Source organism: Streptococcus oralis (genome assembly GCF_001578945.1).
GTDB classification, from domain to species: domain Bacteria; phylum Bacillota; class Bacilli; order Lactobacillales; family Streptococcaceae; genus Streptococcus; species Streptococcus oralis_Q.
The window spans coordinates 403,101-484,419 of the sequence record NZ_KQ969550.1 but is presented as its reverse complement, the minus strand read 5'-3'; the positions used below and the strand labels follow the sequence as shown (position 1 = coordinate 484,419).

Below are 81,319 nucleotides of genomic sequence, written 5' to 3'. Positions count from 1 at the left end.
TTTTTTGTTCAGGTTTTTTTGGTTAAATAGCGAATGTTTTAGATGAAAACAAGTCAAAAGTTTCAAGATTTTTAGAAATAGCGTATAATATAAAGGAAGAAAGAAAAGAAAAGGATTTTAAAATGAACAAACGTTCTTTGTTGCCTGTCTTATCGACAGCCCTGTTAGCTCCAGCCTTCTTAGCTGGACAAGTCTACGCTGAAGAAGCATCAACTCCTGCAGAAAGTTCAGCTGTCGTAGCGACTCCTGCTACGTCGGTGACTCCAGTTCCTGTAGAGAGCCCTACAGTACCGGAAACTTCGGCAACTTCAGAAACAGTTGCACCTGCAGAAGCTCCGTTAGCTCCTGCTGAATCTACTAAAGGCGAAGAAAAGGACACCGTTATCTTACACACCAATGATGTCCATGGTCGTATTGTAGAGGAAAAGGGAGTAATTGGAGATGCCAAGTTAGCGACTGTTATTGAGCAGGAACGTGCGAAATCAAATCAAAATACTCTAGTTGTTGATGCGGGAGACGCTTTCCAAGGTTTGCCGATTTCCAACTCTACGAAAGGTGAAGCGCGTGCTGAAATTCTCAATCAGATGCAGTATGATGCCATGGCAGTAGGAAACCATGAGTTTGACTTTGGTCTTGATGAAGTTAAAAAATACAAGGAAATCTTGAAATTCCCATTACTTAGCTCAAATACTTATGTCAATGGAGCTCGTCTTTTTGAAGCGTCTACAATTGTTGATAAAGATAAGACTGTAGAAGGTGATGAGTTTGTTGTAATCGGTGTGACGACACCTGAAACTGCTACAAAAACCCACCCTAAAAACATTAAAGGGGTAACTTTTAGTGATCCAATCTCTGAAGTCAATAAGGTCATCGAAGAAGTTCAAGCCAAGGCGCGTGCAGAAGGTAAGGACTACAAACACTATGTTGTGCTTGCTCACTTGGGTGTAGATACCACAACTCCAGTTGAGTGGCGTGGTTCAACCTTGGCAGAAGCTCTATCTAAAAATCCTCGTCTCAAAGGCAAACGTGTGACAGTTATTGATGGGCATTCTCATACAGTAGCTTCCACAACTTATGGCGACAATGTTACCTATAACCAAACAGGAAGTTACCTTCATAATGTTGGGAAGGTTATCTACAAATCACGTCAGCTTTTGGGCAATCCTACGTTGATTGCGGCTGCTGATGCTAAAAAATTACCAGCTAATCCTACAGTTGAAAAACTAGTCAAAGACATTAAACAAAAATACGACGCTGAAAATGCTGTTGAAGTCGTTTCGAACAGCCCTGTAGAACTCAACGGTGATCGTGAAAATGTTCGAGTCCGTGAAACCAATCTCGGAAACGTCGTAGCAGACTCTCTCTATCAGTATGGTCAAACAGGATTTAGCCATCCGACAGACATCGCTGTGACAAATGGTGGTGGCTTGCGTGAAACCATTGCAAAAGGCAAACCAATCACTAAAGGAAATGTCATTGCCGTTCTTCCATTTGGAAATACCATCTCACAAATCCAAGTGACGGGGCAACAAGTCTTGGATATGTTTGAAAAGTCACTCGGATCTATCTTGCAGGTCGATAAGGATGGCAAGAAGGTCTTGGATGAGAATGGGCAACCATTGTTAGAGCCAAGTGGTGGTTTCTTGCAAGTTTCAGGTGTGAAGGTCTACTATGATACCAACCTACCATCAGGCAAACGTGTCTTGGCCGTCCAGGTTAAAAACCGTGCAACTGGTCGTTATGAACTACTGGACCTCGCAAAAACCTACTATCTTGCAACCAATGATTTCTTAGCTGCGGGTGGTGATGGCTACACTATGTTGGGTGGCGCACGTGAAGAAGGTCCTTCTATGGATGCAGCCTTTGAAGAGTATCTGAAAACCGCTGATTTGACCCAGTATGAAAAGATTAATCCGAACTCACGGACGATTTCTGTGGATTCTACAACTTTTAGTCTGCCGGTAGAAACGCCTCAAACGAATGCGGCTGCTAATGATGCGACTACAAATGTGCCATTGACTTATGAGGTGGCAGGTCAATTTAGCAAGAAGGCAGTTGTCTCAGAAAAAGCCCTCCCAAATACAGGAAGCGAACAGTCCATCTTCTTGCTCTTGATGGGAATGGTAGCTGGTTTGGCAGGTATCTTATCGAGTCGAAAACCAAAGCAAAAATAGGTTAAATTTTCCATCTAGAAGAGTCGAGGGAAACGTTTTTACGCCTTTTTCCCTTGACTCTTTTTTGGTTTATGATATAATTAACCAGTAAAGAATCGGTGGCTATCTATGTTTTTTACGAAAAGATAGCTTGGGAAGGAGTAACATATGAGACAGCTTGCACAGGAAATCGACAACTTTTTAAACGAGGTGATCTTGAGATCTGAGAACCAGCATGAAATTCTGATTGGGCATTGCACGAGTGACGTTGCCTTGACCAACACTCAGGAACACATCCTCATGCTCTTGTCAGAAGAATCCCTAACCAACTCGGAGTTGGCTCGTCGCCTTAATGTCAGTCAGGCAGCAGTGACCAAGGCTATCAAGTCTTTGGTCAAAGAGGGCATGTTAGAGACCTCCAGAGATCCAAAGGATGCGCGTGTGATCTTTTATCAACTGACAGAGCTAGCTCGACCGGTGGCAGAGGAACACCACCATCATCATGAACACACACTCTTAGCCTATGAACAAGTGGCAAGTCAGTTTACTCCAAATGAACAAGAAGTTATCCAGCGGTTTTTAACTGCTTTAGTAGGAGAAATCAAATAATGCGGTATATTACAGTAGAGGACTTGTCTTTCTATTATGACAAGGAACCTGTCCTCGAGCATATCAACTATAGTGTTGATAGTGGGGAGTTTGTCACCCTGACTGGTGAAAATGGAGCTGCCAAGACAACGCTTATCAAGGCGAGCCTAGGCATCTTGCAACCAAGATTTGGCAAGGTAACCATCTCAAAGACAAATACTCATGGGAAAAAGCTTAGGATAGCTTATCTTCCCCAGCAGATAGCCAGTTTTAATGCTGGTTTTCCAAGTACGGTTTATGAATTTGTCAAATCGGGTCGCTATCCGCGAAAGGGTTGGTTCCGCCGCTTGAACGCCCATGATGAGGAGCATATCAAGGCCAGTCTAGACTCAGTTGGTATGTGGGAACACCGTGACAAACGAATTGGTTCCCTCTCGGGAGGGCAAAAGCAACGAGCAGTGATTGCCCGGATGTTTGCTTCTGACCCAGATATCTTTGTCCTGGATGAGCCGACAACAGGGATGGATGCTGGAAGCAAAAATGAATTTTACGAACTCATGCACCATAGTGCCCACCATCATGGCAAGGCTGTTTTGATGATTACCCATGACCCTGAGGAGGTCAAGGACTACGCAGATCGCAATATCCATCTAGTGCGCAATCAAGACTCACCGTGGCGTTGTTTCAACGTTCACGAAAGCGACCAGGAGGTGGAACATGCTTAGTTTGTTATCTTATGATTTCATGCAGCGTGCCTTCTTGGCGGTCATTGCTATGAGTCTCTTTTCTCCAGTTCTTGGGACTTTCCTTATCTTACGTCGTCAGAGTCTCATGAGCGATACCCTCAGCCACGTCTCACTTTCAGGTGTAGCCTTTGGTCTAGTTTTGGGGATTTCTCCAACTATTTCAACCATTGCTATCGTCTTGATTGCTGCGGTCTTTTTGGAATATCTCCGTACAGTCTATAAGAACTTTATGGAAATCGGAACTGCTATCCTCATGTCAACAGGTCTGGCTGTTTCTCTGATTGTCATGAGTAAGGGTAAAAGTTCGAGTTCCATGAGTTTGGACCAATACCTCTTTGGTTCGATTGTAACCATTAGCCAGGAGCAGGTGATATTCCTCTTTGCCATTGCTGCGGTCGTTTTGCTCTTGACTTTCTTATTCTTGCGACCAATGTATATCCTGACTTTTGATGAGGACACGGCCTTTGTGGATGGACTTCCAGTTCGTACTATGTCTATCCTCTTTAACATGGTGACAGGGGTGGCCATTGCCCTTATGATACCAGCAGCAGGAGCCCTTTTGGTGTCGACCATTATGGTCTTGCCAGCTAGTATTGCCCTTCGTCTGGGGAAAAACTTTAAATCGGTTATGTTATTAGCCAGCGCTATTGGCTTTTTGGGAATGGTGGCAGGACTTTATATTTCCTACTATGCGGAAACCCCTGCTAGCGCTAGTATCACCATTATCTTTGTAGCTGTCTTTTTGTTAGTCAGTCTACTGAAACGTTTTATCAAATAGGAGAATGAAATGAAAAAACTGAGCTTACTACTAGCTAGTCTATGTGCCTTATTTTTAGTGGCTTGTTCCAATCAAAAACAGGCAGATGGGAAGCTAAATATCGTGACAACCTTTTACCCTGTCTATGAATTTACCAAGCAAGTCGCAGGAGATACTGCTAATGTAGAACTTCTAATCGGTGCTGGTACAGAACCCCATGAGTATGAACCGTCTGCCAAGGCAGTTGCCAAAATCCAAGACGCAGATACCTTTGTCTATGAAAATGAAAATATGGAAACTTGGGTTCCTAAAATGCTAGATACTTTGGATAAGAAAAAGGTGAAAACTATCAAGGCAACAGGCGATATGCTGCTCTTGCCAGGTGGCGAGGAAGAAGAGGGAGACCATGACCATGGAGAAGAAGGTCACCATCACGACTACGATCCCCACGTTTGGCTTTCACCAGTTCGTGCCATTAAACTAGTAGAACATATCCGGGACAGCTTGTCAGCAGATTATCCTGATAAAAAAGAGACTTTTGAAAAGAATGCAGCTACCTATATCGAAAAATTACAAGCCTTGGATGAGGCCTACACAGATGGCTTGTCTCAAGCCAAACAAAAGAGCTTTGTGACCCAGCACGCTGCCTTTAACTACCTTGCCTTGGACTACGGTCTCAAGCAAGTATCCATCTCAGGTCTCTCACCAGATGCAGAGCCATCAGCAGCACGTTTGGCAGAATTGACAGAGTATATCAAGAAAAACAAGATTTCTTATATCTACTTTGAAGAAAATGCCTCACAAGCCCTTGCTAATACACTTTCAAAAGAGGCAGGTGTCAAAACAGATGTCCTCAATCCTTTAGAAAGTCTGACAGAAGAAGATACTAAGGCTGGAGAAAATTACATCTCTATCATGGAGAAAAACCTCAAGGCTTTGAAACAAACAACGGACCAAGAAGGCCCAGAAATCGAGCCAGAGAAGGAAGAAAATACCAAGACAGTTCACAATGGTTACTTTGAGGATGCAGACGTCAAGGATCGCACCTTGAGTGACTATGTAGGTAACTGGCAATCTGTCTATCCTTTCCTTGAGGATGGAACCTTCGATCAAGTCTTTGACTACAAGGCTAAGTTGACTGGCAAGATGACCAAGGCTGAGTACAAGGCCTACTATACAAAAGGCTATCAGACAGATGTGACTAAGATCAACATTACTGATAACACTATGGAATTTGTTCAAGGTGGACAAAGCAAGAAATTCACCTACAAGTATGTCGGCAAGAAAATCTTGACTTATAAGAAAGGCAATCGTGGCGTGCGCTTCCTCTTTGAAGCGACGGATGCGGACGCTGGACAGTTCAAGTATGTTCAGTTTAGTGACCACAATATCGCCCCAGTCAAGGCAGAACATTTCCATATCTTCTTTGGAGGCACAAGCCAAGAAGCCCTCTTTGAAGAGATGGATAACTGGCCAACCTACTACCCAGATAAGCTATCTGGTCAAGAAATCGCCCAAGAAATGTTGGCGCATTGATGCAAGAGAAAATCCCGCAAAGCTGCGGGATTTTTTGGTAGAAACATTTATCTGGTTAGGTTGCGAGACGGGAAACCGCCTCTGCGTAGATGTCCATAGCGCGATAAAGATCGTCTAGGACAGCTGCTTCATTTGCCTGATGTTCAGTTTGTTGTGCTCCTGGAAAAAGAGCGCCAAAGGCCACACAGTTTGGCATGGTGCGGGCAAAGGTAGCACCACCTGATGAGAGGGGAGGAGTCTCATCTCCAGTCTTTTCTTGGTAGACTTGCATAAGGGTAGTAACAAGTTGGCTATCTCTTGCGACATAGAGGGGTGCTAGATAGTCAAATTCTTGGTAGTCAAGTTGGTAGTCTTTGGCGCACTGGGTGAGCTGTGCCACCAGTTTTTCCTTATCTGCTAGCACAGGTATGCGTATATCGATCCGAATCTCGGAGCGATCGGGATTGATGGTCAACCCTGCAACATTAAAGGAAAGGGAACCAGACGGTTCATCAGTAACCTCTCCGAAGATTCCAAGCCCTCTACCATCTTGCCCTGCTTTATCGGCTAGGAAATGAAGGGCAGGGTGGGGTTGGAGAGGTGCGAGTACACTAGCAAGTCGAATGACGGCATTTACACCTTGACTAGCATCTTTAGCGTGCTTAGGTACCCCGAGTACGGTCACGGTTTGTTCTGTGGTTTGGTAATCAAAATTTGCTTTCGTCAAACCTCTACAAATCGCTTCATAAAGAGGACCTTGGTAACTTGCCTTGTCTGGTACGACATTAAAGGCACCTCCGACATCGAGCTTGAGAAGATCAGAGCCGGGGCCATGAAGCTTGACTTGAAGGAGCCCCTTTTCAGCGTATGTCAAAGGAAATGACGAATCCGGTGCAAATCCCATGCTAGCTTGTTCTTCGAGGGCGTTGTAGCGTGCCATACATCTCCAAAGAGTTTCTTCATCCGTACCAAAGATAAAACGCACGCGCTTCTTAAATTGGATGCCTTGGTCAAGTAAGCTTTTCACTGCGTAGAGAGCTGCGAGTGAAGGACCTTTGTCGTCTTGTGCCCCTCGTCCATAGAGTTTGCCTTCTCTAATAGTTGCTTCAAATGGAGGAGATTGCCAATCTGACAAATCTCCTGCAGGCACAACATCCAAGTGGCAGAGGATGGCAAAGAGTTCTCCCTCACCAACCTCTGCATAACCATAATAGCCCTTGGGATCAATATAAGTTTTAAAGCCAAGTTCACGGCAGATTTCCAGCGTCTTTTCTAGGACGTCTTGAATAGCTTGTCCAAAAGGTGTCCCATTTTCCCCTTCTTGGAGGACAGATGGGTAGGAGATGAGAGTCTTCAGACTCTGTACAAAGCTCTGTTTAATGGAGTCGGTGATGTAAGAGTTCATCCGTTTTACCTCACACTTTGTTCTAAAGGAATGGTAGGAAGGTACCTAGGATAAGAAGAAGTATGCTCACAATGATGATAACGATAATGAGTTTAGTAACAAATTTCCACCAGGTTCCTAGACTAATACGACCGAGCGCGAGAGCACCCATAACGATACCAGAAGTAGGGGCGACGAGGTTTAGTACACCAGATGCAGACTGATAGGCGGTGATGATGAGACTAGGTTTTACATTGACAAACTCACCAAGTGGCGCCATAATCCCCATTGTCGCGCTAGCAAGTCCAGATGAAGATGGGATAAGGAATGACATAGGAAGGTAGAAGAGGTAGGTCAAAACGATAAAGACTTGAGAAGAGAGGCCTTGAAGTCCGACTTCACCCCAGTGTAGAATAGTTGCAGTAATCATACCGTCGTTCATGATAACCTGTATACCACGAGCTACTGCACAAATCAAGGCTACAGTAAGAAGATCAGCTGCACCAGCCATAAAGGTAGAGATAATCTTGCCCTCCTTAAGACCGTAAACAACACCAATAAGAATCCCCATCACAGCAAAGAGCATCGCACCTTCTGGGAAGTACCAGCTACCGAATGGTAGAGCAGATGAACCAATAACTCCACCGATAACAGGGAGACCAATCAACCAATTTTTGAAGTCTTCAAATATAGTAATGTGTAAGTCTACCCAAGGGATAAAACTAGCGATCATGATGATGAAAGTCAAGATAAACAAGGAAAGAACATGTTTTTGTTTCTTGCTCAAGACAGATGGAGCATTTTCGTTATCAGTGACATTGAAGTGTTTGAGGTCTTCTTCACGTTGAGAATAGACAAGTGATTTTGTAGGATCCTTTTGAATCTTTTCTGCGTAGCGGTAGACAAAGTAAGTACTAATACCTGTCATAACAAACCAGAAGATGATACGAAGGATGACCCCGTCCATAGATGATACGCCTGCTGTATCAGAAGCGATAACAGTAGCAAAAGGATTGAGAGTAGAGGCAAGACAGCCGACTTGAGAACCCAGTAGGATGATAGCAACGGCAGTAATGCTATCAAAACCAACGGCCATCATAACAGGGACAAGAAGTGGATAAAATGCCATGGTTTCTTCCCCCATACCATAAGTTGTTCCTCCAAGTGCAAAGAGAGGCATGAGGATAAGGATCAGCATTTTTTCGCGTCCCTTGTATTTCTTAACAATAGAGGCAATACCAACATCTAATGTGCCTGTTGCATTGACAACTCCGAGAAATCCTCCAACCATGAGGATGAAGAAGGCTACGTCAATAGCGGCTTTAGTTGGTTCGTGACCGAGCATCGCCCGGATTGGGGCCATTAGGATATCGTAAATCCCTTGGGGATTAGATTCAACAGTTTGATAGGTACCTGCAATGAGGTCACCTGCTTCGTTCGTATCATACTTACCTGCCGGAATGATCCAAGTCAAGATCGCCATAATAGCGATAATAATGATCAAAACAGTGTAAGATGAAGGCATTTGGAACCTTTTTTTTGTTTTTTCACTCATTTGTTTTTCCTCCTAAACTATGCCACAAAGTATAAAAACGAATGATGTTGGTTTACCTGAGTACTCCTAGTTAGAGCTTGTACTTGGTTTAAAATGGCTAGTCTTTAACAATAATTGTTCCGCTTTCGGACTCGATCAAGGCGCCTAGATTGCTGAGGGAAGTGATAACAGCCTTGCCTTCTGGGCGGTTGGTTACAAAATCAATAGCAGCTTCGACTTTTGGTAGCATGCTACCTGGTGCGAATTGTCCTTGTTTGATGTATTCTTTTAGTTGACTGACAGTAACGTGTTCAAGTTTTTCTTGGTCTGGTTTATTGTAGTTGACATAAACATAGTCTACGCCAGTAAGGACGATAAAGAGGTCAGCTTCGACGAGTTCTGCTAGTCGTTGGGACGCAAAGTCTTTGTCGATAACGGCTTCGACCCCACGTAAGTAACCGTTTTCATTTTTAACAACAGGGATACCTCCTCCACCTGCTGCGATGACAACTTGGCCATTATCGAGCAAGGTACGGATGCTGTTGATTTCTTTGATGTCGATTGGTTTTGGTGAAGCCACTACTTTACGCCAGCCACGACCAGCATCTTCTTTGAAGGTTGCTCCTGTTTTTTCGCTCTCAGCTTTGGCATCTTCTTCTGAGTAGAATGGACCAATTGGTTTTGTAGGATTGATAAAGGCAGGATCTTCCTTATTTACTATAACTTGAGTAACAACAGAAGCGACGTTTTTATCAAGCCCTACATCGAGTAATGCATTATCAAGGGCACATTGTAGCCAAAAACCGATACTACCCTCGGTCATGGCAACCAAAGAATCAAGTGGGAAGGCAGGGTTTTTTTCCGAATCTGCCATCAGGTGTTGAAGTAAAAGATTACCAACCTGAGGACCATTTCCGTGTGTGATAATCAATTCATCCCCGTTTTGAATTAATTTGACCAGATGACGAGCTGTTTCTACCAGAGCAGCTTGTTGAGCTTGGGCAGATGGGTCAGTGGAGAGGATGGCATTTCCGCCTAAAGCAACGACGATTTTTCTATGAGACATGAGCTCTCCTTTCTTTAATATGGTAAACCTGACAGAACTCCAAGAGCTACAGGCAGGTATGATGATAAAATATGAAGTGGAGGTAGCGTCTTTTTAAAAGACAAATTAGTCATTCCTATGAATCAAAAGGGGCTGGACGCATAGCTGACGTTTATCAGAATGAGACCAGAAGGCAAGAAGATGACAAGAGTAAGGTGGCAAATTTGTCAAAGAGAATCCTTGCTTTCTTTCGCTAGAACTGATAAGCTATCATAGCTTTTGTCTCAACCCCTGTGTTGTGTATACGAGTAAGTTTTATACTTTAGGAATATAGAGATTTCCAAGAGTAGCAGCCATAACAGCTTTGATTGTATGCATACGATTTTCCGCTTGGTCAAATTGACGAGCATATTTGCTACGGAAGACTTCGTCTGTTACTTCCATTTCTTCTACGCCAAATTTTTCAGCAACATCTTTACCATAGACAGTGTGAGTGTCGTGGAATGCTGGTAAACAGTGCAGGAAGATCAAGTTTTCGTTGCCAGCTTTCTTCACCAATTCCATGTTAACTTGGTAAGGTTTCAAAAGTGCAACGCGTTCTGCGAATTTGTCTTCTTCACCCATAGATACCCAAACGTCTGTGTAAAGTACGTCTGCGCCTTTAACAGCTTCATCAGCATCTTCAGTGATGAGGACATGTGCGCCACTTTCCTTGGCAAAACCTTCTGCTAATTCAACAATTTCTTTTTCTGGGAAGAGTTCTTTTGGTGAGAAGATGTGAACGTTGACACCAAGGATAGCTCCTGTTACCAGCAAGCTGTTGGCAACGTTGTTACGTCCATCACCACAGTAAACCAATGTCAAGCCTTCCAAGTGACCGAAGTTTTCTTGAACAGTCAAGTAGTCAGCGAGCATTTGAGTTGGGTGCCATTCGTCAGTCAGACCATTCCATACTGGAACACCTGAGAATTCTGCCAGTTCTTCAACCATACGTTGGCTGAAACCACGGAATTCAATCCCGTCAAACATACGACCCAAAACTTTAGCAGTATCTTCAGTAGATTCTTTCTTACCTAACTGAATGTCATTTGCTCCGAGGTATTCTGGATGAGCACCAAGGTCAATAGCTGCAGTTGTAAAGGCTGCACGTGTACGAGTAGAAGTTTTTTCAAATAAGAGAGCGATATTTTTTCCAGCAAGGTAGTGGTGTTGGATATTGCGTTTTTTCAAATCTTTCAAGTGAGCTGAAAGACCGATAAGGTATTCTAACTCTGCGCGGGTAAAGTCTTTTTCTGCTAAAAAGCTACGTCCTTGGAATACTGAATGTGTCATTCTATTATCTCCTCTTTCTATTTTCATTGATAAATACTGAACAGCAATTATACTTCTTCGCGTTCAAATGGCATAGACATACAACGAGGTCCACCACGCCCCCGAACCAATTCACTTCCGCGAATCTTAATCAAGCGAAGCCCGTATTCTTCTAGGATCTTGTTGGTAATGGTATTGCGGGCATAAACGACTACTACACCAGGTGCGATGGTTAAAGTGTTGGAACCGTCATTCCATTGTTCACGCGCAGCAGCTACGATATTGCCGCCACCGCAACGAATCAAATGAACTTTTTCTACGCCAAGGTTTTGAGCCAGAAGCTCAGCCAAGTCACCTTTTTCTTCAACAATTTTGAGTTTTTCATTTTCATAAGTGACAGAGTACACGTGAAGGTTGCCTTCAATTTCTGGATGAATAGTAAACTTGTCGTAGTCAACCATAGTGAATACGGTATCCAAGTGCATGAATTTACGGTTATTGGCAAATTCAAAGGCGAGAACTTTCTTGAAACCAACATTTTTCTTGAAGATGTTCACCAAGAGTTTTTCAATAGAAGCTGCATCTGTACGTTGAGAAATTCCTACTGCGAGAACGTCTTTGGAAAGAACGAGCTCATCTCCACCTTCGATGCGTGTATCTTCCTCACGATTGTAGACTAAATCTACTTTTCCCCCATAGATTGGGTGGTATTTGAAGATATATTTACCGTAAAGTGTTTCACGGTTACGAGTATCCGCAAACATATGGTTAAGTGATACGGCATTACCAATAGTTGCAAATGGGTCGCGAGTGAAATACAAGTTTGGCATTGGGTCAATCGCAAATGGATAATCTGATTCAACTAAGTCAGTCAACCCCTTAGCGTCGTCAGGGATTTCTGGCAATTCAGCTTTTTGAACTCCAGCCATTGTTTTTTCGATCAATTCTTGGTTGTCCTTAATGCCACGAAGCAATTCGCGAATAGCAACCTTGGTTTGACGCCCACGGATGTTGGCTTCGTCTAAATATTCCTCGATAAATTGATCGCGGATTTCTGGAGAAGTCAATGATTCAGCAGCCAGTTGCTCTAGGTAAAGGACTTCAATTCCTTCATCACGAAGAGCTTGAGCAAATGCATCATGTTCTTTTTGAGCATCTTCCAAGAACGGAATGTCATCAAAAAGAAGCCTTTCGAGATAGTCCGGCAATAAGTTTTCCAACTCTTTGCCCGGACGGTGCAACATAACTTTTTTCAGTTTCCCAATTTCTGAGAAGACCTGAATGGGATGTGAAGACATGTGTTTTCCTCCTTAAAAAATTTTACTTCAGTACTTTTGGTACCGCTTACACGTACGTTATACCATATTCTCGGAGGCGTGTCAATAGCAAAAAATTATTAAAAATTTAAATAAAACAAGATTTTAGTAGCATTTTATGTTATTATACGATAGCGAAAGGAATTGAAGTGGGTAAATGTATAAATTTCGATTAAAAAGAATATAATATTTTTTTAAAAAAATCTGCTAAATTTCATATTTTAAGACGGAATGCCCAGGGCTTAACTCGACTCTGGTGAGAAATTAAGAGGGATCACGATTAAAAGTCGCTTAGAAAATCATATGAAATCTTTCTGAAACACATTTCTGAGAGTCACATCGGGATATATTGTACAAATTATAGAATCTTTTCTGGGTATTTAGGAAGGCGTCTTAGTTATATTGACGCTTCGTTTACTTTTTGTTATAGTCAACGATAGAGCTAGTTAAGAAAGTCTATTCACAGCCTGTGGATAAGTCTGGAGAGAAAGTAACATTCCCCTAATGGCGTAGATGAATTTGGATAATAGTCCCAAGGACTGATAACTTGCTAGGGTATTGATAAAAACCGATTGCAGAGGTATTTGGCGAGGGAATGCTGAAACAAAAAATCCCGACTAGAAGAGCTGTAATATGAGAAAATGGGTTCCTAAGCAGATTTTTTATCCACAGTTTGTGGATAACTTTGTGAAAAAGAGAGAGGTTTGAAATGATGAAAAAAATGAAACTACATGGACCTTTACCAAGTCAGGCTCAGCTAGCTTATCTGGAAGATGAACTAGCAGCTTTTATCCATTTTGGTCCCAATACTTTTTACGACCAAGAATGGGGAACAGGTCAGGAGGATCCTGAGCGTTTTGATCCGACCAAGTTAGATGCGCGTGAGTGGGTGCGAGTGCTCAAGGAAACGGGTTTTAAAAAGGTGATTTTGGTGGTTAAGCACCACGACGGCTTTGTCCTCTATCCGACGACTCATACAGATTACTCGGTCAAGGTCAGTCCTTGGAGGAATGGAGAAGGGGACTTGCTCCTTGAAGTTTCTCAAGCTGCCACTGAGTTTGACATGGATATGGGAGTGTATTTGTCTCCATGGGATGCCCACAGTCCCCTCTATCATGTGGACCGAGAAGCGGACTACAATGCCTACTATCTGGCTCAGTTGAAGGAGATTTTGTCGAATCCTGCCTATGGTAATGCTGGGAAGTTTGCTGAGATTTGGATGGACGGTGCTAGAGGAGAAGGTGCTCAAAAGGTCAATTATGAATTTGAGACCTGGTTTGAAACCATTCGTGACTTGCAGGGAGATTGCTTGATTTTCTCAACGGAAGGCACTAGTATTCGCTGGATTGGAAATGAACGAGGCTATGCAGGGGATCCGCTATGGCAAAAAGTCAAGCCAGACCAGTTGGGGACTGAGGCGGAATTGGATTATCTACAGCACGGAGATCCGTCAGGTACGCTTTTTTCAATCGGTGAAGCAGATGTCTCCCTTCGACCGGGCTGGTTTTACCATGAGGATCAGGATCCCAAGTCTCTCGAGGAGTTGGTCGAAATCTACTTTCACTCAGTAGGGCGGGGTACACCTCTCTTACTCAATATTCCGCCTAATAAAGATGGACTCTTTGACGAAAAGGATATCCAGCGTCTCTATGAATTTGCTGCCTACCGTGACGAACTCTATAAAGAAGATTTGGCTCTGGGAGCCAAGGTATCTGGTCCTGCTCTATCATCAGACTTTGCCTGCCACCATCTGACAGATGGATGGGATACCAGTTCATGGGCAAGTGATGCAGAGTTACCAATCCAATTAGAGCTCGATTTAGGATCACCTAAAACTTTTGATGTAATTGAGTTAAGGGAAGATTTGAAGCTAGGGCAACGCATCGCTGCTTTCCATGTTCAGGTGGAGTTGGATGGCGTTTGGCAGGAGTTTGGAACTGGTTATACTGTTGGCTACAAACGTCTCTTGCGAGGGCCAATCGTTGAGGCGCAGAAAATTCGTGTGACCATTACAGAGGCACAGGCTTTGCCTTTGTTGACCAAAATTTCACTCTATAAAACACCTACCTTATCGAAAAAAGAAACTGTTCAGCAACTAGAGTTTTCAGAAAAAAGTCTAGCTGTGACCAAGGGAGAAATTGTCCACTATACAGTTAGGCGCAGAGAATCTAGTATTCCTTTAGAAGCTAAGATTTCGATTCAACCAGGGACAGGGGTGCATGGTGTCGCTTATCGGGACGAGATTCGAGTTCTTACGTTTCAAGCTGGAGAAATTGAAAAAACTCTGACACTGCCGACCCTGTATTTTGCAGGGGATAAAACCTTAGATTTTTATCTGAATTTGACGGTAGAGGGAGAGCTGGTTGACCAGCTTCAGGTCCAAGTTTCATAAAAGAAGAACCTTTGCATGATGCAAAGGTTCTTTTGGTTATGAGTGACTTGGCAACCAGCTGAGGGTGAAGATTAGTTTAGTAGCTTTTAAGAGATCTTGGTGCTGGATATGAGACACTTGAGTGTTATCCAGCTGGCAGTCTTTGACAAAGTTGAAATGGCTGTAGTTTTGCTCAGCAATAATGTCCAGCCATTTATTCTCTTTAGCGAGGTAGATACGGAGATGGTTAAAGAGAGGAATTCCGAGATCGTAGCTTGCTTTGCCTGGACAGGTTGGATAGAATCCAAGGACCGACCAGATGTACCAGGCCGAGAGACTACCGTTGTCCTCATCGCCAGGATAGGCTTCCCAACTTGGGTGAAAGGCTTTCTGGCGTAGCGTCTTGATGAGAAGAGAGGTATAGTCAGGGGAGTCACTATAGCGGAAGAGATAAGGAATGTGGAAGCTCGGTTGGTTGGAAATAGCGAGTTGTCCAAAAGGAGCTGTAGCCATTTCGCTCATTTCGTGAATCTCGTAACCATAGCCCGTCGTCTCAAAGAGGGGAGCATCCTGACAAGCTTTCAAAAGGTAGCGACTAAAGTCTTTTTTTCCACCCATAAGCTGACGCAAACCTGAAATATCATGCAGGACGCCTAAAGTCGCTTGAATGGCAGAGCATTCGGCGTAGTCGCATCCCCAACTATAAGGGGAGAAGTCAGGGCGGAAGTTGCCTTGACTGTCTCGCGCTCGCATGTAACCTGTATCTGCGTCAAATAGATTGCGGTAATTTTGGGCTTGTTTTTCGTAGGTTTTAGCTAGTTCCAGCTGACCGAGTTTTTTAGCACAATTAGCGATACAAAAGTCACTATAGGCGTAGTCTAGAGTGTGGCTGACGCTTTCGTGGAGGTCGGTAGAGAGGTATCCTAGCTCTTGGTATTGGGCTAGTCCGTGACGACCATTGATGCCTAGAGGGTCGGACTTGCTGGCTGTTTCAAGCATGGCTTGGAGAAGTTCTTCTTCTAAGTCAGGTGCCATCTCCTTGCAGGCGCTATCTGCGATAATACCATCTAGCAGGGTACCTGGCATCATGCCGCGTTCATCTGGAGCCAGCCATTTTGGAAGAAAGCCCGTATCGCGGTAGCTATTGAGAAACCCTTCTAAAAAGAGACGATAGTGGTCAGGGATGACCAGAGCAAAGAGAGGGAAAGTGGTGCGGAAGGTATCCCAGAAGCCGTTGTTGCTAAAGAGGACACCGGGCTTGACAGTACCAGAAGCTAGATCCATGTGGATGGCTTGCCCTGACTCATCAACTTCATAAAAAGTTTGTGGGAAGAGGAAGAGTCTGTAGAGACAGTGATCAAAGAAGGTTCGGTCAGCTTCTCCTGTCTCCATAACGTCAAAGCGATGGAGGAGATTTTCCCAGTCCGCTTTCGCACTTGCTTTACAGCTATCAAAGTCCTTTTGAGGTAGATTAAGCAGAGCTTGAGAAGGCGATATGAAAGAAGTCGCTAGTTGGATTTCTACCTGACTATTCGCTAGGTCCATTCGCCAGTCTACTCCTTCCTGCGTAATGGACAGAATGTCAGCGTTCATTCGCAAAGTAGTGAACATGATGAGAGCCTTCTTATTGGTCTCAGTTTTTCCTTCTTGTCTTAGGGCTAGAGTCTGCTTATCTACCTGTTCAACTGTCAGTTCATCTGCTGCGTGAAGATAGAGGGAGAGGGCTTTGCCTTGCTTTTGCTCCAAACGGACAGAAGCGCCATAGCAAGTCGGTGTCAGTTGGGTTTCAATCTGATAGCGCAGGGAGAAAATCTTCAGGTAATGAGGTTGGAAAGAGGCTTTTTCGATATCATAAGAAGACTGGCGATGGAAGAGACTGTCTCCCCCCAGCTGACCTGTGACAGGTGTCAGAAGAAGCCAAGAGTAGTCGCCAATCCAAGGACTGGGTTGATGGGTTAATCGAATCCCCTGAAAGATGGGCAAATGCGGATCGAAAAACCAAGCTCCCTCCTGGTCACTGGTCTGAGGCACAAAATAATTCATCCCAAACGGAACTCCTGTATAGGGCAGGGTGTTGCCTCTGGAAAAAGCATGTTTACTGGCTGTGCCAAAACGGGTATCGATGGTCTCAAGTATTGGTTTCATAGGCACCTCTTTGTAAGCGTTTAATATAGTATAACATGAAATGAACAAAAAAGCTTCAAATCAATACAAACTCCTCAAAGCATGAGCATCTGTGATATGAATAGTACGACGAGTTTTTTGGATATAGTGATGTTTTTCAAAAATCTTAAATTTTCGCGAAATAGTTTCAGGTCTCGTCCCAAGGTAACTAGCAAGTTCTTTTTCTGAAATGGGCAAAGTAAAAGTGAGTTTAGGATTGTCACTTTCTTCAGCAAGGTGAATAAGATAGCAAGCAAGGCGTTGTTCTATTTTTTCAAAGGTTAATAAGGTGACTTGTTCTTCTGTCTGGATTGCTTTTCGGGCATTAAGACGTAGAAGTTGCCAACTAAAATGGGGGAAGCTCTGGAGAAGGTGTTGAAAATCCTTTTTATGAATGATACAAATTTCGGTAGAAACCAGAGCTTCCCCGTAGAGATCCTGATTGTTCTCTTCAAAGAGATAGTTTTCTCCTTCGTAATTTCCTTTGTCGATGATACGAATGCATTGCTCGGTTCCATCATTCGTCAGACGATAGACCTTAAATTGTCCTCTATTTACAATGATTAAACTTTCCTCGTCAAAGGGTGAGAAAATCAACTCGCCCTTTTTAAATTTCTTATGGTGAAACAGACTATGGATACTCTGAAGTTCATCATATGAGAGCGTGCTAAAAAGGGGAATAGTATAAAAACATGATTGGGACATAGAAACTCCTAACATTGAAAAAATTACGGGAACTTGACGAATGTCAATTTTTTAATCAACTAGATACAGTAAAATAAAAACACAACATATAGCGTATGCAATTTTGTTGATATACAATATATTGTACCAAAAAAGGAGAAGTCGTGCAAAAAATTAGATTTTATTATATTAGTTTGAGTGGAAACACAAGTTCCTTTGTTCAACGAGTTAGTCAACATATACAGACAACATACCATAGGGAAGTTGAGTCTCTGAATGTAAAGGATTTGAAGGGGGAACTAATCACGGTGGATGATCCTTTTGTCAGTTTTTTGCCATCTTATCTAGAGGGGGGGAATGGAATTGATACTGGTTTTCGAGAAATTCTGACAGGGAATCTCCGAAAATTTCTGGAGTACCAAGAAAATTTCTGTTATTGCTTAGGAATTGTGGGGAGTGGCAATCGAAATTTTAATAAGCAATTTTGTTTGACAGCTTTTCAATATGCAGAGCAGTTTGGTTTTCCTGTTATTGATGTTTTTGAATTACGGGGAACAGATGAAGATGTGGAGAGAATTTCTAAAAATATACTAGCTAGTTTTGAGAAGGTGGAGGAAAAAATACATGTCAGCTACTAAGGATTATTTTGTTTTGAACAATATGGTGAACATTCCAGTTGATGGAGAAATTCCTCTTCATTATGATAGAGAAGCACTAACAAATTATTTAAAGAATGAAATTGAACCTCATACCTTGCATTTTTCAAGTTTGAAAGAACGCCTCCAGTATTTGATTAGCGAGGACTATGTGGATGAAGAGGTCGTAGGTTTGTATCGCGATGAGGTTGGTAGGATTGACAGTGATTTTTTAGAGGCCTTATATCAAAAAATCAAAGAATATGGTTTTGCCTTTAAGAGTTTTATGGGAGCCTATAAATTTTATAATCAATATGCACTAAAGACCAATGACTCAAAAACCTACTTGGAATCGTTTGAGGATCGTGTGTTTCTTAATGCTCTCTATTTAGGAAATGGCGATCAGAGTTTGGCGATGAAAATTGCAGAGGAAATGATTAGCCAACGATACCAACCCGCAACACCAACGTTTTTAAATGCAGGAAAGAAACGGCGTGGTGAGATGGTCTCTTGTTTCCTAATAGACCTCGATGATTCTATGTTATCTATCGGTCGAGGAGTTAATTCTGCTTTGCAACTTTCTAGACTAGGCGGTGGGGTTGGAGTTAATTTATCCAACTTACGTGCGAGTGGTTCTCCTATAAAAGGAATTGAGCATGCTTCTTCGGGAGTACTTCCTGTAATGAAGCTATTAGAAGACTCTTTTAGCTATAGCAATCAACTAGGACAGAGAAATGGAGCAGGGGTCGTTTACTTGAATGTCTTTCATCAGGATATTCTCGCCTTTTTATCAACTAAGAAGGAGAATGCGGATGAAAAAATTCGTGTCAAAACCCTCTCTCTGGGGTTGGTTGTTCCTGATAAATATTACGAGCTGATTAAAACAAATCAACCCATGTATCTGTTTAATCCTTATCATGTTGAAAAAGTTTATGGGAAGCCTTTTTCGTACGTAGATATCACGGCTGAATACGATCAATTGGTTGCAAATCCAGCTATTGAAAAGACTGTTATTCAAGCAAGAGAATTGGAACAGGAAATTTCTCGCTTGCAACAGGAATCTGGATATCCTTATATTCTAAACATTGATGTGGCCAATCGTGAGAATCCCGTCAAAGGAAAAATCATCATGAGTAACCTTTGTTCAGAAATTTTACAACCACAGACTCCATCTGTATTAAATAATGATCTGTCCTATCATGAGGTGGGAACGGATATTAGTTGCAATCTCGGGTCAACCAATATTGTTAATTTGTTGAAATCTGAGAATTTTGCTGCCTCTGTTGATACAATGGTTCGTGCCTTAACAACTGTTACGGATCTAGAGTCTGTTGAAGAGGTGCCTACAGTAAATAAGGGAAATCGTCTCTATCATACGATAGGACTCGGAGCGATGGGATTACATACAGCCCTCGCTTTGCATCAAATCAAGTATGGTTCAAAAGAGTCTTTAGAATTTACAGAAGCTTACTTCTTAGCATTGAATTATCATTCTTTAGTATCTAGCAATAAAATCGCACAAGAACGACATGAAACGTTTTACGAATTTGCAGATTCACGCTATGCTGATGGAAGTTACTTTTCACCATATGTGGAGCAGGAGTTTGTATTTAGATTTCCTAAAATAGCAGCAATTTTTAAGAATATTCCTATTCCAACAAAAGAAGATTGGAAAGTACTAAGGGAAAAAGTCATGAAAGATGGTCTCTACCATCGGAATCGTTTGGCGGTGGCACCTAATGGTTCTATCTCTTATATCAATGAAACGAGCGCTTCTCTTCATCCGATTACTCAGTTGGTAGAAAATCGGCAGGAAAAAAAGGTGGGATCGCTCTTTTATCCTGCTCCGTATCTATCAAATGATACCTTGCCATTTTATACGACCGCTTATGACATGGATCAGCGTAAAATTATTGATGTGTATGCAGTTGCGCAAAAACACATTGATCAGGGGATGAGTTTGACTCTCTTTATGCGTTCACAATTACCTGAAGGACTGTATGAATGGAAAACTAAAGGGAACACAATGCTAACTACACGTGACTTAAACCGTCTTCGGAATTACGCATGGCGAAAAGGGATAAAATCACTTTATTATGTCAGAACCTATACAGAGGATGACGAATTTAACAGTGTAAATAGCTGTGAATCTTGTATGATTTAAGGAGAGAAGATGTCAAAAAAATTTCTATATTACAAAGCAATCAACTGGAATGAGATTGAGGATGAATTGGATAACGCTACGTGGGAGAGAGCGACATCGTTATTTTGGCTAGACAATCGAATTCCAATTGAAAATGACAAACCTGCTTTTAATCGTTTGTCGGTAGAGGAAAAGCAAGAATTAAATCGTTCGCTTATCTTTCTTGCAAATTTATCAACTTACCAGTCGTTGGAGGCAGAGGAGTTTATACGGCATAGTGAACGCTCACAACAGGAGGTTGCTATTGTAAACAATCTACAGTTCACTGAAATGGTAAATACCAAGGCCTATAATACTATTTTATACTCCTTTAATGAGGATGAACAGGAGGTGGCATCCTTATTTGAGTGGGTAGACCAACATAAATTGGTAGTAGAGCGACTAGAGAGAGTAGATACGGTATATCATAGCAAAAATGCGATTCAGAAGCGCTTTATGGCCACCTGTGTTGAAGGGATTATGACCTATAGCCAACTCACCTTTTTAATGAAGTTGTGGATTCAAAAGGGATTTACCAATCTTGGTGAAATGGTGAAAATGATCCTCTTGAATGAGTCCTTGCATTGCGAGTATTTACTACACAAAGTGAATGTACTTTTAGCAAAAATGAACAAAGTTGATCAAATTTCATTTCAATCATGGGCCCTTGAAATGATTGACCAGATTTTAAAAACAGAGAAGAAGATTATTTGCGAGCTCTATACGGCTCCTGTTACTCAAGAACTGATTCAAAATCTTGTACAGAGAGAGGCCAATCATTTGTTAGAGAGTATCGGAGTTGAAGCGAAGTACCCAGTTGATACGGAGCTTCTCTCCACACTTGATCGCGTATTGAGTAGACTGAGAAAGCACGAACTCCTCGGACAAATGTCGGCTCATAGGATAGAGAAATCACATGACGATGACTATGACTTTTAAGGAGGATTTATATGTTACATCAGACATTGAATTGGAAAGAAGTTGAGGATGAGCTAGACGACTATGTTTGGGATAAAGCCACAGCACAATTTTGGATTGATACTCGTGTCCCTGTATCAAATGACTTACTTGACTGGAAGCGACTATCAGATCCGGAAAAAGAAGTAGTCAAAAAAGCGGTTGGGGGGCTAGCTTTACTCGATACGCTTCAATCGGAAGAAGGGTTGTATTCTATTAAACAGCACGTTCGCACTCGTAAGGAGAGAGCGGTTCTGAGTGATTTTACATTTATGGAATCCATCCATGCTAAGACATACGGGACCATATTGATTTCATTAAGTACCTTTAAGGAAATTGAGGAAATATATAACTGGATGAATCAGGATCCCAAAATGCAATATAAGGCTCAAAGGGTAAATGAAATGTACCAGCACGGAACCCCTTTACAGGTGATGGTAGCGAGTGTGTTTTTAGAGGGAATTCTATATTATAGCAACTTTTTCATACCGCTTTGGTATCGTGGACAAAATAAACTGGCTAATCTAGCAGAGTTAATCAAATTGGTAATTCGAGACGAATCTGTACATGGAACTTACCTAGGTTATAAATTTCGCTTGACCTTTGACGAGCTCACAGAAGCAGAACAACAGGAGTTTACGACATGGATGTATCGCTTTTTGGATGATCTTTTAGAAAATGAGTTTGCATATACAGATGAAGTCTATGCGCCACTGGGTTTGGCGGAGGAGGTAAAAGTATTTGTGAAATACAATGCGAATAAAGCACTACAAAATATGGGCTTTCAAAGTTATTTTTCAGATATTACAGCATCTGATGTTAATCCAATTGTTATGAATGGCATTTCGATTGAAACAGCCAATCATGATTTCTTTTCTCAAGTGGGTGCGGGCTATTTAATGGGAAATGCAGAAGCAATGCTAGATGATGACTATGATTTTTAGAATGAACGAAGTGATTTTAGCGGGAAATTCTATTTAATTTTTTCATAAGTTTGTTTCAAAACGCCTTTAGTTTGTGTATATCTTTTAGGGGCGTTTTTTTTTATACTGAAAATGAAAAAATGTTTGTTTGAAAGAGAGTTTGTTGGCCATGGTTTATACAAAAGAAATCGTAAGAGACTGGCTGGATCAAGTGGCGGAAAAGGCCAAGGAGCATCCAGAGTGGGTAGCAGTTTTTGAACGCTGCTACACCGATACCTTGGACAATACAGTGGAGATTTTAGAAGACGGCTCGACCTTTGTCTTGACTGGGGATATTCCAGCCATGTGGTTGCGAGACTCGACAGCCCAGTTACGGCCCTATCTCCATGTAGCAAAAAAGGATGAAAAGCTCAGAAAGACCATTGCTGGGTTGGTCAAACGCCAGATGACCTTGATTCTCAAAGATCCCTATGCCAATTCTTTTAATATTACAGACAACTGGAAGGGACACCATGAGACCGACCATACGGATCTTAATGGCTGGATCTGGGAGCGCAAATACGAAGTGGATTCGCTGTGCTATCCCTTGCAGTTGGCTTATCTTCTTTGGAAGGAGACAGGAGAGACCAGTCAGTTTGATGAAACCTTTGTCACAGCAACCCAGGAGGTCCTCCATCTCTGGACAGTAGAGCAGGATCATAAGAACTCACCTTACCGTTTTGTCCGTGATACTGACCGCAAGGAAGATACGCTGGAAAATGATGGTTTTGGTCCAGATTTTGCGGTGACAGGGATGACCTGGTCGGCCTTTCGTCCTAGTGACGACCGCTGTGAATACAGCTACTTGATCCCGTCCAATATGTTTGCGGTTGTGGTCTTGGGCTATGTGCAGGAAATCTTTTCAGAGCTGGACATAGTAGCTGATCCCAAGAGCATCCTTGCAGAAGCCAAACGCCTCCAAGCTGAAATTCAGGAAGGAATTGAAACCTATGCTTACACCACCAACCAAAAGGGTGAGAAGATCTATGCCTTTGAAGTAGACGGCTTGGGTCATGCCCGGATCATGGATGATCCCAATGTTCCGAGCCTTCTAGCCGCCCCTTATCTGGGATATTGTAGCATCGAAGACGAGGTCTATCAAGCGACTCGTCGCACCATTTTTAGCCCAGAAAATCCCTACTACTATGAGGGAACCCAGGCCAAGGGGCTGGGCAGTCCTCACACTTTTTACCGCTATATTTGGCCGATTGGTCTCGTGATCCAAGGTTTGACCACGACGGACAAGACTGAAAAAAAAGCGATTTTGGATCAACTAGTCGCTTGCGATGGGGGAACCGGTGTCATGCATGAAAGTTTTCACGTAGACGATCCAACCCTCTTCTCACGGGAATGGTTCTCCTGGGCCAATATGATGTTCTGTGAACTGGTTTTGGATTACTTGGATATTCGCTAGTCGGCTAGGTTCAAATTAGTACAGAATAACAAATATATAACTAGAAAAATTTGATTTAGATAGAGGTTTACCTTTATGGAAAACGTTGTTGTACACATTATTTCTCACAGTCACTGGGACCGTGAGTGGTACCTACCCTTTGAAAGCCACCGCATGCAGTTGGTGGAGCTTTTTGACAATCTCTTTGATCTCTTTGAAAATGACCCAGAGTTCAAGAGTTTTCACCTAGATGGACAAACCATTGTTTTAGATGATTATTTGGAAATTCGCCCTGAAAACCGTGACAAGGTACAGCGTTACATTGATGAGGGCAAGCTTAAAATTGGGCCTTTTTACATCTTGCAGGATGATTACCTGATCTCTAGTGAAGCAAATGTCCGCAATACCTTAATCGGGCAGCAAGAAACAGCCAAGTGGGGCAAATCTACCCAGATTGGCTACTTCCCAGATACCTTTGGAAATATGGGCCAAGCTCCGCAAATCCTACAAAAATCAGGCATCCACGTGGCAGCCTTTGGTCGTGGGGTCAAACCAATTGGTTTTGACAACCAAGTGTTAGAAGACGAGCAATTTACTTCACAATTTTCAGAAATGTACTGGCAGGGTGCAGACGGAAGTCGTGTCCTCGGTATCCTCTTTGCCAACTGGTACAGTAATGGAAATGAAATCCCAGTTGATAAGGATGAAGCCCTAACCTTTTGGAAACAGAAATTGTCAGACGTACGGGACTATGCTTCGACCAACCAATGGCTCATGATGAATGGTTGCGACCACCAGCCTGTACAGCGAAATCTGAGCGAAGCCATTCGTGTGGCCAATGAACTCTTCCCAGATGTGACCTTTATCCATAGTTCTTTTGATGACTATGTCCACGCAGTAGAGAGTGCCCTACCTGAGCAACTATCTACGGTTACAGGTGAGTTGACCAGTCAAGAAACAGATGGTTGGTACACACTTGCCAACACTTCTTCATCACGCATTTACCTCAAACAAGCCTTCCAAGAAAATAGCAACCTCCTAGAACAAGTAGTGGAGCCATTGACTGTCATCACTGGTGGGCACAACCATAAGGACCAGTTGACCTATGCTTGGAAGATCCTTCTCCAAAATGCGCCACATGACAGTATCTGTGGCTGTAGCGTGGACGAGGTTCACCGTGAGATGGAAACACGTTTTGCCAAGGTCAACCAAGTTGGAAACTTTGTTAAGATCAACCTTCTCAACGAATGGAAGGGCAAAATCGCAACTCACGAAGCGCAAAGCGATCATCTTTTTACAGTCATCAATACAGGCTTGCATGACAAGGTCGATACTGTCAGCACAGTGATTGATGTTGCGACTTGTGATTTCAAGGAATTGCACCCAACAGAAGGTTACAAGAAGATGGCCGCTCTTACCTTGCCAAGCTACCGTGTCGAAGATTTGGAGGGGCATGCTGTAGAAGCGAAAATTGAAGATTTAGGAGCTAATTTTGAGTATGATTTGCCAAAAGACAAGTTCCGCCAAGCTCGTATCGCTCGTCAAGTGCGCGTGACAGTCCCCGTTCACTTAGCTCCACTTTCGTGGACAACCTTCCAATTGCTTGAAGGTGACCAAGTGCATCATGATGGGATTTACCAAAACGGAGTGATTGATACGCCATTTGTAACGGTAAGTGTGGATGAGGGCGTAACGGTTTATGATAAAACAACTCACGAAGCCTATGAAGACTTTATCCGCTTTGAAGACCGCGGGGACATCGGGAATGAGTACATTTACTTCCAACCAAAAGGTACAGAGCCAATCTATGCAGAGCTTAAAGGTTATGAAGTCTTGGAAAATACAGCTCGCTTTGCTAAAGTTTTGCTCAAGCATGAATTGACCATACCTGTCAGTGCAGATGAAAAACTAGATGCGGAACAAAGAGGCATCATCGAGTTTATGACGCGTGAAGCCGGACGTTCAGAGGAGTTGACAACCATCCCTCTTGAAACTGAAATGACTATTTTTGTTGATAATCCACAGATTCGCTTCAAGACTCGCTTTACCAATACTGCTAAAGACCACCGAATCCGTCTCTTGGTTAACACCCATAACCAAAGCAAGACCAATGATTCTGAAAGCATCTATGAAGTCGTGACCCGCCCTAACCAACCAGCTCCTGTATGGGAAAATCCTGAAAATCCTCAACACCAACAAGCCTTTGTCAGTCTGTATGATGATGAAAAAGGGGTTACAGTGGCTAATAAAGGATTGCACGAATACGAAATCCTTAGAGACGACACCATTGCAGTGACCATTCTTCGTGCCTCAGGTGAGTTAGGTGACTGGGGTTATTTCCCAACACCAGAGGCTCAGTGCTTGCGTGAGTTTGAAGTCGAGTTTGCGCTTGAATGCCACCAAGCAGGAGAACGCTTCTCAGCTTTCCGTCGTGCTAAGGCTTTCCAAACGCCATTTACTAGCCTTCAAGTTGCCAAACAAGAAGGTAGTGTTGCTACGACAGGTAGTCTATTGAATCATGCGGCTCTCAGCTTGCCACAAGTCTGCCCGACAGCCTTTAAAGTTGCTGAAAACGAAGAAGGATATGTACTTCGTTACTACAATATGAGTCAAGAAAATGTGCGTGTTTCAGAAAAACAACAAACAATCCTTGACTTGCTTGAGCGCCCATATCCAGTTCATTCAGGGCTTCTCTCGCCACAAGAAATTCGTACAGAATTGATTAAAAAAGAAGAAATCTAAACTTTTCTAAAGGATTCCAGCCATCGCAGTAGTTATTTACTAATCTTGTAGGCAAACAGTTTTTGTTGTAGCATGCAAGCATATATTTCTGATATGTGAACTACAAAGATAAGCTGGATGAAAATACGGAATAGACACTATGACATAGAAAGGGGAGCGAAAATACAAAAATGAATGTTTTCGCTCCTTATTGTGGTAAAAATAATGACTATCGCAACGATTGATATTGGAGGAACTGGCATTAAGTTTGCCAGTCTAACTCCTGATGGAAAAATACTGGATAAGGCAAGTACCCCAACACCAGAAAGTTTGGAGGATTTACTTACTTGGCTAGACCAACACTTATCAGCGCAAACTTACCGTGGGATTGCCATGAGTGTCCCAGGAGCGGTAAATCAAGAGACAGGTGTGATTGACGGATTTAGTGCTGTTCCTTATATACACGGATTTTCTTGGTATGAAACACTCAGGCGCTACCAGATTCCTGTTCATCTGGAAAACGATGCCAACTGTGTCGGACTCAGTGAATTACTAGCTCATCCAGAGATTGAAAATGCAGCTTGTGTTGTCGTCGGGACAGGGATTGGCGGTGCTATGATTATCAATGGTAAGTTGCATCGGGGTCGCCACGGCTTGGGAGGAGAATTTGGCTATATGACTACTCTTGCACCTGCTGAAAATCTCAATAACTGGTCGCAATTAGCCTCAACAGGTAGCCTTGTTCGGCATGTGATTGAAAAATCTGGTCGAACCGATTGGGACGGTCGCAAGATTTACCAAGAGGCGGCGGCAGGCAATGCCCTTTGTCAAGAAGCTATTGGCCGCATGAATCGCAATTTGGCTCAAGGACTGCTTAATATCCAATATCTTATCGATCCTGATGTGATTAGTTTGGGTGGTTCTATCAGTCAAAATTCTGATTTTATCGCAGGTGTCAAAAAAGCTGTTGACAAACTTGTAGAAGACTATGAAGAATATACTGTTGCACCCCTTATTCGGGCCTGTACTTATCATGCAGATGCCAATCTTTACGGTGCTTTAGTCAATTGGTTACAGGAGGAAAAAGAATGGTAATTTTTACAGGACTTAGTCCCAAACAAACTCAGGCAATCGACTTGCTGACAAAACATATCTCTTTACCAGATGTGGAAGTTGCAGTCGCTCAGTCTGATCAAGCCTCTATCTCTATTAAGGGTGAGGGGGGACAGTATCAACTAACCTATCGCAAACCTCATCAACTCTACCGCGCCTTGTCCTTGTTAGCGACAACTCTAGTAGAAGATGACAAAGTAGCGATTGAGGAGCAGGCGGCTTATGAAGATTTGGCCTACATGGCAGACTGTTCTCGAAATGCGGTACTGAATGTGGCTTCTGCCAAGCAGATGATTGAGGTCTTGGCTCTCATGGGCTACTCAACCTTTGAGCTCTATATGGAGGACACCTACCAGATTGAGGGGCAACCTTACTTTGGTTACTTCCGCGGGGCTTATTCAGCTGAGGAATTACAGGAAATCGAAGCCTACGCCCAGCAGTTTGATATGACCTTTGTGCCCTGTATCCAGACCTTGGCCCACTTGTCGGCCTTTGTCAAATGGGGTGTCAAGGAAGTACAGGTCTTGCGCGATGTAGAGGACATTCTCCTGATCGGAGAAGACAAGGTTTATGACTTGATTGATGGCATGTTTGCCACTCTATCTAAACTGCAGACTCGCAAGGTCAATATCGGTATGGATGAGGCTCACTTAGTTGGTTTGGGACGCTATCTCATCTTAAACGGCGTTGTGGACCGCAGTCTTCTCATGTGCCAACACTTGGAGCGTGTGCTGGATATTGCTGACAAGTATGGTTTCCACTGCCAGATGTGGAGCGATATGTTCTTCAAACTCATGTCAGCAGATGGCCAGTACGACCGTGACGTGGAAATTCCAGAGGAAACTCGTGTCTACCTAGACCGTCTCAAAGACCGTGTAACCTTGGTTTACTGGGATTATTATCAGGATAGCGAGGAAAAATACAACCGCAATTTCCGCAACCATCACAAGATTAGCCAAGATATTGCCTTTGCAGGGGGCGCTTGGAAATGGATCGGCTTTACACCCAATAATCACTTTAGCAGCCTGATTGCTATCGAGGCCAATAAAGCCTGTCGTGCCAATGACATCAAAGAAGTCATTGTAACGGGTTGGGGGGACAATGGTGGTGAAACAGCCCAGTTCTCTATCCTACCAAGCTTGCAAATCTGGGCAGAACTCAGCTACCGCAATGATTTAGACCGTTTGTCTGCTCATTTTAAGACTAATACAGGTCTATCTGTTGAGGATTTCATGCAGATTGACTTGGCCAATCTCTTGCCAGATCTGCCAGCCAATCTCAGTGGGATCAACCCCAATCGCTATGTCTTTTATCAGGATATTCTCTGCCCGCTTTTGGATCAGCATATCAATCCTGAACAAGACCGAGCACACTTTGAAAAGGCCGCAGCAGGCTTGACAGTTATTTCCCAACAAGCAGGGCCTTATGCTTACCTTTTTGAAACTCAGGCCCAGTTGAACCAGATTTTAAGTAGCAAAGTCGATGTAGGACGACGCATTCGTGAAGCTTATAAAGCCGGTGACAAAGTCAGCTTGCAGCAAATCGTCAGACAAGAATTACCAAAACTCAGAAGCGAGATCGAAGATTTCCACCAAACCTTTAGCCACCAATGGCTAAAAGAAAATAAGGTCTTTGGCTTGGATACAGTCGATATCCGAATGGGCGGACTTTTGCAACGTATCAAACGAGCAGAAAGCCGCATCGAGGCTTATCTGGCAGGACAGATTGACCGCATCGACGAACTAGAGGTTGAAATCCTACCATTTACTGATTTCTACGCAGACAAGGATTTCTCAGCAACTACAGCTAATCAGTGGCATACCATTGCGACAGCTTCGACTATCTACACAACCTAGGAAAACAATCTAGAAAAACATCCTGCAGGAAATCAACTGCAGGATGTTTCTTGTGAAACAGATAATTTTTCCTTTTCTCAAACCAGTTCCTGAAATGCACGAAATAGCGCCTGAACAGCAATTTACACTATGATGGCCTTGAGTTATAATTGAAAATGCAACTGAAGTTTTCAGAAACTTCCCAAAGATTTCCACCTGAGTCAGAGTTTTTTTTGAATCTGGAATCATCAGTGGGAATTACTGAAGGCTGGCGATTTGGTCTATCGCATGATTCGATATGCCTTTGGCGGTTAAGAAAATAGAGAAGCTGGTTCAAAGTCTTCAGCTTCCAAATGAGTTTCGTAATAAACGAATGACGCAGTAGCTATTTGGGCTCTTTCGTCGCTTCTCAAGCTGGTAAGAACTCCTAATCATCCTTGCGGGGATTGGAACTACTCTCCTTCTATTTTTTGTCAATCATTTCTTATATTAGTCAAGATCATTTGTCAGATAGGGTTTTGTTTTCTATCAGCATTTTGGGAATTCTCTATCTTGCCTATTACGGGATTTTACGGACTCAAGAGGGGGATGTTACTCTGTTTTATCATCCCAGAAAATTAAACAATCTTCGCTACGATCTGCTTCGCTTCATTGCTTGTTTTTCGCTCATCTTTTTACCCTATGGGCTGATTTTAGCCTTTTTAACAGGCGCATATTTTAGTTATTTGCTAGACTACTTGTTACCTGTTTTGATTTTTTTGGGAATCCATTATCTGTTACCCCTACCTATAGAGAAGTACAAAAGTAATCGCTTGGTAACTCTTTCTCAGATTTTTATGAGTGGCTTGCTGGCAACGACTCTCCTACTAGTTTTTTCAGTTTTCTTATAGGGAAAACTCCCCCAAACCAGTCCCAATATCAGACAAGATCTCATCAAGGTTTTCCTTGATGTTTTTTGATGGGTCTTAATCTTTTCAAAGCAGGTCAGCAGCGTTTAGTCCTATATAGTCCCACAAGAGTCTTTTGAGCAATCTGTGCCTAGTTTTCTAATTTGCAGATGATTTTTACTGTCTATTAGGGCAGAAATACAGGATATAAATGATACGTTCCAATCATTTGGAGTCTAAAAGATAAAATAAATGCAGGAAATTCTTAAATTTTTACAAAAAATAATTGACACGTTCCAAAAATGGTGTATAATGAAATGGAAGGGTTTACAAAAACCAAAGAACAGCAGAAAGGAATGCTTTAAATGGAAACATTAGCAGACTTACGAAAAAAAGGGGTTCTAGTGGCTGCTCACCGTGGAACGAGTGGGGGCAACGTGATCCAAAATACCAGCCTAGCCTATCTGAATGCTCTTAGACATGGGGCGGATATGGTGGAGGTCGATGTTGTCCGCAGCACGGATGGAAAATTCTTTGGCTTTCATGATGGTCAAGAAAAGATTGTATTTGGAGAAGCGGTGGATATTTTAAAAATGTCAGCTGAAGAAATCCAAAACCAGCAAGTTCAAAATACTTCAGGAGAGCCTATTGATCAAAAGGTTGAAAGTTTGGAATTGATTTTTCACAAGCTCCTCGGAAAAACCTGGATTAACGTAGATCGTAGCTGGTTTTACTGGGATACTTTCTTGGATGAGTTGAAAAGCTCCAAGGCTCTCCCTCAGCTCCTCTTAAAGGCCCCTGCCAAGAAAGAATACTTGGACCAGTTGGCAGCGTCTGGCTTAGACATTCAGTTTATGCCCATTGTCGCAACCAAGGAAGAGTTAGACCTAGCCCTTTCTTATGAAAATCTGCAAATTGCAGCAGTAGAGTTGATCTTTGAACATTTTGATTCGGAATTGCTAGAAGCATCTTTACTCGAAGAACTAAAAGCAAAAGGCATCCTTCTCTGGGTTAACGCTTTGACCTTAAATGATTCCATCCTTTTATCTGCAGGTTTGGATGACAATTTAGCCATTACAGAAGGACCAGAAGTAAGTTGGGGACGATTGATTGATTTAGGGTTTGACATTATTCAAACCGATTGGCCACTTTACTTGAAAAACTATATTCAACACAAAGAAACTATTGGAGGATAAACAGATGAAAAAAGTATGGAGCATGTTCGTAGCAGTATCAGCCTTGACCTTAGCCGCTTGTGGAGCAGGCCAATCAAACGCTTCTAATAGTGAAGCAGGTGGTTCTCTAGATAAGAGCCAACAATTGGTTATCTATTCTAACTCTGCCTCTGAAGGCCGCAAGGAATGGATCGAAGAAAAAGCAAAAGCAGCAGGCTACAATATCCAAGTGGTAGACATTCCCGGAGGAGAATTAGTAGACCGCTTGATTGCGGAGAAAAATAATGGGATCGCTGACCTTGTTTATGGTCTCAACAATTTGGAATACAATAAACTAAAAGTGGCAGAACTTCTAGTGAAGTACAATCCTAGTTGGTCTTCTGATGTTGATTTGAGCCTTGGAGATAAGGATGGCTACTTCTATCCAACTGTTGTTCAACCACTGGTTCTAGCAGGAAAACCAGAAGTGACCATGCCAAGTGATTGGACAGACTTGACCGGCAGTCAGTATAAAGGGAAATATGGAATCTTCAGCCTCGGTGGTGGTACTTCTAAAATCATCCTCTCAAGTATCCTTTCACGTTACCAAGACACTAGCGGGGAGCTTGGAGTTTCCAAAGAAGGATGGGATGTAGCTAAAAAGTACATCCAAAATGCCTATATCTATGGCAAGGATGAAAACTATGCAACGACTCTCCTAGAAGGAGACAAGGGAATCGACTACACCATGCTTTGGGGTTCTGGTTTCTTGCAAACAGAAACAGAACGATCCGTCGATCTTCAAGTAATGAGTCCAAAAGTTGGTGTTCCTTTTGTCACAGAGCAAGCTGGAGTGATTGCGTCTTCTAAGAAACAAGAATTGGCCAAAGACTTTATCAACTGGTTTGGTGGTGAAGAAGTACAAGCTGAGTGGAGTCAAAAATTTGGAACCATTCCAGCCAACACAAAAGCACTTGAAAAAGCGTCTGATGCTGTGAAAACCTTTAGAGCAGCAGTCAATCCACAAGAGTTGGACTGGACCTTTATCGCTGAAAATATTGATAAATGGGTCGAAAAAGCAGAACTTGAATTTGTTCAATAGAAATAGCGAGACAGAAACATGATTAAATTTGATACAGTTGAAATTTCCTATGGCGATTTTGTCGCGATTGAAAATCTCAATCTGGAGATCAAAGAAGGTGAATTTTTCACCTTCCTTGGTCCTAGTGGATGTGGAAAATCGACGACCTTGCGGGCCTTAGTTGGATTTTTGACTCCGAGTAAGGGAGCCATTTTGGTAGATAATCAGGACATCACGCATCTAGAACCTGAGAAACGTGGTATTGGGATCGTGTTTCAGTCCTATGCCCTCTTTCCAACCATGACGGTATATGACAATATTGCCTTTGGACTAAAAGTGAAAAAAATCAGCCCAGATATTATCAAGGCCAAGGTTCATGAGGTTGCAGCAAAGATCAAGATTTCCGATCAACAGTTAACGCGCAACGTTTCTGAACTCTCAGGTGGCCAGCAACAACGGGTTGCCTTGGCACGGGCTCTGGTCTTAGAACCAAAAATCTTGTGTTTGGATGAACCCTTGTCAAACTTGGATGCCAAACTCCGGATTGATCTGAGAAAAGAGTTGAAGCGTCTTCAAAAAGAACTCAAAATCACTACGCTTTACGTTACCCATGACCAAGAAGAAGCCCTTACCTTGTCTGATCGCATCGCTGTTTTTAACAATGGTTACATCGAGCAGATTGGCACACCAAAGGAAATCTACAATGCTTCCCAAACACAATTTGTCTGTGAATTTATAGGGGATACCAATGTTCTTTCCAGTCAACTCCTAAAAGAACTCCATCCATCCTTTAAGGACAAGGAAGGTTATATTCGTTTAGAACGGGTTCGCTTTAGTAAAGAAAATGAAAAGGATTTGATGGTTCAGGCCAAGGTTATGGATTTTGAATTTGAAGGTGTCCTCATCAAATATACACTCAAAGTGCAAACAGGAGATGTGATCCATGTTTTGGACAAAAACGATGGCTTCTCCAATAGAAAGATCGGGGACGAAATGACTCTTTACTTGAGCCCTGATGATGTCTTGCAATACTAGGAGGAGGCTATGAAAAAACGAACCATTAACTGGCAACAGCTTCTCGTTAAGCTTGTTCTTTTGTGGATTATTGCTGCCTTTATCGTCTTTCCTAATCTCAACCTTTTAAAAGACGTCTTTTTTAAAGGGGGCAGTCTCACTTTTTCAGCTGTGACCAAGGTTTTTAATTCAGAACGAGCGGTCAACAGCATCATCAATAGTTTTATCTTGGCCGTATCCATGGTTGTTACGGTCAATGTAGTCGGAACCTTAGTCGTTCTCCTGACCGAATATTGGGACATCAAGGGGGCCAAAATTCTTCGCTTAGGTTACATGACTTCCTTGATCTATGGAGGCGTGGTGCTGGTTGCAGGTTACAAGTTTGTCTACGGACCAAAGGGGTTGATGACAGTCTTGTTCCAAACAGTTTTACCCAATCTCGACAATAACTGGTTCCACGGTTACGGGGCAGTGCTCTTTATCATGACCTTTGCCTGTACTTCCAACCATATCATGTTTTTGACCAATGCGGTTCGCTCCCTGGATTACCATACCATCGAAGCAGCCCGCAATATGGGAGCCAAGCCCTCCACGGTTATTTGGAAAATCGTTCTTCCAACCCTAAAACCAACCCTCTTTGCTTTGACCATCCTGACTTTCTTGACAGGTTTGTCTGCTGTTTCTGCACCCTTGATTGTTGGTGGAACGGAGTTTCAAACCATCAACCCGATGATTATTACCTTTGCAAAAACAACGGCTTCTAGGGATATTGCAGCCTTCTTGGCGATTGTTCTTGGGGTTGCAACTATTATATTGCTGGCAATTTTAAATCGTGTGGAACGTGGAGGCAACTATATCTCGGTCAGCAAGACCAAAGCTCGCTTGCACAAGCAAAAGATTACGTCTCCAGTTTGGAATGTCCTAACACACATCTTGGCTTATGTCTTGTTCTTGATCTACATGATGCCGATTGTGCTAGTTATTCTTTACTCCTTTAGCTCTTCGCTTGCCATTAAGACCGGACGTCTAGACCTGTCAGCTCTGACCTTTGACAATTATGCACAGTTGTTTGAAAATTCATCAGCCTTTATGCCTTATTTGGTCAGCTTGGTCTACTCCCTTCTAGCAGCTGTCATTGTAACCTTCCTAGCTATTGTCATAGCTCGGATCGTTCACAAATCTAAGAGCAAGTGGAATATGGTCTTTGAATACGGTGCTTTGCTTCCTTGGGTTCTGCCCGGAACCTTGATTGCAATCGGACTCTTATTCACCTACAATGAGCCAAGATTCTTAGTCTTGAATCAAGTCTTGGTAGGAACCTTAATCATCATGTTGATTGCCTACATCGTCATTAAACTTCCCTTTTCTTATCGGATGATTAAGGCTGTCTTTTTCAGCATTGATGACAATATGGAAGAAGCTGCAAAGAGTATGGGGGCTTCCACCTTCTATACTATGGTGAAGGTCATTATTCCTTTTATCATGCCAACCGTCTTATCGGTTATTGTTCTGAACTTTAATTCCCTCCTAGCGGATTATGATTTATCAGTCTTTCTCTACCATCCGCTCTTCCAACCTTTGGGAATTGTGATCAAGGCGGCGAGTGACGAAACTGCGACTTCCAATGCTCAAGCCATGAGCTTTGTCTACACAGTCGTTTTGATGATTATGTCCTCACTTGCTTTATTTGTTACCCAATATCGAAAGAAAAACTAGAAAGAGGTTCTGTGTGATTGCATTTGATCATACCACCCTCTATTCCATTTTATTTCGTATTTTGCTTTCGGTGATTATTGGTGGCATTATTGGTCTTGAGCGGGGGAGAAAGGCTCAGTCTGCAGGATTTCGGACCTATATCCTCGTCTGTCTCGGCTCAGCTATGGTCATGATGACCAATGAATATGTCATCAGTCAATACGGAACTGGAGACCCGACTCGAATGGGGGCTCAGGTTATCAGTGGCATTGGATTTTTAGGAGCTGGAACCATTCTAGTGACGAAAAATAACCGTGTCAAAGGCTTAACCACTGCTGCGGGGATTTGGACTTCAGCAACGATTGGTCTGGCTATTGGGATTCGCTTTTATAGCGGTGCCATTGCCTGCGCCCTTGCTCTGATTACCATTATGACCATTTTTCAGCCTCTAAAGAGTTATATCCAAAGGCGCTCACGCAAAGTGGAGGTCTACGTGGTATTAACCTCTTTGGAGGCTTTTAACCGTATCTTAATCTACCTCTCAAGCCACCAGATCAAGGTCAATGCTATTCAAAATGGACTGATTGATATTGATACCCTTTATCAAGCCAACCATGATCAGGGTGAGCTGGGTTGCTATTTTTCTCTGACGCTAACAGAAACCTTTAACCATTTGAAATTTATCGAGGAAATCCACCAACAACCCGGTGTAAAATACATTGAAGAAATAAAGGAATAGATGATGAAAATAAATACTATCGTGTTCGACATGGGTAATGTGCTGATTGAGTGGGATTCTGACAAGGTTGTGGCCTTCTTTGAATCTGACTTCGACCGGCAAGCCCAGCTATGAACCGCTATCTTTGAAAGTGGCCTCTGGACCAAGGTGGATCATGGGCTCCTTTCCATAGAAGAAGCAATCAAGTTAGCCTTAGAACAACTCGATGCTTCCTTTTCTCCAACTGTCGCAGCCATCTATCGTAACTGGTACCAGGCTCTGGCCATCAAGCATAAGATGCAGGATTTTGCGCGCTCCTGCAAAGAGCGTGGCTATCAGGTTTATATACTCTCCAATACCTCAGAAGTTTATTACACCTTGGAGCAGGAAGGCTATCTACCGATTCGAGAAGTTCTCGATGGTCGGGTTTTGTCCTTTGAAGAAAAGGTCATGAAACCCGATCAAAAACTCTACCAAATCTTGCTAGATCGCTACCAGTTATCCCCCAAAAGAGCCATTTTTTTAGATGATATTTCTGAAAATCTAAAGGCTGCAGAAGACCTTGGCTTTCATACCCTTCAAGTATCGGATGAAGAGACTGCGATTAAAGAATTAGGGAAATATCTCGAGCGTTTTGGGAAATTTTAAAAATATGATAAAATAAGAAAAAACAACTAAAAGGCGTGATTTATGGTTACGATAAAAGATATCGCAAAGATGGCAGGTGTCTCGCATGGAACTGCCTCCAATGTGCTCAATAAAAAAGGTAATGTTAGTACCAAAAAGATTCAGCTTGTTGAAGCTGCAGCAGCCCAGTTAGGCTACCAATTAAATGCCCAAGCCCAGCTCCTTCGTAAGCGCAATTCGGATCAGATTATCTTGCTCTTGCCAGTGGGTTTAGGAGATAAATACCAAGTATTCTTGGAGATTTTTACCCGTCATTTTTATGCTCAAACCACCCAGGTAGAGCCGATCTATGTGTTTGAGAAAAAAGATGTTGATGCTGTTTTGGAACGCTTGATTGCAAATACGCCCAAGGCCATTGTCTGTTGTGGAGTCCGGCTCAGTCATCAATTTTTGAGTCAACGCAAGCCGGAAAATCTCTATTCAGTGGATTTTTGGGGATCTAAAAAATTAGCTCCCGTCACAAATCTGATCTTCGATCACAGTCAAACTCTTCAGGACTTGTCTGATTTGATGGATCGCTATCAGATAACAGACCTGCATTTTTTGACCCACAAACTGGAGAGGGATCGCCAGTTTATTCATGATTTAGAAAATTACTTGGATCTGGACGAGTCCATTGCAGTGACGCGCTTGCACGATACGGAGATGCTGCTCCCTATCTTTAACTTGCTCAAAAAGGCCAAGGAAAACACCTTGATCCTATCGACAAACGAGACTCTAACTCAGCTCTTGTTAGATGTCCTCAAGTGGAATGGGCTGGATATGAAATTTCATTTGGTGACCATCGGGAGTAAGCAACTCTTTCATGATCCTCAGCTGGATGCAATCGAACTGGATATTGAAAGGGTAGCAGAAAAGTTGGCTCTGATGATTGAGTCTGGCGAAAGACAGAATCAGGAGTTTTTAGTAGAGGGTATTTACCAACAGGATGCTCAAACCCAGTTTCATCCAGGACGGCCAGTCATTCGTCTGTTGACTATTGAGAGTCCTATGACGGAGGCCCTGCGAACTTTGACCGACAAGTACCGCCAAAGTGCTGGAGTTGAGCTTCGAATCGATACCCTTCCTTATCATACTCTCTATGATTTGGTGACCAATCGCTCGCCAAAGTTAGAAAAGTACGACCTTATTCGTCTCGATGTAGCTTGGCTACGAAGCATAGACTTGAGTCTGCTAAAAGGCTTAGATTCAGTTGCTTCGCTGGTAGAGCAGTTTGATTGTGATGTCTTTTCAGAGTATATCTACATTGATGATCAGCTCTACACTTTGCCTTTGGATAGTAGTATGCAGTTGCTCTTTTACCGACGGGATCTCTTTGAAGACACCTTCTTTCAACGGCGTTATTATGAGGAGACTAAAAAGCAGTTTCAACTGCCACAGACTTTTGCAGAGTTTGATGCGCTGACAGCCTTTTTTAGACAGGAAAGTATCCAAAAAGATTATGACCTTTATGGCCATACCATTTCTGATCATAACCCAATTTTGTCTTATAGCGATTTTATCCCACGTTTAAAAGAAAAAATCAAAGACAAACCCTACTCGGAAGCCTTATTTAAGGAAACCCTGGATCAATATGGCAAGAGTCGGGAAACATCCTTGAAGAACTCCGAGGATCATTGGCGACAGGTTGCGGATAATTTTGCCAAGGGGAAGACTGCCATGGAGATTATCTACTCTAACTATGCCTTTCGTTTTTTGGGGGATCAGAGTGTTCTGACCAGTCACATGATTGGAGTAGCTGATTTACCAGGCTCTTCACCCTTGCTAGGAGGTGGTTGCTTAGCTGTTTTAGCCAAGGAAGATACGCACTTGGCAGAAGAATTTCTAAGCTGGCTATACTCGGATCAGGTTCTGCAAATGCTTGCGCATTTAGGTGGTTTTATTGTTACCAAGCAATTATCCCAGAAGATTTCATTGTTAAATAGTTATCCTTGGTTAAAAGACATGACTGAGAAAATGAGTAAGGGCAGTCGCTTTTTGCTGGGAGACTTGCAAATGACCTTTGAAGCAGAGAGAGAAATGGGTGCGCGCGTGACCAACGAACTCGACCGAATGCAGGAGCAAAAGCAAGAGCCTTCGTAAGTTGATTCAAATCAAGAGGGTTGGGAGATCAGCATTTCAGTAAAATAGAGAAAAAATCAAAAGGCTTAACATCAACCGTTTAAGGCGTTGACGTTAAGCCTTATTTTTCATTTACTCGTCTTCTGGATCTCTCTTGGCCTTAGAAATTCGCAGGGTGATGAGAACCTGGATCAGGATGCCAAACAAAAGAGCGTTGATTCCAGCATAGTGCAGGTTCTTTTTCCTTGGGTTTGAGATTTTCAGGGCCGATGGCAGTGAGCCCAGCCTTTCGGGCTTGATTGGCCACGTAGAAGGCTAGAAGTAGGGTGATGATCAGCATCGCGACGGGATAAGCTTGTGCCAGAATCACTGGATAGCGCTCCACAAATGGAAGAGAAAGGAAATTGCCAATCAGCAGGATATAAAAGAGCATCATAAAGGCTCTGTTGCCAATGCGATCTGCTTCCCGCCGTTTTTATTCGTCTAAAGGATCAGAAATTCCGTAAAATCGTTTGATAACTTTGTCTGTAAAGCTTCCTTTCTAGTATTTTGTCGTATTAATTGATATTATTTGGAAAAATTTTTGGGAGACTCTTCTGCCTTCATCCCTTCTCTTCCAAGCTCTGATGCCATCTACGCTACTTTTTACACTCCACATAAAATAATTTGTGGAGTTTTTTCTATAATTAGTAGTTTAAAATATCCTTAAAATAGGAGTATACTAATTATGTAATCGTTATCAAACCTAAAAATTCGATGAAATCAGTTTTTAGGAATAAAATGGGAGGAAATTATGAAAAAGTTTTCAAAAACCTTAAGAGACAACTGGATCTTCCTCTTGATGGTTTTACCAGGTGCCTTGTGGTTGATTCTATTCTTCTACATCCCTGTATTTGGGAACGTGGTTGCTTTCAAGGACTACCATATGACCAGTAATGGTTTCATAGATAGTATCGTAAATAGTAAATGGGTCGGGTTAGATAACTTTAAGTTCTTGTTTAGTTCAAAAGACGCCTTTATCATTACTCGAAATACCGTTCTCTACAACCTTGGCTTTATCTTTATCGGTTTGGTTGTGGCGGTTGGGATTGCCATTATTCTCAGTGAGCTTCGCTCTAAGAGAATGGTTAAAATCTTCCAAACTTCCATGTTGTTCCCTTACTTCTTGTCTTGGGTTATCATCAGTTTCTTTACAGATGCTTTCCTAAACATTGATAAAGGGGTTCTCAATCATCTACTTTCTTCCCTCGGTCTCAAAGAAATTAACTTCTATGCCGACTTAGGAATTTGGCCATATTTGCTTTTGTTCCTAGGGATTTGGAAAGGTTTTGGTTATAGCAGTGTTATGTACTATGCGACCATTATGGGAATTGACCCAACCTACTACGAAGCAGCGACAGTGGATGGAGCTAGCAAATGGCAACGGATTCGCAACGTAACTATTCCACAGTTAACACCACTTGTGACCGTATTGACCATCCTTGCAGTCGGCAATATCTTCCGCGCAGACTTTGGTCTCTTCTACCAAATTCCTCACAATGCAGGACAACTCTACAGTGTAACTAACGTATTGGATGTTTATGTCTATAACGGCTTGACTCAAACAGCCGATATCGGGATGGCGTCCGCAGCCGGTCTGTATCAATCAGTCGTCGGTTTGATTCTGGTGATTCTTTCAAACCTCTGGGCAAGACGAATTGATCCAAACTCAGCCCTATTCTAGAAAGGAGGACGTCATGGCAAAATCAAAAATCGTCAAAGAAAAAATTGATAATGTAGGCATTCACTCCTTTAGTAAAAAAGCAGATATCTTCTTTAGTATTCTTGCAGGTTTGATTGCCCTTTCCTGTATCTTACCTTTCATCTTTGTTATCATGATTTCGATCACAGATGAAACGACTCTTCAACAAGTTGGCTATAGTTTCTTCCCATCTAAATTTGGGCTAGACGGCTTCGTCTTCTTGGGACAATTTAAAGACAAAATTCTCCAATCTCTCTTCATCTCTGTTTTTGTTACAGTAGTGGGAACGGTGACGAACGTCTTTATCACAACGACTTATGCCTATGCAATTTCACGGTCAACCTTTAAATACCGTCGCTTCTTCACCATCTTTGCACTTCTTAGTATGTTGTTCAACGCCGGTTTGGTACCGGGCTATATCGTGGTGACTCAGTTGCTGAACCTTGGTGATACAGTTTGGGCGATGATTATCCCACCGCTTCTCTCTCCATTTAATATCATCTTGATGAGATCCTTCTTTAAAAAGACTATTCCAGAAGCTATTTTGGAATCTGCTCGGATCGATGGTGCTAGTGAAACACGGATTTTCTTCCAGATTTGCTTGCCCTTGTCCCTACCGGGTATTGCGACTATTACCTTACTGACAGCTCTTGGCTTTTGGAATGACTGGTTTAACGCACTTCTCTACATCAAGAGTGATAACCTCTACCCACTCCAATATTTGCTCATGCAAATCCAAAACAATATGGACTACATTTCAAAATCGGTTGGGATATCTAGTCAGATTGCGGTTGCCTTACCAAAAGAAACCGGTCGTATGGCCATGGTGGTTGTTGCCACCCTTCCAATCGCCGTTCTTTACCCATTCTTCCAACGCTACTTTGTAAAAGGTTTGACCATCGGTGGTGTCAAGGAATAGAATTATTTTTGACAAAAAGCGAGCGTTGTGAGTTCGTACTGTCAACAAATTTTATTATCATATCGTTTATAACTTTAAAAATAAAAAAAGGAGTTTTTATCATGAAAAACTGGAAAAAATATGCTTTTGCATCTGCTAGCTTAGTTGCCTTGGCTGCTGGTCTTGCTGCTTGTGGAAACTTGCAAGGAAACAGCAAGAAAGCTGCTGACTCAACTTCAGGCGACAAACCTGTTATCAAAATGTACCAAATCGGTGACAAACCAGACAACTTAGATGAATTGCTAGAAAACGCAAATAAAATCATCGAAGAAAAAGTTGGTGCTAAACTAGATATTCAATACCTTGGATGGGGTGACTATGATAAGAAAATGTCAGTTATCACATCATCTGGTGAAAACTATGATATCGCCTTTGCATCTAACTATGTTGTAAATGCTCAAAAAGGTGCTTATGCTGACTTAACTGATTTGTACAAGAAAGAAGGAGCAGAACTTTACAAAGCACTTGACCCAGCTTACATTAAAGGGAATACTGTAAATGGTAAGATCTATGCTGTTCCAGTAGCGGCTAACGTTGCATCATCACAGAACTTTGCCTTCAACGGAACTCTCCTTGCTAAGTACGGTATCGACATCTCAGGCGTTACTTCATACGAAACACTTGAACCAGTTTTGAAAGAAATCAAAGAAAAGGCTCCAGATGTAACACCATTTGCAGTTACTAAGAACTACATCCCATCAGATAACTTTGACTATCCAGTACCAAATGGACTTCCATTTGTTATCGACCTTGAAGGCGACACTACTAAGATCGTCAACCGTTACGAAGTGCCTCGCTTCAAAGAACACTTGAAGACTCTTCATAAATTCTACGAAGCCGGTTACATTCCAAAAGACGTTGCAACAAGTGACACAACCTTTGACCTTCAACAAGACACCTGGTTCGTTCGTGAAGAAACAGTAGGACCAGCTGACTACGGTAGCAGCCTCCTTTCACGTGTTGCTAACAAAGATATCCAAATCAAACCAATCACAAACTTCATCAAGAAAAACCAAACAACACAGGTTGCTAACTTTGTTATTTCGAACAACTCTAAGAACAAAGAAAAATCAATGGAAGTGTTGAACCTCTTGAACACTAACCCAGAACTCTTGAACGGACTTGTTTATGGTCCAGAAGGCAAGAACTGGGAAAAAGTTGAAGGTAAAGAAAATCGTGTGAAAGTTCTTGACGGATACAAAGGAAACACTCACATGTCAGGTTGGAACACTGGTAACAACTGGATCCTTTACATTAACGAAAACGTTACAGACAAACAAATTGAAGATTCTAAGAAAGAATTGGCAGAAGCTAAAGAATCACCAGCACTTGGATTCATCTTTAACACTGACAATGTAAAATCTGAAATTTCTGCTATCTCTAACACAATGCAACAATTCGATACAGCTATCAACACAGGTACTGTAGACCCAGAAAAAGCAATTCCAGAATTGATGGAAAAATTGAAATCTGAAGGTGCCTACGATAAAGTATTGACCGAAATGCAAAAACAATACGATGAATTTTTGAAAAATAAATAATCAATAGCTCCTGATTGATTTCATGTATTCATTCCTAAAATAAAAATCACTGTTTTCTCCAAACTTATCTGGGGAGGGCGGTGATTTTTTGATAGTTTTTGAATCAATGTGTGCCTAGGAGTGGTATTTATTGGATTTTTACTACTTTTCTATTTTCTCCAATACTGAACTAAGGACGATTTACAAGGAGCTCCTTTTGATTTTAACCAAACTCTCATACGTTTTATATGATACTTCTCATTATAGGTCTTACAGGTTTTTTCCACAACAAAGGAAGCTCTATCATTCTTAGGGGGTCTTTACCTACTATTGAAATGATGGATTATTTCTTGAGCGTTCAATGCAGAAATAGATTTTCTGGAAAATTTGTAAAACTTAGGATTTGTTTCGAATAATATAAGTGAGAGGTAAAAATAATTCTACAACTCATATCATAGAAAGGAGAAATTGAAATGAAAGTAATTAAATCATTATTCAAACGCCATACTTTTAACTTTGGCATTATGAGCATCAGCTACAAAGTCAACTACCGTGTGACTATTTAGTGAGTGCTTGATAACGAGTCGAATATGATTGGTTATCAATAAGATAAGATGTGATTGTAATCTTGTCTTATTGATGATTCGATAGGAGGTAAAATGATGAAAAAAATGATGATTCCAATTTTTAAAAGTATTTGGTCCAAACGAGAGATTCTCTTTCTACTGGCCTTTTCCTTCCTTCCCTTCGTAATCCCCTTCTTAACTAGTAGCCCGGATATGGAAGCTTTCTATGCGACAAACGCTTCTGGTAGTTTTAGCTCCTTTCTTAGTATCGTTCTTCAGTCGCAATTCAAGTTGGTTCTTCCGTCCCTTGTATTGTCCTATCTTGTTTACGAAGTCTTTCGTGAAGAGTTTCGTTCGGGGATCCTATTTCTATACAAGGATTTGAGTCGCTCTGCTATTTTTAATATCAAACTCCTTTCCGTGATACTAATTTATGTTCTTTATACGATGCTTAGTGTTCTCACTAGTTTTCTTAGTTACTGTTTGTTTTTTAATCAGACAATTACTTGGCTATCAGATTCCCTTCTTTTACAGAGAGAGCTACTTGATCTCCTTAGTACTATTAGTCTTAATGTTTTAACCATTCTAGCGGCAACTTGGCTGTCTTTGAGACATAATCGTGCTCTAACGGTTCTCGTCAACAGCTGCCTTGTCTTGCTGTCAGCGATTGCTCCTAGACTGGAATATCTCAGTTATCTCTTTCCTAATGGATATGTCACGAAGATTTCTGATATTGGCTTTGGATGGACTTCTTTTCTGGCACTCATGGTTAGTATTCTTTACGGACTTTTCTTTTATAGAGGAAGTCGCAAGAACTTTTCAAGGATGGAGTTTTAGAGTATGAATCAACAAGAAAAAATGGGGACTCTTATTTCCTTTGCAGGTGTTTTGATGGGAGCGGTTGTTTTGTATAGCCTTGGAATGACAGGGCTGGTTCTGGTAAAGTCCAATCATTTAGTTTCAAACTACTTTTATTTTTTACTCTTTCTCATGCCTCCTTGCTTTATCATTTTGCCCAATCTTATCTCAAAAAGATGCGACTTATATTCCAAGAAGTTAGAAGTTAGTTTTTCCTTGAAACAGTTTCTAGTTTTGTTTTTAATGCTATTTGCAATCAATCATTTTGTGATAAAGGGAGAGGAATTCTGGCATCAAATGCTGATTGCTACATGTGAAGAGTTCTTGTTTCGTTATTGTCTTTATCACATCTTGAGAAAAAATTTTTCTAAATTTACTTCTTTGTTGCTATGCTCACTGGCTTTTGGGCTCATCCTTCATCTTAATTATAGCTTATTAGACAATCTATTCATTCGTAGTTCAGTTGGCTTTCTATTAGGATCCATTAGTTTACGCTTTGGCTTACAGGCTTCGATTATTAGTCATTGGTTTTTGAACCTGCTTGCTGCTATCTTTTCTTAAAGGAGAAATCAGATGTTACTTTTATTATCGTTCGTTTATTACTTGGTATCAACAGCTATAATGCTGGTCTTGTTACCCTCCTTACCTCTTCCAGTCCTTGCCCTAGTCTTTTACCTTTTCCCCTTACTTCTCAATACCTATGTCTTACAAAAGGGGCGTCATCAGAAAGAATTGCTTTTCAATGGTCTTTCCTTGGCAAGCTTATCCTTCTTATCCTACCTAGTTTTTGCTTTTTTAGCTGAAAAATTCTCCCTTTGGGCCTCGTTTGTAGCCCGTAATACAATTGCGACAGAAGAGATGACAGTACAGATTGCAGAATCTCCCCTAGCTCTTTCTCAACTTACTTTTGTGTTCATCCTATATATTGTTATTTCAGTCGTTAACTACTATGTTAAACTACAAAAGATGAAAAAGGAGAAACAAAATGCTCAGTATTCAGCAACTATCTAAGCAATTTGCAGGAAATGATTTTTACTCTTTATCGGATGTCACGCTTGAGATTGAAAAGGGAGAGATTGTTGGTTTAGTTGGTAAAAATGGCGCAGGAAAGTCGACCTTGATGAAGTTGATTGCCAAATCTCTCAAACCTAGTCAGGGAACAATTTATTATAAGGGAGTGGATATCCAGTCGAAACATCATATTTTACAAGATGTTGGTATCATGATTGAGCCTGTATTTTATCCGGATCTAACAGTGGAGGAGAACTTAAAATTTTATCTCACTCTTCACAATCAAGAGGAGAAATTCACAAACATCGAAGAGACTCTCAAATTGGTTGAACTTTGGGAAGTTCGGAAACGAAAACCCAAAAGTTTCTCCTTTGGGATGAAGCAACGCACAGCACTTGCGATTGCCCTTGTTTCTGAGCCAGAATTTCTTATTTTGGATGAGCCTTTTGTAGGGCTAGATCCAGTTGGTGTTCAAAAATTGATTACCATTCTAAAGGAATGGGCGACAGAGAGACAAATTTCAATGCTCATTTCTAGTCATCAATTAAGTGAATTGGAAGCCCTTTGTGATCGCTATTTGTATATTGAGTCAGGGCGTTTGGTGGATCAGTTTGCTCATTCAAATGGTGCTAGTCTTTTAATTACATTAACAGAAGAAGCGGATAGAGAAATTCTTGAGACCTTTCTTTCAGATACTATTTCACTCAAAGAAGACACGATTGAAGTTGCGACTTCCTGTCCATCAGTTACCTTGAATCGCCTCTTTCGTCAATTAGGTGAAAAGGATTGGATTTCCTCAATTGGGTTGAAGGAAAACCAATTAAAAGAGATTTTCCTAAAAGGAGACTAAGATGAATTCGATTTTCAAAGCTGTATTTGCAACAACCTGGAAACGGAAGGAAAGCAAACTTTTCTTGGTTTTTAGTTTGATGCCTTTCCTTTATCTCATGACAACTTTTATGAAAACAAGTTTTATGAACATAATCCCTACAGAAGCAAACCTACAGTTTAGTTTTTTAGAGATGTACGATGGGATTTTTAATCTGACCTTCAACTCAACCTTGCCGAGCCTAGCCCTGTTTCTATTAGTTTTATCCGTTTTTAAAAAAGAAATCCAGGAGCATCAGCTCTTTCTCTATAAGGACATTGAAAGAGGAAAAATTTTAGTTGCAAAATTGATGAGCCTACTACTAATCTTGGTCATCTATTTGTTGCTCTTTAGCATCTGTATGGCAGGAGTCTACTATTTAAGGGTGGTACACCTACCTTATGGCTCGGGAGAATTGCTGGGAACAGAAGGTCTTCTTGCACTTTTTTCAGTATTCGGAACCATGATGGTGCAGGTTACCTATGTATTTGCCTTAACCTTATTCTCTTTTTTGATGAGTCCCGTTGCAGGAATGATCAGTGGGATTGGGCTAGTCGTGATTAGTACTGTTCTACCTTTGTTGGGTCAAGTGGGGTTTCTTTTTCCAAGTGGCTATCGCCTTCTAGCTGAAAAGGGTGAGTTTACATTGGCTTATCTGGGTTGCACAACTGTAACTCTTTGTATCCTTCTTCCTTGCTTTTGGATGAGTCTCAACAAATTTAGAAAGGTAGAATTTTAGATGGAGAATCAGGCTTTATTTTATCGCGCGCTATTTCAATGTTTAGACAAATTCAAGTTTTTTAGTGGTTTAATCCTCGGTTTTGTCGGAGCAAGTTTAGGATTGATGATTCCACAAGTCATCGGAAGAATGGTAGAACCTTCGTTTTTACAGTGGCTTCTGTCAAATCCTTGGATGCTTTTCTTTCTCCCCTTGTTTTTTATTTTTGTCTACTCTTTACAGTCTTTATCTTCGTATTTATTAGGCAGGAGTGGAAATGAAGCAATGAAGAACATGCAACTTCAATTGCATCAAAAGCTCTTATCCCTTCCTCTTGAAACGATTGAAAAGTACCAAGCAGGTGATTTGGCAAGTAGACTGACCAATGATATGTCGGTAGTGCTACGCCTAGTTGCAATTACCTTGCCACAAGTGTTACTAAACTTATTTCTTGTAATAGGCACTTTTTACTTTCTCTTTTCCATCCATCTCTTTTTAACATTGGGGAGTCTTGTTTTAATTGCTTGCTTAGTGCTTGTATCCCTTCCTATAGATCAAAAGTTAGAGATTTATTTTTTAAGACACCAGGAACTCTTAGGAAACCTAACAGGAAAATTGAGTCATAAATTTTCACGGATGCAATTGATAAAATCACTAAAGGGAGAAGTAGACGAGAAAGAGCAGTTTTCTAAAATGGCGCAGAATTTGTCTGTCAATTTTAGGAGAATTTTAAGGCTGACTTCTTTTCAAAATACCTTGTTGAGTAGTTTAGTTATGTGTTTGATTTTAGGGATTATCGCCCTAGCTACCTGGCAAGTTCAAAATGGTTTTATGACGATGGTAGCTTTAACGACTTTTGTGTTATATGTCATGCAGCTATTAGAACCAGTTTCAGAACTCATGCACTCACTGGATGATCTGGCAGAGGTGCGAGGGGTAGCAGTACGCATTTCAGAGTTGCAGAATCTCTCAAGAGAGGAGGAACCTCCTTCTCAGATTTCTCAAAATTCGGATTTGTCAATTTCGCTGAAGAATCTTTCTTTTTCTTATCAAAACAAGGGAAATCCGACCTTAAAGAATGTAACTGTCCAGCTACCATTTGGAAAACAAATTGCTCTTATTGAACCGAGTGGTTCTGGGAAAACGACCCTGTTTTCGTTATTAATGAAATTTTATTCCTATGAACACGGGGAAATTTTCATCGGAAAGCACTCTCTCAAGTCCCTTTCTACTGAGGAAGTTAGACAGAAGATTAGTTATGTTTCTCAAACCAACACTCTGTTCCAAGGAACTATCAGAGAAAATTTGTGCTATGGGAAAAATAGGAATGTATCGAAAGAGCGTTTAGAATTTGTTTTAGAGAAATTAGAGTTGTTAGACCTAGTAAATCAACTACCAAATGGTTTAGATACACCCATACTAGATGGAGAGCAGGGATTGTCTGAAGGGCAGAAGCAACGATTTACGATTGCGCGTACTCTAATGGTTCCTGCTGAAATTTATCTGCTGGACGAAATCACTGCAAGCTTGGACTCTGTCACAGAGAGAGTGATCATGAAGGCAATTAGAGAATTAACGGCTGGAAAAACTTGCATTACCATTGCTCATCGCTTGGCTACGATTCAAGATGCAGAACTCATCTTGGTGTTAAATGAAGGAGGAGTTTTAGAAGACCAGGGAAGTCACGAGGAACTTTTTATTAGAAATCAATTGTATCGAACTTCTACTGAGATGATGAGGGAAAATAAACTAAAAATGGCTAGTTAGCTTCTTTTAGAAACTTCCGGTCAAATAAATTGCATTCGTTTTCTAGAGAGAGTATACTAGTAATGCTAGATGAAAAATTCTGAAAATTTAAGAATAGAAAAGAGAAGAAATCTTATGGCAAAAGATATTCGTGTCTTACTTTACTACCTTTATACTCCAATTGAAAACGCAGAGCAATTTGCGGCAGACCACTTGGCTTTCTGTAAATCAATCGGCCTTAAAGGTCGTATCCTAGTCGCTGATGAGGGAATCAACGGAACCGTTTCAGGTGACTACGAAACAACTCAAAAATACATGGACTACGTTCACAGCCTCCCAGGTATGGAAGACCTCTGGTTCAAGATTGACGAAGAAAATGAACAAGCCTTCAAGAAGATGTTTGTTCGCTATAAGAAAGAAATTGTCCACCTTGGTTTGGAAGACAACGACTTCGACAACGACATCAACCCACTTGAAACTACAGGTGCTTACTTGTCTCCAAAAGAGTTCAAAGAAGCCCTTCTTGACGAAGATACCGTTGTTTTGGACACTCGGAATGATTATGAGTACGACCTAGGGCACTTCCGTGGGGCTATCCGCCCAGACATTCGCAACTTCCGTGAGTTGCCACAATGGGTACGTGACAACAAGGAAAAATTCATGGACAAGCGTGTCGTGGTTTACTGTACAGGTGGAGTTCGCTGTGAGAAATTCTCAGGCTGGATGGTCCGTGAAGGCTACAAAGATGTCGGTCAATTGCACGGAGGAATCGCAACCTACGGTAAAGACCCAGAAGTCCAAGGTGAGCTTTGGGATGGGAAAATGTACGTCTTTGACGAGCGTATTGCAGTCGATGTCAACCATGTCAATCCAACCATCGTAGGGAAAGACTGGTTTGATGGAACACCATGTGAACGTTATGTCAACTGTGGAAATCCCTTCTGTAACCGTCGTATCTTGACATCAGAAGAAAATGAAGACAAGTACCTTCGTGGCTGCTCGCATGAGTGCCGTGTTCACCCACGTAACCGCTATGTCTCAGAAAATGAATTGACACAAGCAGAAGTGATCGAGCGCCTAGCAGCTATCGGTGAAAGCTTGGATCAAGTCGCTACAGTATAAAGCAAACAGCCCCTAGGGGCTGTTTTTCTATGCTTTTTATCTAAAAATCTAAAATTTGTTTCTGTATCTTTCAGGAAAATAGGATATACTATATGTAAACGATTTCAAAGGAGGCCAGTTATGGCGAAAACATTTTTTATCCCAAATAAAGAAAGCATTCTAGGACAACAGGAGGTCTTGACTGCCAAATCCATCTTGGCCTTGGTGGAGGGCTTGGAGTCGCATAGTTATGATGCGGTCTATCTCCGTCAGCCCCTCAATCGTCTCGAGTATATCGAGTGTGGGATAGTGGGGCAATCACAATTTCTCTTCAAAGTGAACTATGCGGATAGTCGAAAAGGCTATCAAGTGGTGATTCCAGACTTCCTTACCAGAGCGGACTGGGAGATTGTAGAAGCTCTCCTTCAAGCCCTATCGAACAAGTTGGGGCAAGTGGTAGAAGGGCTAGAAGGATTTGACTTTGAAGCTTATTTCCGACAAAAAGTTCAGAATTATCTAGCGGATAAGGCAGCTCGTCTAGTATACTGCCAAGGGCTCTTGTCCCCTATCTATTTGAACAAGGAATACCTAGAGAGCTTTTTGGCTGAGGACGGATTGGCACGTTTTGAAGAGTTGGTCAAGAAGGTTCAAGGTTCGGATGCCTATCTTGCCAGTGTGAAATTTTACCCGGACGCCCAAGGCAAGGTACACGGTATCTACCACCTAGCTCAGGGAGCCAAGACAATTTTGCCTAAGGAACCCTTTGTACCAGCACCTTACACCGAGCAGTTAGCAGGCAAGGAACTTGTTTGGGAGATTGACCTAGTGACGATTTCTGGTGATGGGTCCAAAGCAGAAGACTACGAAGCCATCGCTCGCTTGGACTATGCAAGATTTCTAGAGTTACTACCAAAAGCGTTTTATCAGCAACTAGATGCTAATCAATTAGAAGTACAAGCCATTTTTGGAAAAGACTTTGAAGAATTGGCAGCCGTCAAGTAGGCCTTGTCTAAAAAAGAGTAAGCATAAAAATCCCTGTCATTAACAAATGGCAGGGATTTTGGTTAAAAGAATGTCAGGATGCGAAGGTAGTCCACTGTCAGCGCTAACTCTGCAATGAAGAAGGGTAAGAGAATGGCGCCATCAAGTAAGACAGCTAGCAAGAATCGATAAAATGGGTCCAGGTTACTGGTCTTACTTGGCTTGCTAATCACAAAGAGATTTCCAAGGGCAAAGATGGCCATGCTTAGAAGAGTGAGGATACCAGCAAATCGCAAGCCACCAAAAAGTGCAAAGAAACTTGCTAGAGCTGTTAGGACAAGCGGGATAGCAAAGAGTCTGCTGTAACGATTGCAAGCTTCTTGGAATGTGAAGTCGTTCTCCTGATCCAACACACGTCGGACAGTAAAGCCTCCCAAAATAATAGAAAAGTAAAATAGAGCGCTAGCGACCAGAATCGAAAGTCCAGCAAAAAGATCTAAAGGTGGAAGCTGGTTAGGATAACTATTAGCCATAGAAATCATATAGCCATAGTAGAGGTGCTTGATATGGTAGATACTAAAGAAAAGGTTAATCGAGGATAACAAAGTGAGCAGGCCAAAGACACTATAACGATGCTTTTGGTCCGTAGTCTTGCTAGCAGTTGGTTCTTGGATAGCATCCAGCAGCCAAACCCAAAAAAGTGCGATTTCTTCTTTGAATCGGGCAGTTTTACGAGGGTCAATATCTGGGATATAGGGGCTTTCTAAAGACTTGCTGAGGATGCTTTTCTCTTTTGCAGGGGTTTGTTCCTCTTCAACTTTCCCTTCTCCCTCTTCCTCGGTTTGGGTTTCCTCAGTCATTTCGGGAGCTTCCTCCTCATGCCTTTCCAGCTCTTTAGGTGAGACAGAAGTTTCTTCGTTTACTTGTAGTTCGGTCTCCACAGTTTCTGAAGTCTCAGGCTCGTCGGGTTGGATTTCCGATTTCGTCTGAGGTGATTTCTTCTCAAGATCAGCACTTTCAAACCATTCTTGTGTCATGATGGAACCTCCTTTTTTATGGTTGTTTTCTATCTTTAGACTAGCAGATGAAAGCGTTTTTGTCAATGATTTATAGAAGAAGACTTGTGTTACTCTGCTTTGAGTAGATAGATATCCTGATCAGCCCTTGCTATGAGTTGATCTTTCACATCAGCTTTTTCTGTTTTATAAGGATTGCTTAAACGTTCATCTTTGTTTTCTTCATTTTTAAACGAACGTCTTCCTTCTCTCTGAAAATGGATAATAGAACCATGTTTTGTTGAAAGATCTAAGTTGATTCTTTGTTTTTCTTCTTCGGAAAGTAGTAGATTTAGGTCTGTGTTCGCCACCAATTCCACCTTACCGTGTACTTGGATTTTTTCGGCGTGGAAGTGATTTTCTGTTGACTCTAGTTTACTATCTGTCAATTCGGTATCAAAGATATTGATGATATGAGGTGTCGTTAGTGTGCTGTTCTTGATAGAACTTTCTGTTAGTCTTAAGAGGTAGCCTTTTGTTTTGATTGTCGCATTTTCAAGATTGGCTTGACGAATATTGGTTTGTCCACGATTGGCTGAGACGGTGATAGCTTGCAGCCTTCTTCCTTTAGGGAGGGAGAGAATGACTTCGTCAAAACGGTGAGAATAACTACTGGCAATACGAAGTAGGCCTTCGATTCCTGAACCGAGAAAACGATGTTGGGAGGCTTGTTTGTCAGTGACGCTCAGTGTTTTGTCACTCATGCCAGTAGTTAGATCGTGACGACCAGACATAGACGGATGATAGGTGATGTGGATCTTGTCATCTACAGACTCTGTGATGGTCAGGCTGTGTTCCTCAAGGGCTAAATCAAGTTTTTCCACTTCATTTCCAAAGGTCACTTCTTCGATACGATTGTCATAGACGGGGTCTTTTGACATGGCAAGTAAACTTTGAATACCATTGGACTGGGCGCCGACAACTATCATGATAAAACCAAGAATAGTAGCAACCACACCAAAAATGAGAAATCCTTTTGTCAATTTACGCATGTCTGTCACCTCTCTTTCCTTTTTTAAGAATCCATTGCACCAAGCGGACGACTAGGAGGCCAAAGAAACGAGCTACATAGGAGATACCCAGTAGAACAAGAGAAGAAGCACCGATAGAAAGCAAACCAGCCCCAAAAATCAAGATAAAGGCAGATTTAGCTTCGACCAGAACACTAAAGCTCTCTACGATAAAAAGTCCACCCAGCAGGATTCCCGTCACCGAAACGGTGAAAAAAGCTAGAATGACAGCGGTCGCCGCGATAAAAAGCCCGATAATGGTTAAGATAATTGCAATTCCAACAGGAATGCCGATAGGGGCTGCTAGTAAGGCCAAGAGGGCAATGTGTAGGAGTTGGCGATCATTCTTTTGAGCGGGTGCCTCATTGACTTTCTTGTCGAGGAGGTTAGAGAGGACATCATGAGCTGCTTCTTTTGGAGTTCCCAGACTGGCGATGAGCTCCTCTTCACCCTCTGTACCTGCATCGTCAAATAGTTCCTTAAAGTAGTCCATGGCTTCGATGCGGTCAGCTTCAGGCAGTTTATGGAGATAGGTTTCTAACTGAGTCAGATAGTCAGTTCTTGTCATGGCGGATACTCCCTTCTATGATGCCGTTGACGGTGTCGGTATAGAGCGTCCACTCTTCCTTTAGAGTAACGAGCTGCTCTACGCCCCGATTGGTCAAGGAGTAGTATTTGCGCATACGCCCCTGAAACTCTCTAGAGTAGGTGGTCAGAAAGCCACTGGCTTCCAATTTTTTGAGAATGGGATAGAGCGTAGATTCTTTGATATTGGCGATGAGCTTAATGGTTTGACTAATCTCATAACCATAAGAATCTCCCCGCTCCAGTACAGCCAAGATGAGAAACTCGATCAAGGCAGAGGATGTTGGGAAGTACATGGGAAACCTCCTTTATATTATATAAAAATTTTATATATACTCTTTTCAAATATATTGTATCTCAAGTTGAAAGCCCTGTCAAGAAATATGTGTAAAAATTTTACATATAAAAAACTCCTAGTAAAAACTAGAAGTTTAGAGGATTTTTTCAGCTCGATCCACCATAAAGAGCGAGACGGTCATGATGATATCAATGGCTAGAAGGGCAAGGACAGCTGGGATCCAAGATTGGAAAAGTTCAAAACTATAACCAAACAAGGCAGGACCAAAAGCTGCTAAGATGTAGCCCCCTGTTTGCGCCAGTCCTGACAGCTGGGCTGTCTTTTCAGGAGAGCTGGTTTTAAGAGAAAAGCAAACCATGAGGTAGGGGAAGAGGGCACTGCAGGCCGTTCCAATCAAGAGATGGGCGACTAGCCAGTAGAGGAAGTTGTTGGTTGGATACAAGAGCATGGCAATTCCTGTCATTCCAGAGAAGGAAATGATTGCCAGCATAATTCGACGGTGGGCATCTGATAGACGAGTCGTCAGACTTGGAACAGTCATTGAAAAAGGAATGCTAATCAGTGAAAAAATAGAAGCGAGGAGAGCTGCATCACTATTAGAAATACCAGCACTAACAGCCATAGTTGGCAACCAGGTCATACTTGTATAAAAGAGCAAGGACTGAAGCCCGCCAAAGATAATGATAGCCCAGACATCTTTACTTTTTAGAATATTCTCTTTGACTTGCTTTTCTTTTTGGTTTTCTAGGTGGTGGTTGTGGTGATGATTTGGCAACCAGACTAGCAGAGTGACCAGACAGAGAAAGCTGAGAACGAGGATAAGGCCCTTCCAAGAACTGGCCTTGGTGATAGGGACAGAAAGATAAGAAGCGATGGCTGTCGAAATTCCCATGGCAGTGACGTAGAGAGTTGTTAGGAAACTAATCTTTTGAGGCTGATTTGCCTGGATCATACTTGGGAGGAGTACATTGAAGATCGCAATGCTTGCTCCCACAATCAGGGTCCCTAGATAGAGAAGGGGAAGATTGAAGATACGAATGACAGAGCCAACAGTTAAGAGGAGGAGACAGTAAGTAAAGAGATGTTCCAACCCGATTTTTTGTGCCAAGCGGCTTGCAAAAGCAGAGAAAAGAGCAAACATCAAGAGAGGGAGACTGGTTAAAATCCCAAGAGAGCTAACCTCCACTCCTAGTCCTTGAGCGATATCTCCTAAAATGGTTGGCAGAGCAGTAAAAGGAGAGCGTAAAACGGTCCCGATTAAGACAATTCCTAGAACAAAAAAGAGTGATTGTTTTTTCATAAAAACCTCGATAGGATGATTTTAATAACAGCTTATTTTAAGGTTTTTTCCTTATAATGTCAAGTAATGACAGCCAAGACAGTACAATCAATGGAAGTGAAAATAAAGTGAAAAGGGACGGATTTCTTTACTAGAATTTTCCTTGATTTGATATAAAAATAGGAAACTAGGAAATTTTGTGATAAAATAGTGGAAGGAAATCTATACATTGGAGAAAAACTGTGCCTGAAAAGCAAAAAATCAGCGTCTTGATGTCGGTCTATGTAAAGGAAAATCCGGCATTTTTGAGAGATGCCATCAAGAGTGTTCAAAATCAGACCTTTAAACCGAGCGAACTTGTTCTTGTTGAGGACGGGCAACTCACCCCCGAACTCTATCAGGTGCTAGATGAAGTGGAAGCTCAGTCAGAGATTCCAGTTAAGCGTTGCCCCTTAGAAGAAAATCAAGGTTTAGGTTTGGCTCTTCGATACGGTGTTTTACAGTGCCAGTATGACATTATTGCCCGCATGGATACGGATGATTTAGCCGTTCCAGATCGTTTTGAGAAACAGCTTCAGCTAATGGAGAAAGAAGATCTCGATCTCTTAGGCGGGCATATCGCAGAGTTCATTGACAATCCAGATGAGATTGTGTCTTATCGTCGTGTTCCTACTCAGCACGCAGACATTGTGGCCTATCAGAGAATGAGAAGCGCCTTTAACCATATGACAGTCATGTTCAAAAAGGACATGGTCCTCAAGGCAGGCAACTATGAAGATGGGCTTTATATGGAGGATGATCTCCTCTGGCTCAATATGATTGCTGCAGGTGCCAAGACTGGAAATCTCGATCAGATTTTGTGTAAGGTTCGTGTAGGTGCAGGGATGTTTGAACGTCGTGGTGGTTTGCGCTACCTCAAACTCTATCGTCAGGCTCGTCAGCGCATGCTTGAAAGAGGGCAAATTTCCTACATGGAATATGCGGAAAGCATAGTTATTCAGTCCATTGTTGCACTTTGTCCAGGCTTTGTACGTCAGTTTATTTTTGTGAAATTATTAAGAAAAAATAAATAGTATTGTAAAAGATAAAATAGCCAAAAAATGTTATAATGACAGTATATTTATTTGCATTCTTTTAAGAAAGAGTAAATTCCTATGAATAAAAAACTAACAGATTACGTGATTGATCTGGTTGAAATTTTAAATAAACAGCAAAAGCAGGTGTTTTGGGGTGTATTTGACATTATTAGTATGGTGGTTTCCATCATCGTGTCTTACATTCTCTTTTATGGCTTGATTAACCCAGCGCCTGTGGACTATGTTATCTATACTGGTTTGGCTTTCCTCTTCTATCAAATCATGATTGGATTTTGGGGGCTCAATGCGAGTATTAGTCGCTATAGTAAAATCACAGATTTCTTAAAAATCTTTTTTGGCGTAACGGTCAGTAGCATTGTCTCTTACGGACTTTGCTACGCTTTTCTTCCCCTATTTTCTATCCGGTTCATCATACTCTTTATCTTATTGAGTACCTTCCTGATCTTGCTCCCTCGTATCACTTGGCAGTTGATTTATTCTAAGCGCAAGCAGGGAAGTGGGGATGGCGAACACCGCCGTACCTTCTTGATCGGTGCTGGTGATGGTGGGGCTCTCTTTATGAACAGCTACCAACATCCAACTAGCGACCTTGAGCTAGTAGGGATTTTGGACAATGATGAAAAGAAAAAAGGGCAAAAGCTTGGTGGAATCCCAGTTTTGGGTTCTTATGATAATCTGCCTGAATTAGCTAAGCGTCATCAAATCGAGCGTGTTATCGTAGCCATCCCTTCGCTTGATCCGTCAGAGTATGAACGCATCTTGCAGATGTGTAACAGACTAGGTATCAAATGTTACAAGATGCCCAAGGTTGAGACAGTTGTTCAGGGGCTTCACCAACCAGGTAGTGGTTTCCAGAAAATTGACATCACAGACCTTTTGGGCCGTCAGGAAATTCGTCTTGACGAATCCCGCCTTGGTGCAGAGCTTACAGGTAAGACTATCTTGGTGACAGGAGCTGGTGGTTCGATTGGTTCGGAGATTTGCCGTCAGGTTAGTCGCTTCAATCCCGAGCGTATCGTCTTGCTTGGACATGGTGAAAACTCCATCTACCTCGTTTATCATGAATTGATCCGTACATTCCAAGGGATTGATTATGTTCCTGTTATTGCAGATATTCAGGACTATGATCGTCTCTTGCAGGTGTTTAAACAGTACAAACCAGCCATCGTCTATCATGCTGCAGCCCACAAACATGTTCCGATGATGGAGCGCAATCCAAAAGAAGCCTTCAAGAACAATATCCTCGGGACCTACAATGTTGCCAAGGCTGTTGATGAGGCCAAAGTACCTAAGATGGTCATGATTTCGACTGACAAGGCGGTCAATCCACCGAATGTTATGGGTGCGACTAAGCGCGTGGCAGAGTTGATTGTCACTGGTTTTAACCAACGTAGCCAATCAACCTACTGTGCCGTTCGTTTTGGGAATGTTCTTGGTAGTCGTGGTAGTGTGATTCCTGTCTTTGAACGTCAGATTGCTGAAGGCGGTCCCGTAACGGTGACAGACTTCCGTATGACACGGTACTTCATGACCATTCCAGAAGCCAGCCGTCTGGTAATCCATGCGGGCGCTTATGCCAAGGACGGAGAAGTCTTTATCCTCGACATGGGCAAACCAGTTAAGATCTATGACTTGGCTAAGAAAATGGTCCTTCTAAGCGGGCACACAGAAAGTGAAATTCCAATCGTTGAGGTCGGTATCCGACCAGGTGAAAAACTCTATGAAGAACTCTTGGTTTCGACCGAATTGGTTGATAATCAAGTCATGGACAAGATTTTCGTTGGTAAGGTAAACATCATGCCTCTAGAAGCTATTGATCAAAAGATTAAAGAGTTCCGTTCACTCAGCGGAGATGAATTGAAACAAGCTATTATCGCTTTTGCTAATGAGACCACTCATTGTGAATAAAGAAAACTAGCAGGGATGCCCTTGCTAGTTTTTCTTTTGTAGGATTTTTAAAACGTCGGTGGTTGTGTCCGCAACCCAATCTGGCTGGTAGCTGAGTAGTTCTTGGGTTTCGCCAAAGCCCCAAGTAGCAGCCATTTTTTTGATGCCAGTCTCCTCAGCCCCGCTCATATCAAACTTGGTATCGCCGATAATGACTACTTGTTCGGGTGTTAGGGCATGGGTTTTGAGAGCTTGTCGAATGACATCAGCCTTGTGAAGTGTTTCTGGAGTCGAACCATAGATGCCGTCAAATAGGCTATCGATTCCAAAATTACGGGTCATTTCAAGGGCTGTTGGTGCATTCTTAGTTGTGGTGATATAGAGAGGATAGGTCTTTCCTAGCTCGACCAATAAGTCCTCCATCTGTGGAAAGAGATGGGCTTCGTGCACGCCTTTTTCCTTGTAGTAGGAACGGTAAATTTGGATAGCTTGTGGAACCAATTCTGCGTCAAGGATGCTGGAAAAGCTGACCTCAAGTGGCGGTCCCATAAAGGTCCGAATGGTCTTTGCATCGGGAACAGGAACCCCGAGCTGTTCAAAGGTGTGGGTAAAGGCATTGTGGATCCCAGTGGAACTATCGACCAGTGTTCCATCTAGGTCAAAGAAAATAGCGGTAATAGCTGACATCATTTCTCCTTATATAGACTATTGAATAAACTATTCGCCGAAGATTTCCTTCTGGAGGCGGCGACCGGTTGGTGTCGTAGCGAGACCTCCTTCGGCTGTTTCTCGAAAGGCAGTTGGAAGGCTAGAGCCGACCTGATACATGGCATCAATGACTTCATCCACAGGGATTTTGGACTCAATCCCTGCTAGGGCCATATCTGCTGCGATAAAGGCAAAACTCGCCCCCATGGCATTGCGCTTGACACAAGGAACTTCGACCAGACCTGCCACAGGGTCACAAATCAAACCCAGCATATTTTTAATGACAAAGCAGATAGCTTGACTAGCCTGATAAGGGCTTCCTCCAGCTGCCAAGGTTAGGGCTGCTGCACTCATAGCTGAGGCAGATCCAACCTCTGCTTGGCATCCGCCTTCAGCACCTGAAATGGAGGCATTGTTAGCAATGACTAGACCAAAGGCACCCGCCGCAAAGAGAAAATTGAGTTGTTGTTCCTGGCTGAGGTTGAGCTTTTGAATAGCAGCTGTTAAAACAGCAGGCAGACACCCAGCACTTCCTGCTGTTGGCGTCGCACAGACTAGGCCCATTTTAGCATTGTGTTCATTGACAGCGATAGCGTTTCGAGCGGCAGACAGGACGGTAAAGTCAGACAGAGCCTTGCCTTCCTTGATGTAGCGATCAAGCTTAGCAGCGTCTCCGCCCGTCAGGCCACTGCGGGATTTATTTTCACTCAGCCCTAGCTCAACTGAGGCTTTCATGACTTCTAGATTGCGCTCCATGAGGAGCAGGACTTCGGGGCGCTCCCGTCCTGTTAGTTCGTATTCAGTGGCGATCATGAGCTCAGCTACATTTCCTTGGAAATCCAGCTCTGCTTGCTCGACTAATTCTTTAATAGAGTAAAACATGACCCCTCCTATTTGAAGAAATTAACATTGTGCAGGTGAGGGATCTTGCGAATCTCCTCAATAGCTTCTTCGCAATTTCGACTATCGACTTCGATAATCATGATGGCTTTTTCTCCAGCTTTTTCCCTAGTCACATTCATCTGGGCGATGTTGATACCGAAACGAGAGAGGGCTTCAGTAACATGGGCGATCATACCTGGAACATCTTGGTGGACAATGATGATGGTCGGTGTATTCATGCTGAGAGAGACGGCAAAGCCATTGAGTTCCGTAACCTGAATATTTCCTCCACCGATGGAAATCCCTGTCACACTAATGGTCTTGTGATCATTCTTTACGGTGATCTTAGTGGTGTTAGGGTGAGGAGCATTGCTGTCTTTTTGAATGGTCCAGACAATCTTGATACCACGTTTATGGGCAATCTCAAGACTATTTGGGATATCAGGATCATCCGTATTCATACCCAAAATGCCAGCGACGAGAGCAAGATCTGTCCCATGACCACGGTAGGTCTTGGCAAACGAATTAAATAGTTGGAACTCCACCTCTGTTGGTGTCTCACCAAAGATAGAAGAGACAATTTTCCCGATACGAACCGCCCCAGCTGTATGGCTACTAGATGGGCCAATCATGACAGGTCCGATAATATCAAAGACAGATTGAAAACGAAGTGATTGCATCTGTTTCCCCCTACAAAGATTCTTATAACTATTATATCAAAGAATGAGCCTCTGCGCTTGTTTCCCTCATAAAATTGGTAAAATGGATAAAAATGGTATAAAATCTTGTCTTTTATGACAAAAACATCATCGTTTCAGTAAATATAAAATATTTTTGTAATATTTCTACACGAAACCGTTAAGAAACGGTAATATTCAAACGGTATGATAGAAGCATAGTAAAAAGGAGAATTTTTAGAAATGACATTAACAACCAAACAAATTAAACTAACTATTGCAGGAGCAGCAACTTTCCTTGCTTTCCTTGCACCATCACTTGCTTTTGCAGATGAAATAGTCACTTATACAGTTAAATCAGGTGACACTCTTTCAGAAATTGCTGAGAAGTACAACACTACTGTTGAAAAATTGGCAGAGAAAAACAAAATAGAGGATATCCATCTGATTTTTGTGGATCAAGTTTTGGTCATCGAAGGGACAGCTCCAGCTGAGAAAACTTATGAAGCACCAGCTGCAACAGGAGAAACAATCGAAGAGACTACGACTTACGAAGAAATAACTGAAATGACAACTTACGAAGCACCAGCTGCTACATCTAGCATTTCTTATGAAGAAGAAAGCTACACAGCTTCAACTGTAAGTGGATCTGAAGCAGAAGCCAAAGAATGGATCGCTCAAAAAGAATCAGGCGGTAGCTATACAGCGACAAACGGACGTTACATCGGACGTTACCAATTGACAGATTCATACTTGAACGGTGACTACTCAGCTGAAAACCAAGAACGTGTAGCAGATGCTTACGTTGCAGGACGTTACGGTTCATGGACAGCTGCCAAGAACTTCTGGCTTAACAACGGTTGGTATTAAGAAGATATAGAAAAGGAAGTCTCAATGACTTTCTTTTTTGTTTACAAAGATGTCAACTTCTCGCTCTAGCTCTGTTAGTAAGTGTTCATCTTCAACTAGTTTAGCTAAGGAGAGTCCATTTTGTATCAACTGAGCATCATTAGTACAAATGCCTATACGAATATAGGAAAACGCAAGTGTGTCATACTGTTTGCTTACTTTTGCTTCCTCTAAGAGAGTGTAGCAAAGCTGTTTGCAAAGCAACTTATCACCATTGTAAAGATAAAGAGTTGAGAGATTTAGAAGCAACATCATACGAAGCTGAAAGACAGGACTATAGTGTTTATAAACCTCTATTCGTTCGAGAATTTTTTCGGTAATCTGATGAATATACTCCATAGGAAAAGCAAAGAGAATGGTATTAAGGACTTTGAGGTCGCTCTCATACCAAGTATCTTGTTTCTCAATCTTATCCCATAGTCTGTTTACAATGTTGTCAACCTTACTTGACAATTTTTCTATCCCATTTTCACGGATGTAGATAACAATTTCGAGCATATCTTGTAACTGCTGGATGGGGAAATCATGGTGTGTTTTTAGATAATGTTGGCATTTTTTGAGTAATTTACTTAAGTCGCTCGTACCACTAATAGAAGACATTTTTAGAAAAGTCTGCATGATAGTTGATCGTTCACTTGGGTGGTAGAGATAGCAAATATATTCAAACTCTTCAAAACTCATATTGATTTGCCGGAGAAGAAACTCCATATTCTCATATTTTGGGGTTGTCTTGCCACTTTCAATCTTTGATAGACTGGTTCTTGAAAGGACGCTGCCACAGACATCTTCTTGAGTTAACCCTTTTGACTCACGGATTTCTTTATAAACATTTCCAAAATCGTAGCGCATGATTTTCTCCTTATTTGTGAAAAAAGTTAACAATAAATTGAATTCTATTAAAAATATTGTATCATAGTAATATAAAAAGTAAAAAAGAAATCTAAAATAAATTTGTGAAAAAGGTTAACAAATTTTACGACAAGGTATATTGTATTTTATAATAAAGATGATGAAGTACTAAGGGGGTATCAAATGTATAAAAAAGTATATCGTCTGTTGTCATTTATGTTATTGATGGCTCTTTTCTTCCCTTGGGGATGGTTCTTATAAAATTTTGATTAAGTAAAAGAAAGGAAGGGGAGTCCAATGGACTTCAATGTTTACAAATGAATCAATTCATCTGTTTCTGTGAAACAGCTAAAGATATAAGATGTGAGGAAAAGAAAAAATTAGTAAAAATTGGTGTAGCAATCGTAATGGCATGTGATTTACTTGCTACTACAAATGCTTTAGCAGTATGGGTAGATGGTGGTCAATGGAATTATGGAGTAGGTTGGACAGGAACTTTTGGATATTCTGATTATTTACATTCTACTCGATCTCATACAGCAACAGTCCGACATGGTGGTAGAATCTCTAAGGATCGTGAAGCTCCTGAGGTTTGGGCTCAAGCTTCCCTTACTAAAATTCCGCCAACAGGATTAGAATATTTCTATGGATTTTAAGTGGAATTTTCCCTCTCCTATTTGGAGAGGGAGAACTTTAGTGGAGGTACTTTTATGAAAAAAATCAGTAATTTCTGTATGTTACTACTGCTTCTCTGCACCACTTTTTTTGTTTTTAATGTAAACTACACACGAGAAGTGGTTCGGATTCAGGAAATGGGAAAGACAACGGCTTCTTTGGATGTATATTTGAAAGATGTTAATGAACCTGCAGCATCTGTTCTTCGATTTTTTGAGGATGTATCAAAGGAGTATAAAGTCTCCATCATCAAAACAGACAGTGGTGATGAGGTGGTCAAGTCTGGTGTTTTTGATAAAGATACCTTCCCCTACCAAGAGTTTGGGATTTCTTCTCTTGATTTTACCACAGATGGTGAGGGAGTTTACAGTAATAAAGAAAATTCCAATAAACTTGGTACGATTCCGACTTTTCTAAAAGCCAAGCCTATTCAGCTTATGACTTTTCAAACCTATATCAAGGATACATCTCGTAGTTTAAATGGTCGCTATACGATAACTTCTACACAAGAGATAGACAAGGATAGGATTGTACAGAAATGGAGCGATTTTTTCAAGATAGACCAGACTACCTTGTTAGAGCCGACCTACAAAAGTGCAGTGGAAGTCATAAATCGAGATTTGCTTTTATCTGCTATTATTTTTGTCTTGGCTATTTTGTTGCTTGTATTAGTAACAGTGTATCAACCGATGATGGGGATGAAAAGAGTTGGGGTACAAAAATTACTTGGTTTTCAAGATAGGGCTGTTTTAGCTGATGTTGTAAAAGGCAACCTCTACCTCCTCCTAGGTGGGGCGCTTGTGATCAATCTAGGCGTGTGTTTCTTGCTTGATTACAAGCCAAAAGATTTATTCCCTATGTTATGGTTGTCGCATTTTTTGCTTTTGCAACTTTATCTCTTTATCAGTTGGTTGACCTATCTCTTAATCCAAAAAATGACAATCAGCTCTCTGCTGAAAGGTTTTTCATCTTTCAAATTGGGTTTGATATTTAATTATTTGATGAAAATTGGAACCACCATTTTATTGACGGTTTTACTGATTGGGGTGGGAAAAAGTTTGGAGCAAGAAAACAAAGAGTTGGATTATCAGAAACAGTGGATCAGTCAAGGAAATTATCTGACCTTAGAAACCTTCCAACTCAATGATAACCTGTGGCAAGAGCAGTTGGCAGGCTCAGGGCAAGCAGTGGATTATTTCTATCGATTTTATCAGGATTTGGTAGAAAAAACGCAGGCGGGCTATGTGCAAAGTAGCAGTCTTCCTGTAAAAAATTTTGTCAAATCAGAACAGATTCAGCAATATCAGTTAACAGATACGGTGGATGTTTACTATGCTAATAGCAATTTCCTAAAGAGCAAGGGATTCAAGCTACCAGATACCGGCACTAAAAAAGTTATTTTGATGCCAGCAAGTACGAAAGGTGAAGAAGATAAAAATCAGCTCTTGGGGAAATTAATTGCCTATCTTTCGATGAAGTATGAAGAGCAGCAAAAACGAACGATAGAGGAGATGGATGTCGAGATTGCCTATTATGAAGGAGATTGGTCGTTCTTTCCATATAATGATAAGCGAAAGGAAAATCTCTACAATCCAATTATTAGCTTGGTCAATGATTCCGATATGATGTGGGATGAAAAAGCCTCCCTGTCAACAACAGGTTTAAATAACCCGATTAAAATCGAAAATACGGCTCAACATCAAAAAGAGGTGACAGCGTTAGTTGAGAAATTGTCAGATGGAAATTATTTAAAATTTTCATCTATTCAAGCTATTCAACAAGAGAAAGTAGATTCTTATCGAGATGCTGTTCGGAATTTTAACCTACTCTTTGCTTTGTTTGGTCTCCTTAGCATGATGATTTCTTACTTCTTACTAGTAACAACTTTCTTGTTGAAGCGAACAGATATTATTACCAAGAAGTTTATGGGCTGGAAATTGATAGATCGGTATCGTTCCTTGCTGGGTCTCCTATTAGCCGTTTATAGCCTTCCTTTTATGGTTTTGTTATTCTTTGCCCACGCTCTTTTTCCACTCTTGCTTTTCGCAGGATTTACATGCCTAGATATTCTGTTTGTACTTTTCTTGGGTTCTAAGATGGAAAAACGAAATGTAGCGCAGTTATTGAAAGGGGACATCTTATGATAAAGTTGGAAAATGTTACGAAAACCATTGGGAAAAAAGTTATTTTGGAGAACTTATCTCTAAAGATTAACCAAGGGGATTTAGTTGCGATAGTTGGAAAGAGTGGTAGTGGCAAGTCAACCTTGTTAAATCTCTTGGGTTTGATAGATGGCGATTACAGTGGACGTTATGAAATTTTTGGTCAGCAAAATGTACCTGTCAATTCTGTTAAGTCGCAAGCGATTATCCGCGAACATATCTCTTATCTATTTCAAAATTTTGCTCTGATTGACAATGAAACGGTAGAGTATAATCTCATGCTTGCTCTGAAGTATGTGAAATTGTCCAAGAAGGACAAAGTCAAAAAGATAGAAGAAATTTTAGAGAGAGTGGGGTTGCCATCAACTCTACATCAGAAGGTTTCAGAGTTATCTGGAGGGGAACAGCAGCGAATCGCAGTTGCTAGAGCCATTTTAAAACCCAGTCAGCTCCTTTTAGCAGATGAACCAACCGGTTCTCTAGATCCTGAAAATCGAGATTTGGTTTTAAACTTTCTCTTAGATATGAACAAGGAAGGGAAAACGGTCATTATCGTTACCCACGATGCCTATGTAGCTCAACAATGCCATCGAGTCATTGAATTGTGAAAGAGAATGAGGGGAGTTCGTTTACCTCTCTGTCGTCTGACATTTAATAGGGTGATTATATTTTTCCAAAAAATGAATAGCATAAATACGCTTAGGAGTAACATTTTTATGTAACATTCCTAAGCTTTTTTTAATTGAAATGAAATAAAATTCAGTTTTGACTTGACAAATGTTTTTGAGAAGTGTATTATTTATACAATTCAAAAGTATAAAAATAAGAGGAGGTTTTCTATGAATAAAGTGAAGAAGGTGCTGATGACGATGTTTGGTTTGCTTATGTTTCCCTTGTTATTTGCTTGTAGTAGCACTCAATCCCAAGGTGTTGAAGCCATTAAGGCTAAAGGAAAATTGGTAGTAGCCCTAAATCCAGAGTTTGCTCCATTTGAATACCAGAAATTGGTCGATGGAAAAAATCAGATTGTAGGTTCAGATGTTGAACTAGCCAAAGCCATCGCAAAGGAACTAGGTGTGGAAGTGGAGTTCTCTCCAATGAGCTTTGACAATGTACTGGCTAGTCTTGATTCAGGCAAGGCCGATCTCGCCATATCAGGTGTTTCTAAAACGGAGGAGAGAAGTCAAGTTTACGATTTTTCAATTCCCTACTACACTTCGAAAAATAAGATTATCGTAAGAAAATCTGAATTAACGAATTACCAATCAGTGAAGGATTTGGCTCAGAAAAAGGTTGGAGCGCAGAAGGGTTCTATCCAGGAAACTCTGGCCAAAGAAACCTTGCAGGATTCTTCTCTCGTTTCACTTCCTAAAAATGGAAATTTGATAACAGATTTGAAATCAGGGCAACTGGATGCGGTTATCTTTGAAGAACCAGTGGCTAAAGGATATGTAGAGAATAATCCAGACCTAGCCATCGCTGAGTTTGATGTTGATAATGATAAAGAAGATTCCTACGCTGTTGCGATGAAAAAAGATAGTAAAGAATTGAAAGATGCGGTTGACAAAACCATCCAGAAGCTGAAGGATTCTGGGGAGTTGGGCAAATTGATTGATGATGCTTTTAAAGCCTCTATCGAAAAATAGAAAGAAGGATGAGAAATGAGTAAGGAAAAAGTCATTTTAGCCTATTCAGGTGGATTGGATACATCAGTTGCTATTACATGGTTAAAAAAAGACTATGATGTGATCGCTGTTTGTATGGATGTGGGTGAAGGAAAAGATTTGGAGTTCATCCATGATAAAGCTCTCAAGGTTGGGGCTGTTGAGTCTTATGTCATTGATGTTAAGGAAGAATTTGCTAATGACTATGTTTTAGTGGCCCTTCAAGCTCATGCCTACTATGAACAAAAGTACCCCTTGGTATCTGCTCTGAGTCGCCCTCTTATTTCAAAAAAACTCGTTGAAATAGCTCATCAGACGGGGGCAACCACAATTGCCCATGGTTGTACAGGCAAGGGAAACGACCAAGTTCGGTTTGAAGTCTCTATTGCAGCTTTGGATCCCAATCTAAAGGTAGTTGCGCCTGTTCGTGAGTGGAAATGGTCTCGTGAAGAAGAAATCCAATATGCCAAAGAAAACGGCGTCCCAGTTCCTGCCGATCTTGACAATCCTTACTCTGTCGATCAAAATCTTTGGGGACGTGCAAATGAATGTGGTGTTTTGGAAAACCCTTGGAACCAAGCACCAGAAGAAGCATTTGGAATCACGTCTTCGCCAGAAGAGGCACCAGACAGTCCAGAATTTATTGACATTGAGTTTAGCTGCGGGGTGCCCATCTCCCTCAATGGTGAGAAGATGAAAGTGTCGGCTTTGATTCAAAAGCTCAATGAAATTGCAGGCAAACACGGTGTTGGTCGTATTGACCATGTGGAAAATCGCCTAGTCGGTATTAAGTCAAGAGAGATTTATGAGTGCCCAGGTGCTGTGACTCTATTGGCAGCTCATAAGGAGATTGAAGACTTGACTCTTGTGAGAGAAGTGGCTCATTTCAAACTCATTATCGAAAATGAGTTGTCCAATCTCATCTATAATGCCTTGTGGTTTAGCCCAGCAACTCAGGCTTTGATTGCCTATATTAAGGAGACACAGAAAGTTGTCAATGGAACTGCAAAAGTTAAACTTTATAAGGGGAATGCTCAGGTAGTGGCTCGGAAATCCCCAAATTCTCTTTACGATGAAAATTTGGCGACTTATACCAGTGCGGATACTTTTGACCAAGATGCGGCTGTTGGATTTATCAAGCTTTGGGGGCTTCCGACTAAGGTTTATTCAGAAGTTCAGAAAAATGTTGAGTAGTGACGCGATAGAAAGGGACGACAGGATATGTCGAAAAATACAAAATTATGGGGTGGTCGATTTGAAGGCACTGTGGAAGAGTGGGTAGAACAGTTCGGTGCAAGTATTTCCTTTGACCACCAGCTGGCAAAATTTGATTTGATGGGTTCCTTAGCTCATGTTCAAATGCTAGGACAGACTGGCATTTTAAGCTTGGAAGAGGCAGAGCAGATCCAAGATGGTCTGAAAGCTTTGTTGCGAGATTTAGAGGCAGGAGAGCTTCATTTTGATATTGCAAATGAAGATATTCATATGAATATGGAAGTGTTGCTGACAGAGAAAATCGGTCCTCTGGCTGGGAAATTACACACGGCTCGTTCTCGGAATGACCAAGTCGCAACGGATATGCACTTATATCTAAAGGAGCAACTTGGGCATGTCTTGGATAAGTTGGCAAATCTGAACAGTGTTTTGCTGGATTTGGCTGAAAAACATGTGGAAACCATCATGCCAGGCTATACCCATTTACAGCACGCCCAACCGATTAGTTTTGCCCACCATCTCATGGCTTATTATAATATGTTCCAAAGGGACAGCGAACGATTCGCATTTAACCTAAAACATACGGACCTATCTCCACTGGGTGCGGCTGCCTTGGCGGGGACAACTTTTCCAATCGATCGTCAATTATCGAGTGATTTACTGGGTTTCCAACAACCCTATACCAATTCCTTGGACGCAGTGAGTGACCGTGATTTTATCTTAGAATTTCTGTCAAATGCCAGCATGTTGATGATGCATATGAGTCGTTTTTGTGAGGAAATCATCAATTGGTGCAGTTTTGAGTATCAGTACATTAGCTTGTCTGATAGCTTTTCAACGGGTTCGTCTATCATGCCCCAGAAGAAAAATCCTGATATGGCCGAATTGATTCGAGGGAAGGCAGGACGAGTTTACGGGCACTTACTGGGGCTATTGACTGTCATGAAGTCTTTGCCTCTGGCCTATAATAAGGATTTGCAAGAGGACAAGGAAGGCCTGTTTGATACAGTAGAAACGATTTTAAATTCTCTGGATGTGTTGGCAGGTATGCTATTGAGCATGCAGGTTAATAAGCCCAAAATGCAGCAATCCACAGAGAATGATTTTTCGAATGCGACCGAACTGGCAGATTATTTGGCAGAAAAAGGCCTCCCCTTTAGAGAAGCGCATGAAATAGTAGGGAAATTGGTTCTAGACTCTATCAAGAATGGTAAAAATATCCAAGATTGGGATTTGGAGGAGTTGCAAGTCTACCATCCCTTGATTGAAGAGGATATTTATATCTACTTGCGCCCAGAAACCGCTGTTCAGAGACGGAATTCCTTAGGAGGAACCGGCTTTGAGCAAGTGAAATGCCAGATAGAACAAGCGAAGAAAGAACTTAAAGGGGAAAATTGATTCGTTTGCAAAGTAAGGAAGAGAGGTTGAGATGATTTATCAGCCTCTTTCTTGTCTTCTCCAACCAAGCGTGTTATAATGAATACTGCTCAAGCGACCTTCAATCGTTAAGCACACACGACCTTCAATCGTGAACTAGTCATTTCGTTTATCTTTTATTACGTCGTTAACTCGAAATGAGATGCAAGCTGAGCTTGTCTGATTTATAACCTCAATCAAGTCTCCCAGACTGATTGAGCGAACTCAAGTTATGCCTGCGACTCGTTGCCTAGTACTAAAAGCAAACGAAATGCCTATACTCAAAGAAATTCTATTGAAAGTCATAGTAAATAGAATGTTGAGGGGTATAAATAAACGAATAGATGGGAGACTTACCATGAGTGATAACTCTAAAACACGTGTTGTCGTGGGGATGAGTGGTGGTGTTGATTCTTCTGTGACTGCTCTTCTTCTCAAGGAGCAGGGCTACGATGTGATCGGTATCTTCATGAAGAACTGGGATGACACAGATGAAAACGGCGTCTGTACGGCGACCGAAGATTACAAGGATGTGGCTGCGGTGGCAGACCAGATTGGCATTCCTTATTACTCTGTCAACTTTGAAAAAGAGTACTGGGACCGCGTCTTTGAGTATTTCCTAGCGGAATACCGAGCAGGGCGCACGCCAAATCCAGACGTTATGTGCAACAAGGAAATCAAGTTCAAGGCCTTTTTGGACTATGCTATGACCTTGGGAGCAGACTATGTAGCGACTGGGCACTATGCCCGAGTGGCGCGTGATGAGGACGGGACAGTTCACATGCTTCGTGGTGTGGACAATGGCAAGGATCAGACCTATTTCCTCAGCCAGCTTTCGCAAGAACAGCTCCAGAAAACCATGTTCCCATTGGGACATTTGGAAAAGCCTGAAGTTCGCAGACTCGCAGAAGAAGCAGGCCTTGCGACTGCCAAGAAGAAAGATTCGACAGGGATTTGCTTTATCGGAGAAAAGAACTTTAAAAACTTCCTCAGTAACTACCTGCCAGCTCAGCCTGGTCGCATGATGACTGTGGATGGTCGCGATATGGGTGAGCATGCAGGCCTCATGTATTATACCATCGGTCAGCGTGGCGGCCTCGGTATCGGTGGACAAAACGGAGGGGACAATGCCCCTTGGTTCGTTGTCGGAAAAGACCTGAGCAAAAATATCCTCTATGTCGGCCAAGGTTTCTACCATGACTCGCTCATGTCAACAAGCCTAGAAGCCAGTCAAGTCCACTTTACTCGTGACATGCCAGAGGAATTTACGCTCGAATGCACAGCCAAATTCCGCTACCGTCAGCCTGATTCTAAAGTGACAGTACATGTCAAAGGAGACAAGGCAGAGGTCATCTTTGCGGAACCGCAACGCGCCATCACACCAGGACAGGCAGTTGTCTTTTACGATGGTGAAGAGTGTCTAGGTGGCGGTTTGATTGACAATGCCTACCGCGATGGACAAGTTTGTCAGTACATTTAGATTGACAAATTTTCTTAATTTGCTACAATAATAAAAGCAATAGAAATGATGGTCAAAGCTCATGGATGTTGCAGGCTTTTTTGTCCTGCACTCCTTACGAGTTTTGACTGTTTTTGTGTCGTTTAAGGGAAAGGACAAAAATGACTCAGCAAGACTTTCGGACAAAAGTGGGAAATACGGTTTTTGGGGTTCGGGCGACAGCCTTGATTCTCCAAAATGGCAAGCTCTTAGTCACCAAAGATAAGGGCAAGTATTATACTATTGGCGGTGCGATTCACGTCAATGAAAGAACGGAAGACGCAGTAGTTCGTGAAGTGAGGGAAGAATTAGGTATCCGAGCTCAAGCTGGACACCTAGCTTTTGTGGTTGAAAATCGTTTTGAACAAGACGGTGTTTCCTATCACAACATCGAGTTTCATTACCGGGTGAATTTGCTTGAAGAAGCTCCATTGACCATGCAGGAAGACGAAAAAATGCAGCCTTGTGAGTGGATTGACTTGGATGAACTCCAAAATATCCAGCTAGTTCCAGCCTTTTTAAAAACAGCCCTACCAGATTGGGACGGCCCACTAAGACACATTCATCTTGAGGAATAGGAGAGAAAATGATGGTTAAGCTTATTGCCCATGTACTTATTCATAGTGGTGGTGATTATTTGCTCATTCAGCGTTCGGAAATTAAAAGAGGAGAACCCAACGTTTATCCAACTTACTGGGATATTCCTGGTGGCGGGGTTGAAAAGGGTGAACTTCCGCGAGCTGGTGCTCTTAGAGAATGCATTGAAGAAGCGGGAGTTAGGCTAGATAGCAGTTCGCTCAAACTTCTTCACGAAGATAGTCAACTGGATACCTCTAAGGATACGGTTTTTACTCGCTTAGTTTATAAAGCAGAGTGGGTTGGGGAGAAGCCAATTATCAGATTAGATCCTGAAGAGCATACACACTTTAAATGGGTTACTATGGATCAAGCTCTAGAGGAGGAGAAGTTAGTTCCTTATTTGCGAGAAATTTTTGAAAGGTTAAGAAATGACTTATAATTTTACGGAAGAATACGATATTATTGTAATCGGTGCGGGGCACGCGGGGGTAGAAGCATCCCTAGCAGCTAGCCGTATGGGTTGTAAGGTCTTGCTTGCGACTATCAACATTGAAATGCTGGCTTTCATGCCTTGTAACCCTTCTATCGGTGGTTCTGCCAAGGGGATTGTCGTGCGTGAAGTGGACGCCCTTGGTGGTGAAATGGCCAAGAATATTGACAAGACTTACATCCAGATGAAGATGCTCAACACTGGGAAAGGTCCAGCTGTGCGTGCCCTTCGTGCGCAAGCTGACAAGGAGCTTTACTCTAAGGAAATGCGCAAGACAGTTGAAAATCAAGAAAATTTAACCCTTCGTCAAACCATGATTGATGAGATTTTGGTGGAAGATGGCAAGGTTGTCGGTGTGCGTACAGCCACCCATCAAGAGTATGCTGCCAAGGCTGTTATTGTGACCACAGGGACTGCCCTCCGTGGGGAAATTATCATTGGAGACCTCAAGTACTCGTCTGGCCCTAACCACAGTCTGGCTTCGATTAACCTTGCTGACAACCTCAAGGAATTGGGCCTCGAAATCGGTCGTTTCAAGACAGGAACCCCTCCACGCGTCAAGGCTTCCTCTATCAACTACGATGTGACAGAGATTCAGCCAGGAGATGAAGCGCCTAATCACTTCTCATACACTTCACGTGATGAGGACTATGTCAAGAACCAAGTGCCTTGTTGGTTGACCTATACCAACGGCACCAGCCATGAGATTATCCAAAACAACCTCCACCGTGCACCTATGTTTACAGGTGTGGTCAAGGGAGTGGGGCCTCGTTACTGTCCGTCGATTGAGGACAAGATCGTGCGCTTTGCGGACAAGGAACGTCACCAACTCTTCCTTGAGCCGGAAGGGCGCAATACAGAGGAAGTCTATGTTCAAGGGCTTTCAACCAGTCTGCCTGAGGATGTACAGCGCGAGCTGGTTCATTCCATTAAAGGTCTGGAAAATGCTGAGATGATGCGGACAGGATATGCTATTGAGTACGACATGGTTCTTCCTCATCAACTCCGTGCGACACTGGAAACCAAGAAAATCTCAGGTCTGTTCACTGCTGGTCAGACCAATGGAACGTCAGGTTACGAAGAAGCTGCTGGTCAAGGGATTATCGCTGGTATCAATGCGGCTCTAAAAATCCAAGGCAAGCCTGAGTTGATCTTGAAGCGGAGCGACGGTTACATCGGGGTCATGATTGATGACTTGGTGACCAAGGGAACTATTGAACCCTATCGTCTCTTGACCAGTCGTGCAGAATACCGTCTCATCCTCCGTCATGACAATGCTGATATGCGTTTGACTGAGATGGGACGCGAGATTGGACTTGTGGATGATGAACGCTGGGCTCGCTTTGAAATCAAGAAAAATCAATTTGACAATGAGATGAAGCGTTTAGACAGTATCAAACTCAAGCCAGTCAAGGAAACCAATGCCAAGGTTGAGGAAATGGGCTTCAAGCCGTTGACAGATGCGGTGACAGCCAAAGAATTCCTTCGCCGTCCAGAAGTGACCTACCAGGATGTGGTGGCCTTCATCGAGCCAGCTGCAGAGGAGCTGGATGACAAGATTATCGAATTGATTGAAACAGAAATCAAGTACGAAGGCTATATTTCCAAAGCTATGGATCAGGTTGCCAAGATGAAACGCATGGAAGAAAAACGAATTCCAGCCAATATTGACTGGGATGATATTGATTCTATCGCGACTGAGGCTCGTCAGAAATTCAAACTCATTAACCCAGAAACGATTGGTCAAGCCAGTCGGATCTCTGGGGTAAACCCAGCAGATATTTCTATTTTGATGGTGTATCTTGAAGGTAAAAATCGTAGTATTTCTAAAAATCAAGAAAAGAAGGGACTCTAGTATTAGGTGTGCCGGCCTGTTAGAAGAGAAAGGCACAAAGCTAATTTTATACTCTTCGAAAATCTCTTCAAACCACGTCAGCTTCACCTTGCCGTACTCAAGTACTGCCTACGGCTAGCTTCCTAGTTTGCTCTTTGATTTTCATTGAGTATTAGAGGTTCTGAAATGACTAAATATGGTTAATCATTAGTATTCTCACCTGGCGGATGAAAGGGTCGCCCTGATTTTGGCTATAATTAAATCTGCTCATTGTAAAAAGCTGACAGGACAAGAATGAAATAAACGCTTCGAATCATTTCGAGGCGTTTTTGGCAGTTTGTTACTTGTGTTTCAAAAACGGGTATCCCATGAACTTTTGTGCAGTCTTCCCTCTCTGTCAAAAAAAATTTCAAAAAAACAAGATGTAGCTGTTGACATTACACCAAAAGCGAGTATAATGGTTAATGTAAATAAAAATATTACAACAAAATAAGGAAACAGAGGTAAGAACAATGGCAAACATTACAATTTTTGGACAAGGGAACATGGGGCAAGCAATCGCAAGTGTCTTCACAGCTGGTGGGCATACCGTTGACTTTGTTGGTCATGATGGTGCTAGCAAGGATCTAGGCGAAGTAGTGGTTCTTGCAGTTCCTTATGGGGCAGTCGCAGGGATCATCGACAGCAACAAAGAAGCTCTTGCGGGCAAGATTTTGGTAGATATTTCAAATCCCGTTGACTTTAATACCATGGACAGTCTCGTAACTCCAGTTGGTTCATCTGCAGCAGAGGAAATTGCTAAACGGATTCCAGAAGCGCGTGTAGTCAAAGGATTTAACACTACCTTTGCCGCAACATTAGCGACTCAAAAGGTGGCCGGACAAGAAACCACAACTGTGCAACTGGCATCAGATGATGAGGGAGCTAAAACGACTTTGGCAGCTTACATCAAAGACGCTGGCTTGAATGTTATTGATGCGGGAAGCCTTAAACGTTCTCGTGAATTGGAAGCTATGGGCTTCTTGCAAATCACTCTAGCTGTCCGTGAAGAAATCAGCTGGATGGGTGGCTTTGCAGTCTTGAACTAAGAACAGAAGATAGAAAAATCCTGGCTCAGTCAACTGAGCTAGGATTTTTTAGTCTTCGTCTGGTGTGAGGATCATTGGGATAATGATGGGTTCACGTTCAGTATTTTCATATAAGAATGGTCGAATGGCGTTGACGATGGCACCATTGACAGATTGCACGCTAGCATCCTTGTTCTTCAGCGCGATACGAATAGCATTGAAGAGGATGCGCTGGCTTTGACGAATCAAGTCTCCAGATTCTCTCATGTAGACAAAGCCTCGACTGAGGATATCTGGACCAGACAAGATCATTTTAGACTTGAAGTCAACAGTTGCGACTGCTAGAACGACACCATCTTCAGATAGATCTCTACGGTCTTTGAGGACAGCCGCACCGATTTCACCGATACGATTTCCATCAACATAGATGTCTTGGGCATTGAAATGACCTGCGATACGAGCAGAGTCTGCAGTAAGGGCAAGCACATCGCCATTGCTCATGATAAAGATATTATCCTTCTCGACACCAGTATCCACCGCTAGTCCAGCGTGGACTTTCTGCATACGATATTCACCATGGACAGGCATGAAGTATTTTGGCTTAATCAAGCGGAGCATGAGTTTTTGCTCTTGCTGCCCACCGTGTCCAGAGGTGTGGATATTGTTAATCTTTCCGTGAATGACTTCGACACCAGCTTCTGAGATAATGTTAATCAACTTGTTGACGCTAGTGGTATTTCCAGGGATTGGACTTGAAGAGAAGATAACGGTATCGCCGGGTTGGAGTTGTACCTGACGGTGGGTTCCGTTAGCGATACGAGAGAGGGCTGCCATCGGCTCGCCCTGACTACCTGTACAGAGGATAAGAACCTCGCCTGCAGGGTAGTCTTTGATTTCATTTGGCTCGATAAAGGTTCCCTTAGGAGCTTTGATGTAGCCAAGCTCGATTCCGTTGACAATGGCTTTTTCCATAGAACGACCAAAGACCGCAATCTTGCGTCCAGTCTTCACAGCCGCATCCGTCGCTTGTTGGAGACGGAAGATATTTGAGGCAAAGGATGCAAAGATGATGCGTCCCTCGATGCCTTGGATAATCTTCATGATGGACTGACCAACAACTTTTTCAGAATTGGTAAAGGTTGGCACTTCTGCATTTGTCGAGTCAGAGAGGAGACAGAGCACGCCTTCTTCACCAAGGGCAGCCATACGGTGCAAGTCTGCAGGTTCCCCAACTGGAGTAAAGTCGAACTTGAAGTCTCCCGTACAGACGATTTTTCCTTGAGGGGTATGAATGACAATTCCCAAAGGCTCTGGAATAGAGTGAGTGGTTCTAAAGAAAGTTGCTTTGAGATTTTTAAAGGTCAACTCAGTGTTGTGGTTGATTTCGTAAAGTTTAGCGTTACGCAGGAGACCGTGTTCTTCGAGTTTTCCACGGATCAAAGCTAAGGCAAGTGGTCCGGCGTAGATAGGGACATTTGCTTGCTTGAGCAGGAAAGGAATTCCACCAATGTGGTCCTCGTGTCCGTGTGTGATCAGGACGGCCTTGACGCGGTCGATATTATCCACGATGTATGAGTAATCAGGAATGACGTAGTCGATACCCAGCAAGTCATCTTCTGGGAATTTAATCCCAGCATCGACGATGATAATTTCGTCTTGGTATTCAATTCCGTATGTGTTTTTCCCGATTTCTCCCAGACCACCGATGGCAAAAACGCCGACTTCTTCAGGTTTAAGAGTGTAGACCATATTAGAACTCCGTAATCTCGAAAGCGCCAGTTTCTTTTTCGTAATCTAGCAATTTGTCAGACAAGAGTTCGATATACTCGATGTTGTACTCTGGGCGGTTTTCTTCGACAAGTTGGCGAGCAGCGATACGGCCCTCAAGTTCTGAGCTGGCATCGATGTCTAGGTAAAGTGAGCGTGTTGTTTCACGACGTGGGCTACGTTCTTTTGTTTCTTGATAAAAAACTTTGTAAATCATGGATTTCCTTTCTGTTCTATGGTCAGGCTATTGAACATGGCAGCCATAGGTGGTTTTTCTATGAAATTCTGTGTAATAGATTGACCGTGATTTCGTTACAGTTATTTCAATTATACCATAAAATGAACAATTAGTAAAAGTCGGAAATGAGAAAGTCGTGAGGGAAAGAAGGAGCAAAAAGACAGGTAGGATTTGGTCGGAGAGCGGTTAGGTGTTATAATGGAAAGAGAAAGGGAAGTTGGAATATTTCCTATAGTTTTTAAAATAAGGAGGATTAAGAATGTTTAGTTTGTTTGAATTTGCGATAGGTGTTCGCCTCTTGATGTTTGTAGTCTTTGTAGCTTGTGTCTATGGGGGAAATGCTCTGTTTGTGCATCTGGAACACCGCAAAACAAAGTTCCTTTGGAAGCTTGCTTTTGTGACGCTCTATTCAATTTTTCTCCTCCTTGTCACCTATGTTGTATGGCTCGTTTTTTACTTTGGTTTAAATGCCTAAAGTCAATTATTCATCTAAATATACAGAAAATCCACCTCGTCTTGATAGACGAGATGGACTTTTTCTGTTTTTAGATGATATCCTTATTTTTACGTTGCTGATTTCTCTCATCAAAAATAGAGTTAAAACATAAAAATAAAACAATGCAAACAGGTAAATCAACTGGTAACGGGATAGTGGTAATTTTTAAATCATTAAGAATGCTGAGTAAACTATAAGAGAAGAAGAGAATAAAATTTACTCTTCTAAAAATGTGTTTTTTATCTAGCATAACACTTATCCAAATTTCTTGCGGAGATCTTTCCCAATGGTGTAAGCTGCCATAAATAAAGCTATTCCAGCACCTAACCCAAAACCACCGTTAATTTCTTGCAACTCTTCATTAGAAATTGCGCGATACTTGTCCAAATCTTTGATCATACTAACCTCCTAAAAAATAACCAGCAGCCAAACCAGAACCTACAAGTGCTGTTCCACCTGCAATAGCTTTCCAAGATACTGCTACTCCAAAGATAACTAAGGGAGCGATACCGCCATCAATATCTGATAATTCGTTTTCAGATAAGGATAAAAATTGATTGTCAAGAACGTCAAAATTTGTCATTGAACTTTCCTCCTTTTTTCTTGTTCACCTTTATATTCGGAAAAGAAAAGGAAAAGTGAACATTTTTTTAAATTATTTTTAGTTAGGTGAGGGCACTATTGTTTGGGGATAAAGAAAATTCCCATGTGCTGTCTTTTGTAGTATAATAGTAAACAGACAAAAAGATAGGAATGTGTTATGAAAGTATTAGCTTTTGATACGTCCAGCAAGGCTCTGTCTCTCGCTATTTTAGAGGACAAGCAGGTCCTTGCCGAGACCATGATCAATATCAAGAAAAATCACAGTATTACCCTCATGCCTGCCATTGATTTTTTGATGGCAAGTTTGGATTGGACACCCAAGGATTTGGATCGAATCGTGGTGGCAGAGGGGCCGGGTAGCTACACAGGCTTGCGAATCGCGGTAGCAACTGCCAAGACCTTGGCTCATACCCTGAACATCGAGTTGGTTGGGATGTCGAGTCTATTGGCTCTGGTGCCGCGCCAAAAAGAAGGCTTGATTGTACCCTTGATGGATGCGCGTCGCAACAATGTTTATGCAGGATTTTATGAAAATGCCAAACCTGTCATGCCAGAAGCACACCTGTCTTTTGAAGAGGTGTTAGAAAAGGTCAAGGGTGCTAGTCAGGTAGCCTTTGTCGGAGAAGTTGGCCCCTTTGTGGAGCAGATCCAAGAACAGCTACCACAAGCTAGCTACCAAGAAACCTTACCAAATGCAGCTAATCTTGCTCTTTGGGCCTGGGACAAGGAAGCAGACTCCTTGCATGACTTTGTGCCGAATTACCTCAAACGTGTTGAGGCAGAGGAAAACTGGCTTAAGAACCACACCGAGTCTGGCGAGTCCTACATTAAACGCCTATGATAGAAATCAAAAGAATCCAAAGACAGCCTGACCTGGCTCAATCTATCTATGCTGTCATGGCAGCTGTTTACTCAGTAAGTCCGTGGACGCTGGAACAAATCCAAGCGGACCTGTCCCAAAACCAAACTTGGTATGCTGTGGCTTTGGACGGGGCAGAAGTGATTGGCTTTCTAGCCGTACAGGAGAATCTATTTGAGGCAGAAGTCTTGCAAATCGCTGTCAAAGGAGCCTATCAGGGACAGGGAATAGCGTCAGTCTTGTTTGCTCAGTTACCGACAGATAAGGATATTTTCCTAGAAGTCAGAAAGTCAAACCAACGAGCGCAAGCATTTTACAAGAAAGAAAAGATGGCGGTCATTGCTGAGCGAAAGTCCTACTATCATGACCCAGTCGAGGACGCCATCATCATGAAGAGAGAAATAGATGAAGGATAGATATATTTTAGCATTTGAGACATCCTGTGATGAGACCAGTGTCGCCGTACTGAAAAACGACGATGAGCTCTTGTCCAATGTCATTGCGAGTCAAATTGAGAGTCACAAACGTTTTGGAGGCGTAGTGCCAGAAGTGGCCAGTCGTCACCATGTCGAGGTTATTACAGCCTGCATCGAGGAAGCGCTAGCAGAAGCAGGGATTACCGAAGAGGATGTAACAGCTGTTGCGGTCACCTACGGACCAGGCTTGGTCGGAGCACTGCTAGTTGGGCTATCAGCTGCCAAGGCCTTTGCTTGGGCTCATGGACTTCCGCTGATCCCCGTGAATCACATGGCGGGCCACCTCATGGCAGCTCAGAGCGTAGAGCCTTTGGAGTTTCCCTTGCTAGCCCTCTTGGTCAGCGGTGGGCACACGGAGTTGGTCTATGTTTCTGAGGCTGGGGATTATAAGATTGTTGGAGAAACGCGGGATGATGCGGTTGGTGAGGCCTATGATAAGGTCGGCCGCGTCATGGGCTTGACCTATCCAGCAGGTCGCGAGATTGATGAGCTGGCTCATCAGGGACAGGATATTTATGATTTCCCTCGTGCCATGATTAAGGAGGACAATTTGGAGTTTTCATTCTCAGGTTTGAAATCTGCCTTTATCAATCTTCACCACAATGCCGAGCAAAAGGGAGAAAGCTTGTCCAAGGAAGACCTGTCAGCATCTTTCCAAGCAGCTGTCATGGATATTCTCATGGCAAAAACCAAGAAGGCTTTAGAAAAATACCCTGTTAAAACCCTTGTTGTCGCAGGTGGTGTGGCGGCCAATAAAGGTCTTAGAGAACGCCTAGCAGCCGAAATCACAGATGCCAAAGTCATCATCCCACCCCTACGCCTTTGCGGAGACAATGCAGGTATGATTGCCTATGCCAGCGTCAGCGAGTGGAATAAAGAAAACTTTGCAGACTTGGACCTCAACGCCAAGCCGAGTCTCGCCTTTGATACCATAGAATAAAGAGTCAGCTTTGAGCTAGCTTTTTTGCTAAAATATTTTATAATATGCTAAAAAAGTAAAAGTTTTTACGAATAGAATAGTAAAGGGAGTTTGGCCATGATTGAAAAGATGGAATTGGGAGAATTTTACAAGGAATTACGCTTGGCGAGGAAACTCAAGCAGTCAGATGTGGCTTGTGAGGGTCTAACAGCTTCTCAGTTATCCAAGTTTGAACTGGGGCAGTCTATGTTGTCTGCGGATAAACTGATTCTAGCTATCCAAGGGATAAATGTAACCTTCGACGAGTTTGGACACAAGCTTAACAATTATCAAGAATCCCCACATATGCGATTTGGACGAAAAGTTGTAGATCGCTTTGCCCATCAAGATATGGCTGGCTTAGAGCAACTATTAGAGGAAGTCGAGCAAGAACAGATGGCACAGACTTATCGTCGTTTGAACGCTATTGTGATTAAAAACGCTATCCATTCTCTGGATAAAAACTATCCGCTAGAAGAGGAGGATAGCGAGTTTTTGACTAGCTACCTCTATGCTATCGAGTCTTGGACCTGGTTTGAACTCTATCTTTTTTGCAATACCATGCCCTTCTTGAGCAACCAAGACCTGATTTTTTTATCCACCTCTTTACTTGAAAAATCCAAGGAATTTAAAGAATTGGCACACAATAGACTGTATATGAAAAGCGGTTATCTTAATATCATCTCTGAGCTCATGGAGCGCAAACTTTTCTCCTACATCCCAATCTTTGAAGCTGAGTTGGAGAGCATGCTCCGACCATACGATGTTTTTGAGAGATTATTGTGGCAATTTTTAAAGAAATTGAATGTTTTCCTTCAAACCAAGGGAAGCAATCAAAAAGAGATTGAACACTTTATCCAATCTCTGCAAGTATTGGAAAATCCTCAATTAACAGCCCTTTTTGAACTACGCTTACAGCAATACGAAGAACTTATCGATTAGCTAAAGATGGGAAATGATAATAATATCAGCAACGATTGTCAATAATGCTATGATTTGTTTCTTCATTTCATGTCCTCCTACATAATTGTAACTATATTATATCAGTGAAATAATCAAATCAATCAAAATCGCAAATGTGAAAATTCTATAAGAAAAAATATCAAATATGCGATTTTTTAAAATAAGCCAATTTCCGTGTTATACTGTCCTTGTAAAACATTTGAAGCAAATCCTAGGTCGCAGAAGTGGTTTATAAAAAATAATTGAAGGAGTGTAGAACATGTTGAATTTACAATTTGCAGAAACGATGGAACTAACAGAAGCTGAGTTGCAAGATGTTAGAGGAGGCAACACTGTGGTTAACCCAGGCGGTGGAATTGGAGTAGGCTGGGGAGGCCTAGGAACACCTTGGTC

Annotated in this window: 73 protein-coding genes and 1 pseudogene; 52 read left to right on the top strand and 22 right to left on the bottom strand. The window is 42.1% G+C overall.

The annotated features are described in order from the left end of the window. Nucleotides 1–122 precede the first annotated feature (122 nt). The 5 genes from nt5e (at nt 123) to adcA (ending at nt 5,780) form a co-directional block, all read left to right on the top strand. Complete coding sequence (gene nt5e / locus SORDD16_RS02195) at nt 123–2,174, top strand: cell surface ecto-5'-nucleotidase Nt5e (protein ID WP_061452194.1); 2,052 nt, start codon at nt 123–125, stop codon at nt 2,172–2,174. A gap of 147 nt (nt 2,175–2,321) precedes the next feature. Next, a complete protein-coding gene (gene adcR, locus SORDD16_RS02190) occupies nt 2,322–2,762 on the top strand; it encodes a zinc-dependent transcriptional regulator AdcR (RefSeq protein ID WP_001249328.1) in 441 nt (146 codons plus the stop codon). Continuing rightward, a complete protein-coding gene (locus SORDD16_RS02185) occupies nt 2,762–3,466 on the top strand; it encodes a metal ABC transporter ATP-binding protein (RefSeq protein ID WP_001269483.1) in 705 nt (234 codons plus the stop codon). The genes adcR and SORDD16_RS02185 overlap by 1 nt, the downstream gene beginning before the upstream one ends. Beyond that, nucleotides 3,459–4,265 carry a metal ABC transporter permease gene (locus SORDD16_RS02180; protein WP_000950023.1) on the top strand — a complete coding sequence of 269 codons (807 nt, stop codon included), beginning with the start codon at nt 3,459–3,461 and terminating at the stop codon, nt 4,263–4,265. Before SORDD16_RS02185 ends, SORDD16_RS02180 begins: the two co-directional genes overlap by 8 nt. Before the next feature lie 9 nt (nt 4,266–4,274). Further along, nucleotides 4,275–5,780, top strand: coding sequence for a zinc ABC transporter substrate-binding lipoprotein AdcA (gene adcA, locus SORDD16_RS02175; RefSeq protein WP_061452193.1), 1,506 nt, complete (start codon nt 4,275–4,277; stop codon nt 5,778–5,780). Nucleotides 5,781–5,835: 55 nt separating this feature from the next. On the opposite strand, the gene SORDD16_RS02170 is transcribed toward adcA, so the two are convergent. From SORDD16_RS02170 to arcA, 5 genes are all read right to left on the bottom strand, one after another. After that, entirely contained in the window at nt 5,836–7,164 is a 1,329-nt protein-coding gene (locus tag SORDD16_RS02170) for a dipeptidase (RefSeq protein WP_061452192.1), read from the bottom strand. A gap of 22 nt (nt 7,165–7,186) precedes the next feature. After that, nucleotides 7,187–8,698: a YfcC family protein gene (locus SORDD16_RS02165; protein ID WP_061452191.1), complete on the bottom strand. Its 1,512-nt coding sequence runs from the start codon at nt 8,696–8,698 to the stop codon at nt 7,187–7,189. A gap of 97 nt (nt 8,699–8,795) precedes the next feature. Further along, entirely contained in the window at nt 8,796–9,743 is a 948-nt protein-coding gene (gene arcC, locus SORDD16_RS02160) for a carbamate kinase (protein WP_061452190.1), read from the bottom strand. A 294-nt stretch (nt 9,744–10,037) separates the two neighbouring features. After that, nucleotides 10,038–11,054 carry an ornithine carbamoyltransferase gene (gene argF, locus SORDD16_RS02155; RefSeq protein ID WP_061452189.1) on the bottom strand — a complete coding sequence of 339 codons (1,017 nt, stop codon included), beginning with the start codon at nt 11,052–11,054 and terminating at the stop codon, nt 10,038–10,040. Between the two features lie 47 nt (nt 11,055–11,101). After that, entirely contained in the window at nt 11,102–12,331 is a 1,230-nt protein-coding gene (arcA, locus tag SORDD16_RS02150; RefSeq protein ID WP_061452188.1) for an arginine deiminase, read from the bottom strand. Between the two features lie 730 nt (nt 12,332–13,061). Here arcA and SORDD16_RS02145 point away from each other — a divergent pair. After that, nucleotides 13,062–14,741 (top strand): alpha-L-fucosidase, encoded by a 1,680-nt coding sequence (locus SORDD16_RS02145; protein WP_061452273.1) that lies wholly within the window; start codon nt 13,062–13,064, stop codon nt 14,739–14,741. A 36-nt stretch (nt 14,742–14,777) separates the two neighbouring features. On the opposite strand, the gene SORDD16_RS02140 is transcribed toward SORDD16_RS02145, so the two are convergent. Next, nucleotides 14,778–16,865, bottom strand: a complete 2,088-nt coding sequence (locus tag SORDD16_RS02140) for a GH92 family glycosyl hydrolase (RefSeq protein ID WP_061452187.1) — start codon at nt 16,863–16,865, stop codon at nt 14,778–14,780. Between the two features lie 60 nt (nt 16,866–16,925). Continuing rightward, the gene (locus SORDD16_RS02135) at nt 16,926–17,588 is read right to left on the bottom strand and encodes a Crp/Fnr family transcriptional regulator (RefSeq protein WP_164966471.1); all 663 of its coding nucleotides are present in this window, start codon (nt 17,586–17,588) and stop codon (nt 16,926–16,928) included. A gap of 143 nt (nt 17,589–17,731) precedes the next feature. Here SORDD16_RS02135 and nrdI point away from each other — a divergent pair, with 143 nt between their 5' ends. From nrdI to SORDD16_RS02055, 15 genes are all read left to right on the top strand, one after another. Then, complete coding sequence (gene nrdI, locus SORDD16_RS02130) at nt 17,732–18,205, top strand: class Ib ribonucleoside-diphosphate reductase assembly flavoprotein NrdI (RefSeq protein WP_061452185.1); 474 nt, start codon at nt 17,732–17,734, stop codon at nt 18,203–18,205. Further along, on the top strand, nt 18,192–20,366 hold the full coding sequence (gene nrdE, locus SORDD16_RS02125) for a class 1b ribonucleoside-diphosphate reductase subunit alpha (protein WP_061452184.1): 2,175 nt from the start codon (nt 18,192–18,194) through the stop codon (nt 20,364–20,366). Before nrdI ends, nrdE begins: the two co-directional genes overlap by 14 nt. A gap of 9 nt (nt 20,367–20,375) precedes the next feature. Beyond that, a complete protein-coding gene (locus tag SORDD16_RS02120) occupies nt 20,376–21,323 on the top strand; it encodes a ribonucleotide-diphosphate reductase subunit beta (RefSeq protein ID WP_061452183.1) in 948 nt (315 codons plus the stop codon). A gap of 11 nt (nt 21,324–21,334) precedes the next feature. Then, entirely contained in the window at nt 21,335–22,285 is a 951-nt protein-coding gene (nrdF, locus tag SORDD16_RS02115) for a class 1b ribonucleoside-diphosphate reductase subunit beta (RefSeq protein WP_061452182.1), read from the top strand. A gap of 148 nt (nt 22,286–22,433) precedes the next feature. Then, entirely contained in the window at nt 22,434–23,717 is a 1,284-nt protein-coding gene (locus tag SORDD16_RS02110; protein ID WP_061452272.1) for a glycoside hydrolase family 125 protein, read from the top strand. Nucleotides 23,718–23,792: 75 nt separating this feature from the next. Next, nucleotides 23,793–26,438 carry an alpha-mannosidase gene (locus SORDD16_RS02105; RefSeq protein WP_061452181.1) on the top strand — a complete coding sequence of 882 codons (2,646 nt, stop codon included), beginning with the start codon at nt 23,793–23,795 and terminating at the stop codon, nt 26,436–26,438. Nucleotides 26,439–26,642: 204 nt separating this feature from the next. Then, entirely contained in the window at nt 26,643–27,512 is an 870-nt protein-coding gene (locus tag SORDD16_RS02100; protein ID WP_061452271.1) for an ROK family protein, read from the top strand. Next, complete coding sequence (locus tag SORDD16_RS02095) at nt 27,506–29,386, top strand: beta-N-acetylhexosaminidase (protein WP_061452180.1); 1,881 nt, start codon at nt 27,506–27,508, stop codon at nt 29,384–29,386. Before SORDD16_RS02100 ends, SORDD16_RS02095 begins: the two co-directional genes overlap by 7 nt. 1,231 nt (nt 29,387–30,617) lie before the next feature. Beyond that, the gene (locus SORDD16_RS02085) at nt 30,618–31,448 is read left to right on the top strand and encodes a glycerophosphodiester phosphodiesterase family protein (protein ID WP_061452178.1); all 831 of its coding nucleotides are present in this window, start codon (nt 30,618–30,620) and stop codon (nt 31,446–31,448) included. 4 nt (nt 31,449–31,452) lie between these two features. After that, nucleotides 31,453–32,508, top strand: coding sequence for an extracellular solute-binding protein (locus SORDD16_RS02080; RefSeq protein ID WP_061452177.1), 1,056 nt, complete (start codon nt 31,453–31,455; stop codon nt 32,506–32,508). An 18-nt stretch (nt 32,509–32,526) separates the two neighbouring features. Next, nucleotides 32,527–33,522: an ABC transporter ATP-binding protein gene (locus tag SORDD16_RS02075; protein WP_061452176.1), complete on the top strand. Its 996-nt coding sequence runs from the start codon at nt 32,527–32,529 to the stop codon at nt 33,520–33,522. 9 nt (nt 33,523–33,531) lie between these two features. Further along, nucleotides 33,532–35,217 (top strand): ABC transporter permease, encoded by a 1,686-nt coding sequence (locus SORDD16_RS02070; protein ID WP_061452175.1) that lies wholly within the window; start codon nt 33,532–33,534, stop codon nt 35,215–35,217. A 13-nt stretch (nt 35,218–35,230) separates the two neighbouring features. Then, nucleotides 35,231–35,935 (top strand): MgtC/SapB family protein, encoded by a 705-nt coding sequence (locus tag SORDD16_RS02065; protein WP_061452174.1) that lies wholly within the window; start codon nt 35,231–35,233, stop codon nt 35,933–35,935. Between the two features lie 147 nt (nt 35,936–36,082). Continuing rightward, nucleotides 36,083–36,562: an HAD family hydrolase gene (locus SORDD16_RS02060; RefSeq protein ID WP_164966470.1), complete on the top strand. Its 480-nt coding sequence runs from the start codon at nt 36,083–36,085 to the stop codon at nt 36,560–36,562. A gap of 42 nt (nt 36,563–36,604) precedes the next feature. Then, nucleotides 36,605–38,683, top strand: a complete 2,079-nt coding sequence (locus SORDD16_RS02055) for an extracellular solute-binding protein (RefSeq protein WP_061452173.1) — start codon at nt 36,605–36,607, stop codon at nt 38,681–38,683. 111 nt (nt 38,684–38,794) lie between these two features. Here SORDD16_RS02055 and SORDD16_RS02050 read toward each other — a convergent pair. After that, nucleotides 38,795–39,179 (bottom strand): annotated as a pseudogene (locus SORDD16_RS02050) (DUF3278 domain-containing protein). Between the two features lie 276 nt (nt 39,180–39,455). Between SORDD16_RS02050 and SORDD16_RS02045 the strand changes: the two are divergent. The 11 genes from SORDD16_RS02045 to SORDD16_RS01995 all read left to right on the top strand — a co-directional run bounded on the left by SORDD16_RS02045 (nt 39,456) and on the right by SORDD16_RS01995 (nt 50,751). Further along, a complete protein-coding gene (locus SORDD16_RS02045) occupies nt 39,456–40,385 on the top strand; it encodes an ABC transporter permease (RefSeq protein WP_061452171.1) in 930 nt (309 codons plus the stop codon). Nucleotides 40,386–40,398: 13 nt separating this feature from the next. Beyond that, entirely contained in the window at nt 40,399–41,322 is a 924-nt protein-coding gene (locus tag SORDD16_RS02040) for a carbohydrate ABC transporter permease (RefSeq protein WP_061452170.1), read from the top strand. 101 nt (nt 41,323–41,423) lie between these two features. After that, a complete protein-coding gene (locus SORDD16_RS02035; protein ID WP_061452169.1) occupies nt 41,424–42,902 on the top strand; it encodes an ABC transporter substrate-binding protein in 1,479 nt (492 codons plus the stop codon). 638 nt (nt 42,903–43,540) lie between these two features. Further along, nucleotides 43,541–44,284, top strand: coding sequence for a hypothetical protein (locus SORDD16_RS02030; RefSeq protein WP_061452168.1), 744 nt, complete (start codon nt 43,541–43,543; stop codon nt 44,282–44,284). A gap of 3 nt (nt 44,285–44,287) precedes the next feature. Beyond that, the gene (locus SORDD16_RS02025) at nt 44,288–44,866 is read left to right on the top strand and encodes a CPBP family intramembrane glutamic endopeptidase (protein ID WP_061452167.1); all 579 of its coding nucleotides are present in this window, start codon (nt 44,288–44,290) and stop codon (nt 44,864–44,866) included. Nucleotides 44,867–44,878: 12 nt separating this feature from the next. Beyond that, nucleotides 44,879–45,316, top strand: coding sequence for an Msa family membrane protein (locus tag SORDD16_RS02020; RefSeq protein WP_061452166.1), 438 nt, complete (start codon nt 44,879–44,881; stop codon nt 45,314–45,316). Then, nucleotides 45,291–46,166 carry an ABC transporter ATP-binding protein gene (locus SORDD16_RS02015; protein ID WP_061452165.1) on the top strand — a complete coding sequence of 292 codons (876 nt, stop codon included), beginning with the start codon at nt 45,291–45,293 and terminating at the stop codon, nt 46,164–46,166. Before SORDD16_RS02020 ends, SORDD16_RS02015 begins: the two co-directional genes overlap by 26 nt. Before the next feature lies 1 nt (nt 46,167). Continuing rightward, on the top strand, nt 46,168–46,923 hold the full coding sequence (locus SORDD16_RS02010) for a hypothetical protein (RefSeq protein WP_061452164.1): 756 nt from the start codon (nt 46,168–46,170) through the stop codon (nt 46,921–46,923). Beyond that, entirely contained in the window at nt 46,924–48,669 is a 1,746-nt protein-coding gene (locus SORDD16_RS02005; protein ID WP_061452163.1) for an ABC transporter ATP-binding protein, read from the top strand. 114 nt (nt 48,670–48,783) lie between these two features. Further along, entirely contained in the window at nt 48,784–49,770 is a 987-nt protein-coding gene (gene trhO / locus SORDD16_RS02000) for an oxygen-dependent tRNA uridine(34) hydroxylase TrhO (RefSeq protein ID WP_001030012.1), read from the top strand. 120 nt (nt 49,771–49,890) lie between these two features. Next, nucleotides 49,891–50,751: a DUF4299 family protein gene (locus tag SORDD16_RS01995; protein ID WP_061452162.1), complete on the top strand. Its 861-nt coding sequence runs from the start codon at nt 49,891–49,893 to the stop codon at nt 50,749–50,751. A 62-nt stretch (nt 50,752–50,813) separates the two neighbouring features. On the opposite strand, the gene SORDD16_RS01990 is transcribed toward SORDD16_RS01995, so the two are convergent. The 5 genes from SORDD16_RS01990 to SORDD16_RS01970 all read right to left on the bottom strand — a co-directional run bounded on the left by SORDD16_RS01990 (nt 50,814) and on the right by SORDD16_RS01970 (nt 54,978). After that, nucleotides 50,814–51,767 (bottom strand): DUF6574 domain-containing protein, encoded by a 954-nt coding sequence (locus SORDD16_RS01990; protein ID WP_061452161.1) that lies wholly within the window; start codon nt 51,765–51,767, stop codon nt 50,814–50,816. Nucleotides 51,768–51,856: 89 nt separating this feature from the next. Next, nucleotides 51,857–52,777 (bottom strand): DUF4097 family beta strand repeat-containing protein, encoded by a 921-nt coding sequence (locus SORDD16_RS01985; protein ID WP_061452160.1) that lies wholly within the window; start codon nt 52,775–52,777, stop codon nt 51,857–51,859. Beyond that, nucleotides 52,770–53,363 (bottom strand): DUF1700 domain-containing protein, encoded by a 594-nt coding sequence (locus SORDD16_RS01980; RefSeq protein ID WP_061452159.1) that lies wholly within the window; start codon nt 53,361–53,363, stop codon nt 52,770–52,772. The genes SORDD16_RS01985 and SORDD16_RS01980 overlap by 8 nt, the downstream gene beginning before the upstream one ends. Then, nucleotides 53,350–53,676, bottom strand: coding sequence for a PadR family transcriptional regulator (locus SORDD16_RS01975; protein WP_000273866.1), 327 nt, complete (start codon nt 53,674–53,676; stop codon nt 53,350–53,352). The genes SORDD16_RS01980 and SORDD16_RS01975 overlap by 14 nt, the downstream gene beginning before the upstream one ends. A 135-nt stretch (nt 53,677–53,811) precedes the next feature. Then, the gene (locus tag SORDD16_RS01970; protein WP_061452158.1) at nt 53,812–54,978 is read right to left on the bottom strand and encodes a CynX/NimT family MFS transporter; all 1,167 of its coding nucleotides are present in this window, start codon (nt 54,976–54,978) and stop codon (nt 53,812–53,814) included. A 221-nt stretch (nt 54,979–55,199) separates the two neighbouring features. Between SORDD16_RS01970 and SORDD16_RS01965 the strand changes: the two genes are divergently transcribed. Both SORDD16_RS01965 and SORDD16_RS01960 read left to right on the top strand, forming a co-directional pair. Further along, nucleotides 55,200–56,030: a glycosyltransferase gene (locus SORDD16_RS01965; RefSeq protein WP_061452157.1), complete on the top strand. Its 831-nt coding sequence runs from the start codon at nt 55,200–55,202 to the stop codon at nt 56,028–56,030. Nucleotides 56,031–56,111: 81 nt separating this feature from the next. Continuing rightward, a complete protein-coding gene (locus SORDD16_RS01960; RefSeq protein WP_061452156.1) occupies nt 56,112–57,962 on the top strand; it encodes a nucleoside-diphosphate sugar epimerase/dehydratase in 1,851 nt (616 codons plus the stop codon). Between the two features lie 24 nt (nt 57,963–57,986). Here SORDD16_RS01960 and SORDD16_RS01955 read toward each other — a convergent pair whose 3' ends face one another. Genes SORDD16_RS01955 through sdaAB form a run of 3 tightly spaced genes read right to left on the bottom strand, consistent with a single transcriptional unit; the run spans nt 57,987 to nt 60,211 of the window. Next, nucleotides 57,987–58,628 (bottom strand): HAD hydrolase-like protein, encoded by a 642-nt coding sequence (locus SORDD16_RS01955; protein ID WP_061452155.1) that lies wholly within the window; start codon nt 58,626–58,628, stop codon nt 57,987–57,989. A 30-nt stretch (nt 58,629–58,658) separates the two neighbouring features. Next, entirely contained in the window at nt 58,659–59,531 is an 873-nt protein-coding gene (gene sdaAA / locus SORDD16_RS01950; RefSeq protein ID WP_061452154.1) for an L-serine ammonia-lyase, iron-sulfur-dependent, subunit alpha, read from the bottom strand. A gap of 8 nt (nt 59,532–59,539) precedes the next feature. Beyond that, nucleotides 59,540–60,211, bottom strand: a complete 672-nt coding sequence (sdaAB, locus tag SORDD16_RS01945; RefSeq protein ID WP_061452153.1) for an L-serine ammonia-lyase, iron-sulfur-dependent subunit beta — start codon at nt 60,209–60,211, stop codon at nt 59,540–59,542. 240 nt (nt 60,212–60,451) lie between these two features. Here sdaAB and SORDD16_RS01940 point away from each other — a divergent pair, with 240 nt between their 5' ends. After that, nucleotides 60,452–61,078, top strand: a complete 627-nt coding sequence (locus SORDD16_RS01940; protein ID WP_061452152.1) for an aggregation-promoting factor — start codon at nt 60,452–60,454, stop codon at nt 61,076–61,078. Between the two features lie 21 nt (nt 61,079–61,099). On the opposite strand, the gene SORDD16_RS01935 is transcribed toward SORDD16_RS01940, so the two are convergent. Continuing rightward, nucleotides 61,100–61,966, bottom strand: coding sequence for a helix-turn-helix domain-containing protein (locus SORDD16_RS01935; RefSeq protein ID WP_061452151.1), 867 nt, complete (start codon nt 61,964–61,966; stop codon nt 61,100–61,102). A gap of 317 nt (nt 61,967–62,283) precedes the next feature. Here SORDD16_RS01935 and SORDD16_RS01930 point away from each other — a divergent pair, with 317 nt between their 5' ends. The 11 genes from SORDD16_RS01930 to SORDD16_RS01875 all read left to right on the top strand — a co-directional run bounded on the left by SORDD16_RS01930 (nt 62,284) and on the right by SORDD16_RS01875 (nt 74,587). Beyond that, nucleotides 62,284–62,622 carry a lactococcin 972 family bacteriocin gene (locus SORDD16_RS01930; protein WP_081215104.1) on the top strand — a complete coding sequence of 113 codons (339 nt, stop codon included), beginning with the start codon at nt 62,284–62,286 and terminating at the stop codon, nt 62,620–62,622. Nucleotides 62,623–62,676: 54 nt separating this feature from the next. Further along, nucleotides 62,677–64,785 carry a bacteriocin-associated integral membrane family protein gene (locus tag SORDD16_RS01925; RefSeq protein ID WP_061452150.1) on the top strand — a complete coding sequence of 703 codons (2,109 nt, stop codon included), beginning with the start codon at nt 62,677–62,679 and terminating at the stop codon, nt 64,783–64,785. After that, the gene (locus tag SORDD16_RS01920; protein ID WP_061416216.1) at nt 64,782–65,411 is read left to right on the top strand and encodes an ABC transporter ATP-binding protein; all 630 of its coding nucleotides are present in this window, start codon (nt 64,782–64,784) and stop codon (nt 65,409–65,411) included. Before SORDD16_RS01925 ends, SORDD16_RS01920 begins: the two co-directional genes overlap by 4 nt. Nucleotides 65,412–65,642: 231 nt before the next feature. After that, nucleotides 65,643–66,449: an ABC transporter substrate-binding protein gene (locus SORDD16_RS01915; RefSeq protein ID WP_061452149.1), complete on the top strand. Its 807-nt coding sequence runs from the start codon at nt 65,643–65,645 to the stop codon at nt 66,447–66,449. Between the two features lie 15 nt (nt 66,450–66,464). Beyond that, nucleotides 66,465–67,661: an argininosuccinate synthase gene (locus SORDD16_RS01910; RefSeq protein ID WP_061452148.1), complete on the top strand. Its 1,197-nt coding sequence runs from the start codon at nt 66,465–66,467 to the stop codon at nt 67,659–67,661. A 27-nt stretch (nt 67,662–67,688) separates the two neighbouring features. Beyond that, nucleotides 67,689–69,080, top strand: coding sequence for an argininosuccinate lyase (gene argH / locus SORDD16_RS01905; RefSeq protein ID WP_061452147.1), 1,392 nt, complete (start codon nt 67,689–67,691; stop codon nt 69,078–69,080). Between the two features lie 376 nt (nt 69,081–69,456). Then, a complete protein-coding gene (gene mnmA, locus SORDD16_RS01900) occupies nt 69,457–70,578 on the top strand; it encodes a tRNA 2-thiouridine(34) synthase MnmA (RefSeq protein ID WP_061452146.1) in 1,122 nt (373 codons plus the stop codon). A 140-nt stretch (nt 70,579–70,718) separates the two neighbouring features. Further along, entirely contained in the window at nt 70,719–71,174 is a 456-nt protein-coding gene (locus SORDD16_RS01895; protein ID WP_061452145.1) for an NUDIX hydrolase, read from the top strand. Between the two features lie 8 nt (nt 71,175–71,182). Continuing rightward, nucleotides 71,183–71,614, top strand: a complete 432-nt coding sequence (locus tag SORDD16_RS01890; RefSeq protein WP_061452144.1) for an NUDIX hydrolase — start codon at nt 71,183–71,185, stop codon at nt 71,612–71,614. Beyond that, complete coding sequence (gene mnmG, locus SORDD16_RS01885; protein ID WP_061452143.1) at nt 71,604–73,520, top strand: tRNA uridine-5-carboxymethylaminomethyl(34) synthesis enzyme MnmG; 1,917 nt, start codon at nt 71,604–71,606, stop codon at nt 73,518–73,520. Before SORDD16_RS01890 ends, mnmG begins: the two co-directional genes overlap by 11 nt. 491 nt (nt 73,521–74,011) lie before the next feature. Continuing rightward, nucleotides 74,012–74,587 (top strand): NADPH-dependent F420 reductase, encoded by a 576-nt coding sequence (locus SORDD16_RS01875; RefSeq protein ID WP_061452142.1) that lies wholly within the window; start codon nt 74,012–74,014, stop codon nt 74,585–74,587. Nucleotides 74,588–74,635: 48 nt separating this feature from the next. Here the strand turns inward: SORDD16_RS01875 and rnjA are convergent, their stop codons facing one another. Both rnjA and SORDD16_RS01865 read right to left on the bottom strand, forming a co-directional pair. Beyond that, nucleotides 74,636–76,315: a ribonuclease J1 gene (gene rnjA, locus SORDD16_RS01870; RefSeq protein ID WP_061452141.1), complete on the bottom strand. Its 1,680-nt coding sequence runs from the start codon at nt 76,313–76,315 to the stop codon at nt 74,636–74,638. A gap of 1 nt (nt 76,316) precedes the next feature. Then, nucleotides 76,317–76,550, bottom strand: a complete 234-nt coding sequence (locus SORDD16_RS01865) for a DNA-dependent RNA polymerase subunit epsilon (protein WP_000639587.1) — start codon at nt 76,548–76,550, stop codon at nt 76,317–76,319. Nucleotides 76,551–76,830: 280 nt separating this feature from the next. On the opposite strand from SORDD16_RS01865, the gene SORDD16_RS01860 reads away from it, so the two are divergent. Beyond that, nucleotides 76,831–77,046 carry a hypothetical protein gene (locus tag SORDD16_RS01860; protein ID WP_061452140.1) on the top strand — a complete coding sequence of 72 codons (216 nt, stop codon included), beginning with the start codon at nt 76,831–76,833 and terminating at the stop codon, nt 77,044–77,046. A gap of 70 nt (nt 77,047–77,116) precedes the next feature. On the opposite strand, the gene SORDD16_RS10490 is transcribed toward SORDD16_RS01860, so the two are convergent. From SORDD16_RS10490 to cibA, 3 genes are read right to left on the bottom strand one after another with little or no spacing between them, the layout of a single operon-like run. Next, a complete protein-coding gene (locus tag SORDD16_RS10490) occupies nt 77,117–77,317 on the bottom strand; it encodes a hypothetical protein (RefSeq protein WP_081215102.1) in 201 nt (66 codons plus the stop codon). A 5-nt stretch (nt 77,318–77,322) separates the two neighbouring features. Next, on the bottom strand, nt 77,323–77,466 hold the full coding sequence (locus tag SORDD16_RS01855; RefSeq protein ID WP_061416193.1) for a class IIb bacteriocin, lactobin A/cerein 7B family: 144 nt from the start codon (nt 77,464–77,466) through the stop codon (nt 77,323–77,325). A gap of 1 nt (nt 77,467) precedes the next feature. After that, the gene (gene cibA / locus SORDD16_RS01850) at nt 77,468–77,650 is read right to left on the bottom strand and encodes a fratricide two-peptide bacteriocin subunit CibA (protein WP_061416191.1); all 183 of its coding nucleotides are present in this window, start codon (nt 77,648–77,650) and stop codon (nt 77,468–77,470) included. A 177-nt stretch (nt 77,651–77,827) separates the two neighbouring features. Here cibA and tsaB point away from each other — a divergent pair, with 177 nt between their 5' ends. The 5 genes from tsaB to SORDD16_RS12290 all read left to right on the top strand — a co-directional run. Further along, nucleotides 77,828–78,511 (top strand): tRNA (adenosine(37)-N6)-threonylcarbamoyltransferase complex dimerization subunit type 1 TsaB, encoded by a 684-nt coding sequence (gene tsaB, locus SORDD16_RS01845; RefSeq protein ID WP_061452139.1) that lies wholly within the window; start codon nt 77,828–77,830, stop codon nt 78,509–78,511. Continuing rightward, on the top strand, nt 78,508–78,945 hold the full coding sequence (rimI, locus tag SORDD16_RS01840) for a ribosomal protein S18-alanine N-acetyltransferase (protein ID WP_061452138.1): 438 nt from the start codon (nt 78,508–78,510) through the stop codon (nt 78,943–78,945). Before tsaB ends, rimI begins: the two co-directional genes overlap by 4 nt. Further along, entirely contained in the window at nt 78,935–79,945 is a 1,011-nt protein-coding gene (gene tsaD, locus SORDD16_RS01835; protein WP_061452137.1) for a tRNA (adenosine(37)-N6)-threonylcarbamoyltransferase complex transferase subunit TsaD, read from the top strand. Before rimI ends, tsaD begins: the two co-directional genes overlap by 11 nt. A gap of 96 nt (nt 79,946–80,041) precedes the next feature. Beyond that, a complete protein-coding gene (locus SORDD16_RS01830) occupies nt 80,042–80,905 on the top strand; it encodes an Rgg/GadR/MutR family transcriptional regulator (protein ID WP_061452136.1) in 864 nt (287 codons plus the stop codon). Nucleotides 80,906–81,185: 280 nt separating this feature from the next. Then, the coding region (locus SORDD16_RS12290) for a peptide pheromone VP1 (protein ID WP_440862107.1) at nt 81,186–81,319 on the top strand (134 nt) is incomplete at its 3' end.

Bases quoted from the DNA above. Each gene is read 5' to 3' on its own strand.
- argF (WP_061452189.1), bottom strand. From the start codon at position 11,054: ATGACACATTCAGTATTCCAAGGACGTAGCTTTTTAGCAGAAAAAGAC.
- SORDD16_RS01955 (WP_061452155.1), bottom strand. From the start codon at position 58,628: ATGTCAGCTATTACCGCTATTTTCTTTGACCTAGATGGAACACTGGTC.
- SORDD16_RS02025 (WP_061452167.1), top strand. From the start codon at position 44,288: ATGAATCAACAAGAAAAAATGGGGACTCTTATTTCCTTTGCAGGTGTT.
- SORDD16_RS02070 (WP_061452175.1), top strand. From the start codon at position 33,532: ATGAAAAAACGAACCATTAACTGGCAACAGCTTCTCGTTAAGCTTGTT.
- arcC (WP_061452190.1), bottom strand. From the start codon at position 9,743: ATGTCTCATAGAAAAATCGTCGTTGCTTTAGGCGGAAATGCCATCCTC.
- trhO (WP_001030012.1), top strand. From the start codon at position 48,784: ATGGCAAAAGATATTCGTGTCTTACTTTACTACCTTTATACTCCAATT.
- arcA (WP_061452188.1), bottom strand. From the start codon at position 12,331: ATGTCTTCACATCCCATTCAGGTCTTCTCAGAAATTGGGAAACTGAAA.
- SORDD16_RS02145 (WP_061452273.1), top strand. From the start codon at position 13,062: ATGAAAAAAATGAAACTACATGGACCTTTACCAAGTCAGGCTCAGCTA.
- rimI (WP_061452138.1), top strand. From the start codon at position 78,508: ATGATAGAAATCAAAAGAATCCAAAGACAGCCTGACCTGGCTCAATCT.
- SORDD16_RS02085 (WP_061452178.1), top strand. From the start codon at position 30,618: ATGGAAACATTAGCAGACTTACGAAAAAAAGGGGTTCTAGTGGCTGCT.
- SORDD16_RS01975 (WP_000273866.1), bottom strand. From the start codon at position 53,676: ATGTACTTCCCAACATCCTCTGCCTTGATCGAGTTTCTCATCTTGGCT.
- SORDD16_RS02080 (WP_061452177.1), top strand. From the start codon at position 31,453: ATGAAAAAAGTATGGAGCATGTTCGTAGCAGTATCAGCCTTGACCTTA.
- SORDD16_RS01910 (WP_061452148.1), top strand. From the start codon at position 66,465: ATGAGTAAGGAAAAAGTCATTTTAGCCTATTCAGGTGGATTGGATACA.
- SORDD16_RS01890 (WP_061452144.1), top strand. From the start codon at position 71,183: ATGATGGTTAAGCTTATTGCCCATGTACTTATTCATAGTGGTGGTGAT.
- SORDD16_RS01855 (WP_061416193.1), bottom strand. From the start codon at position 77,466: ATGATCAAAGATTTGGACAAGTATCGCGCAATTTCTAATGAAGAGTTG.
- SORDD16_RS01895 (WP_061452145.1), top strand. From the start codon at position 70,719: ATGACTCAGCAAGACTTTCGGACAAAAGTGGGAAATACGGTTTTTGGG.
- adcA (WP_061452193.1), top strand. From the start codon at position 4,275: ATGAAAAAACTGAGCTTACTACTAGCTAGTCTATGTGCCTTATTTTTA.
- SORDD16_RS02170 (WP_061452192.1), bottom strand. From the start codon at position 7,164: ATGAACTCTTACATCACCGACTCCATTAAACAGAGCTTTGTACAGAGT.
- SORDD16_RS10490 (WP_081215102.1), bottom strand. From the start codon at position 77,317: ATGCTAGATAAAAAACACATTTTTAGAAGAGTAAATTTTATTCTCTTC.
- SORDD16_RS02165 (WP_061452191.1), bottom strand. From the start codon at position 8,698: ATGAGTGAAAAAACAAAAAAAAGGTTCCAAATGCCTTCATCTTACACT.
- SORDD16_RS02185 (WP_001269483.1), top strand. From the start codon at position 2,762: ATGCGGTATATTACAGTAGAGGACTTGTCTTTCTATTATGACAAGGAA.
- nrdE (WP_061452184.1), top strand. From the start codon at position 18,192: ATGTCAGCTACTAAGGATTATTTTGTTTTGAACAATATGGTGAACATT.
- SORDD16_RS02045 (WP_061452171.1), top strand. From the start codon at position 39,456: ATGAAAAAGTTTTCAAAAACCTTAAGAGACAACTGGATCTTCCTCTTG.
- sdaAB (WP_061452153.1), bottom strand. From the start codon at position 60,211: ATGCAATCACTTCGTTTTCAATCTGTCTTTGATATTATCGGACCTGTC.
- SORDD16_RS02075 (WP_061452176.1), top strand. From the start codon at position 32,527: ATGATTAAATTTGATACAGTTGAAATTTCCTATGGCGATTTTGTCGCG.
- SORDD16_RS01995 (WP_061452162.1), top strand. From the start codon at position 49,891: ATGGCGAAAACATTTTTTATCCCAAATAAAGAAAGCATTCTAGGACAA.
- SORDD16_RS01930 (WP_081215104.1), top strand. From the start codon at position 62,284: ATGAATCAATTCATCTGTTTCTGTGAAACAGCTAAAGATATAAGATGT.
- SORDD16_RS01875 (WP_061452142.1), top strand. From the start codon at position 74,012: ATGGCAAACATTACAATTTTTGGACAAGGGAACATGGGGCAAGCAATC.
- SORDD16_RS01940 (WP_061452152.1), top strand. From the start codon at position 60,452: ATGACATTAACAACCAAACAAATTAAACTAACTATTGCAGGAGCAGCA.
- nrdF (WP_061452182.1), top strand. From the start codon at position 21,335: ATGTTACATCAGACATTGAATTGGAAAGAAGTTGAGGATGAGCTAGAC.
- rnjA (WP_061452141.1), bottom strand. From the start codon at position 76,315: ATGGTCTACACTCTTAAACCTGAAGAAGTCGGCGTTTTTGCCATCGGT.
- SORDD16_RS02030 (WP_061452168.1), top strand. From the start codon at position 43,541: ATGATGAAAAAAATGATGATTCCAATTTTTAAAAGTATTTGGTCCAAA.
- nt5e (WP_061452194.1), top strand. From the start codon at position 123: ATGAACAAACGTTCTTTGTTGCCTGTCTTATCGACAGCCCTGTTAGCT.
- SORDD16_RS02020 (WP_061452166.1), top strand. From the start codon at position 44,879: ATGTTACTTTTATTATCGTTCGTTTATTACTTGGTATCAACAGCTATA.
- SORDD16_RS02110 (WP_061452272.1), top strand. From the start codon at position 22,434: ATGGTTTATACAAAAGAAATCGTAAGAGACTGGCTGGATCAAGTGGCG.
- SORDD16_RS01860 (WP_061452140.1), top strand. From the start codon at position 76,831: ATGTTTAGTTTGTTTGAATTTGCGATAGGTGTTCGCCTCTTGATGTTT.
- tsaB (WP_061452139.1), top strand. From the start codon at position 77,828: ATGAAAGTATTAGCTTTTGATACGTCCAGCAAGGCTCTGTCTCTCGCT.
- adcR (WP_001249328.1), top strand. From the start codon at position 2,322: ATGAGACAGCTTGCACAGGAAATCGACAACTTTTTAAACGAGGTGATC.
- SORDD16_RS02100 (WP_061452271.1), top strand. From the start codon at position 26,643: ATGACTATCGCAACGATTGATATTGGAGGAACTGGCATTAAGTTTGCC.
- SORDD16_RS01935 (WP_061452151.1), bottom strand. From the start codon at position 61,966: ATGCGCTACGATTTTGGAAATGTTTATAAAGAAATCCGTGAGTCAAAA.
- SORDD16_RS01920 (WP_061416216.1), top strand. From the start codon at position 64,782: ATGATAAAGTTGGAAAATGTTACGAAAACCATTGGGAAAAAAGTTATT.
- SORDD16_RS01915 (WP_061452149.1), top strand. From the start codon at position 65,643: ATGAATAAAGTGAAGAAGGTGCTGATGACGATGTTTGGTTTGCTTATG.
- SORDD16_RS02005 (WP_061452163.1), top strand. From the start codon at position 46,924: ATGGAGAATCAGGCTTTATTTTATCGCGCGCTATTTCAATGTTTAGAC.
- SORDD16_RS02040 (WP_061452170.1), top strand. From the start codon at position 40,399: ATGGCAAAATCAAAAATCGTCAAAGAAAAAATTGATAATGTAGGCATT.
- SORDD16_RS02180 (WP_000950023.1), top strand. From the start codon at position 3,459: ATGCTTAGTTTGTTATCTTATGATTTCATGCAGCGTGCCTTCTTGGCG.
- SORDD16_RS01830 (WP_061452136.1), top strand. From the start codon at position 80,042: ATGATTGAAAAGATGGAATTGGGAGAATTTTACAAGGAATTACGCTTG.
- SORDD16_RS02055 (WP_061452173.1), top strand. From the start codon at position 36,605: ATGGTTACGATAAAAGATATCGCAAAGATGGCAGGTGTCTCGCATGGA.
- argH (WP_061452147.1), top strand. From the start codon at position 67,689: ATGTCGAAAAATACAAAATTATGGGGTGGTCGATTTGAAGGCACTGTG.
- SORDD16_RS01970 (WP_061452158.1), bottom strand. From the start codon at position 54,978: ATGAAAAAACAATCACTCTTTTTTGTTCTAGGAATTGTCTTAATCGGG.
- SORDD16_RS01925 (WP_061452150.1), top strand. From the start codon at position 62,677: ATGAAAAAAATCAGTAATTTCTGTATGTTACTACTGCTTCTCTGCACC.
- SORDD16_RS01980 (WP_061452159.1), bottom strand. From the start codon at position 53,363: ATGACAAGAACTGACTATCTGACTCAGTTAGAAACCTATCTCCATAAA.
- SORDD16_RS02095 (WP_061452180.1), top strand. From the start codon at position 27,506: ATGGTAATTTTTACAGGACTTAGTCCCAAACAAACTCAGGCAATCGAC.
- mnmA (WP_061452146.1), top strand. From the start codon at position 69,457: ATGAGTGATAACTCTAAAACACGTGTTGTCGTGGGGATGAGTGGTGGT.
- SORDD16_RS01960 (WP_061452156.1), top strand. From the start codon at position 56,112: ATGAATAAAAAACTAACAGATTACGTGATTGATCTGGTTGAAATTTTA.
- SORDD16_RS02135 (WP_164966471.1), bottom strand. From the start codon at position 17,588: ATGTCCCAATCATGTTTTTATACTATTCCCCTTTTTAGCACGCTCTCA.
- SORDD16_RS02035 (WP_061452169.1), top strand. From the start codon at position 41,424: ATGAAAAACTGGAAAAAATATGCTTTTGCATCTGCTAGCTTAGTTGCC.
- SORDD16_RS02015 (WP_061452165.1), top strand. From the start codon at position 45,291: ATGCTCAGTATTCAGCAACTATCTAAGCAATTTGCAGGAAATGATTTT.
- mnmG (WP_061452143.1), top strand. From the start codon at position 71,604: ATGACTTATAATTTTACGGAAGAATACGATATTATTGTAATCGGTGCG.
- SORDD16_RS01985 (WP_061452160.1), bottom strand. From the start codon at position 52,777: ATGCGTAAATTGACAAAAGGATTTCTCATTTTTGGTGTGGTTGCTACT.
- SORDD16_RS01865 (WP_000639587.1), bottom strand. From the start codon at position 76,550: ATGATTTACAAAGTTTTTTATCAAGAAACAAAAGAACGTAGCCCACGT.
- tsaD (WP_061452137.1), top strand. From the start codon at position 78,935: ATGAAGGATAGATATATTTTAGCATTTGAGACATCCTGTGATGAGACC.
- SORDD16_RS02140 (WP_061452187.1), bottom strand. From the start codon at position 16,865: ATGAAACCAATACTTGAGACCATCGATACCCGTTTTGGCACAGCCAGT.
- cibA (WP_061416191.1), bottom strand. From the start codon at position 77,650: ATGACAAATTTTGACGTTCTTGACAATCAATTTTTATCCTTATCTGAA.
- sdaAA (WP_061452154.1), bottom strand. From the start codon at position 59,531: ATGTTTTACTCTATTAAAGAATTAGTCGAGCAAGCAGAGCTGGATTTC.
- SORDD16_RS02120 (WP_061452183.1), top strand. From the start codon at position 20,376: ATGTCAAAAAAATTTCTATATTACAAAGCAATCAACTGGAATGAGATT.
- SORDD16_RS01990 (WP_061452161.1), bottom strand. From the start codon at position 51,767: ATGACACAAGAATGGTTTGAAAGTGCTGATCTTGAGAAGAAATCACCT.
- SORDD16_RS02010 (WP_061452164.1), top strand. From the start codon at position 46,168: ATGAATTCGATTTTCAAAGCTGTATTTGCAACAACCTGGAAACGGAAG.
- SORDD16_RS02105 (WP_061452181.1), top strand. From the start codon at position 23,793: ATGGAAAACGTTGTTGTACACATTATTTCTCACAGTCACTGGGACCGT.